87 protein-coding genes, 2 tRNA genes, 1 pseudogene and 1 CRISPR repeat array (1 of these 91 running past the window's edge) are annotated in these 115343 nt (G+C 65.3%); of the genes and pseudogenes, 65 read left to right on the forward strand and 25 right to left on the reverse strand.

Translation table 11 applies throughout. From position 1 onward, the window contains the following. Positions 1-18 precede the first annotated feature (18 nt). Entirely contained in the window at positions 19-1842 is a 1824-nt protein-coding gene (locus GFD21_RS04935; RefSeq protein WP_163196828.1) for an AMP-dependent synthetase/ligase, read from the reverse strand. 344 nt (positions 1843-2186) lie between these two features. Between GFD21_RS04935 and GFD21_RS04940 the strand changes: the two genes are divergently transcribed. The 6 genes from GFD21_RS04940 to GFD21_RS04965 all read left to right on the forward strand — a co-directional run bounded on the left by GFD21_RS04940 (position 2187) and on the right by GFD21_RS04965 (position 10899). Next, positions 2187-3752 carry an ABC transporter substrate-binding protein gene (locus GFD21_RS04940; protein WP_163196829.1) on the forward strand — a complete coding sequence of 522 codons (1566 nt, stop codon included), beginning with the start codon at positions 2187-2189 and terminating at the stop codon, positions 3750-3752. Positions 3753-3810: 58 nt separating this feature from the next. Then, complete coding sequence (locus GFD21_RS04945; RefSeq protein WP_225431675.1) at positions 3811-4797, forward strand: ABC transporter permease; 987 nt, start codon at positions 3811-3813, stop codon at positions 4795-4797. Continuing rightward, the gene (locus GFD21_RS04950; RefSeq protein ID WP_163196830.1) at positions 4794-5603 is read left to right on the forward strand and encodes an ABC transporter permease; all 810 of its coding nucleotides are present in this window, start codon (positions 4794-4796) and stop codon (positions 5601-5603) included. Before GFD21_RS04945 ends, GFD21_RS04950 begins: the two co-directional genes overlap by 4 nt. Continuing rightward, positions 5600-6409 (forward strand): ABC transporter ATP-binding protein, encoded by an 810-nt coding sequence (locus tag GFD21_RS04955; protein ID WP_163196831.1) that lies wholly within the window; start codon positions 5600-5602, stop codon positions 6407-6409. The genes GFD21_RS04950 and GFD21_RS04955 overlap by 4 nt, the downstream gene beginning before the upstream one ends. Next, on the forward strand, positions 6406-7173 hold the full coding sequence (locus GFD21_RS04960) for an ABC transporter ATP-binding protein (RefSeq protein WP_163196832.1): 768 nt from the start codon (positions 6406-6408) through the stop codon (positions 7171-7173). Before GFD21_RS04955 ends, GFD21_RS04960 begins: the two co-directional genes overlap by 4 nt. 90 nt (positions 7174-7263) lie before the next feature. Then, positions 7264-10899, forward strand: a complete 3636-nt coding sequence (locus GFD21_RS04965) for an ABC transporter ATP-binding protein/permease (RefSeq protein WP_163196833.1) — start codon at positions 7264-7266, stop codon at positions 10897-10899. Between the two features lie 69 nt (positions 10900-10968). Here GFD21_RS04965 and GFD21_RS04970 read toward each other — a convergent pair whose 3' ends face one another. Beyond that, complete coding sequence (locus GFD21_RS04970) at positions 10969-13164, reverse strand: sugar porter family MFS transporter (protein ID WP_163196834.1); 2196 nt, start codon at positions 13162-13164, stop codon at positions 10969-10971. A 127-nt stretch (positions 13165-13291) separates the two neighbouring features. Here GFD21_RS04970 and GFD21_RS04975 point away from each other — a divergent pair, with 127 nt between their 5' ends. From GFD21_RS04975 to GFD21_RS04985, 3 genes are all read left to right on the forward strand, one after another. Beyond that, a complete protein-coding gene (locus tag GFD21_RS04975) occupies positions 13292-14155 on the forward strand; it encodes an aldo/keto reductase (RefSeq protein ID WP_163196835.1) in 864 nt (287 codons plus the stop codon). Further along, positions 14152-14925, forward strand: coding sequence for an HNH endonuclease family protein (locus GFD21_RS04980; protein ID WP_163196836.1), 774 nt, complete (start codon positions 14152-14154; stop codon positions 14923-14925). Before GFD21_RS04975 ends, GFD21_RS04980 begins: the two co-directional genes overlap by 4 nt. Positions 14926-15306: 381 nt before the next feature. Then, positions 15307-16578: an Nramp family divalent metal transporter gene (locus GFD21_RS04985; RefSeq protein WP_163196924.1), complete on the forward strand. Its 1272-nt coding sequence runs from the start codon at positions 15307-15309 to the stop codon at positions 16576-16578. Between the two features lie 584 nt (positions 16579-17162). Here the strand turns inward: GFD21_RS04985 and GFD21_RS04990 are convergent. Continuing rightward, positions 17163-18065: a hypothetical protein gene (locus GFD21_RS04990; RefSeq protein ID WP_225431677.1), complete on the reverse strand. Its 903-nt coding sequence runs from the start codon at positions 18063-18065 to the stop codon at positions 17163-17165. A 631-nt stretch (positions 18066-18696) separates the two neighbouring features. Between GFD21_RS04990 and GFD21_RS04995 the strand changes: the two genes are divergently transcribed. Together GFD21_RS04995 and GFD21_RS11500 are read left to right on the forward strand one after the other, a co-directional pair. Further along, complete coding sequence (locus GFD21_RS04995; RefSeq protein ID WP_163196837.1) at positions 18697-20265, forward strand: sugar transferase; 1569 nt, start codon at positions 18697-18699, stop codon at positions 20263-20265. A gap of 300 nt (positions 20266-20565) precedes the next feature. Further along, complete coding sequence (locus tag GFD21_RS11500) at positions 20566-22326, forward strand: DUF4012 domain-containing protein (RefSeq protein ID WP_449727611.1); 1761 nt, start codon at positions 20566-20568, stop codon at positions 22324-22326. Positions 22327-22380: 54 nt separating this feature from the next. Further along, positions 22381-23440: direct repeats of the CRISPR family, unit length 36 nt; unit sequence GTTGGGAATTAGCATTCACCCCTCTTGATAAGCTTT. 50 nt (positions 23441-23490) lie between these two features. Here GFD21_RS11500 and cas2 read toward each other — a convergent pair. The 3 genes from cas2 to cas9 are packed head-to-tail and all read right to left on the reverse strand — an operon-like array spanning position 23491 to position 28158. Next, complete coding sequence (gene cas2, locus GFD21_RS05005) at positions 23491-23823, reverse strand: CRISPR-associated endonuclease Cas2 (RefSeq protein WP_163196838.1); 333 nt, start codon at positions 23821-23823, stop codon at positions 23491-23493. Continuing rightward, positions 23820-24725: a type II CRISPR-associated endonuclease Cas1 gene (gene cas1, locus GFD21_RS05010; RefSeq protein ID WP_163196839.1), complete on the reverse strand. Its 906-nt coding sequence runs from the start codon at positions 24723-24725 to the stop codon at positions 23820-23822. The genes cas2 and cas1 overlap by 4 nt, the downstream gene beginning before the upstream one ends. 10 nt (positions 24726-24735) lie before the next feature. Then, entirely contained in the window at positions 24736-28158 is a 3423-nt protein-coding gene (cas9, locus tag GFD21_RS05015) for a type II CRISPR RNA-guided endonuclease Cas9 (RefSeq protein WP_225431678.1), read from the reverse strand. A gap of 607 nt (positions 28159-28765) precedes the next feature. On the opposite strand from cas9, the gene GFD21_RS05020 reads away from it, so the two are divergent. The 16 genes and pseudogenes from GFD21_RS05020 to rfbA all read left to right on the forward strand — a co-directional run bounded on the left by GFD21_RS05020 (position 28766) and on the right by rfbA (position 45234). Next, positions 28766-29827, forward strand: a complete 1062-nt coding sequence (locus GFD21_RS05020) for an NAD-dependent epimerase/dehydratase family protein (RefSeq protein ID WP_163196840.1) — start codon at positions 28766-28768, stop codon at positions 29825-29827. A gap of 116 nt (positions 29828-29943) precedes the next feature. Further along, positions 29944-31176: a nucleotide sugar dehydrogenase gene (locus GFD21_RS05025; protein WP_163196927.1), complete on the forward strand. Its 1233-nt coding sequence runs from the start codon at positions 29944-29946 to the stop codon at positions 31174-31176. Between the two features lie 51 nt (positions 31177-31227). Next, entirely contained in the window at positions 31228-32064 is an 837-nt protein-coding gene (locus tag GFD21_RS05030) for an NAD-dependent epimerase/dehydratase family protein (RefSeq protein WP_163196841.1), read from the forward strand. After that, positions 32057-33211, forward strand: a complete 1155-nt coding sequence (locus GFD21_RS05035; RefSeq protein WP_163196842.1) for an NAD-dependent epimerase/dehydratase family protein — start codon at positions 32057-32059, stop codon at positions 33209-33211. Before GFD21_RS05030 ends, GFD21_RS05035 begins: the two co-directional genes overlap by 8 nt. A gap of 30 nt (positions 33212-33241) precedes the next feature. Beyond that, entirely contained in the window at positions 33242-34261 is a 1020-nt protein-coding gene (locus tag GFD21_RS05040; RefSeq protein WP_163196843.1) for a CgeB family protein, read from the forward strand. Further along, positions 34258-35328 carry a glycosyltransferase family 4 protein gene (locus tag GFD21_RS05045; protein WP_163196844.1) on the forward strand — a complete coding sequence of 357 codons (1071 nt, stop codon included), beginning with the start codon at positions 34258-34260 and terminating at the stop codon, positions 35326-35328. The genes GFD21_RS05040 and GFD21_RS05045 overlap by 4 nt, the downstream gene beginning before the upstream one ends. Positions 35329-35381: 53 nt before the next feature. After that, on the forward strand, positions 35382-36512 hold the full coding sequence (locus tag GFD21_RS05050) for a glycosyltransferase (RefSeq protein WP_163196845.1): 1131 nt from the start codon (positions 35382-35384) through the stop codon (positions 36510-36512). Next, positions 36484-37755: an O-antigen ligase family protein gene (locus GFD21_RS05055; protein WP_163196846.1), complete on the forward strand. Its 1272-nt coding sequence runs from the start codon at positions 36484-36486 to the stop codon at positions 37753-37755. The genes GFD21_RS05050 and GFD21_RS05055 overlap by 29 nt, the downstream gene beginning before the upstream one ends. Before the next feature lie 19 nt (positions 37756-37774). Next, positions 37775-38347, forward strand: coding sequence for an acyltransferase (locus tag GFD21_RS05060; RefSeq protein WP_163196847.1), 573 nt, complete (start codon positions 37775-37777; stop codon positions 38345-38347). 82 nt (positions 38348-38429) lie between these two features. Then, complete coding sequence (locus GFD21_RS05065) at positions 38430-39593, forward strand: MATE family efflux transporter (RefSeq protein ID WP_163196848.1); 1164 nt, start codon at positions 38430-38432, stop codon at positions 39591-39593. An 8-nt stretch (positions 39594-39601) separates the two neighbouring features. Continuing rightward, positions 39602-40120, forward strand: a complete 519-nt coding sequence (locus GFD21_RS05070) for an acyltransferase (protein ID WP_163196849.1) — start codon at positions 39602-39604, stop codon at positions 40118-40120. A gap of 39 nt (positions 40121-40159) precedes the next feature. Further along, complete coding sequence (locus tag GFD21_RS05075; RefSeq protein WP_163196850.1) at positions 40160-40738, forward strand: dTDP-4-dehydrorhamnose 3,5-epimerase family protein; 579 nt, start codon at positions 40160-40162, stop codon at positions 40736-40738. A 470-nt stretch (positions 40739-41208) separates the two neighbouring features. After that, positions 41209-42231, forward strand: a complete 1023-nt coding sequence (gene rfbB / locus GFD21_RS05080) for a dTDP-glucose 4,6-dehydratase (protein ID WP_163196851.1) — start codon at positions 41209-41211, stop codon at positions 42229-42231. A 76-nt stretch (positions 42232-42307) separates the two neighbouring features. Further along, positions 42308-43177: a hypothetical protein gene (locus GFD21_RS05085; protein WP_163196852.1), complete on the forward strand. Its 870-nt coding sequence runs from the start codon at positions 42308-42310 to the stop codon at positions 43175-43177. An 11-nt stretch (positions 43178-43188) separates the two neighbouring features. Continuing rightward, a pseudogene (locus GFD21_RS05090) lies at positions 43189-44181 on the forward strand (dTDP-4-dehydrorhamnose 3,5-epimerase family protein); the annotation flags it as partial. Positions 44182-44331: 150 nt separating this feature from the next. Beyond that, entirely contained in the window at positions 44332-45234 is a 903-nt protein-coding gene (gene rfbA, locus GFD21_RS05095) for a glucose-1-phosphate thymidylyltransferase RfbA (RefSeq protein WP_163196854.1), read from the forward strand. Positions 45235-45386: 152 nt separating this feature from the next. Here rfbA and GFD21_RS05100 read toward each other — a convergent pair whose 3' ends face one another. Together GFD21_RS05100 and GFD21_RS05105 are read right to left on the reverse strand one after the other, a co-directional pair. After that, complete coding sequence (locus GFD21_RS05100; protein ID WP_163196855.1) at positions 45387-45821, reverse strand: hypothetical protein; 435 nt, start codon at positions 45819-45821, stop codon at positions 45387-45389. 104 nt (positions 45822-45925) lie between these two features. Beyond that, positions 45926-47377, reverse strand: a complete 1452-nt coding sequence (locus GFD21_RS05105) for a hypothetical protein (RefSeq protein ID WP_163196856.1) — start codon at positions 47375-47377, stop codon at positions 45926-45928. A gap of 171 nt (positions 47378-47548) precedes the next feature. Between GFD21_RS05105 and GFD21_RS05110 the strand changes: the two genes are divergently transcribed. Further along, complete coding sequence (locus tag GFD21_RS05110; RefSeq protein ID WP_225431680.1) at positions 47549-49105, forward strand: polysaccharide biosynthesis tyrosine autokinase; 1557 nt, start codon at positions 47549-47551, stop codon at positions 49103-49105. Positions 49106-49291: 186 nt separating this feature from the next. Here the strand turns inward: GFD21_RS05110 and GFD21_RS05115 are convergent, their stop codons facing one another. The 7 genes from GFD21_RS05115 to trxA form a co-directional block, all read right to left on the reverse strand. After that, positions 49292-49831: an arsenate reductase/protein-tyrosine-phosphatase family protein gene (locus GFD21_RS05115; protein WP_163196857.1), complete on the reverse strand. Its 540-nt coding sequence runs from the start codon at positions 49829-49831 to the stop codon at positions 49292-49294. Positions 49832-49976: 145 nt separating this feature from the next. Beyond that, positions 49977-50450 carry a hypothetical protein gene (locus GFD21_RS05120; RefSeq protein ID WP_163196858.1) on the reverse strand — a complete coding sequence of 158 codons (474 nt, stop codon included), beginning with the start codon at positions 50448-50450 and terminating at the stop codon, positions 49977-49979. A 340-nt stretch (positions 50451-50790) separates the two neighbouring features. Beyond that, positions 50791-51054 (reverse strand): helix-turn-helix transcriptional regulator, encoded by a 264-nt coding sequence (locus tag GFD21_RS05125; RefSeq protein ID WP_163196859.1) that lies wholly within the window; start codon positions 51052-51054, stop codon positions 50791-50793. Next, positions 51044-51469 carry a hypothetical protein gene (locus tag GFD21_RS05130; RefSeq protein ID WP_163196860.1) on the reverse strand — a complete coding sequence of 142 codons (426 nt, stop codon included), beginning with the start codon at positions 51467-51469 and terminating at the stop codon, positions 51044-51046. Before GFD21_RS05130 ends, GFD21_RS05125 begins: the two co-directional genes overlap by 11 nt. A 148-nt stretch (positions 51470-51617) precedes the next feature. Beyond that, positions 51618-52610, reverse strand: a complete 993-nt coding sequence (locus GFD21_RS05135; protein WP_163196861.1) for an aggregation-promoting factor C-terminal-like domain-containing protein — start codon at positions 52608-52610, stop codon at positions 51618-51620. 188 nt (positions 52611-52798) lie between these two features. After that, entirely contained in the window at positions 52799-54430 is a 1632-nt protein-coding gene (locus tag GFD21_RS05140; RefSeq protein WP_163196862.1) for an FIVAR domain-containing protein, read from the reverse strand. Positions 54431-54604: 174 nt separating this feature from the next. Next, positions 54605-54967, reverse strand: coding sequence for a thioredoxin (gene trxA / locus GFD21_RS05145; protein WP_163196863.1), 363 nt, complete (start codon positions 54965-54967; stop codon positions 54605-54607). Between the two features lie 235 nt (positions 54968-55202). On the opposite strand from trxA, the gene GFD21_RS05150 reads away from it, so the two are divergent. The 16 genes from GFD21_RS05150 to galK all read left to right on the forward strand — a co-directional run bounded on the left by GFD21_RS05150 (position 55203) and on the right by galK (position 77420). Next, positions 55203-55829 carry an NUDIX hydrolase family protein gene (locus GFD21_RS05150; protein ID WP_163196864.1) on the forward strand — a complete coding sequence of 209 codons (627 nt, stop codon included), beginning with the start codon at positions 55203-55205 and terminating at the stop codon, positions 55827-55829. 69 nt (positions 55830-55898) lie between these two features. Further along, a complete protein-coding gene (locus tag GFD21_RS05155; protein ID WP_163196865.1) occupies positions 55899-56747 on the forward strand; it encodes an alpha/beta fold hydrolase in 849 nt (282 codons plus the stop codon). A 96-nt stretch (positions 56748-56843) separates the two neighbouring features. Then, positions 56844-57950, forward strand: a complete 1107-nt coding sequence (gene nudC, locus GFD21_RS05160) for an NAD(+) diphosphatase (RefSeq protein ID WP_163196866.1) — start codon at positions 56844-56846, stop codon at positions 57948-57950. 359 nt (positions 57951-58309) lie between these two features. Further along, positions 58310-59977: a L,D-transpeptidase gene (locus GFD21_RS05165; protein WP_225431682.1), complete on the forward strand. Its 1668-nt coding sequence runs from the start codon at positions 58310-58312 to the stop codon at positions 59975-59977. Between the two features lie 650 nt (positions 59978-60627). Further along, entirely contained in the window at positions 60628-61032 is a 405-nt protein-coding gene (gene gcvH, locus GFD21_RS05170) for a glycine cleavage system protein GcvH (protein ID WP_163196867.1), read from the forward strand. A 110-nt stretch (positions 61033-61142) separates the two neighbouring features. Beyond that, positions 61143-62318: an App1 family protein gene (locus GFD21_RS05175; RefSeq protein WP_163196930.1), complete on the forward strand. Its 1176-nt coding sequence runs from the start codon at positions 61143-61145 to the stop codon at positions 62316-62318. Positions 62319-62504: 186 nt separating this feature from the next. Next, entirely contained in the window at positions 62505-64925 is a 2421-nt protein-coding gene (locus tag GFD21_RS05180) for a S9 family peptidase (protein ID WP_225431684.1), read from the forward strand. A gap of 160 nt (positions 64926-65085) precedes the next feature. Continuing rightward, positions 65086-66132 carry a 3-isopropylmalate dehydrogenase gene (locus tag GFD21_RS05185; RefSeq protein ID WP_163196869.1) on the forward strand — a complete coding sequence of 349 codons (1047 nt, stop codon included), beginning with the start codon at positions 65086-65088 and terminating at the stop codon, positions 66130-66132. Between the two features lie 214 nt (positions 66133-66346). After that, positions 66347-67510: a lipoate--protein ligase family protein gene (locus GFD21_RS05190; RefSeq protein ID WP_404801557.1), complete on the forward strand. Its 1164-nt coding sequence runs from the start codon at positions 66347-66349 to the stop codon at positions 67508-67510. Positions 67511-67668: 158 nt separating this feature from the next. Then, the gene (locus tag GFD21_RS05195; RefSeq protein ID WP_163196871.1) at positions 67669-68364 is read left to right on the forward strand and encodes a Crp/Fnr family transcriptional regulator; all 696 of its coding nucleotides are present in this window, start codon (positions 67669-67671) and stop codon (positions 68362-68364) included. Positions 68365-68612: 248 nt separating this feature from the next. Beyond that, the gene (locus GFD21_RS05200; RefSeq protein WP_225431686.1) at positions 68613-70892 is read left to right on the forward strand and encodes a transglycosylase domain-containing protein; all 2280 of its coding nucleotides are present in this window, start codon (positions 68613-68615) and stop codon (positions 70890-70892) included. Between the two features lie 437 nt (positions 70893-71329). Continuing rightward, on the forward strand, positions 71330-72406 hold the full coding sequence (locus tag GFD21_RS05205) for an NADH:flavin oxidoreductase/NADH oxidase (protein WP_404801558.1): 1077 nt from the start codon (positions 71330-71332) through the stop codon (positions 72404-72406). A 280-nt stretch (positions 72407-72686) separates the two neighbouring features. Then, positions 72687-73838, forward strand: a complete 1152-nt coding sequence (locus GFD21_RS05210; protein ID WP_163196874.1) for a quinone-dependent dihydroorotate dehydrogenase — start codon at positions 72687-72689, stop codon at positions 73836-73838. 208 nt (positions 73839-74046) lie between these two features. After that, positions 74047-74856: a DeoR/GlpR family DNA-binding transcription regulator gene (locus GFD21_RS05215; protein WP_034526657.1), complete on the forward strand. Its 810-nt coding sequence runs from the start codon at positions 74047-74049 to the stop codon at positions 74854-74856. A gap of 2 nt (positions 74857-74858) precedes the next feature. After that, positions 74859-76109, forward strand: coding sequence for a galactose-1-phosphate uridylyltransferase (gene galT / locus GFD21_RS05220; RefSeq protein WP_163196875.1), 1251 nt, complete (start codon positions 74859-74861; stop codon positions 76107-76109). Positions 76110-76169: 60 nt separating this feature from the next. Continuing rightward, positions 76170-77420, forward strand: a complete 1251-nt coding sequence (galK, locus tag GFD21_RS05225; protein ID WP_163196876.1) for a galactokinase — start codon at positions 76170-76172, stop codon at positions 77418-77420. Between the two features lie 169 nt (positions 77421-77589). Here galK and GFD21_RS05230 read toward each other — a convergent pair whose 3' ends face one another. Together GFD21_RS05230 and ettA are read right to left on the reverse strand one after the other, a co-directional pair. Beyond that, entirely contained in the window at positions 77590-78492 is a 903-nt protein-coding gene (locus GFD21_RS05230) for an acyl-CoA thioesterase (RefSeq protein ID WP_163196877.1), read from the reverse strand. Positions 78493-78804: 312 nt separating this feature from the next. Beyond that, entirely contained in the window at positions 78805-80484 is a 1680-nt protein-coding gene (gene ettA / locus GFD21_RS05235; RefSeq protein ID WP_163196878.1) for an energy-dependent translational throttle protein EttA, read from the reverse strand. A 246-nt stretch (positions 80485-80730) separates the two neighbouring features. Between ettA and GFD21_RS05240 the strand changes: the two genes are divergently transcribed. Further along, positions 80731-82068, forward strand: coding sequence for an MFS transporter (locus tag GFD21_RS05240; protein ID WP_163196879.1), 1338 nt, complete (start codon positions 80731-80733; stop codon positions 82066-82068). A gap of 34 nt (positions 82069-82102) precedes the next feature. Here the strand turns inward: GFD21_RS05240 and GFD21_RS05245 are convergent, their stop codons facing one another. Beyond that, complete coding sequence (locus tag GFD21_RS05245) at positions 82103-82753, reverse strand: alpha/beta hydrolase (RefSeq protein WP_163196880.1); 651 nt, start codon at positions 82751-82753, stop codon at positions 82103-82105. Between the two features lie 177 nt (positions 82754-82930). Between GFD21_RS05245 and GFD21_RS05250 the strand changes: the two genes are divergently transcribed. Then, positions 82931-84160, forward strand: coding sequence for a trans-sulfuration enzyme family protein (locus tag GFD21_RS05250; protein WP_163196881.1), 1230 nt, complete (start codon positions 82931-82933; stop codon positions 84158-84160). Between the two features lie 50 nt (positions 84161-84210). Here GFD21_RS05250 and GFD21_RS05255 read toward each other — a convergent pair whose 3' ends face one another. Both GFD21_RS05255 and GFD21_RS05260 read right to left on the reverse strand, forming a co-directional pair. Further along, complete coding sequence (locus GFD21_RS05255) at positions 84211-85188, reverse strand: aldo/keto reductase (protein WP_225431687.1); 978 nt, start codon at positions 85186-85188, stop codon at positions 84211-84213. A gap of 269 nt (positions 85189-85457) precedes the next feature. Further along, on the reverse strand, positions 85458-86489 hold the full coding sequence (locus GFD21_RS05260) for a uroporphyrinogen decarboxylase family protein (RefSeq protein ID WP_163196882.1): 1032 nt from the start codon (positions 86487-86489) through the stop codon (positions 85458-85460). 687 nt (positions 86490-87176) lie between these two features. On the opposite strand from GFD21_RS05260, the gene GFD21_RS05265 reads away from it, so the two are divergent. The 8 genes from GFD21_RS05265 to GFD21_RS05300 all read left to right on the forward strand — a co-directional run bounded on the left by GFD21_RS05265 (position 87177) and on the right by GFD21_RS05300 (position 96858). Then, the gene (locus GFD21_RS05265) at positions 87177-88802 is read left to right on the forward strand and encodes an ABC transporter substrate-binding protein (protein ID WP_163196883.1); all 1626 of its coding nucleotides are present in this window, start codon (positions 87177-87179) and stop codon (positions 88800-88802) included. A 77-nt stretch (positions 88803-88879) separates the two neighbouring features. Next, positions 88880-89848, forward strand: coding sequence for an ABC transporter permease (locus GFD21_RS05270; RefSeq protein ID WP_163196884.1), 969 nt, complete (start codon positions 88880-88882; stop codon positions 89846-89848). Between the two features lies 1 nt (position 89849). Beyond that, a complete protein-coding gene (locus GFD21_RS05275; RefSeq protein ID WP_163196885.1) occupies positions 89850-90806 on the forward strand; it encodes an ABC transporter permease in 957 nt (318 codons plus the stop codon). Next, the gene (locus GFD21_RS05280; protein WP_163196886.1) at positions 90803-91684 is read left to right on the forward strand and encodes an ABC transporter ATP-binding protein; all 882 of its coding nucleotides are present in this window, start codon (positions 90803-90805) and stop codon (positions 91682-91684) included. Before GFD21_RS05275 ends, GFD21_RS05280 begins: the two co-directional genes overlap by 4 nt. Beyond that, the gene (locus GFD21_RS05285) at positions 91677-92450 is read left to right on the forward strand and encodes an ABC transporter ATP-binding protein (RefSeq protein ID WP_163196887.1); all 774 of its coding nucleotides are present in this window, start codon (positions 91677-91679) and stop codon (positions 92448-92450) included. The genes GFD21_RS05280 and GFD21_RS05285 overlap by 8 nt, the downstream gene beginning before the upstream one ends. A gap of 161 nt (positions 92451-92611) precedes the next feature. Continuing rightward, positions 92612-93910: an acyl-CoA thioester hydrolase/BAAT C-terminal domain-containing protein gene (locus GFD21_RS05290; protein WP_163196888.1), complete on the forward strand. Its 1299-nt coding sequence runs from the start codon at positions 92612-92614 to the stop codon at positions 93908-93910. A gap of 366 nt (positions 93911-94276) precedes the next feature. Further along, positions 94277-95329, forward strand: coding sequence for a uroporphyrinogen decarboxylase family protein (locus tag GFD21_RS05295; RefSeq protein WP_163196889.1), 1053 nt, complete (start codon positions 94277-94279; stop codon positions 95327-95329). 236 nt (positions 95330-95565) lie between these two features. Then, positions 95566-96858 carry an O-acetylhomoserine aminocarboxypropyltransferase/cysteine synthase family protein gene (locus GFD21_RS05300; RefSeq protein ID WP_163196890.1) on the forward strand — a complete coding sequence of 431 codons (1293 nt, stop codon included), beginning with the start codon at positions 95566-95568 and terminating at the stop codon, positions 96856-96858. A gap of 874 nt (positions 96859-97732) precedes the next feature. On the opposite strand, the gene GFD21_RS11085 is transcribed toward GFD21_RS05300, so the two are convergent. Together GFD21_RS11085 and GFD21_RS11090 are read right to left on the reverse strand one after the other, a co-directional pair. Beyond that, the gene (locus tag GFD21_RS11085; RefSeq protein WP_225431688.1) at positions 97733-98074 is read right to left on the reverse strand and encodes a hypothetical protein; all 342 of its coding nucleotides are present in this window, start codon (positions 98072-98074) and stop codon (positions 97733-97735) included. A gap of 24 nt (positions 98075-98098) precedes the next feature. Further along, positions 98099-98689 (reverse strand): type IV toxin-antitoxin system AbiEi family antitoxin domain-containing protein, encoded by a 591-nt coding sequence (locus GFD21_RS11090; protein ID WP_225431689.1) that lies wholly within the window; start codon positions 98687-98689, stop codon positions 98099-98101. A 1329-nt stretch (positions 98690-100018) separates the two neighbouring features. Here GFD21_RS11090 and ileS point away from each other — a divergent pair. The 3 genes from ileS (at position 100019) to GFD21_RS05320 (ending at position 105450) form a co-directional block, all read left to right on the forward strand. Beyond that, on the forward strand, positions 100019-103315 hold the full coding sequence (gene ileS, locus GFD21_RS05310) for a mupirocin-resistant isoleucine--tRNA ligase (RefSeq protein ID WP_163196891.1): 3297 nt from the start codon (positions 100019-100021) through the stop codon (positions 103313-103315). Between the two features lie 441 nt (positions 103316-103756). Then, the gene (locus GFD21_RS05315; RefSeq protein WP_225431690.1) at positions 103757-105244 is read left to right on the forward strand and encodes an MFS transporter; all 1488 of its coding nucleotides are present in this window, start codon (positions 103757-103759) and stop codon (positions 105242-105244) included. Between the two features lie 129 nt (positions 105245-105373). Next, positions 105374-105450, forward strand: a tRNA-Asp gene (locus tag GFD21_RS05320). A 370-nt stretch (positions 105451-105820) separates the two neighbouring features. Here GFD21_RS05320 and GFD21_RS05325 read toward each other — a convergent pair. After that, positions 105821-106771 carry an ROK family glucokinase gene (locus GFD21_RS05325; RefSeq protein WP_163196892.1) on the reverse strand — a complete coding sequence of 317 codons (951 nt, stop codon included), beginning with the start codon at positions 106769-106771 and terminating at the stop codon, positions 105821-105823. A gap of 371 nt (positions 106772-107142) precedes the next feature. Here GFD21_RS05325 and GFD21_RS05330 point away from each other — a divergent pair, with 371 nt between their 5' ends. After that, positions 107143-107844: a hypothetical protein gene (locus GFD21_RS05330; RefSeq protein WP_163196893.1), complete on the forward strand. Its 702-nt coding sequence runs from the start codon at positions 107143-107145 to the stop codon at positions 107842-107844. 209 nt (positions 107845-108053) lie between these two features. Here GFD21_RS05330 and GFD21_RS05335 read toward each other — a convergent pair whose 3' ends face one another. After that, positions 108054-108476: a glycerophosphodiester phosphodiesterase gene (locus GFD21_RS05335; RefSeq protein ID WP_163196894.1), complete on the reverse strand. Its 423-nt coding sequence runs from the start codon at positions 108474-108476 to the stop codon at positions 108054-108056. 583 nt (positions 108477-109059) lie between these two features. On the opposite strand from GFD21_RS05335, the gene GFD21_RS05340 reads away from it, so the two are divergent. The 4 genes from GFD21_RS05340 (at position 109060) to prmC (ending at position 111874) form a co-directional block, all read left to right on the forward strand. Continuing rightward, positions 109060-109133: transfer RNA gene (locus tag GFD21_RS05340), tRNA-Ile, on the forward strand. Positions 109134-109302: 169 nt separating this feature from the next. After that, a complete protein-coding gene (rpmE, locus tag GFD21_RS05345) occupies positions 109303-109515 on the forward strand; it encodes a 50S ribosomal protein L31 (RefSeq protein ID WP_163196895.1) in 213 nt (70 codons plus the stop codon). A 227-nt stretch (positions 109516-109742) separates the two neighbouring features. Further along, a complete protein-coding gene (gene prfA / locus GFD21_RS05350) occupies positions 109743-110831 on the forward strand; it encodes a peptide chain release factor 1 (protein WP_163196896.1) in 1089 nt (362 codons plus the stop codon). A 164-nt stretch (positions 110832-110995) separates the two neighbouring features. After that, on the forward strand, positions 110996-111874 hold the full coding sequence (prmC, locus tag GFD21_RS05355) for a peptide chain release factor N(5)-glutamine methyltransferase (RefSeq protein ID WP_163196897.1): 879 nt from the start codon (positions 110996-110998) through the stop codon (positions 111872-111874). 32 nt (positions 111875-111906) lie between these two features. Here the strand turns inward: prmC and GFD21_RS05360 are convergent, their stop codons facing one another. Continuing rightward, positions 111907-112602 (reverse strand): sugar O-acetyltransferase, encoded by a 696-nt coding sequence (locus tag GFD21_RS05360; protein WP_225431691.1) that lies wholly within the window; start codon positions 112600-112602, stop codon positions 111907-111909. Between the two features lie 245 nt (positions 112603-112847). Between GFD21_RS05360 and GFD21_RS05365 the strand changes: the two genes are divergently transcribed. From GFD21_RS05365 to guaB, 3 genes are all read left to right on the forward strand, one after another. Then, positions 112848-113495, forward strand: a complete 648-nt coding sequence (locus GFD21_RS05365) for an L-threonylcarbamoyladenylate synthase (protein ID WP_163196898.1) — start codon at positions 112848-112850, stop codon at positions 113493-113495. Next, the gene (locus GFD21_RS05370) at positions 113492-114631 is read left to right on the forward strand and encodes an MraY family glycosyltransferase (protein WP_163196899.1); all 1140 of its coding nucleotides are present in this window, start codon (positions 113492-113494) and stop codon (positions 114629-114631) included. The genes GFD21_RS05365 and GFD21_RS05370 overlap by 4 nt, the downstream gene beginning before the upstream one ends. Before the next feature lie 64 nt (positions 114632-114695). Then, on the forward strand, positions 114696-115343 hold the 5' portion of the coding sequence (gene guaB / locus GFD21_RS05375; protein ID WP_163196900.1) for an IMP dehydrogenase. Its footprint extends 903 nt past the window's final position; the window shows 648 of its 1551 coding nt (coding positions 1-648); the start codon lies at positions 114696-114698; its stop codon lies beyond the right edge, outside the window.

Below are 115343 nucleotides of genomic sequence, written 5' to 3' on the forward strand. Positions count from 1 at the left end.
AGACCCGGGACGTATCCGTCACCGCTTGCCGTTGTAGATCTCGCGGTCGATGACGTCGGCGAACACGCGGTTCACGGCCGGGCGCACCACCTTGAGCGACGGGGTCAGGCACTTGTTCTCCTGCGTGAACCGTTCGTCCAGCACCACGAACTTGCGCACCGACTCGGCGCGCGAGACGGTGGCGTTCGCACGGTCCACGTACTGCTGGATCTCGTCGCGTACGGCCGCGTTCGTCGCGAGCCTGTCGATGGGCGTGTCCAGCGACAGGCCGTGCGCGGGCAGCCACACCGCCAGCGACTCCGGGTCGAGCGTGACCAGCGCGCCGATGAACGGACGGCGGTCGCCCACCACGAGCGCATGCTCGACGATCGGGCACTTGGCGATCTCCTCCTCCAGCGGGATGGGGGAGACGTTCTTGCCGCCGGCCGTGATGATGATGTCCTTCTTGCGGCCCGTGATCGTGATGCGGCCCTCGTCGTCGATGGACGCCAGGTCGCCGGTCTTCAGCCAGCCGTCCGACGTGAACGCCTCGGCGGTCTTCTCGGGCAGGTTGTGGTAGCCGCGGAACACGTTCGGGCCCTTCACCTGCAGCTCCCCGTCCTCGGCGATGCGCACCGAGGAGCCGGGGGCGGGCTGGCCCACCGTGCCGATCACGTTGTCGTGCACGCGCGTCGCGGCGAACGGGGCCGCGGTCTCCGTCATGCCGTAGCCCTGGATCATCGGCAGTCCGATGCCGTTGTAGAAGTGCGCCAGATCGAGCGACAGCGGAGCTCCGCCGCACGCCACGTACTTGATCCTCGGGCCCAGCGCGCCGCGCACCGTGCGGTAGACGAGCGCGTCGTAGCGGGCGTGCTCCGCGATCTCGGCCAGCGTGTGGCGCTCGCCGGCCTGCTCCTTGCGGCTCCACACGCGCGCCGCCTCGGCGGCCTTGAGGAACAGGCGCCCCTTCCAGCCGGCGCCCGCCTTGTGCGAGGCCGCGTTGTACACCTTCTCGAACACGCGCGGCACGCCCAGCAGGTAGGTGGGCTGGAACGAGCGCAGGTCGGGCAGCAGGGACTTCGTGTCCGGCAGGTAGCCGACCACGCCGTCGTCGGAGGCGATGGACGCGTACTGGATGAAGCGCGCGAAGCAGTGGGCGAGCGGCAGGAACAGCAGCAGCCGCGGATGGTCGTCGGTGATCATCTCGTGCAGCGCCTCGGAGGCCGCGATGGTGACGGACACGAAGTTGCGGTGCGTGAGCTCCACGCCCTTCGGTGCGCCCGTCGAACCGGACGTGTACACGATGGTGGCCAGGTCGTCGACGTGCACGGACGCGATGCGCTCGTCCAGCTCCTCGTCCGAGACGGTCACGCCCAGGCCCTCCAGGGCGCCCAGCGCGTTGCCCTCGATCATGAGGATCTGCTTCAGCGCCGGGCAGTGGTCCTTCACCGAGTCGAGGCGGTCGAAGCGCGTGCGGTCGTCCGCGAAGGCGAGCCTCACGTCGGCGTCGTTCATGATGCGCTGGGCCTGCGCGGCGGAATCCGTGTCGTAGATCGGCACGCTCACGGCGCCGACCGCGGCCAGAGCGAAGTCGAGCACGCCCCATTCGAGGCGGGTGGAGGAGAAGATGGTCACGGCGTCGCCCCTGCCGATGCCCAGGGCGATGAGTCCGCGCGCGGCGGAGACGACCATGCGGTGGAACTCGCCGGTCGTCACCTCCCGCCAGCGGCCCGGCCCGAGCTTCTTCTCGGCGATGACCGTGTCCTCGCCGGTGCGGGCGATGCGGTCGGCGAGCAGCGAATAGATGGTCTGGTCGTCGCGCAGTTCGATGGACGATCCCGGCGTGGTGTAGTGGTCAAGCATGATGGCGTGTTCCTTACGTTCCTCCGTGGCCGTGCGTCCGGCCACGTTTCATCCCAAGTTACGGCACCGTAGCCTGCCGCGGTTTGTGCGCAATGCCGCAATCCGCCCGCCCGCTTTTGTGCATTGCCTACAATCGCGCGGCCCGTCGCGGGGTTTCGCGGGGTTCCGCGCCCCGATAACCGGTCATAACCAACGTCCATCGTTCCCGGATTGCGGCCGGGGACGGGCGTGCCTAGGATGGACTGCGCTCGCACCGGCCCCGCGGCGCGAGCCGTCGGGCACGCGCCCGCACGGCGCGCCGCGGGGACGCCGGCAAGGGAAGAGTCAGAGAGAAAGCAGCAATCATGAGGAAGCAATTCAAGGCCATCCGCGCCGCCGTGGCGGCCGTCGCCGCGGCCGCGGCCGCGCTGTCGCTCGCGGCCTGCTCGCAGTCCGGCGGCCGGACCACCGACGGCACCGTCTCCGGCGCCAGGACCACGTTCACGTACGCGCGCGCCGCGTCGGTCACGTCGATGAACCTGTGGACCGAGATCACGTCCAACAACGCGTTCGCCATCGACAAGGTGTTCGAGCCGCTCGTCAGCTTCGACACCCATGGCAGGATCATCGACTGGCTCGCCAAGTCGCATACGATCTCGAAGGACGGCCTGACCTACACGTTCACGCTGCGCGACGGCCTGAAGTTCTCCGACGGCACCGACGTGACCGCCGCCGACGCGGTCTTCTCGATCGAACGGCACCAGGCCGAGAAGGACGCCGCCCTGCCGCTCACCGCGGACATCGCCTCCGTCACCGCGCCGGACGAGCACACCGTCGAGATCAGGCTCAACAGCGCCTACACGCCGCTGCTCGCCGAACTCGCCAACTTCTCCAACGGCATCGTGCCCAAGGACTTCGGCGGCAAGTCCGAATCCGCCTTCTTCGAGCACCCGGTGGGCACCGGCCCGTTCGTCGTCTCCAAGTGGGACAAGTCCGGCGACCTGACCTTCACGAAGAACGAGCACTACTGGCAGAAGGGCAAGCCCGGCATCTCCAAGCTCGTGTACAAGACCGTCGAGGACGGCACGCAGGCCGTCAACCAGCTCAAGACCGGCGAGGTGGACGGCATCGAAAGCCCCGCGCTCGAGAACCTCGACGAGCTCGAGAACGGCGCCGACACCAAGGTGGAGACCACCGGCAGCTGGGTGACGCACACGTTCTTCCTCAACACCGCCGACGAGCACCTGTCCGACGTGCACGTGCGCCGCGCGCTCGCCTACGCGCTCGACCGCGGCGACGTGACCAAGGCCGTCTCGTTCGGCCACGCCGTGACCGCGAAGACCGTGCTGCCCAAGGGCATCGAATACAGCACGCAGGACTCCATCAAGCCGGTGGACGACGACCTCGCCAAGGCGAAGAAGGAGCTCGCCCAGTCCAAGTACCCGGACGGCTTCGAGGCGAAGATCCTGCTCGCCTCCGGCAACAACGCCTACGCGCAGGCCGCCCAGCTGCTCCAGTCCGCGGCGAAGAAGATCGGCGTCACGCTCGACATCGACTCCGTCGACATCGCCACGTTCCGCTCCCGCTTCAAGGCGTACGACTACCAGATCATGATCAACTCCGCCCAGGCCGACTACCCGGACGCCGATTCGATCATCTCCTTCCAGGCCGATCCGGACGGGTTCAGCAAGTCCTACTGGACCTCCTACTCCAACCCGGAGGTCACCAAGGAGCTGCGCGAGGCGCAGGTCACGCCGGACGGCGACGCGCGCGCCGACCTGTACGCGAAGATCCAGCAGACCCTCGCCGACGACGTGCCGTACATCCCGCTGTACTCCCCGCAGATCGTCAAGGCCGTCCGCAAGGACGTCACCGGTCTGGAGGTCCTGCCGAACGACTCCGTCCGCTTCCAGGACGTCAAGCTCGGCTGAACCTCCGGCTGGACTCCGCCGTGCCATGGCCGGCCATGACGTGCCATAATAGGCAACCATGACCACACCCCGTCGCGCCGCCCTCGCCACCTGGCTGGGCGGCGTCATCGTACATGCGCTGCTCGTGGTCGCGCTCGTCGCCGTGGGCGTGTTCCTCATCGTCCGCCTCGTGCCCGGCGACCCCGCGCAGATGGTGCTCGGCCTCAAGGCCCGCCCCGAACAGATCGCCGACATGCACCATCGCCTCGGCCTCGACCAGCCGTTGTGGCGCCAGTTCGCCTCGTTCCTCGGCACGCTCGTCACCACCGGCGACACCGGCGAATCCATCGCCTACCATGTCTCCTCGCGCGCGCTGGTCATGCAGCGCATGCCCGTGTCCCTGTGGCTCATCGGCTGTTCGGCCGCGCTCGTGGTCGCGATCAGCCTGCCGCTGGCGATGACCGCCGCCCTGCACAAGGGCGGCTGGATCGACCAGCTGGTGCGCGTCGTGCCCACCGTCACGCTCGGCATGCCCGAATTCTGGGTGGGTCTCGTGCTCATCCTCGTCTTCGCCGTGACGCTCAAGGTGTTCCCCGTCGGCGGCACGCAGCCGGGCATCGACGGCATGCTCTATTCGATGGCCCTGCCCTCGCTCGTCATCGCGCTCGCGCAGACCCCGTTCATCGTCCGGTCGCTGCGCACGCGCATCCTCGACGTGCTCGGCGCCGACTTCGTCACGACCCTGCGGGCCGCCGGGCTGCCCGAACGCGCCATCCGCCGCCACGTGCTGCGCAACTCCCTGCTGCCCGCCCTGCAGCTGTACGGCATGAAGGTCTCGTTCCTCATGGGCGGCACGCTCGTCGTCGAGCAGGTGTTCGGCCTCAAGGGCGTGGGCACGCTCCTGTTCTCCGCGATCACCGCGCGCGACTTCCCGCTCATCCAGGCCGTCGCCATGTACTGCGCGCTCGGCGTGGTCGCCGTGTCCGTCGCGGTGGAGATCGCCGGCGGGCTCATCGACCACCGCGTGCGCGGACGCGCCGCGGCGTCACGGGGAGGCGCACGGTGAACGCCGCCGCCCGCGTCCCGCGCACGCTCGTCGCGGGCCTTGCCCTGCTCGCCGCGATCGCGCTCGCCGTCATCGTCATCCCCATGGTCTCCCCGTACGATCCGGTCGCCGAGGACGTGTCGTCCATGCTGCGCCCGCCGTCGGCGGCGCACCCGTTCGGCACCGACCAGCTGGGCCGCGACCTGCTCACGCGCGTTGCCGCCGCCGGCCGCGTCGACCTGGCGCTCATGGTCGGCGTGGAGGCGGCGCCGTTCGTCATCGGCACGCTCGCCGGCCTCGTCGCCGGATACCGGGGCGGTTGGGCGGACCGGGCGATCACGCTCCTGTCCGACGCGCTCATCGCGTTCCCGTTCTACCTGCTCGTCGCCGTGGTCGCGTTCGTCACCGGCACCGGCGTCAAGGGCATCTTCCTCACGTTCCTCATCATGGGATGGATCATCTTCGCGCGCACCGTCAAGGGCGCGACCGCCTCGCTCGCCGGCGAGGAGTGGGTGGAGTCCGCCCGCGTCATGGGATTCTCCGACGCGTCGATCCTCCTGCGCCAGATGCTGCCCAACGTGTTGTCGCAGGCGGTGACCGTGCTCGCCAGCGACATGGTGGCGCTGCTCGTCGCCATCGTCACACTCGGCTACCTCGGCCTGGGCATCGCCCCGCCCACGCCCGACTGGGGCACGATGATCGCCGACGGCCAGTCGTTCCTCGCCACCCGATGGTGGGTGTCCACGCTGCCCGGCTGCGCGGTGGTGCTCGTCGGCGTCGCCCTCGCGCTCATCGGCGACGGGCTCAACGACGGGAGGCGCGCATGACCGCCCTCATCCGCGTACGCGACCTGACCGTCACCGCCCGCGCGACCGGCGCCACGCTCGTCGACGGCGTCTCGTTCGACGTGGAGCCCGGCGAGACCGTCGGCATCGTCGGCGAATCCGGGTCCGGCAAAAGCCTCACCCTGCGCGCGATTCTCGGCATGCCGCCCGCCGGCGTCGCCGTCGCGGGAGGGAAGGGCGGCGCCGCCCCCGTCACGTTCGACGGCGGTGCCGGCGACGCCGACGGAACCGGCGACGCCCCGCAAGCCCGCGCCCCGCGCATGGCGATGATCTTCCAGGACCCGGTCGCCTCGCTCGACCCGCTGTGCGGCGTCGTGCGCCAGGTCGCCGAGGTGATCCGGTACCGGCAGGGCGCCTCCCGTCGCGAATCGCGCGCACGGGCCGCCGACCTGCTCGTCTCCCTCGGCCTGCCCGAATCGCTGCGCGGCCGCGACCGCTACCCGGACCAGCTGTCCGGCGGCCAATGCCAGCGCGTCGGACTCGCCATGGCGCTCGCCGTGCGGCCCGACATCCTCCTGTGCGACGAGCCGACCACCGCGCTCGACGTGACCGTGCAACGCCGCATCCTCGACCTGCTCGCCGACCGGCGCGACCGGCTCGGCCTGACCATGCTGTTCGTCACGCACAACCTCGGCGTGGCCGCGCACCTGTGCTCGCGGCTCATCGTCATGGAACACGGGCACATCGTCGAGACCGGGCCCACCGCGCGGGTCGTCGGCGACCCGCACCACCCGTACACGCGCCGGCTCATCGACGCGATCGCGCACATCCCGGAGGCCACGCGATGACCACGCCACTGCTCGAACTGCGCCACGTCACCGTGCGCCACGGCGCCTTCGCCGCCGTCGACGACGTGTCCCTCGCCGTGCCGCGCGGCGGCGCGCTCGGCATCGTCGGCGAATCCGGAGCCGGCAAATCCACGCTCGCCCGCGTCGCCGCCGGCCTCGTCGCGCCGGCCGGCGGCGCCACGCTGCTCGACGGCGGGGAGCTCGCGCCCATCCGCCGCACGCGCGCGCAGCGCCGCCGCATCCAGATGGTGTTCCAGAACCCCGACTCCTCGCTCAACCCGCGCCACACCGTGCGCCGCATCCTCGCCGAAGGCATGCTGCTGCACGGCACGCTCGGCCCGCGTCCCGCACGTGCGGACGTGGACGCGCGATGCCGCGAACTGCTGCGCATGGTCGGACTGGACGGCGACATGCTCGACCGCCTCCCGCGCGCCTTCTCCGGCGGGCAGCGCCAGCGCATCGCCCTCGCCCGCGCGCTCGCCGTACGCCCGGACGTGCTCGTCGCCGACGAGCCGACCAGCGCGCTCGACGTGTCCGTGCAACGCGAGGTGCTCGACCTGCTCGCCGCCCGCCGGCGCGACCAGGGGCTCGCGCTCCTGCTCATCACGCACGATCTGGGCGTGGCCGCGGCCCTGTGCGACGACGTGGCGGTCATGCGCGCCGGCCGCATCGTCGCGCGGGGGCCGGCCCGCACCCTGCTCGCCGATCCGCCGGCCGGGTATGCGCGCGAACTCGTCGACGCGGCCCGCGCCGTCGCGCTGTAGGCGCGCGTTTCGTGGGCTTCCCCACATCACCGGGGTCTTCCCTTCGCATCGGCTTTCCGCTACGGTGGTTAGGCCAACGAAAGGGGAGAGATGTTCGACAAACGGTTGTTCCGACTGGCGCCCGGCATCCGCGGGCTCGTCGCCGGCAAGGTCGCCTGCATGTGGGTGGGGTTGCTCGCCAACATCGCGTTCGTGACCGCGGTCGTCGCGCTGCTCGCGAACCTGCTCGGTGCCGGCACCGCCGACCCGACGCCGATGCCCGGCGACGCGATGTTCTGCGGCCTCGTCATCGCCCTGGCCGCCGTCGTGCGCCATCTGACCACGGCCGCCGCCGCGCGCCTGGGCACCGAGGCCTCCGAACGCGTCAAGCTCGCGCTGCGCGAAAGGCTGTACCGCAAGATGCTCGCGCTCGGCCCCTCCTACCCGTCGCGCGTGAAGACCGCCGACGTGGTCCAGTCCGCCGGCGAGGGCATCGAACAGGTGCAGACGTTCTTCGAACTGTTCCTGCCGCAGCTGTTCTACGCGGTGCTCGCGCCGCTCACCCTGTTCGCCGTCGTCGCGCCGATGGACCTGCCCGCCGCCGCCACATTCCTCGCCTGCGCGCCGCTCATCATCATCGTGGTCGGCATGGTCGCGATGAGCGCCGCCCGCACGTTCAAAAAATACTGGGGACGCTACACCGACATGGGCGCCGCCTTCCTCGACGACCTGCAGGGCCTCGAGACGTTGAAGGCGTTCGACGCCGACGGCCGCGCCGCACGCGACCTCGACGGGAAGGCCGAGAACTTCCGCGTCATGACCATGCGCGTCCTGCAGATCCAGCTGCGCTCGCTCACCGCGATGGACGCGGTCGCCTACGGCGGCACCGCGGCCGGCATCGGCGTCGCCCTGTGGCGGTATTCCGCCGGCGCGCCGCTGACACTCGCCTCGCTGCTGCTCATCGTGCTGCTGTCCGCCGACTTCTTCATCCCGCTGCGCCAGCTCGGCTCCTACTTCCACGTGGCGATGAACGGCATGACCTCCACCAAGCGCATCTTCGCCCTGCTCGACGCCCCCGAGCCCGCGCACGGCTCCGCCGACCTGCCCGACGCGGACAGGCCCGGCGCCGGATCGACGGTCGCGTTCGACCACGTCGCGTACACATACGGCGACGCCTCCGGCGACGCGGACGGGCATGCCGCCTCGCCAGCCCTCGCCGACGCCACCTTCACTGCGAGGCCCGGCGAACTCACCGCCGTCGTCGGCGTCTCCGGCTCCGGCAAATCCACGGCCGCCGCGCTGCTCTCCGGCACCATCACCGGCTACACGGGCTCGCTCACCGTCGGCGGCGTCGAGGCGGCCGACCTCGACGGCGCCGCGCTCGCCCGCGCCGTCACCGTGATCGGCGCACGCAGCCACCTGTTCGCCGGCACGCTGCGCGAGAACCTCATGATGGCGCTGCCGAAACGGCACGACGACGATGCGCCGGCCGACCTCGACGCGCGCCTGTGGGACGCGCTCGAACGCGCCCGCATCGCCGACTTCGTCCGCGCGCAGCCCGAAGGACTCGACATGCCCATCGCGCAGGACGCCGCGAACCTGTCCGGCGGGCAGCGCCAGCGTGTGGCCATCGCCCGCGCGCTCCTGCACGAGGCACGCGTCACCGTGTTCGACGAGGCGACCAGCAGCGTCGACGCGGAAAGCGAGGCGCTCATCCTCGCCGTCATCGGCGAACTCGCCCACACCGCGGGCAACACGGTCATCATGATCACCCACCGCATGGCCAACGCCGCACACGCCGACCGCATCGTCGTCTTCGACCACGGCGCCACGCCCGAAACCGGCACGCACGCCGACCTCATGGCCATCCCCGAAGGCCGCTACGCCCGCCTCTTCCGCACCCAGGCGCAGGTGGAGGACCTCGACGCCGGGAAGAAGCCCACGACGATGCGGGTGCCGTCCCGCGCCACGGAACCGGGGGAGAACCCCGCCGGCGCGAACGCACCGGATCAGGACCGGACGAACACCGGGAGGACGGACGCCTCCGGGGACGTCTCCGGGTCCGCACCCCGGCCCATGTCCACCGCACGGACCGTCGCGCGCCTGCTGGGCGAGGCCCGTCCGCTCGCCCGGCTCATGGCCACCGCCTCCCTCGCCGGCACCGTCGGCCACCTCGCCGCCACGTTCCTGCCCGTGTTCGCCATGATCGCCGCGTTCGCGCTCGCCGGCCACCCCGTGTGGCGCATGGGCGCCGCTCCGGCCGTCGCCGCGATGGCCGCGTGCGCGCTGCTGCGCGGCCTCATGCGCTACATCGAGCAGTACCTCAACCACAACGTCGCCTTCCACCTGCTCGCCCTGTTCCGCTCCAAGGCGTTCGCCGCCCTGCGTCGTCTCGCCCCCGCCAAGCTCGCCGGCCGCGGCAAGGGCGACCTCATCGCCCTGGTCACCACCGACGTGGAACTGCTCGAGATCTTCTTCGCGCACACCATCAGCCCCGTCGTCATCGCCGTGGCCACGACCGTCGCGTACGCGATCGCGCTGCTCACGCTCGACCCGTGGATGGCGCTCGCGCTCATCGCCGCGCATCTCGTCATCGGCGTCGTCGTGCCGCGCTTCTTCGCCACCGGCGTGAGGAACCTCGGCCCCGCGATCCGCGGCCAGGCCTCCGCGCTCGACGACGTCATGCTCGACGACATGCGCGGCCTGGGCGAGATCATCCGCTTCGGCCGCGGCGAGGACCGCGTCGCCGCCATCGTCGAACGCACGAAGCGCCTGTGGCTCGAACACGCGCGGCTGAGCCGCATGAACGGCAGGTTCGCGGGGATCGGCGGCGTGCTCGTGCTCGCGTTCACCACGGGCGCCGCCGTGCTCGCGCCGGCGCTCGCCGCCGCCACGCCCGAAGCCTCGCCCGCACTGGTCGTCGCGTTCACGCTCATCGCCAGCTCGTTCGGCCCGACGATGGCGCTGAGCGCGCTGCCCGCGAACCTCACGCAGACGTTCGCCTCCGCCCGCCGCCTGTTCGCCCTGATGGACGAGACCCCGGCCGTCGCCGAAACCGGCACGGCCACGCCCGGCTACGCGGGCATGCGCCTCGACCACGTCACCTTCGCCTACCCCGGGCGGGAAGGGGACGGTCGCCCCGTCCTCGACGGTTTCGACCTCGACGTGCCCGCCGAAGGCGTGCTCGGCGTGCAGGGGCCGTCCGGCCGCGGCAAATCCACCACCATCAAACTGCTCATGCGCTACTGGGACCCACAGTCCGGCACGGCGGGCATGTCCGGCACGCCGCTGCCCGACGTGGACGCGCATCACCGCCGCCGCGTCCAGGCGCTCATGGGCCAGGAGACGCACCTGTTCGACGGCACCATCCGCGACAACCTGCTGCTCGCCCTGCCGGCGGGGGAGGAGGGACCCGCGCCCGCCGCGGACGACGCCGTGCTGCGCGACGCGCTCGCCAAGGCGTCCGCGCTCGACCTCGTCGACGCGCTGCCCAAGGGCCTCGACACGCCCGTGGGCGAGCTCGGCGACCGGTTGTCCGAAGGCGAACGCCAGCGCATCGGCCTGGCGCGCGTGTTCCTGCGCGACGCCGACCTCCTGCTCTTCGACGAGCCGACGAGCCGCCTCGACGCGCTCAACGAGGCCGTGATCCTGCGTTCGATCCGCGACGCGTCCGCCGGGCGCGCGGCGGTGCTCGTCTCCCACCGCGAATCCGCGATGCGCATAGCGGACGCGATCCTCGAATTCTGAAAGCGTGGGTGACGATATGGTGATGCCCGGCTCGCAAGCCGGGCATCACCATATCCGGAATCGTCGGGATCAGTTCTTGATGAACGAGTCCAACGTGTCCAACGCGTCGTCGATGGCCTTCGCCTCGCGCGCGTCCTCCGCACGCCACCGGGCCAGCTCCTCGGCGCGTTTGCGGGCCTCGGCCGCACGGTCCGGCGCGCTCGCCGTGGGATCGAGGCGCCTGGCGCCGGTGCGGACCGTGGCGTCCGGATCCACGGCGCCCGCACGCGCCGCGTCATGCGCGGCGACGTTCGCCATATGGGGCAGCAGGTCGCGCAACAGGGCGTCCGTGACGTCGTCGGGGACATCGTCCGCCGTCCGCGCGCGCGGGACCGTCGTGCCGGACCCGTCGGGAGCGGCGGCGGCCGGGGCCTTGGCCGAGGCGGCGTCGCCACGGGTCCCGTGACCGTCGGACACGGCCGCCACGCCCTTCGGCGACAGGGGGGTCGGCTCGGAGATCATCGTGTCGGCATCGTCGGTGACATCGTCGGCGGTGGGGCGCGCGGCGGCGCCGTCGACCGCGGCGAGGCGCGCCGTGCCGTCCGAGACCGGCGGCAGCGGTACGTTCATCATCGTGTGCGCGGCCCTGCGCGCCTCCTCCGCCACGCGCTCCGCGGACCGGCGCTCCGCTTCCGCACGCTCCTGGGCCTCGATGGCGAAGATGCGCTTCTGCGCGGCGACGCGCGCACGCTCCGCCGCCTCCATGATGCCCATCGCCTGGATGCGCTCGTTCTCCACGCGCGCCATCGTCGCCTCCGCGTGGCGGATGTTCGCGTCCGCCGAGCTCAACGCGTACCTGGCGGCGGCCAGCGGCGTCCGCGGCTGCCACAGATGCTCGATCTCCTCGAGCGTGCGGCCCATCGTCTCCGGCACGAGCGCGATGATGCCGAACAGGCATCCCAGATCGATGAGCCCGAAGATGAGGAACGTGAGGCCGCCGCCGAGATTGTCCATCAGCATCGGCGTGAACTGGGCGATGAGCCAGTTGACGGCGAGCAGGCACATCACGCACAGGCCGGTGGCGCGCCCGCGCAGGAACGTGGGGAAGAGCTCGGGGATCACGACCCACGGGATCGGGCCCATCGAGAACGCGAACGAGGCGGCGAACAGCATGATGCACGCGAGGATGAGCAGCGGCATCCTGAGCACGTAGGCGGCGGCGATGCACATCGCGAAGACCGTCATGAGCGCCACGCCCGTGGCCATGAGCTTCTTGCGGCCGACCGTGTCGATGAGGTACAGGCCGATCACGGTGAACACGAGCTCGATGCCGCCCACGCACGCCGAGGTGAGGAACTCGGTGTCGCCGCCGAAGCCCAGACGCGAGAACATGACCGGACCGTAATAGGAGATCGCGTTGATGCCCACCGCCTGGTTGAACACGGCGAGGAACAGGCCGATCCACAGCGCCTTCGTGAGCCCCGGGCGGAACAGGTCCGTGAACTCCGAGGACATCTCGCGCTCCAGACGCACCGAAGCCTGGATGTCGTCGGTGCGCACGCGCGCCTCCTCCGTGCCGAGGATGTGCTCGAGCACGCGGAAGCCCTCTTCGGCGCGCCCGTTCTGGATGAGGAAGCGCGGGCTCTCCGGCGCATGCCACATGGCCAGCAGGAACGCGAGGGCCGGCACCGCGCCCAAGCCGAGCATCCACCGCCAGCCGATCTCCAGATCCCAGGCCGGAGTGCCGTACGAGGCGATGATGTAGTTGATGATGTTCGTCAGGAAGATGCCGCACACGGCGAGCATCTGATAGGAGAAGGTGAGCGTGCCGCGGATGGCCGCCGGCGCCGACTCCGTGATGTACGTGACCGCCAGCGCGGAGGTCAGGCCGATGCCGAACCCGCCCACCATGCGGGCCACGATGAGATCGTGCGGTCCGAACGTGCACGCGCTCCACACGGCCGCCACGCAGAAGAACCACCCGCCGGCGATGAGCACGCGGCGCCGGCCGAACCGGTCGGACAGGAAGCCGGCGCACGCCGCGCCCAGCACGGCGCCGAGCATGATCGAGGAGATGACGAACCCCTCCATCACCGTGTCCAACCGGTACCGGTTGCGCAGGAACTCGATGGCGCCGGAGATCGACACCGTGTCGTACCCGTACAGCAGACCCGCCAGGCCGGCGCTCAACGCCAGACCGAAGGTGTACCGGCCCGAACCGCTCGTCCGTATGGCCGTGCCCAAGGGGTTCCGCTGTTTCGAGACAGCATGAAACAGACCCGCCATGCTCTTCCTCTCAAATGCATCGATGGGGGATGGGACCCAGTGTAGCCGCAGGTGACGTTTTCGTGAACGTCCGTCTTCCCCTGCGGGCGTGTACAGTGACGTACTGGAACAACGGAAGGAGCCCATCATGGCGAACAAGCCCATCCTCCACACGCCCGTCATCACCCTCAACGACGGCCATCTCATCCCGCAGATCGGCCTGGGCGTGCTGCGCATCGACGACGAGGGCGTCGTGCCCGTGGTCGAAAGCGCGCTCGAAACCGGCTACCGCCACATCGACGGCGCCGCCGGCTACAACAACGAGGCCGGCGTGGGCCGCGCGCTCGCCGCCACCGGCTTCAACACGGGCGAGGCCCGCAAATCCCTGTGGCTCACCACCAAGCTGCGCGACTCCCAGCAGGGCTACGATTCCGCGCTCAAGGCGTTCGACGACTCCCTGGACAAGCTGCAGGTCGATTATGTGGACATGTACATGATCCATTGGCCCACCCCGTTCGACTGGCGCAGCGGCGAGACGTGGAAGGCGTTCGCGAAGCTGCGCGAGGAGGGCCGTGTGCGGACCCTGGGCGTGTGCAACTTCCTGCCCGAGCACCTGGAACGCCTGCACGAGGAGACCGGCGAATGGCCGGCCGTCGACCAGATCGAACTGCACCCCACGTGGCAGCAGCGCGAGGTGGTCGCGTTCTGCAAGGCGCACGGCATCGCCGTCGAAGCGTACTCGCCGATGGCCCGCGGCGCCGACCTCAACGCCGGCGACGGCACCATCGAGCGCATCGCCGAGGCGCACGGCGTCACCCCCGCGCAGGTGATCCTGCGCTGGCACATCGAGAACGGCACGATCATCATCCCCAAGTCCGTGCACGCGGAACGCCAGCGGGAGAACCTCGACCTGTTCGGCTTCGTGCTCGAACCGGCCGAACACGCGGCCATCGACGCGCTCGACGGCCCGACCCGCGCCGGCCACGACCCGCTGACCTTCACCTACGCGTGAGCGGGAGGTACCACCGCCGTCGGCGCGACGCCCGCTTCCGTCGCCGCCGCTTCTCCGGCACCAGCCCGCTCGAACGCGTGCTGATCCTCGTCGTCATCGCCATCGTCGCCGGCGTCTCCATCGGCGTGGGGCTCCCCGAGGTCAGCCCCACCGTCGCCAAGGTGACCGGCGAGACCGCCGCCACCGGGCAGGCGGCCGACGTGCTGAACACGCTCGCCGTCGACGACGCGCAATCCGCGTCCGGCTACGACCGCGACGCGTTCGGCTACCGCGAGACCGACGATGACGGCGACGGCTGCGACATCCGCGAGGACATCCTTGCCCGCGACCTCAAGGACGTCACGTTCAAGGGCGCGAGCGGACGGTACGCGTGCACGGTCGCCTCCGGCACGCTCGACGACCCGTACACCGGCAGGACGATCCGGTTCACGCGCGGCGTGCGCACCTCCACGGCCGTGCAGATCGACCACGTGGTGGCGTTGGAGAACGCGTGGCAGTCCGGCGCACGCGACTGGGATACGGCGAAACGGTACCGTTACGGCAACGACCCGTACAACCTGCTCGCCGTGGACGGCCCCGCCAACCAGGAGAAGGGATCCGCATCCGCCGCCTACTGGCTGCCCACGAACGGCGCCTACCGCTGCGACTACGTGGCCCGCCAGATCGGCGTGAAATCCAAGTACGGGCTGACCGTCACGTCGGGCGAGAAGGACGCGATGCTCGCCGTGCTGCACACCTGTCCAGGGCAGGCCGTCCCCGAGGACAAGTGACGGGTGACGGGAGGCGGCGGGGACTTGCGCCGCGAAACATCCCCGCGCTATACCGGTGTGCGGTAATCGCGAGGGGGAGTGCGGCAAGTGCAGGATACCGGTATGCAGGATGCGAATGATGCGCGGGACGAGGGGACGCGCGGCGGATCGCCCGACGGGGCGTCCGCCGGTGCGCGCAAGGCGCTGAATGACGACCGCGTCGTGGACGGCGCGACGGCGACGAACGACCCGACCGTCGCGAACGCGCGGCGCCAGGGACGCGGCTACGGGCGCGGGCACGCGGTGCGCACCGCCGCCGGGGCGGCGGCCGGCAAGGGCTACGGCCGCCGGCACAGCGTCGAAAAGCATCGCGACTATGTGCGCTCAGCCGGGCCGGAACGCATCGAATCGGAGATCGAGAAGGAGCGCCAGACGGCCCGCCACGAGGCCGGCGTGGTCCGCCACGGGCATTCGCTGGCCAGCATCCTCGGCCCCGCGTTCGTGGCCGCCGTCGCCTACGTGGACCCGGGCAACGTGGCCGCCAACGTCACCTCCGGCGCCCGCTACGGGTACATGCTCATGTGGGTGCTCGTCGTCGCGAACGCGATGAGCGTGCTCATCCAATACCAGTCCGCGAAACTCGGCATCGTCACCGGGCGCTCGCTGCCCGAACTGCTCGGCTCGCGCATGAGCGACGCCGGGCGCTTCATGTTCTTCATGCAGGCGGAGGTCATCGCCATCGCCACCGACCTGGCCGAGCTCATCGGCGGGGCCATCGCGTTGAACCTGCTGTTCGGTCTGCCGCTGTTCGCAGGCGGCGTGGTCATCGGCGCCGTGTCCACCGTGCTGCTCATGTTCGAGGGCGGGCGCACGCACCGCCTGTTCGAAAAAATGGTGATCGCGCTGCTGCTCGTCATCACGTTCGGGTTCATCGCGGGACTGTTCATCGCGCCGCCGAACCCTGGCGACGTGCTCGGCGGGCTCGTCCCGCGCTTCTCCACGCGCGACTCCGTGCTCATGGCCGCGTCCATGCTGGGCGCCACCGTCATGCCGCACGCGATCTACCTGCATTCCACGCTGGTCAACGACCATTACGCGGGCGGGCAGGCCCGCCCCACCACGCGCGAACTGCTGCACGGCTCCAAGATCGACGTGTTCTGGGCGCTCGTGCTCGCCGGCACCGTGAACCTCGCGCTGCTCATCCTCGCCGCGAACTCGCTGTACGGCATGAAGGGCACCGATTCGATCAGCGGCGCGCAGCACGCGATCGTGAGCGTGCTCGGCCCCGTGATCGGCACGATCTTCTCGATCGGCCTGCTCGCCTCGTCATTGAGCTCCACGTCCGTGGGCACGTACGCCGGCTCGGAGATCATGCACGGGCTGCTGCGCATCAAGGCGCCGATGTGGGCGTGCCGCATCGTCACGCTCGTGCCGGGACTGATCGTGCTGTGGTTCGCGCCGAACCCCACCGAGGCGCTGGTCATCGGCCAGGTGATCCTCTCCATCGGCATCCCGTTCGCCATCATCCCGCTGCTGCGCTACACGCACGACAGGAAGCTGATGGGCCGCTACGTGGACGGGCCGGTCAAGCATGCTGTGTTCATCATGGTGGCGGCGCTGATCGTGGCGTTGAACGTGCTGCTCATCGTGCTCACGCTGCTGGGTGTCAGCTGACCTTTTCCGGGCTGGTCCCGCCCGCCCCGCCGAAGTGATGCTGTTTTCTTCTTTTTGCCGACGCAGGCCGCGCATCAGGGTGTCCTCATGCGCCCGGTCGAATGGACGGCAGTCGAACACCCATCGGGCGTGCCTTGTGCCGCAGTGTCTCGCCAACCAAAGCAGCTACATAGTTTGGTTTATGACCCAAAATGAGGGATTTGCGAGCTGTGGGGCAGTCTTGTGCTGTGATACGTCGACGAGTGGGTGTTGTCCTTTGGGGGCGCGGTGGAAGGGTTGTCCCTCGATGAGTATTTGAGGGGGATGGAATGTCGAGGGGCGAAGTGGCTTGTCCTTCGGCGTGAAAATGGGAGATTTGCAAGCCGCGGGGCAACCCATCAATTGAGCCGCATCGGCGAATGGCTGTTTTCCAATGGTGTTACGGCGAGAAGTTTGTCCCTCGATGAATATTCAAGGGAATTGAGCGGTGAGGGGCGAAGCGGCCTGTCCTTCGATGAGGAAAAGCATCGGAATGCCATCGAGGGACAGGGATTCTTGCCCCTCGACGTGAAGAACGCCCTTCTCTGTACCGAGGGGCAGGAGTCTCATTGCAATGACCGTTCCACCGGCTGGAATGTGAACCTCGCCCCACGCAACATCAGCTGCCGCGCGACGCCGAACGCATGATCCGCCCGTGTGTCCGCGTTCGCCAGCGTCGCAGCGGTCGCGATGCGCAGTACCCACCCATGGTTTTGCAGCCGGTCGCGTTTCTCCTGGTCGCGCCGCCACTGCGCCTTGTCGGTGCGATGCTGGTCGCCGTCGTATTCGACGGCCACACGGTATTGCGGCCATGCCATGTCGAGCATCATCGACGTGCCGCTCGCGAACATCGCACCCGGCACCGTGTAACCGGGTTGCGGGCAGGGAAGACCGTGCTTGAGCAGGGACAGGCGGCTGCGGGATTCCATCGGCGAATCGACGCCCGCCATGATGTAGCGGCATGCGGCGATGCATGAGCGCTTGCCCCGGAACGGTGCAAGCCCCGTGACGAACGCGGCGAGATCGGCGCGTATGTGTTCCGCGTCCCGGCCGTTCGCCCGGGCGCTCGCCGTGATGATCGCGTCTCCGAGCACGACCAGTTCCTCGAACGGCAGATGCATGGCGAGCTGCGCCCAGGTGTGCATCAGATCCAAGGCGTAGACGTGCCGGTTGATGCGCACGGGCTCCGAGTCGACGAGCGGACGCCAGACATGGGGCTGCGTGGGAATGCCGCGCTTGCGTACCCGGCGCTGCTTGTTGCTGGACACGGTGTGGAGCACGGCCGTGTCGAGGTCGCATTCGGAGGGGATCGGCACGGATTGGAGCATCAGCGAGGTGGTCATGCCGAACATCAGCTTGTGTCCGGTGGTCTTCGCCGCTTCGGTACAGCGGCGCACGACGTCTCGTTTGCGCTGCGCGAGGCCTTCGCGCATGGTGGGAGAGGGCGTGGTGTCGAACATGTCGTTCATGACTGCCGTGGGGAGTGATCCCGCATCGTTGCCGTATCCGTTCATGGTTCCGACGGTAGGGAAGCGGGGTGCCGCGGCGCAAACGCACGGGGCAATGTGTACAGAGGTCCGGTGAAACGCACAAGCCAAGATTGCGATATTGTGCGATTCGAGGGTTCGCCTATGTGAACCGGAACGGATTGGGGCGTCGGTGGGGGAGGCCTCGGACTTGATTGGGGAGTAGCGCGTCGGCTGAATCGTGCGGGATGCGCGGATGCATCCGCGAGTACCGGGGAGCAACGCCGACAGGATGGTATTCCCCGGGTGGAGATGGGAGGATGCGTTCCGCGGTCCCGGGGATCGGCGTGTGCGACCGTTCGATGAACGTCATTTCCTGCCCCCCGTCAAATATGTGAGCCTTCACATCTCCGCGGTTCGTGCGATCGCGTCGTCGCCGTGCGTTCACATGGTGTTCTCGTCCCGTCTTTTCGGCCAAACGACATATGAACACCACCCCCTACAGGGGGTACCCCCTACCATATAGTTGGCGGTGTCTTGGTGTGATGCCCCGGTGCCGGGCGCGGCATGCATGTACGAGTGCATACGTGTGCAGGACATCGTGGGCGAGAAGAGATGTGGAAGAGAACAGTAGATGGAGAGTACAACGAATCCCGGCGTTTCCGGTCGTTCCGATGCGCCGCGTCCGGAGGGGCGCCGTGATATCCGCCAAAGCCAACTGTCCCGCGTGCTGTATTGGCGGTTTTACATCAATCTCGCGCTGATGCTGATCGACGCGGCCGTGTTCATCATCGCAGGCACCACCGTGCTGATGGCGCGTGATCAGGATTACAGGTATTTCGTGTCGTATCGTTTCGATCTGAACATCGACCTGAGTGTGTACCTGATCATCGCGGCGCTCATGTACGTGTATTCGTTACACGCGGCGGGCGTGTACCACCGGCATGTGATGGGCGACGGATATCAGCTCAATCTCCGCCTGTTCGTCGGCATGGTCGAGGCATGGGTGATCCTATGCGCTTTCAATTTCGTGTTGAACCTCAATCTGTGGCTGAGCACGCTGACGCTGATGGTCGCGGCGGCATGGCTGCTCAACATGATCGCCCGCTTTTTCGTGCGCCTGTTCATCACCCGGAACCGCAAGAAGGGCAAGTACGCATACGGTACCGCCATCGTCGGTTCCCCGGAGGCGATCGGGCATATGCTGCGATTCCTGGCGCAGAAGCAGCAGCTCAACTACCGTCCGCTCGCCGTATGCCCCATCCGTCTTAACGATGACGGTCTGGTGGAACCCGATCCGAACCTGGACGAGCTCAGGGAACAGATGCGCAGGAACTGGGGCGAGCTGCTGCCGGTGGTTCCGTACTCCGAAAACGATCTGGCGGAACATCTTGCCGATTCGGGCATCCAGACAGTGATGGTCACCGATGTGCTGCGTCGTTTCTCCGACAACTTCAACACGTTCTCCATGCACATGGAGGCCATCGGTCTGGAGATCGCCCTGGTGACCTCCGCAGCCGACGTCAGCGGCCATGAGACGCAGGTGCGTTCCATTCAGGGCACCACGGTGATCACCATCCGTCTTGCCCAGTTCTCACCGGCGCGCAAGATGATGAAGCGACTGTTCGACATCATCGTGTCCACGATCGCGATCGTATTGTCCTCCCCGTTCATGCTGGGCGTCGCCATTGCCATCAAACTCGACGATCATGGTCCGGTCCTCTACAAGCAGGAGCGTATCGGCCTGTACGGCAAACCGTTCAAGATCTATAAGTTCCGTTCCATGAGGGTGGACGCGGACAAGATGGACGCCGAAGTGGCCGCGGCCGCCGGCCAGGAGCTGGGCGCCCGTTTCAAGCTCAAGAACGATCCGCGCGTGACGAAGGTCGGGCATTTCATTCGCAAGACCTCGCTGGACGAGCTTCCCCAGTTCTTCAATTCCTTCCTTGGATCGATGAGCGTGGTCGGCCCCCGTCCGCAGCGCCAGTACGAAGTGGACGAATACGATCAGGTGTACGCCACCCGACTGCTCGTCAAGCCCGGCATCACCGGTCCGTGGCAGGTGTCTGGCCGCAATGACCTGAGCGAGGAGGAAAGCCAGCAGCTGGATGTCGCCTACGTGCAGAATTGGTCCGTTCTGGGAGACATCAGCTACATCTTCCGCACCGTCGGAGTGATGATCAACCCGAAGGGCGCCTACTGATTCGACCCACCTTCGTTTTCGGGGGTATCAATGCCCCCGACTACACTGGTCACCCAGTTTGTGGTATGCCGCCGCTATACGGCGCACGTTCACGCGATGGGGGATTGAGTCATGGCCGAAATGTCCGGGGAATCCGAGGATAACGGCGCTGCCGGAAGCAAGCCGAAGGATTTCGACATCGCGTACATGACCGATTCCGATGGGCTGAATCCTCCGATGCCGCCGACGTCCGATGCGTCTGCCGGGGACGGGGATGTGGAGTCCGCGGAGCAGCCCCGGCATCATCGCCGGCGCCGCAGGATGAGCGCGCAGCATATCCGTAGGATTCGTCGTCGCCGGAGAATCCGCCGTGCGCTCATCGCCTTTGGCGTGCTGGTGGCGTTGCTTGCCGCCGCGGGCGCATGGTTCGCATGGTCCGCGGTGAAGACGAAGAACGAGGTGCAGCAGGCTGTAGTGGTGGCCTCCGGCATGCAGGATGCGCTCGAGAGCGGCGATACGGCCACGTTGAACGCGAAGATGGACGAGTTCTCCGTCCATGCGTCCGCCGCCTACGCCCAGACGAGTTCCGTCTTGTGGAAGGCCGCCTCGCATGTGCCTTACTATGGCGATGATGTGCGTGCGGTGCGCACCGCCGTCACCGCGATGGAGAACATCTCCTCGCAGGCGATGCCTGCCATGAAACAAGCGTCCGGTGCGCTCAACCTCAAGGACATTTCGGTGAAGGACGGTGTCATCGACGTGTCCGCGCTGAGCAAATCCGCCGAACCGTTGCAGAGGGCCGACGACGTGATCGAGGACGCGGACCGCGACCTGACCGGTGCCCCTACGCCGCATGTCACGCAGGTGGCGGATGCGATGGAGCAGGCGAAGAACTACCTGCACACGCTGTCCGGCATGGTGCATGACATGAACGTTGCCGCCCAGGTGGTGCCGAAGATGCTCGCCAACGACGGACAGACCAGGACCTATCTGATCCTGGCGCAGACGAACTCGGAGATCCGCCCGGGCGGTGGTCTGCCCGGTTCATGGGGCGTGATGACGGTGACGAACGGCAAGGTCGAGATGCAGCCGTTCGTTTCGGGTGGAAAGATCCCGTGGTTCGACGAACCGGTGGTGGATCTCACGGCGGAGGAGCGCACGCTGTTCACCGACAAACTGGGGCGTGTGGCCGTGGATGTGAACTTTACCCCCGATTTCCCGCGTACGGGCGTGATCGCCAAGGCATTGTGGAAGGCGCACGCCGGCCAGGACGTGGACGGCGTGATCGCGATCGACCCGGTGTTCCTGCAGAACATGCTCAAGGTGAGCGGCGGCGTGACCCTGCAGGACGGGGTGACGCTCGACGGCACGAACGCGGCGCAGTACCTGCTGAGTCAGGTGTATGCAGACAAGCCCGAAGACCAGCAAGATGAGTATTTCTCGGCGGCCGCGGCCGCGTCGTTCACGCAGATCATGTCTCATTCCTCCGACGCGAAGGCGTTCCTCAAAGCATTGGCCACATCCGTGAGCCAGGGGCACATGAAGGTGTGGAGCGCCCATGAGGACGAGCAGGAGCTGCTGCTCAACACCCCGATTTCCGGCGCATTGAAGACCGATGCGTCCACACCGGAACTGGGCGTGTACTTCTCGGACATCACCCAGTCGAAGATGGACTGGTATCTCAAACGCAAGGTGACCATGACGTTCGACGGAACCGCCGCCAACGGAGCCAACCAGTACACGGTACATGTCAAGCTCACAAATATGATGACCGCCGACCAGGTCGCCTCCACCCCGCAATACGTACTCGGAGACCAACTGGAGGGCATTCCAGATGGAGGCATAAAAACGGCAATGTACGCGTATGCGCCGGCCGGCGTCCGCTTGGTGGATTGGAAGGCATCTGATGGTTCAAGCTACGACGGACTCGCCGTGCATGACACCCTGACCGTCGGCGTCAAGACGGTGCTGTTGGCACCCGGCGAATCATACGAGTGCACGATGCACGTGCAGACCGCCCCTGGCGTGCAGACCCCGCTCTCCCTCACCCAGACCCCGCAGATCGAGGGTCGCACGGACTGAGGATTAGCTTCACTCCTCTTGATAAGCTTGGTAAGGGGCCACCCTAATGCATACGTTGGGAATTAGCATTCACCCCTCTTGATAAGCTTGTTGCGGCTGGATAATAGGCGTGGGTGCGGTTGGGAATTAGCATTCACCCCTCTTGATAAGCTTGCTGTCGCATCCTTGCCATAAAGCCAAGAGTTGGGAATTAGCATTCACCCCTCTTGATAAACTTGTTCGCCGGCGCAGGCACACTCCTCCTCAGTTGGGAATTAGCATTCACCCCTCTTGATAAACTTGACTGTTCGCAGTAACCAGCGTTACCCGTGTTGGGAATTAGCATTCACCCCTCTTGATAAACTTGTCTCGCCGATGCCACTCTCGAGCAAATCGTTGGGAATTAGCATTCACCCCTCTTGATAAGCTTTCTCGCTAATCGATGCCTGAGCGAGCACAGTTGGGAATTAGCATTCACCCCTCTTGATAAGCTTTGCTGGTGGGTCAACGGCCTGTGCTGCAAGTTGGGAATTAGCATTCACCCCTCTTGATAAGCTTTCTTGTCACTGGAGATAATGTCGAAGTAGGTTGGGAATTAGCATTCACCCCTCTTGATAAGCTTTCGTACGTGTTGCGGGTCACGAGCGACTCGTTGGGAATTAGCATTCACCCCTCTTGATAAGCTTTCAAGGCCCGGCGACATCCTCCTCAACGAGTTGGGAATTAGCATTCACCCCTCTTGATAAGCTTTTGTTGTCGTCGTCCCATTCGAAGATGAGGTTGGGAATTAGCATTCACCCCTCTTGATAAGCTTTCGTCGAACTTCATCTCCTTGGTGGTGACGTTGGGAATTAGCATTCACCCCTCTTGATAAGCTTTCCTCCAACGGCCGGCCCTTGGCTTTGTAGTTGGGAATTAGCATTCACCCCTCTTGATAAGCTTTGCGACCCGATACCTCAGCGCGACGCAACGTTGGGAATTAGCATTCACCCCTCTTGATAAGCTTTTGGGGAAGCCGGGGCGTTCGATCGCGCCGTTGGGAATTAGCATTCACCCCTCTTGATAAGCTTTGACACCAACGTCACCGCCTATCAGCTAGGTTGGGAATTAGCATTCACCCCTCTTGATAAGCTTTATAGCTTCTCAGGAGGGGCTATTTTCTGCGGTTTTCAGATAATCTTACGTTCAGAAAAGCGTGAACAACTCCGGCGTCTCCACTGCATCCTCCTGCTCCAGATTGGAAAAACGCAACGCCGAAGACCACTGGTGGTCACTGACATGCAGGATGCGCACATAGCCGTGCGCGGGCAACGCCTCCTTGATCGCCTTCACCGTCGCACGGTTGCCCGCCTGCGTCGGCGTGTACCTGGCATAGACCGAATACTGCACCATGCCGTAGCCCATGTCCACCAGCATGTTCCTGAACTCCGTGGCCGCGCTGCGCTGCTGTTTGGTCTTGACCGGCAGGTCGAACATCACCAGACACCACATGCCACCACTGTCCTCGTCCTTTTTCATTCGGCACCCGCGTATTCCGGCACGGGCAGCCGGTCGATCTTCCCCTCGCAATACAGGCCGTACTGTTGCGCGAAATCGTTCAACGAACTGGGAATGGTGAGACCGGTGCCGTTCAACTGCCGGTTGACCGCCTCCACAAGGCGCCGTTTCACATTCCGGTCCGATAGCGAATCATCGGAGCCCAGTTCCGCCACCCTACGGTCGATCGCCGGCCGATACGGTTCCAAGATGTCATCCGCCAGACAGAAATAATTACCGCGATTGCGGTGATGCATCCCCAACGAGGGAATCAGCCCGGCCGATATCACGGCTTTGATGGCGAATCCGCGCAACACCATGTAGGCGTAATCCAAATGTGCGTTGCGTCCAATTCCCTCGCCCGGCACGCGATGGAATTCCTCCCCAGCCGGGAATAACCGTCTCCAATACTCCCGTGCCGCATGCCCTTCGCAATTGGAAGGGTCTCCCGAACGCACCGAGGCGGCGATACCACGCAGCAATCCGCCGCCATCACGGCTAAGGGAATCTAGACAGGCGGCCTGCCCGCGCACCTTCGCCTGCACGATTCGCCCCCATGCGTTCTTCCGGCGCGGCAACGTCATATCGACCTGCGCCAGTTGCCGTTGTGTGACCGTGGTCGGCGTATCGGTCCAGGCGTGGAGCGCCGCATCCGGCACCCCACGCCAGTCGCACAGCATGACCGATACGCCGTACCGGGCCATCTCGTGCAGCACCGCGGCGGAACACGACACCTTCAGTCCAAGCAGTACCACGGCCACCTGCGCCAGTGGCACATCCACGGGAGTGTCTGCATCATCTCGCTTCACGCGCATGTTGCCGCGCGTATACGAGACACGTCCCGCCATCTCCGTGCAATCGATGACCCGCCATTGGCTCTGCATGACGACCGCCCTAGTCGGACCATCGCCACGAACACGGCAGCCCCGATTGTGAATGCCAGCGCGGCTCACCCATGGAGTTGCGGCGGATAACTACAGGAGAATATGAGCTGACAACATCGACAGACGGTATCCACCCTTTTGCATCCACAATCTTCCGCACCGAGTCCGGTACCTCCTGCTGGCCTTGGAACTTCTTCAGCCCCTCAGCAGCCAGTAATCGTGGTCGAATCGTCAGCTTGCTATTCGAGTAGAACCCGGCCAGCACCCACACGCATCGCGCGGTATCGGCACTATCCGAGTCCCCGCACCACTCGGCGAATTCGCCGATCTGCCCTTTGAGCTTGCCTTGGGCGAAGTCCACGTGAATCTCATCGCCGACGACCAGCCAGCCCAGATATTCGGCGTTGCCATCCTGCACCGCCTGCACGGTGCGCGGCTCGCCCCAGCGCATCGATACCGACCGTGGAGGCAACGGAGCGGTGAACAGGTCACCGCCACGCGACCTCAGCAAATCCGCTTGGAACACACGGATCATGCCATACCAGTACTTGCGAACGCCCTTGGCGTTCTGCTTCCAGCACCGGTATACGCGTGCATGGTGAATCGCCGATCCGATGTCGGAGGAACCGCCACGCACGGCGATTTGCGCCGACTGTCCATCGAAGAATCCCACTTCGTCATCGGCCATGAACTCGGTGCCGTGTACGACGATTCGTCGCGTATCGTCCGCAGGCAGACCGGTCTTCGCATCATAGTCGGGAAGACGGGTGAGCGCACACCATAGCGCAGGCGTGGAGGCCCTCCGAATCAGATCGGCATCCATGGCGTCTCCGAGACGAACACGGCTCAACGCCTTGACCGTCGCATCATGCGCTATCGAATTGCCCAGCTGCAACCGCATCGGCTGCCGCACCACCACGCGATCATGGTCGAGCGCGTCGTTGAGCAGTTCGAGCAGCAGCTCCATGCCGACGCGCCACCGCTGGTACGAGTCGTAGCCCGTGCAGCTTTCGTATGGGTACTCCTTCCAACTGCGTTCGCCTTCGGCCAGTCCGCCTGCGATCATCTGGGATTCGCGTAGCGAATCGCGTTCCACCAGCGTCTTTGCGACCGACGGACGCATCAACGCGATCACCGAGGCATCCACCGCATGGTGACGACGGTCGAGACGCGTCTTGTAACGAGCTTGGAAGAAATGGATGCGCCCTTCCATGCCGCTTGCCCTACGTGCGAGCGCCGTGACACGCCCTTGGAAGACATCCACGGCCACCTCCCTTGACGGACGGTCCTCGTCGCGCTCGGCGAGGTAGCGTTGCGAGTTGAAATACCAGTCGATACGGCGGTGCAGTTCGTCCGCCATCCATGCGACCGATTCGATGGATCGGTTGTCGATCGGCTCGTCGCCTTCGGTCTGCTTCAGGCGCGTCTTCATCTCCTGCTTGAACCGCCGCCATGTCTGAGGAGTGTCGGCCTTCCTGTCATACAGCATGTTGTCGACCCGCTGCAACGCGTCCGAGAGACTGACCCCGCGCTGTCTGGCCGGCTCGGAGGCCGCCCATACGGGGAATGGCGTCTTCGACTTGAGTCGATTGCAGTCGGCGCACACCGCGGCCAGATTCGTGCGGGTGTTGGTGGAACCGACGCCCTTTCTTGGCACGATATGGTCCATTTCGCAGGTGCCGAACGCAATCGGCCGTCCGCAGTACAGGCATTGGCCGTTCTGGCGTTGTATCGCTTCGATCCTGCGAATATCCGATGCGCGTACACGTTCCAGATGCTCGGACTCCCGTAGCTTGGACGCGAGTGCGGAACGGTAGACGCTCCGTGAGCCGGTGCGTCGTTCGTACTGCCGGGCGGTGGCCACCGAGTCGAATGCCGAACGCACATGTTCGATCTGTACTGATACCGGGTTGCCCCAACGATTACGGCAACCTGTCATCCACTGGCTGACGATGCGAACCACCCTGTCCGCCGAGGGGTTGCCCAATGGCGCTCCGATGGGATCGGCCGGCGGTCGCCAGTAATCGGACACATGGAACAGCGTCTTGCGTGCGGTGTGAAGATCATCATCGGTCGTCAACATGCGTTCGGTGAGTCGCCGCAACGTCTCCTCGCCGTATGCGGCACGCCCGGCGGGCAGATCGATCGAATCCAGTTTGGTCAGTCCGTCATCATCCAATGCGTCGATGAACCTGATGGCTTCCGCGTAGGCAAGATCTTCGCGGACGGCATCGAAGTCCACGGTGTTGGACAGCAGCCGGATCATCGCCTCACGCGCCGCCTCCGACGCGTCATCCCACCACTTCATCAACGGCTTGGCGATCTTTCGGTCGGCCTCGCGAATCCGCTGCACGGACGTCATGCACGGCGGCATGGCGGAGATACGCTCCTCGCCGTCCGCCGTCATTGTGCCGACGCCGCGAAGCCGGTGTCTCGCTAACCCAAGATGAGTCGCGACATCGGCCCATGTGATGTCCTCGCGTGAAGCGGAGGAGAGCAACGCATATGCCCGTTGCTTCTCCTCAACCGTCAACGGCCGTTCTGATACGGCACCCGCCTCCCGGATGCGCAGGTTCGTCAGCACATTGGCGATGCGATACCGCTGGAACACCAGAGACGCCTTCAACGCACGCGGCTGCGAGGGGTCGAACGGGTCGCGTCCCACCCTCCCTTGTGCCGACCCCTTGGGAGAAGTCGCCCGGAACACGTTACGGAACAACGGTTCCCATTCCGTCCGGGGAACATGCTGCACGTCGAAGATGCGCTTCAACTCGTTCGCATTGTCCTCCTGCATGAGACGCTGCGGCAACAGTCCCTCGCCGCGCTTGGTGCTGGTGCGCAGACGTGGCGATTCCGCATATCCGTTCGACAATACGGCGACGACCAGCTGCGCCGGCGTGGGATCGTCTTCGATGCCACGTCCCAGTCGCTCCTCCGCACGCGTCTTCAGTTCGCCGTACTGCGCCGAATGCGGGTTGTCCGCCAGCAACGATTCCACGCGATGGTACGGATTGCGCCATCCCCGATGCCGCGCGATGTGGCGCAGCGCAATGGACAGGTCCTCGCGCCGCGTGGCCTCGTCCTCGATGAAGGACTCGGCCAGCCGGGCGCGCACATGCCATTCCTCGAACGGCGTGGTCAGTGATTCCGGTTCGATGATCGGATACCCGGCCCGCTCAAGAGCGGCATCGAGACGATCGAGTCGCTTGCGACGCCTGCGCATCATGCGTCGTGCGCGGCGACTTACTCCTGAGACGTTCTTACGGGTGATCGCCTCTTTGTTCTTGGTCGGATCCACGCCGCCATCGTGAATGACCGATTGCGCGTTGAGCATGCGCATCGGCATGTCATCGTCATCGACCTCGATCGCCGCAAGTCCCACCGAATTGAGACCCACATCGATGCCGATCCTGTACCGTTTCGTATTCATCATCAATTCCTCTGCTCTGAGAATCTATTGCTAAGGGAATGGTACCGGAATAAAAACGGGGCGAGCCATGCGACTCGCCCCTGACAGCAACGCTGCCGAGCAATCAAAGCGGCCAACATGTCCGCTCTTATTGAGAATTAGCAAAACTCACTATACCCGTATCTGCGTCGGACACGCAACAAGGCCTGCATCCGATTCGTACGATAGTTCCCGGACAGCCGAAAAGCCGCGGCGGTGCAGCGCCTGACCGGCGAGGAGTGGAATCCGGCGTTCGCGTTCGCGCCGTCGTCCGTATCGCCGGACTCGTGTGTTTGCGCGGCAGATCGTGGTTCGATGTGAACAGGGGGTAACGGGGATGCGAAGGTGCCCCCTTTGAAAATCCCATCGTCTTGTTTGGGCGCGTGCAAATCCTTTATTTCGTAAGGATTGGCGCATCGTCTCACTTCCATGCCCGGCAGGGGGTTAGGGGTGCCCCCTTGAGATATACTGCTTTCAGTTTTTGTCTCGGCACTTGTGCCTTGGCAGGAAGGAAAGCAGTGAAGAAGAAGTATTCAGCCGATAACGGCCGTCATGTCGAAATCGAGAAGGCATAGAAGGGCGGTCGCAAGCAATGGAAACCATCGATTTGCGCAACAGCTGCGTGCTGGTCACCGGGGCCGCCGGGTTCATTGGCTCCAACCTCGCCAAAAGGCTTCTTGAAGACGTCCAGGGCATCCGCGTCATCGGATTCGACAATGTCAACGATTACTACGATGTGCGGCTCAAGGAGCATCGTCTCGACATGCTGTCGCACTATGGGAACTTCACCTTCATCAAGGGTGATCTGGCCGATAAGGATGCGGTGTTCGCGCTCTTCGAACAATACAAGCCGAAGGTCGTGGTGAACCTCGCCGCCCAGGCCGGCGTACGCTATTCCATCACGCATCCGGACGCCTACATCCAGTCCAATCTCATCGGCTTCTACAACATCCTGGAGGCCTGCCGCAACTACCCGGTGGCCCATCTGGTCTACGCGTCCAGTTCCTCCGTATACGGTTCCAACAAGAAGGTCCCGTACTCCACGGACGACAAGGTCGACAATCCGGTGAGCCTGTATGCGGCCACGAAGAAGTCCAACGAGCTGCTGGCCCACGCGTACTCGAAGCTGTACGACATCCCCTCTACCGGTCTGCGCTTCTTCACGGTGTACGGTCCGGCGGGCCGCCCGGACATGGCCTATTTCGGATTCACCAACAAGCTGCGTGCCGGCGACACCATCAAGATTTTCAACTATGGCAACTGCCGCCGCGATTTCACCTATGTCGACGACATCGTCGAAGGCGTCGTGCGCGTAATGCAGGGGGCGCCGGAGAAGAAGACCGGAGAGGACGGCCTGCCCGTTCCCCCCTACGCCGTGTACAACATCGGCAACGGCCATCCGGAGAATCTGCTGGAATTCGTGACGATCCTGCAGGAGGAACTCGTACGCGCCGGCGTGCTGCCCGCGGACTACGATTTCGAAGCCCATAAGGAGCTTGTCGCCATGCAGCCGGGCGACGTGCCGGTCACCTATGCGGATACCGCGGCGCTGGAGCGCGATTACGGCTACAAGCCGTCCACCCCGCTGCGTGAGGGACTGCGCCGGTTCGCCGAATGGTACAGGACCTTCTATATCGACGGCCACGCCGAATAACCCCCCTCGATGAACGTCATATGCGGAACCTCGCACGTTCCGCACATGACGCGTCATACGTTCAGACCCCATTCAAACCCAAGGAAAAGAAGCAACATATGAAGGATTTCGATTCGTTGAAGATCGCCGTCGCCGGTACCGGTTACGTGGGACTGAGCCTGGCCACGCTGCTGTCGCAGCATCATCAGGTCACCGCGGTGGACATCATCCCCGCCAAGGTCGATATGATCAACGCGCGCAAGTCCCCGATCCAGGACGACTACATCGAGAAGTACTTCGCGGAGAAGACCCTGAACCTCACCGCCACGCTCGACGGCGAGAAGGCATACTCCGACGCCGACTTCGTCATCATCGCCGCGCCGACCAACTACGACAGCACGAAGAACTTCTTCGACACCTCCGCCGTGGAATCCGTCATCGATCTGGTGATGAAGGTCAACCCGGACGCGATCATGGTCATCAAGTCCACCATTCCGGTGGGCTACACCAAGTCCATCCGCGAGAAGACCGGTTCCAAGAACATCATCTTCAGCCCCGAGTTCCTGCGTGAATCCAAGGCCCTGTACGACAACCTGTACCCGAGCCGCATCGTGGTGGGCACCGATCCGGAGGACGAGCACCTCGTGGAGGCCGCCCACACCTTCGCCAAGCTGCTGCAGCAGGGCGCCATCGAGGAGAACATCCATACGCTGTTCATGGGCTTCACCGAGGCCGAGGCCGTCAAGCTGTTCGCCAACACGTACCTGGCGCTGCGCGTCTCCTACTTCAACGAGCTCGACACCTATGCCGAGTCCAAGGGCCTGAACACCCGCGAGATCATCGACGGCGTCTGCCTCGACCCACGCATCGGCACCCACTACAACAACCCGAGCTTCGGCTACGGCGGCTACTGCCTGCCGAAGGACACCAAGCAGCTGCTCGCCAACTACCAGGACGTGCCGGAGAACCTCATCGAGGCCATCGTGGACTCCAACGCCACCCGCAAGGACTTCATCGCCGACCGTGTGCTCGAACTCGCCGGCGCCTACGGTCCGAACAGCGAATGGGACGCCAGCAAGGAGCACGAGACCGTGGTGGGCGTGTACCGACTCACCATGAAGTCCCACTCGGACAACTTCCGCCAGAGCTCCATCCAGGGCGTCATGAAGCGCATCAAGGCCAAGGGTGCGACCGTCATCATCTACGAGCCCACGCTCGAGAACGGTTCCACGTTCTTCGGCTCCGAGGTCGTCAACGACCTTGATGAATTCAAGAAGCGCTCCCACTCCATCATCGCGAACCGTTATGACCCCTGCCTCGATGACGTGAAGGACAAGGTCTACACCCGAGACCTGTTCCGCAGGGACTGACCCGGATTCACGTCCAATACGGCACACGACTACAGAGAGGACCGATTCACTATGCGTATTCTGGTCACCGGAGCCAATGGCTATCTCGGTCAGGGCATCGTCCGCAGTCTGCTCGAACTCGGGCATACCGTGGTTGCGGCGGATTTCGGCACCACCCATGTCGATGAACGGGCGGAGAAGGTCGATTGCGATCTGTTCGCGGTCGAGGATCCGTTCGCGTTCTTCGGCAAGCCCGATGTATTGCTGCATCTGGCGTGGCGCGATGGTTTCGTGCACAACTCCGACGCCCATATCGAGGATCTGCCGAAGCATTACCACTTCATCAAGAAGATGGCCGAATCCGGCATCGCGCAGATCGCCGTGATGGGCAGCATGCACGAGATCGGCTTCTATGAAGGCAGCATCGACGAGCACACGCCGTGCAACCCGATGAGCCTGTATGGCATCGGCAAGAACGCCCTGCGTGAGACGACGGCACTGCTGTGCAAGCAGCACGGCGTCGTGTTCCAGTGGCTGCGCGGCTATTACATCGTGGGCAATTCCGAATACGGCAACTCCATCTTCTCGAAGATCACCGCCGCGGCTCACGCCGGCAAGAAGGAGTTCCCATTCACCACCGGCCAGAACCAGTACGATTTCGTCGATTATCCGGTATTCTGCGATCAGGTCGCCGCCGCCGTTTCCCAGAAGTCCATCGACGGCATCATCAACATCGGGTCGGGCAAACCGGAGAAGCTCGCCGATCGTGTCGAACGATTCATCAAGGAGAACGGGTACGACATCGCCCTCAAATACGGCGCGTTCCCTGATCGTCCCTATGATTCCAAGGCCGTCTGGGGCAATGGCGACAAGATTCAACGCATCATGCGGGAGACCTCCCATGCGTAAGGTGCTCATCACCGGCGGAGCCGGATTCATCGGCTCCGCCCTCGTGAACCGTCTGCATGAGGAAGGCGGTTGGGATGTGACGGTCCTTGACTGTCTGTCCGAGCAGATTCATGGCACGAGCCCGGACGATTCGTACCTGTATCGTTCCATTCAGGGCAAATGCCGGTTCATCCGTGGCGATGTTCGTGATTTCGACGCCATGTCGAAGGCCATCGCCGGCTGTGATACGGTCGTTCATCTGGCCGCCGAAACCGGTACCGGCCAATCCATGTACGAGATCAACAGATACAACGAGGTGAACGTCATGGGCACCTCCAATCTGTTGCAGGCCATCTCCAGCAGGGGAGAGGACAATACGGTGCGCAAGATCGTGCTGTCCTCCTCGCGATCCGTGTACGGCGAGGGCAAATACGAATGCCCGAACTGCGGATACGTGAACCCCTCCTCCAGGACCGCGGAGCGGATGCTTGCAGGCGATTTCAACCTGTACTGCGACGTCTGCGGCACCAAGCTGACCTTGGTCCCCACCACCGAGGACACGCCCGCCAAGCCGCGTTCGCTCTACGCGTTCACCAAGCTCGCGCAGGAACAGATGCTGGCCACCATGTGCCCGGCGATGGGGGTGGACTACACCGTGTTCCGCTTCCAGAACGTGTACGGCGTCGGCCAGTCCCTGGACAACCCGTATACCGGCATTCTGTCCGTATTCTCCACGAGGATGCTGCGCAACGAGCCCATCAACATCTTCGAGGACGGACTGGAAAGCCGCGATTTCATCAACGTGAAGGACATCGCCGCCGGCGTGGCCGCATCGCTTACCCGCCCGGAGAGCAATGGAGAGACCATCAACCTCGGCAGCGGCGTGAACACCTCCGTCATCGAGATCGCAAACATCCTCAAAGCCTCCTACGGCAGCTCCAGCGACATCAACATCACCGGCGACTTCCGCATCGGCGACATCGCCCACAACAAGGCCGACATCAGCAAGGCCCGGCAGCTGCTTGGCTTCGAGCCGTCCATCGGCCTGCAGGATGGCCTGAACGCGTTCTGCAAGTGGGTGGAGACCGAAACCATCGGCGACAACGGGTATGAGCGTTCCCTGGACGAGATGGAACGTGCCGGCATGTTCGTTCGCAAGCGGCACTGAACACCTATCGCGAAAGGCACGGAAGAACAGTTGTCCAGGATCCTCCTTATCTCGCCATCGTTCTTCGGATACCGCCAACGGGTCTCCGAAGAGCTGATCCGTCAGGGGCATGCCGTCGAATGCATGGATGACCGTCCTCGTGAGGATGTGACGTTCAAGTCGCTGGCCAAGATCAGCTACAAGCTGGTCGAGGGGTCCATCGACCGGTATGCGACCTCGCTTGCGCGGTATGTGGCGGATAAGCGTTTCGACCAGGTCATCTACATGGGCGGTATGTCGTTCTGTTGGACCAGATCGCAGTTCGAACGCATCCGGCATGCCAGTGATGCCACATTCACGGCGTACCTGTGGGATTCCATCGCCAACTGCCAGCGATTCAAGGACAGCATGGACCTGTTCGACCGTGTTCTTTCCTTTGAACCGGAGGATTGCGAACAGTACGGCATGGAACTCCGCCCGTTGTTTTATTCGGACGCCTACAGGGGATTGCCGTTGACCCCCGATGACGGTTTCCAGTGGGACGCCTGCTTCATCGGCAGCGTGCACCAGCCCAGCAAGTTCCATACCGTGCTGGAAATCGCAAGGGCCTTGGAACGGCATGGTCTGCGTGTGTTCACGTGGTTCTATATGCCGTCGCGGTCCGTCGAGAAGCTCCGCAAGCTCACCGATGCGACCTATAGGGGAGTGGAATTCAAGTTCGAAGGCCTGCCCGCGGATAAAGTGGCGGGCGTGTATGCCCATTCACGGTGCATCATCGATTCACCGCAGCAGGGGCAGCTGGGACTGACCATGCGCACATTGGAGACGGTGGGAGCCCGCCGTAAGCTCATCACCGCCAACCACGACGTGGCGCACTACGATTTTCACGCCAATGGGGATGTCCTGGTCTGGGACGGGACTCAGTCCGTGGATGATGAATTCTTCGCCAGACCGTTCCATCCGTTGCCGGACGATGTTTACCGTTCCTACTCCATTGCGGAGTTCGCACGCACATTGCTGGATGACGGTCACACGTACCACGGCTATGACAGGAAGGAACACCAGAAATGAAAGTGGCTCTTCTCGTACCGTTGCCGCCTCCCATGGGAGGTATCGGCACCTGGGCGTTGCGCCTCAAAGAGGTGATGCCCAAGGAGTGTGAAGTGGTGTTCGTCGATGAGGGATTGATCGGCGGCAGGGAGTTCTTCGGTGAGAACTCGAAGAAGAACCTATTCGACGAGGTCAAACGTTGCCTGCGTATCTGGCGCGATCTGAAACGAACGCTGAAGGATCCCGATGTCACCGTGGTGCATTCCAATATCCCCGCCGTCCCCGGCGGCATGCTGCGTGAACTGGTATGCGCGCATATCGCGCATAGCCGCAAACGCAAGTTCGTCATTCACTACCACAGCACGGTGAGCAGTTCCGTATCGTCCAGGCTGTCGGAATTCCTGTTGCGCAGGCTGTCCGATGCGGCGGACGAGATCATCGTGCTGAACGAGAAGTCTCGTGAGTTCGTGGCGGCCCGTTCGAAGACCCCGATTCGTCTCATCCCCAATTTCGTCTCCGGTAGCGAATTGGATGAGCACATCACGGTGCGGTCCGCCATAACGAACGCGTTGTATGTAGGTGGCGTATGCGAGGAAAAGGGCATCTACGATTATCTGAACATCGCCAGACGCTTCCCGGACATCACATTCACCGCCATCGGCAAGATCGAAGAGGGTGTCACCGCGGCGGCGCCGTCGAACGTGGTGCTGACCGGTCCTCAGAGCCATGATGCGGTTCATGCCGCGTTGATGAACACCGACGTGTTCTTCTTTCTGTCTCATTACGTGCATGAGGGATTCTCGGTGGCATTGACCGAGGCGATGGCCGCGGGATTGCCGTGCGTTGTCACCGATTGGGCAGCGAACAAGGACATGATCGGTTCCGAAGGAGGCGTCGTCGTCAACGTCGGTGATACGGATGCGGCCGCTGCGGGATTGGAACGGATGCGACCCATGCAGGTCAGGGAGGCGATGTCGCGCAGGAATATCGAGGCCGTCCGCTCCGCGTACTCCCAGGACAAGGTCATACCGCAGTACCTTGCCGTATATCGCGATGTACTGGAGGGCGGCATCGGTCCACGCCGGTGATAACGGGATAATGATGAATTCCGAGGGACGTAAGCATTGAGAAGGAGAGATAGATGAAACGTGCACTGGTCGTGGTCTCCAAAATGGATACCGGCGGGGCCGAGACGATGATGATGAAGTACTATCGTGCGCTCGACAAGTCGCGCTATCAGCTTGATTTCGCCGTCTCCACCGATGAGGAAGGTTTCTATGACGCCGAGATCAAGCGTCTCGGAGGCCGTATCATCCGGGTGACCAAGAAGAGCCGCAATCCGATCAAGGCGTTTACGGATATCAGGCATGTGGTGAAGGAGAACGGTTATGCCGCGGTGATCAGAAACGCGGAGAACGCCATGGCCTCCTTGGATCTGCTGGCCGCAAAAACCGCTGGGAAGGTGCGCACCGTATTCCGCTCAACCAACTCCAACACATCAGGGAGGTCTCTGAAGGAGCGCGTCGCGCATTCGGTCGGAAGGGTGATTCTGCATGCCTGTTGTGATCGCATGGTCGCCCCCTCCGATGTCGCCGCGGATTTCATGTTCGGGGAAAGAAGCAGACGCGACGGGAAGGTCACCATACTGCCCAATGCCATCGATTTCAACGCATACAAGTTCGATTCGTCGGCTCGCGTTTCGGTGAGAGAACGGTACGGCATCGCGGATGATGTCATGTTGCTGGGCAATATAGGCAGGTTTGCGCCGCAAAAGAACCAACGTTATTGCATTGATGTTCTGGCGGAATTGCTGCGGCGTAATGTGAACAGTCGTTTGATGCTCGTCGGCAAGGGTGATTTGCTGGGTGAGTTGAAGGATTACGCCGTTGCGTGCGGGGTCTTGGATCATGTTGTTTTTCTTCCTCCCACCAGTGATGTATCGAGACTGTACGCGGCGTTTGACGTACTGGTATTCCCCTCGTTCTTTGAAGGAATGCCGAACGTATTGATTGAGGCGCAGGCATCCGGCTTGAAATGCCTGGCATCCGACTCCGTCACCGAACAGGCTCGTATCAGTTCGGAAACGGTGTTCTTGCCTATTGGGGAGGGCTCGGTCTCCGCATGGGCTGATGCCTGCAGGCCGGTAGCCTTGGAGGATCGCGTCAGTACGGGAGAACAGATTCTTCACACCTCATTCAATATGAAAACCGCTGTGAAGCTTTTCGAGAAGGTTGTGTTCGGCGATGCAGAATCCAATCCGCATGCGGTCTGACGGCTCAGGCCGTAGATCCCGATTTGATGCGTTGCGATGGATCGAGAACGGGTTGTCGTTCCCGATTTCGCTGTTCGACATCCTGATGCTGCTCTCATTCCTGGGATTGTTCGCACCTGTGGGAATGGGAATCATCGGCATGCAGAGCGTAGCGTATCGTATGCAGCTCATCGGCATAGCGGCCACGGGAGCATTGGCTTGCGTAGCATTCCGGCGTATCAAACTCGATGCCGTCTTTTTCCTGACGCTGGCGATGTGCGTGACGTTTTTCGTTCCCACTATGATGTATGGCGATTTGTCGCAATATTATATAAAAACGTTATTGTATTTTCTTCAGCTTTGGTGCGTGATGAATATCGGCGTACATTCCGATTCGCGCAAAATGTTGAGAATAGCGTTGCTTGTATTATCGCTGATCGTGATTGCCAATGCGCTGTTCATGGTGGTGAATCTGCCGTCACATCCTGATGGTTTCTCCGATGCGGTCAACTTGGAGATGTGGCCGCTTGGACATAAGAACCAATTCCGTGACTGGTTCTTCCCTCTGGTCGTCACCGCTGTGCTGTTGGATTTGTATAAAAGCAAAAGACCTTCATTCGGTACTGTCCTTCTGATGATTGTCGTGGTGTGGTGTGCGGTGAGCGCGAATTCCGCCACCAGCACTACGATCCTTACGCTGTGCTGTCTGATTGCGGTGTTATACGCAATTGGTGTCATCAAGGGCAGGTTCTTCAATTCCTTCGTCGGACTTGGTATTTATGCCACGGTTTTTGTGTTCTGCGTGCTATTGCGCCGTGTCCCATTGCTGAGCGATTTCATCACGCATGTATTGAAAAGGGATATGACCTTTACCGGAAGGGCCGAAATCTGGGATACCGCAATGCGGAGAATAGCGGAACGGCCGTTGCTGGGACGTGGCTATCATGACATTTCCACCACGGAACTGGTTACCCCGTACGGGCAGATAGTGACGCATGCGCATGATGCGCTGCTGGACACCCTGTACAAGTATGGTGTCGTGGGTTTTGCGGTTGTGGCGGTACTGGTTTTGGTCTGTATATGGAAATTGTATGATTGTAGGAATAGTCCTATCGCCATTGTCATCACTATTTTTCTTACCGGTTTTCTTGTGTGTGGCGTATTTGGTGAATTGTATGATATAGGTTTCCATTTTATTCTTTATCTTGGCTTTTATTCCCGAGAATTATTGAATCCTTCGAATATGCGAGGTAATAATGCATAAAGTTCTGAGGAAAATTAGAATGTGGATGAAGTGCGCATCATATCCGCGACGAAAAATGATTCGTTTTGGCGTCAAATTTATTAAACTTAGGGAACTTGGTCTCAATGTAAGATTTGGTGGAAAAAGTGAACTATGTAATTCATATAATATGATTATTGGGTCCAATGTGTTCATTGGTGATGGTTGTTACTTTAATGCGAATTCTTTAATCTCCATAGGTGACGGGACGATGATTGGTCCTCATGTGTTCTGCTATGCCGGCACGCATAACTATGGTTCTTCCGATTTGAACGCCGTCCCTTTTGACGATCGTTACATCGACGCCCCGGTGATTATCGAGGAAAACGTTTGGATTGCAGGGAATGTGTCGATTGCTCCGGGAACGCATATCGGCAAGGGGGCGGTCATCGGCATGGGGTGCACCGTGGCGGGGGAGATTCCCCCATATGCCGTCGTCGTAGGTGACAAGGCCCATGTCATCAAATACCGCGATGCACAACGATATGAGGAACTGGCCGGGAAGGGACGCGTCTATGGTGATGTGTTCGCCGGCAAAGGCTTCACTTTCGTCAAGAAAACGGATTTGCGGTAGGCGGGTATTCGTGTTCAGAAAATTATTGTCCTCCCCCATCTCCATACGTTTGGGATCGGTGTTTTGGGGTTTTGTGAGCTCCGTGCTTATCAACCGTATCCTCGGTCTTGCCGTGCGCGGCGAATACACGACGATCACGACATACACCAATCTGCTGCAGACCGCGGTCAACCTTGGTCTGTGCTTTGCTTACGCTCCCATGATGAAGAAATACGGCAAGGAGGTCGCGAAGCACAATATCTCGTTGCTGATCTGGCTGCAGGCCCTGCTTTATGCTGCGGTGTTCGCCTGCATCGGGGTGGTTTGCCGGCAATACGACGTATCTGCCATGCTGGTGCTTGGATGGCTGCAAATCATCAACAACCAAGTGGTGTTCCTGGCGTTGATCGACGATATTCGATTCAGGAACAAGGTCCTGCTGCTGTCCGCTTTCATATATGCCATCGTCAATATCGGTCAGATGATATTGGGATTCCGGGAACTGCATCTGGTCATCGTGATTCTATGCGGTAAAACACTGCTTGAGGCGGTCATCTGCTCGCTGCATAGTCGTCTGCTGATTCTCGACCGCAAGCTGTTCGACAGGAACGCCATGATGGATACATTGAAGTATGGCGTGCCCACGGCTTTGCTGGCAACGCTGATATTGCTCAATTACAACGTGGACGTATACGTGTTGAATTATTTCCATGCATCTTCGGTTCAGGTGGGTATCTACGGAGTCGCGTATTCGTTGGCGAACATGCTGTGGTTCATACCGGATGCCTTCAAGGAGCTGGTGTACAACAAATCCGCCCGGGGAAACGCCGCGCGTGAGACGGTGGTCCTTGTCATGGTGAACATGTGCATATGTGCTGTCATCTGCGTTGGATTCGCGGTATTCGGCGAGGCGTTCCTCGGCATCATGTACGGAGACGAATATAGGGTCGCCTTCCCCACGGTGATGACCGTGTTCATCGGCATATTGCCGATGGTCGCCTTCAAACTCATTCATCCCATTTACGTCAATGAGGGGAAATCGCTCATTGTCGTCGGGCTGTTGTCCGTATCCGTGGTCGCCAACATTGTGATGGCCTGCTTCCTGGTGCCGCTATATGCGGCATTCGGGGCGGCATTGGCCACCGTTGGATCATACACGGTGTGCGGATTATTGTTCTCGATGAAATTCCTCAAGGATTATCATCTGAAAATTCGTACCGGGTTTTCGGATTGCTTGGAATTGATTCATCGATATGCAAAGAGGTGAAAAGGAAAATGATTGACTTACTAATGTCGATGCTCAGGTCATCGAAACAGAATGAGCGGTATTACAAAAAACTCGGACTGAAAATCGGGCGCTACTGCGAAATCCTCAATGGCTGGAACTTTGGCAGCGAACCATATCTGATTGCATTGGGAGATTATGTCCGCGTCGCCGCAGGGGTGCGTTTCATCACCCATGATGGAGGGGTGTGGGTTCTCCGTCATCGATATCCTTCGTTGAAGGATGTCGATTTGCTCAAACCCATTCGCGTGGGCAACAATGTCCATATCGGGATGAACGCGATCATCATGCCCGGGGTCACCATCGGCGATAATTGCATCATCGGATGCTCGGCCGTCGTCACCCACGACGTTCCCGATGATTCCGTTGCCGTCGGAATCCCCGCGCGGGTCATTGAAAACATTGATGAATACCGTGAGAAGAATGAGCGGCTTTTCCTGCACACGAAGGGCATGAGTGGGGAAGAAAAAAGAAAGACCGTTGAGCGGGCGATGGCAACGGGCCATTGATTGGCAAGGTGTACGTGGGAATCATGATTGGTGGTGCATGTGGAGGTAGTCGAACGTTCCTTGGGATGCCTGTTGCTGTCGAACCGTCGTTTGGACGACAATCGCGGTTGGTTTCAGATAGATTTTTCCATCGCCGATCTGCATGCTCATGGAATTGCCTTCGACCATGTCGAACAGCTCAATCATTCATACACCGAGCATGCCGGCGTCATCCGTGGTCTGAACTATCAGTCCGCCCCGTTTGTGCAGGCAAAGGTCGTCAGTTGCGTGGCGGGAGCGGTGTACAGCGTCGGAGTTGATATCACGCCAGACAGCTCCACATTCGGTCAATGGTGCGGCTGGGTGTTGACGCCGAACAATCATCGCAGCATGGTCGTGCCAAGAGGATATGCGCACGGATTCGTCACCATGCAGGATAATACGGAGTTGCAATACCTCACGGACAACGTCTACTCGTATGACCACGCCAAGAGCATCCGCTACGATGATCCCGATCTTGACATTGACTGGACCATGCAGGATGCCATCACTCTGCGACCGGAAATTCTCTCTTCAAAGAATCGCAATGCTCCCTTTCTTCGCGATGCGATCGCGGCGGAATCAGGTGTCGAGAGATGAATTCCATTATTCTCAAGTTGCGCTGTGATATCGGAAGACGGTATCACCATTCAGCATGCCGGATATTGGATATTCGGATGTGGCGTACCGCCTGTTTGTTCGCACAGTTCTACTGATTCCGTACGACCGCCGAGATGGTGCTTGGCGTAGGCGGTTGACAAGTGGGAACCATCTTCGTTGGTATATGTAACCGGCGTTCTTCAATATCGGATTCTTGTGCGTGCCACTGGTTCGCTGGCAGAAAGCCGACAATGGAATCGCCGGTTTGCATATCACTACACTTCATGAAGCGGTTTCTGGAATGGCCTGCGAAGGCGAGGAGACGCATCCGCCGAGTCACATTGCGTACCGGAGTTTGACCTAAGCGCAAGGGAAACGTGGGCATACGGAAGTGAATAGGCGTTTATGTGTGCATGGCGTCTTTCCGGAGGGGTGTTTCCACGGGGTGCCCCCTTGTAGGATATGGGGGTATGGCTGAAGATCTTTTCTCTCCGAAGAATATTATTGTGACCGGTGGCTGTGGGTTTATCGGTTCGAATTTCGTGCATTACGTGTACAACAACCATCCTGACGTGCATGTCACGGTCCTGGACGCGCTCACCTATGCGGGCAACCTGGAGAACATCAAGGGCATTCTTGGTGATCGTGTGGAGTTCGTGCACGGCAACATCTGCGATGCGGAACTGCTCGACAAGTTGGTTCCGGGTCATGACGCGATCGTGCATTACGCGGCCGAGTCGCATAACGACAACAGCATCGCGAACCCGGAACCGTTCCTGAAGACGAACGTGGAGGGCACGTTCCGTCTGCTGGAGGCGGCGCGCAAGTACGACGTGCGCTACCATCACGTCTCCACGGACGAGGTGTACGGCGATCTCGCGCTGGACGACCCGGCGAAGTTCACCGAGCAGACCCCGTACCATCCGTCCAGCCCGTACAGCTCCACCAAGGCTTCGTCGGACCTGCTGGTGCGCGCGTGGCACCGCACGTTCGGAGTGAAGGCGACGATCTCGAACTGCTCGAACAACTACGGTCCGTTCCAGCACGTGGAGAAGTTCATCCCGCGTCAGATCACGAACATCCTGGACGGGTTGAGGCCGAAGCTGTATGGCGACGGCCGCAACGTGCGCGACTGGATCCACACGGACGACCATTCGACCGGCGTGTGGACGATCCTGACCAAGGGACGCATCGGCGAGACGTACCTGATCGGCGCGAACGGCGAACGCAACAACATCACCGTGTTGCGCGACATCCTCGAGGTCATGGGCAAGGACCCGGACGACTTCGACTGGGTCAAGGACCGTCCGGGCCATGACCGCCGCTACGCGATCGACTCGACGAAGCTTCGTGCCGAGCTCGGCTGGGAGCCGACGCACACGGACTTCCAGAAGGGCCTGGAGAAGACCATCAAGTGGTACACGGACAACCGCGCCTGGTGGGAGCCCGCCAAGGCAGCCACCGAAGCCAGGTACAAGCGCCAGGGCCAGTGAACCCAGGGCTGCGGCTGATATGAAAACGGCCGCACCTCGAAGGTGCGGCCCCTATAGCAGTTGTCAGGATAGCAATATGTGTTCCGAAGCGCAAGTCACTGACGAGGCGATGGCTGGCCGGTATCTGGCGGATGCGAGGTTTCGGGTGTATCTCGATTATGCCCGGGAACGCGTTCCGGATGCGGATGCGTCGCGATTGACCGAATTAGCCGTTCGTCTATACCGGTGGAATGTGAAGGCGTCAGCGGTGGCAATTGGGTACATCTCGTTCATTGAGGTGTTCGTGAGAAACGCGATTGATCTTCAACTGCGTGAATGGATTTCCGGTCAGGAGATTACCGGTCTGTCCGATTGGCTCGAGACCGGAAAGTCGGATCCTGTCGGCAGGATTCGGTCGTTGATCAATAGTGCGGACAGGGATTATCTCACTGATGCGCGTAATACCGCCCTGCGCAAGCAGAAGCAATGGCGACGTGATCAACGGCATCCACGCCATGGCGATGGAGTGACCCGTGATGATGTGTTCTCGCAGCTGACCTTCGGGACGTGGGACGGCATGTTGTCCCGGTCTTCGCGCGATGCCGAACTGGCGCATGTGCTGATGGGAGCGTTCCCGAATATCGAGTCCGCTTGGCAGTCGGAGATCCGCCGAATGCCCAAGGTCGTTCTTCCTGGCAACGACGGCGATTCCCTCGAGGATCGGCTGCGGATGGAACTTGTCGTGCGTCTTAAATCGATACGCACCATTCGGAACCGAATCAGTCACGACGAGAATCTGCTCCGCGTCGAGTTTCCCAAGTTGCGTCATGACATGTTTTTCATTCTTAATGCGTTGGGGTCGGAATGTCCGAACTGGGCGTTTCCCGATAAAGGTGAGCCTCTGAAAACATTATCGCCGGACCGGTGCGTCACGGATTGGCTGGGCGATACGGAGAAGACAAAGTAAGGAGTCACGACATGTCGTTTGAGTTCGAGAAGGAATTGAGGGTCACGGAGACGAATATTCCGGGCTTGTTGGTGTTCGATTTGCCGGTGCATGGGGATAATCGCGGTTGGTTCAAGGAGAACTGGCAGCGTGCGAAGATGACCGCGTTGGGGTTGCCTGATTTCGGTCCGGTGCAGAACAACATCAGCTTCAATGCGACGAAGGGCGTGACGCGTGGTATTCATGCGGAGCCGTGGGACAAGTACATTTCGATCGCGGCCGGTTCGATTTTCGGCGCGTGGGTGGATTTGAGGCCGGGCGAGAGCTTCGGTCAGGTGTTTACGACGCGTTTGGACCCGTCGAGGGCGATCTATGTGCCGCGTGGCGTGGGCAACAGCTTCCAGGCGTTGGAGGACGGGACCGTGTACACGTATCTGGTCAACGCGCATTGGAGCCTGGAGCAGAAGAGGACGTACACGTTCGTGAACCTCGCGGACCCGGAACTGGACATCCGGTGGCCGATCCCGTTGGAGGAGTCGGAGCGTAGCGAGGCGGACTTGCATCATCCGATGCTCAGGGACGCGAAGCCGATGGCGCCGAAGCGCACGTTGGTGACGGGTTGCAATGGCCAGTTGGGCCGCGCGATCCGCCAGTACGCGGAAGCGCATGGTCTTGAGGGGTTCGAGTACACGGACATCGACGAGTTCGACTTCTCCGACCCGAACGCGTACGACAAGTACGACTGGAGCCTGTACGGCACGATCATCAACGCCGCGGAATACTCCACCGAACTGTGTGATGACACTGATAATGCCGACAAGGCATGGCGCGTAAATGCGCAGGGACCCGCATTGTTGGCCCGCGTCGCCGCCGAACATCATATCGTGCTGGTGCACGTGAGTTCCGATGCAGCATACGGCATGAATAAGGAATCTAAGACGATCGCTCCAGTGAGCCTCTACGGGCAAACCAAGGCGGCTGGTGATATTGCGGTCGCCAATGCACCCGAGCACTACGTCCTGCGATTCGATGCCGAAACGCTACAGGATTCGGAACAATGCGCCAAAGAGGTGTTCCGCTTGCTTGACGAGCACACCGCCTACGGAATCCGCGATTTCAGCTGACTTCACACCAGCGAGCCATCAGAGAGAATTCACAACCGCTAAGGAACCATCATGAAGGGCATTATTCTCGCCGGCGGGTCCGGCACGCGTCTCTACCCGTTGACCACCGTCACATCGAAGCAATTGCTGCCGGTGTATGACAAGCCGATGATCTACTACCCGCTCAGCGTGCTCATGCTCGCGGGTATCCGTGACATCCTGATCATCTCCACGCCGAAGGATCTGCCGAACTTCGAGAAGCTCCTCGGCGACGGTTCGCATTACGGCGTGCACTTCTCCTATAAGGTGCAGCCCAGCCCGGATGGTCTGGCTCAGGCATTCCTCTTGGGTGAGGAGTTCATCGATGGTGAGCCATGCGCGCTCGTGCTCGGCGATAACATCTTCTACGGCAATGGCCTGGGGACCACGTTGCGCAAGGCTGTCGCCAAGGCCGAAGGCGGCGAAGGCGCGAGCGTGTTCGGCTACTACGTCGACGATCCCGAACGATACGGCGTGGTCGAGTTCGACGAGAACAAGAAGGCCGTCTCCATCGAGGAGAAACCCAAGAAGCCGAAGTCGCATTATGCGGTGACGGGCCTGTACTTCTATGACGAGCGTGTGGTCGAGTTCGCCAAGCAGGTGAAGCCGTCGGCGCGAGGCGAGCTGGAGATCACCGATCTGAACAAGATGTACCTCGACGCGGGTGCGTTGAACGTGCGCACGTTGGGTCGCGGCTACGCGTGGCTGGATACGGGCACGATGGACTCCCTGTATGAGGCGGGCGAGTTCGTGCGCACCGTGCAGCGTGCCCAGGGCCTGCCCATCGCCATCGTCGAGGAAATCGCCTACGAGAACGGGTGGATCAGCAAGGAGGAGCTCCTCGAATCCGCCACACGTTACGGCAAGAGCCCCTACGGCCAGCACCTCAAGGACGTCGCCGAGGGCAAGGTGGTGCTCATCCCGAACCAGTACTGAACGAGCCGACCGCGGATACGTATCGATAGTGATAGATAGAAAAGATAAATAGATATACGTGAATGGGGTTGCGAATTCGACATGAATTCACAACCCCATTCACGTATATAGACAGTCATTCAGGAACCGAATGACCTGAACAATACAGGTCCTCAGGCGGCCTTTTTGCGGCCACGGCGCTTCATGGTGCCAGCTACGGCATCATCGGCGTTGAAGATCACGGTCTTCTCCTCCGGGTAGGCGGCGCCGTTCACGGACTGGTAGGCGATCTCGCCCTCCGGGGCCTCGGCCAGCGTGAAGAACTTGGACACGGCGGCCAGCGGGGCCTCATCCTTGATGCTCACCGAGGACGTCTGCTTGCCCTCCGGCTTGCTGAACTTCACCGCGTTGTCCGCCTTCTCGGTGGTCGGGGTCACCGCCACCTGGCGGGTCTTCTCGTTGACGAGCACCTTCACATACGCCGGGTAGCCCAACACCTCGGCGGTGGCCTTGTTGAAACGCACGGCGGAATCCGTGACCGTCATCACCGTCTTGCCGACCGGCTTGACCAGACGGACCTCCTCAAAACCCTGCAGCAAAGAAGCCATGATGATCTCCTTGATATATGTGACGTATTATGCGTTTGTTTTTCACCGCTAATTGTATCCAATTTCATGGATATCGTCACACAAAAAGAGCGGAATAAATATCGTTATTGCGCATCATCAATCCGGATGAATTCGCTGCAGCGGGTGAGGGCCCATATCAGGAACGGAAGCGCCGCGAACGCATAACCCTCGAATTGAACATACAGGTACGCGACCAACACCAGCCAGCACACGCTGAGCTTCGTCCAATCGTGATGCCTGCCGATGAACCGCAGCACCATGAACACGAACAATCCGAACCCGATCAGCCCGAATTCCGTCAGCGCGTTCGTATACGCGCACATCGTCCACACCGTATCCGGTGCGATCACCGCGTACCAGGAGATCGCCGGTTTGGCATCGGCGTGCATGGCGGACAGCACCCATGCCGCCAATCCGGCACCCTGATGCGTCGCGTCGGCGATATTGCCGGCGCCATAACCGGTCAGCAGCGTCCATGGCCGTTCCACAATCCCGCACAGCGGTCCCAACGACTGCCATATGCGCGCGAAGAACGAGCCGTCGCCTTCCATGCCGTTGCCGAGAATCGAGCCCAACCGCGAATCCGCGGCGAAACTCACCATTGCCAGCAATCCCGCGCCGATAAGCTGGACGATTCCCCGCGGGCGCCTCTTGGCATCACGCCAAGGCGTTTCCACCACGATCACGACAATCAACGCCACCAGCGAATCGAGGATGATGCGCGTGCCCGACCCCATGAGCACGCTGCCCGCCGCGAACACGACGATAAGCCGCTTCAACCGTTCCGCGAACACGCGGTCGCGTCGCCGCATCAGCCAGAACAACGGCAGCAGGACGCCGAACAGGTGCATGCCGATATAACTCGGCTCGGCGAACAGGAACTGTGGGCGCCCCCGGTCGCCGCCCCACGCCACACCCGTGGTGATGTACGAACGGTACATGAGATGCCCGAAATACCCCTGCACCGCGCCCAGCTGCAGATGAATCGCCAGCCATTGCACCACACCCACACCGAACGCGAACCAATACGCGGCGATGACGGCGCGCACCGCCTCCTGCCAGCTCAACTTCTTGTACATGAACGCGATGTCGAGGGCGGCCAGCGTGGCCGGTATGGCGACCACGCCCGTCAACGACATGACTACAGCATTGTTATGCAATCCGAACGCGGCCCATCCGGGCATGGACAGCAGCACCAGCACCACGGGCAGCGCGAAGAACGGCGCGTACCGGTGCATCGTCCGCCGCAGCAGACGTGGGTTCGCCACGCAGTACGCCACCAGAAACCATGGGCTGAGCGGTGTCCAGAACGGTTGGAAGAACCCCAGCACCGTGCCGTCGGCCGGTAGGGTGAGCAGCGCCAGCAGGAACAGGTAATCGGACCGGTCACGAGGGGTGAACGGGCGAGGGGAAAGCGCGGGAGCCGCGTACGCGCGACCCATGGGGGAGGGCATGCGCAACCCGGCGCCGGCGCCCGCCGTACGTTCGCAGCGGCGTTCGCCGCCATTGTCCGATTCGATGCTTGACGGATCCATGCGCCCCCTTCCTCACTGTGCTGTTGCGTACTCTACCAACGCGATGTGCGGGAATGGTGGCGATGTCCCGACGCCGTCTCATACCCCCCGAATACAAGGGAAGGGGGTACACGGGGATTGTTAGAATCCGGAAGTGTCTGCAACCTGAATGAAGTGTAGAGGGAGAAGCGGTTGGTTTCCGCAGAGAACAACGAACAGCAAAATCAGATTCCGTCGGACGCCTCCGCGGCGTCGTCCGAAGGCGGGGTCACCATCATGGACCTGCTGCGGATCATCCGCAAGTACGTCATCTCCGTCATCGTGACCTTCGTGCTCGTCTTCGCCGCCGTGTGCGCGTACACGCTGCTCACGCCCCCGAAGTACACGGCCACCTCCCAGGTGTTCGCCACGTTCAGCGCCTCGTCGAGCTCCTCGGGCACGCAGGACAACTACAACGACATCAACAACGCCGGCACGTACATCTCCAACCAGATCAAGTCGTATCCGACGCTCGCCACCACCGAGGCGGTGCTCCAGCCCGTCATCGACGAGCTCGGGCTCAGCACCAGCGTCGCGCAGCTCGGACAGCAGCTCACCGTCACCAACCCGACCGACACCGCGTTCGTGAACATCTCCGTCGAGGACACCAACGCCAAGGAGGCGGCGTCCATCGCCAATGCGGTCGCCAAATCCATGAAGACCGTGGTGGAGGACTCCCTGTACTCCTCCGACAAGAAGTCGCCGGTCACCCTGTCCGTCGTGCAGCAGGCGCAGGAGCCGGAATCGCCGAGTAGCCCGAAGATCCCGCTCAACATGGCCATCGGCATCGTCGGCGGCCTCATCGTGGGCGTGATCGTCGCCCTGCTCAAGGACCTGTTCTCCACGCGCATCGAAGAGGCGTTCGAACTGCAGGAGTACATCGACGCGCCGATCATGGGCCGCATCCCCGAGGACGACCTGCTCAAGGGAGAGGTGCCGGTCATCATCGCCAAGCCGAGCAGCCCCATCGCCGAGGAATACCGCCGCATCCGCACCAACCTGTCGTTCACCGCGCCGGTCGAGGGCACCGGCTCCCGCCTCATCGTCATGACCTCCACGTCGCCGAGCGAAGGCAAGACCACCAGCTCGGTGAACATCGCCGTGAGCCTCGCCGAGAACGGCGCCAAGGTGCTGCTCATCGACGCCGACCTGCGCCACCCGTCCGTGGCGAACAGGCTCGGTCTCGAAGGCAACGCCGGTCTGACGCACGTGCTGTCCGGCCAGGCGAGCGTCAAGGACGTGGTCCAGCGCTACTGGAAGCCGAACCTGCACATCATGCCCGCCGGCCCGAAGCCGCCGAACGCGTCCGCCCTGCTCAACTCCCAGACCATGAAGGAGCTGCTCAAGCAGGCGCTCACCCAGTACGACTACGTGCTCGTCGACACGTCGCCGCTCGTCGTCGCCAACGACGCCTCCGTGTTCGGCGCCATGGGCAACGGCATCGTGATCGTCGCCGGCCGCGACGTGACCGATAAGCGCGACCTGCGCGACATCACGGCCCAGCTCGGCAACATCGACATCTCCGTCATCGGCTTCATCTTCAACTACGCGAAGGACTCCAAGAAGGACTACGCGCACAAGTACGACAGCTACTATTACTACGATGACGACGCCGACTCCGCCAAGAAGAAGGGCGCCAAGAACAAGAAGAAGCGTTCGAACGCCCAGCGCAGCACCGCCCGCCGCGCGGCCAACAGGGCCGCCAAGTAGGTAGAGCGGTTGTTCCGGCCGGTGACTGCAACCGGCTGAATACGACGAAGGGCGCGATCCGGAATTCCGGATCGCGCCCTTCGTCGTCTCTGTTCCCGCCTCACATCAACATCTCATGCTCGGACAGACCGTCGCCTATCACGGGAATCGGGATTTGCATGGACCGCTCCCGCCCGTCAGCGCACCTCACGCCGTGGTCTTGGCGATGATGGCCAGCGCACGGCAGATCTGGTCGTAGGAGCGCTGGAAGGCCGCGAATTCGCGATGATGCGGATCCTCGATGGTCATCGGCGCCGGAAGCATCGGGCGGATGAGCGACGCGTTGTCGATCACCGATTCGAGACGCTCCGCACGCGTGGCCCCCTCGAGATACCCCTCCTTCGCGCAATAGGCGCACATGTTCGCGAAATCGGCCAACAGGAACGTCCTGCGGCCTGCGCGGGGTGCGATGGTGGCGATGTCCTGCCGTTGGCGCGGCTCGAAGCACAGGATCAGGTCGGAGGCGTCCGCCAGCTGCGGCGTGACGCGCTTGGACCTGAAACCGGACGGATCGATGCCGGCCTGGGTCATGAGGCGGGCGCTCGACGGGTCGATGGGATGATCGTCGAGTCCGCGGATGCCGGCGCTGTCCGCCGTGATGTCCGGTTCAGGAAGATAGTGGGGGAGCAGCAGCTCGCCCATCGGGGAGCGGCAGATGTTGCCGGTGCAGACGAAAAGAACCTTCATGGTGTGTGATGCCTCGTTCGATTGTGGGACGGATCGGGATTCCTGCTCTTACGCGTTGCGGTGCCCGTGCCTGTGGGCCAGCATATGAAAAGACCCTGAGGGGAAACCTCAGGGTCTTCGCTGTCAGCTAACGGCCGAACCGGGTTCAGCGGGCGCTGGTCTTGCGGACCGCGAACAGGGCGATGCCGGCGGCGGCCAGCAGCACGACGGCCACGGCGTACGGGGCGACGGAAGCGCCGGTGTTGGCGGTGGTCGCGGCGGAGCCGTCGGCGTTGCAGGCGGCGGTGGTCGCGGTGGCGGTGGCCACGTGGCCGCTGGTCTGGCCCACGCCCTTCACGGTGACGGTGGTGTTGCACGGAACGCCGTTGACCTTGACGTTGACGACGCCACCGGTCTTGGCCTTGACGGTCAGCTGGGCGACCTGCTCGATGCTGGTGCCCTTGTCGCTGGTCACGACGACGTCCTCGCCCTCGGTGAAGCCGTTCAGGGTGACGGCGACGGAGCTGGACGTGACGGTGCCGGTCTGGCCGTAATCATCGGCCATGGCGGTGCTGGTGGCGAAGCCGAAACCGAGAACCGCGGCGACGGTGGCCAGAACGGCCATGATCTTCTTCATCATAATGAACCTCCTCATGAGGGAGCCGTGTTTGTGTTCCCCCGAAGCATGTCCGGCAAGGCGACCGTATGGTGCGGTGCGTTTCCCTTGCACGCCCCTCACACTACACCCCCCGTTGACGCCCTCATGGGGGCATATCGTCCACGCGAAGGGGGTATGTGACAACGCGGTCACATCATGTGAGCACGCCGTCACATGGGTGATCGGGGACGACGGTGGATATTGCGGTGGAAAACCTTGGAATCTCGCGGTTTTGTGGATAATCCGGACGAGTTCACCTGAAATTAATACGTGGCGACACGCCGGAGCCTGCGGGAACGGGCGGCGCATTGACGTTGGACCGTCAGCGCTTCGCCTGTGTCCTGCCCGTCGCGGCCGGTGCCGTGGCCTTGCCGCCCGGGGAGCCCGCCTCCTCGTCGTCGAAGCTGAACAGCTCCTCGACGGTGGTGTCGAACACGCGCGCCAGGTCCATGGCCAGCCGCAGGGACGGGCAGTACAGGCCCTGTTCGAGTCGTCCGATGGTCTCACGGCGCACGTCGACCAGATCCGCCAGGTCGGACTGTTTCATGCCGCGCGCGAGACGGTGGAGTTTGATGCTAGTCCTCATCGTCGTCCCCGTCCGCGCCGCTGCGCTCAAGCCACAGGTAGCGCACGTCGGACAGCGCCAGCGCGGCCATCGCCAAGGCCGGCAGGAGCATCGGCGGGATCACGTGCAGCCAGTACGGGCTGAGGAGGTTCAGGATCGTGTACACGAACCCGACCGCCACGAGCACGGCGATGAGCGCTATGAGCGCGAACTGCATGGCCAGGCTCTGGTGCAGGTCGGACAGTTCGTCGCGGCGCGGGTTGTTGCGGCGCAGCACCATGACCACCCACAGTTCGCCGCCGGCCCACGCCAACGCCACCACCACCGTGGCGACAAGCCCCACGACGTCGTTGCGCATGATGATCTGCAGCGCGCAGGACAGCGCGCCCACCGTCTCGATGACGGCGCGCAGCAGGATGTACCGGTTGAATGTCATCGTCCTCGCCTCCATCTCGTCGTTTCCGCATATGATGGGGTGACCCCTTCACGCTGATTAATCTATCACCGGTCGGGCACCGGCCGTAATACGACGAAACCCCGCCGAAGCGGGGTTTCATGACGTCGAAGCGATACGTGACGACGAATCAGTAGCTGTGGTGGGTCAGCCAGTAGTTGTAGGCGCCGGTGATGGAGCCGTAGCGGTCGTTGCAGTAGCCGACGAACCACTTGAACTGGGTCTGGTAGTTGTCCGCCCAGTCGGAACCGGCGGAGGCCATCTTGGAGCCGGGCAGGGCCTGCGGCAGGCCGTACGCGCCGGAGGAGGCGTTCGTGGCGTGCGGGTTCCAGCCGGACTCGTGGTTGATGATGTACACGGCGGCGGTGAAGTCCGCCTCGCTGTAGCCGTTGGAGATCAGCCAGTCGTGCGCCCAGGTCTGCATCTCGGAGGCCGGCACGGTGGTGCCCAGCGATCCGGACGAGGAGGAGGACGAGGACGAGCTGGAACCGGTGCCGACGAGCACGATCTTGTCGGTCGGGGCCTCCTTGACGTAGGAGGCGAACACGTTGGAGGAGACGACCTTGCCGCCGGCGCGGGTGACCAGGCTCGTGGTCTCCATCGTGCCGACCTTGCCTTCCTGCTGGACCTTCTCCTCGCCCTTCGGCAGGGCGCCGGTCTCCTTCTTCACCGTGTTGAACGCGATGTCGCTGTCGCTGGTCTCCAGCGTGGCGCCCGCGCGCTCGATGGTGATGACGGTGGATTCGGTGACCTTCGTGGTCAGCGACGGGGAGACCGAGTCATCCGGGTCGAGCACGATGTCGCCCGCTTCGAGCACGGACTTGACGTCGGTGAAGTTGTCACCCAGCACGGTGCGGGACTTGCCGTTGATCTTGACGGTCACGTAGGAGGTGTTGCCGTTGAGGTCGCCGCGCGCGCCTCCACGGGAGACCCCCAGCGCGGCGTTGTCGGTGGCGGAGAATTCGGTGACCGGGGAACTATGTTCGGACTGCTGGTAGAAGTTCCGGGACACGATGCCCGCCCCCGCAAGCATGCCCACTGCCGCCACGATGGCGGCGATCCTCATCCACTGGCGCTTGCTCAGGGACTTCAGAGTAGGCGTGTTCTTGCGATGATTCGCCATTAATGCTCCTTACGAGGTAGATGCCGTTCTGGCACTCACTGTCCACCAGTGTAGATGGGCCGATGAACATTGGGGACTGGCCGGCGGCCATCGGAGACGGGAAGGGGGTGCATCCGCCCGATCCGGCTGGATGCACCCCCTTCCCGTCGATTCGGCCGGAGCGGCATGGGCCGTCGGCTCACGCCCGGCTATTCGGCCTGGTCCTGCGTGCCGTTGCCGCCGGACTCCCCGTTGCCGTTATTGCCGTTGTTCCCGTTCCCGTTGGAATTGCCGTTTCCGTTGCCGCCGGACTCCCCGTTGCCGCCGTTGCCGTTATTGCTATTGTCGCCATTGCTGTTGGAGTTACCGTTGCCATTCCCGGAGTTGCCATTGCCGGTGTTCGGGTAGTAGCCGTTGCCGTAACCGTAATTCGGGTAGTAGCCGTTGTATCCGTTGTTGTACCCGTTATTGGTCTGGTTCTGGTTCTGCGTGGCGTTCTGGCTCGCGGTGTAGGAGCTCATCGACTCGTTGACGGCCGTGGTGGCGCTCTGGATGTCCGCCAGGGCCTTCTTGAGGGCCGCGAGCTTCGGCTTGCTGTCCTTGAGCAGCGTGTTCGCCGCGTCGACGGCCGCCTGCAGCGTCTGGCGGGTGGAATCGTCGGCCACCGCGCCCTGGCTGGTCGTCAGCAGCGTCTGCGCGTCGTTCACCGCGGTCTGCAGGCTCTGCTTGGCGGTGGCGATGTCCGCGGTGTTCTTCTTCTCCTGGCTGGCGGTCACCGCGTCCGTGGCGGAGACGACGGCCTTGGCCCGGTCGCTGAGCGTGCCGGCGAGCTCGGAGTTCGCCTTCGCGTGGTCGTTGAGCTCGGCCGCGGTGAGCGTGGCGGTGCAGGCGTGCGTCGTCACCGTGCCCTGCGCGTCGGCGACGGCGGACTTGAGTTTCGACAGCGTCGTGGCGTCGGCCACCTGGTCGGCGGTGATCTTCTGGGCCGCCGTGGCCTTCTTCAGGGCGGCGGCCAGCGCGTCGTCCGCCTTCGACTCGTCGTCGGCGGCCTGCTGGCATGCGGCGAGGGCCGTGTCGATCGCGGACTGCCGCTGATGGTGGCGGAACGCGAACACGCCCGCGACCACGGCGATGACCGCCACCGCCGCCACGGCGGCGATGACCATCGGCCTGCGGTTGCGGCTCTTCGTCGCGGATCCCGCGTCTTCGCCACCCTTGCCGTTGCCGTGCGCGCCGCCCGCGGGCTCGTCCTCGGTGCCGGCGATGTCCAGTCCGCCGCCGTCGCCGGCCGCCTCGCCCACCGAGGCGAGCTTGGCCAACGGGTCGGTGACGGGAGTGCGCGCCAGCGCGGCGGACTGGCTGATCAGCGGCGGGATGACCTCCGTCTCGCCCGAATCGGGCGATTGCGCCGCCTTCGGCGGGAGCACGGACACCGTCGGCGCCTCGGACTCGGGCACGACGGACGGCTGGTCCGGCGGCAGTTCGGTCGACACCGGCGTGCGCACGGGGATCACGGCCGTTTCGGTGCCGGCATTGGCCTCCGGCTCCGGCACCGCGGGGAAATCATGCGACGGAGCCTGCGGGCCGTTTCCCGAAGAATCGCCGGAATCATCCTTGGGCTTGGCGAGGCCGGAGAACGACAGCGCCTCCGCGGGCACCTCGGACGAACCGTCCGCATCGGAGGCGTCCACGCTCGGGAACATCAGCGACGGGATGTCCCAGTCGTCGTCCTTGCCGGCGTTGAGCAGCGAACCGCCGCCGAGCGCCGCGTCGTCGTCGCCGAAGTTCGGCTCGTCCGCGCCGCCGTCATGCGGCGTATGCTTCGAATTCGAATCCACCATGTATACCCCCTACGAACACGCTGGGCAATATCATAGCGTGACGTCGCACCGTCGGCGAGCGTCGGTGTGAACGCTCACGGCATGGTCCTCGGTGGTGTGCGCCGCGGACGGACGTACGATGCGGGTACGTGGATGCGTGGATGCGTGGATGCGCGCGGACCGGGGCGCACGGCGTCAGGCCTGCGCCGCCTCCGCCTTCGCCGCGGCCACATCAAGCTTCTTCGCCTGGTCGATGAGGTCGTCGAGATCCTCGGCGCGCAGCGCGCCGGCCTGCTGGAACACCACCGTGCCCTGCTTGACGATCATCAGCGTCGGCACCGCCTGGATGCCGGCCGCCGCGGCGAGATCCTGGTTCCGGTCGATGTCGACCTTCGCGAACGTGATGCCGGCGTTCTCCGGCTTGTCGCTCGCCGCCTCGTAGATCGGGCCGAACGCACGGCACGGGCCGCACCACGTGGCCCAGAAATCCACGAACACGATGTCGTTGTCGGTGATGGTCTTTTCGAACTCGGCCGAGCTGATCTGCGTGGTGGCCATGGCACTCTCCTTATATACGTTTCATATACGTTTCATATACGACGCACGCAACGTACCTTTATATATGTATGCGATGCATACGCGGCGCATGCGTGCGGCGCCGTCGCGCACGCCCGCGCGCGGCCGCGGCGACGATCCGCCGACATCCAGCAAACCAGCATGGCGGAACAAACACAAGGGCGTTGCGCTGAGAAAGAACCCGCGCCGGTCAGCGAGGCGCGCGATAATGGGGTGCATGCCAGTGATGAATGATGAGGTGCCGGACGAGGGCGACTTCGACGCCGACCGTCCGCGCGGGGAATTCGACCATGTCACGCCCGAGGACTTCATCCGCGGCTCCGGCCACGGAAACCCTCCCGGATGGCTCGACCCGGCGGACATCAACCGCGCCCGCAGCCAGATGCCCATCGCATACGTGGAGATCGTGCCCGTGCGCACCGACGAATTCGGCCGCATCGCGCAGGTCGGCTCCCTGCTGCGCGTCACCGAGGACGGCTCGGTGGAACGCGCCGTGATCTCCGGGCGCGTGCTCTTCCACGAGACGCTGCGCGAGGCCATCGCCCGCAACGTCGCCAAGGACCTCGGCGACATCGCCCTGCCAGTGCTGCCCCTCAACCTGCAGCCGTTCACCGTGGCCGAATTCTTCCCCACGCCCGGCCTGAGCGAATACTTCGACCCCCGCCAGCACGCCATCGCCCTGTGCTACGTGGTGCCCATCGCCGGCGACTGCCGCCCGCAGGACGAGACGCTCGACGTCGAATGGGTGGACCCGCACTCCGACATGCTCGACACGTTCCTCGACCAGATGGTCAACGGCCACGACCGCATCGTGCGCAAGGCGCTCGAATACTGCGGCGCGTGAGCCGCGGCGTGCGGCATGCGCGGGACCCGCGCACGGGCCGCACGCGAACCCATGCAAGGAGAAAACATCATGACGTTTGCCATTCACAACCGCGTGCTGCGCGACGGGGACGGCACCCCGCTCGTGCTCGCCAACGCATATCCGGTGGACGGGCGCATGTGGACCGCATGCGCGGCCCGCATCGCCGCGCTCGCCGACGAACGGGGACTGCGCCCCTTCCCGATCTGGGCCCCCGACATGCCCGGATCCGGCCTGTCCCCGGCGCCGGACGACGGGGAGTCCGGCCGTCGCGCCGCCAACGGCTCCTACCCGGACGCCCTCGACCGCATGGCCGAATCCTACGTGGACCTGCTCTACCGCGCCGGCCACGAGCAGGCCGTGTGGGCGGGCCTGTCGATGGGCGGCTACCTCGTCACCGACCTGTACCGCCTCCACCCGGAGGTCGTGGCCGGCGTCGCCCTGTGCGACACGATGGCCTCCTCCGACGGCGTCGGCGGCGAGGCGCGGCTCAGGACCTCCGACGCGTGCGAGGCGACGGACTCCGTCGAACCGGTCATGCACTTCGCCAGGCCCGCCGACGGCGACTCCACCGTGAAGCGCTCGCCCGCGTTCATCGAAACGATGACCGCATGGATCAACGAGCAGAACCCCGCCGGGCTCGCCTGGCGCCAGCGCATGACCTACGGCCGGCCGGAACTCGCCGGCGTGCCCGAGACGATGGACGTGCCCGTCGCCGTCGTCTCCGGCGAACTCGACCCCACCTCGAACCCGGACGTGATGCGCCCGCTCGCCGAACGCATCGGCGTGAACGCCACGTTCACCGCGATCCCGGACTGCGGCCACTTCAGCGCCGTCGAACACCCGGACGTGGTCGCCGCCGCGCTCGTCGACCTCGTCGCGCGCGTGCAGGCGCGGTAGGGCGACCGGGAGACCGGGGAACGTACCGGATTTCCCGGGGAACATGGCATCCGGAAAATCCGAAATCCAAGGGAAACATAAGGAGCATCAAGCAGTATGACCGTGTCCTTCAACCCGTTGGCGCTCACGCAGGCGCTGCCGTTCCTGCCGCTCGCGCAGGGCGACATCGACTACCAGACCGAACGCCGCGTCGAACCCGACCTCATCGCGAAGGTCCTGCTCGAACCCGCCACCAAGGTGATCCTCACGCGCGACGGCAAGATCGCCGTGCCGCGCGGGCAGGGCGAGCTCGCCGACTACGAGAACGTGAAGATGCGCCTCGCCACCCTGCCGGGCGCGTACGTGGCGGGCGAACTCGCCACGCACCCGCAGGCCGTGGCCATGTTCCTCGGCAGCTACGGCGGCCGTCGCGACGAGCACGTCATCGCCGTCGACATCACACGCGTGGCGCGCATCGCCGACGGCAGCGAACAGGGCGCCGACGCCGCCTTCGACGAACCCGAGGACGGCACCGGCGGCACCGTGCTCAAGGGCGGCGCCCGGGCCGGCGCGGGCGCGAGCCTGCTCGAGCAGGCGTTCGACCGCTTCGACTGGGTGGACTTGCGCGGATTCGCGCCCCACGCCTCCGCACGCGAGGCGGGGCAGGCGACCAGCGCCATCACCCTGAGCATCTGGCATAACCGCCAGCGTTTCTGCCCGACCTGCGGATCGCCCGTCGAGACCGCGAACGGCGGATGGGCGCAACGCTGCACGAACACGGCGGACGGCCGCCGCCTCCTCTTCCCGCGCGTCGAACCCGCCGTGATCACCATCATCGTGGACTCGGCCGGCCGTGCGCTCATGCAGCACAACGCCGCATGGAAGAACCCCACGCTGTACTCGGTGTCCGCCGGGTTCGTGGAGGCCGGCGAGAATCTCGAGCACGCGGCCCGACGCGAGGCGCTCGAGGAGGTGGGCATCCGCCTGGGCGAGGTGAAGTACCTCGGCTCGCAGCCGTGGCCGTTCCCCGCCTCGCTGATGATGGCGTTCAAGGCGCACGCGCTCACCACCGACGTGCGCGTGGACGGCGACGAGACCGTCGAGGCGAAGTGGGTCACTCCGGACGAATACATGGCCGCGCTGATCTCCGGGCGCATGAGCGCGCCGGGCAAGGCGACCATCGCCCGCTACATGATTGAGGAGTGGCTCGGCCACGAGCTGTGAGCCGTGGGCGGGATGCGGCCGTGGGTCACGGGCTGTGTGGCTGTGCGGCCAACCGTGTGGCTGTGTGGTTGTGTGTTCGTGTGTTCGTGTGCCCGTGTGCCCGTGTGGTCGTGTGGTCGTGTGGTCGTGTGGTCGTGTGGTCGTGTGGCCGGATGCTTCCTCGACTTTCCGGCGCGCATGTGCGACGAATAGACATATCTCGAATAGTGATATACGCCACAAATCGTTGCGATGCGCGGCGAGTCGCGGCGAAAGCGCCGTCGCACCCCTGTCCTCTGGGATGGTGTTGATGTACAGTCGGACACAGTCCGCTGGTTGGAACGGCGGTCAAGAGCAAGAAGCGAAACTAAGGATCGGTAATGACTGACGAACGCAATCAGCAGCCGGAAGGTCGTCCGGAGTACGGCGCTATGCGTGAGGATTTCGAGACCACGCAGGCCATGCCGCCGATCACCCCCGACGAGGCCGCCCCGCTGGCCGGCACCTCGGGCACGGGAATCGTTCCCCCCGCAGGCGTCGCGGCCGCTGCCGCCGTACCGCCGGAGGATCTCAACATCGGCACCACGGCCGCGAGGAAGTCGCGCAAGGGCCTGATCATCACGCTGTCCCTCGTGGCGGTGCTGCTCGTCGCGCTCGTCGGCGCGTTCTTTGGCGCCCGCGCCTACTACGCCGACAAGGTCGCCCCGGGCGTGCGTTTCGGTTCCGCGAGCGTCGTGGGCCAGACCCGCGACGAGGTGAAGGCCACCGTCGACCAGGCCATCAAGGACTCCGCCGTCACTGTCAAGGACTCCAACGGCAAGTCCGTCACCGCCTCGCTCAAGGACCTCGGGGTGAACATCGACGTTGACCAGACCGTCGACGCGATCATGGACGCCAAGTCCTCCTCCAACATCGGCGAGGACATCCTGCGCGTCAACCCGTTCGGCCACGTCGACGTGCCGCTGACCGCCAGCACCGACAACGCCGCCCTGAGCGACTTCCTGTCCGCCAAGCTCGTCTCCGACGACGAACGCGCCGTGCCGTCCTCCATCGCGTACGACGCCAACGCGCAGGCGTTCGCCGCCACCGAGGGCCGCGCCGGCAAGACCCCGAAGGTCGCCAAGGTCGTCAGCGCCGTCAAGCAGGCCATCGCCGAGCCCGGCACCGCCGCCTCCGTGAGCATCACGGACGAGACCATCGACACCCCGATTTCCCTCGAGGCGGCGCAGAAGGCCGCCGACGCCGCCAACCAGCGCCTCAACAACAAGATCGTCATGACCAACGGCAACGCCAAGCAGTTCGAGCTGCCGAACGACGCCGTCGCCTCGTGGATCAAGGCCGAGTCCCGTCCGTCCCAGGGCGCTATCACCCTCTCCTACGACAGCGTGGCCATCAAGAAGTACATGGCCGAGCAGCTGCCCGGCCAGCTCAACCAGGACATGGTCTCCCAGGAGGACATCGTCGACGGCAACGGCTCCGTGATCGTCGCCGCGCAGGTCAAGGGCGTGGACGGCGTGGCCGTCAAGGACACCGACAAGGCCGCCGAGCAGGTGCTCGACACCCTCAAGGAGGGCAACGGCGGCACCGTGCAGGTCACCGCCGACGTGACCAAGTTCGACGTCAAGCAGAAGCAGAGCGAGTGGCGCGTCGTCATCGACAAGAGCTCGCAGACCGCCGTCGTGTACCATAACGGCCAGCAGGTCAAGTCCTTCCTCGTGTGCACCGGCGGCCCCGGCGGCAACGAGACCGACAGCGGCAACTGGTACATCTACCTCAAGTACCGCGTGCAGGACATGCGCGGCTACAACGATGACGGCAGCAAGTACCTGTCTCCGGGCGTGAAGTGGGTCAGCTACTTCAACGGCGGCGAAGGCTTCCACACCGCCTCCTGGAACTACGGCGGCATCGCCTCGGGCGACCCGGCAAACCACGGTTCCCACGGCTGCGTGAACATGTACGAGCAGGACGCCGAGTGGATTTACGAGAACTGCCCGGAGGGCACCCTCGTCCAGGTCGTCGGCACCCAGCCGTCCGGCCCGGTGCGCTGAGCTTCGGCGCATTCGCTTCCAACGGTCCAGGACCCCGTCTGATTCCATCAGGCGGGGTCCTTCCGTATGTTCCGCCGCTGAGGCCGCGTAAGCGGTGGAAATTACAGAGCGGAAGGGTCGTCTCCGTAGGAACCGCCGCTTACTTCGATTCAGTGACCGAAATCACGGAGCAGTGGGTTGATTTCCGTATTTTCCGCCGCTGAGTTTGGTTTATCGGCGGATATTACGGAGCGGTGGGGCGATTTCCGTGGAAACCGCCGCTGAGTTCAATTCAGCGTCCGAAATTACGGAGCAGAGGGATCATCTCCGTAATATCCGCCTCCGGCGGAGATGTTGTTATCGCTTGGGGATGATGTGGCGCAACCGGGGTGGTGTGACCAAGGGTGGTGTGACCTGGGTGATGTAGTTGAGGTGGTGTGACCGGGAGTGGTGTGACCGGGGTGATGACGTGACTGAGGTGATGATGTAACCGGGGTGACGTAGTTGGGGTGATGTAACTGGGAGTGGTGCGACCAGGGTGACGTAACTGGGGTGACGTAACTGAGATGATGCGACCGGGGTGATGACGCCTCGGGCGGGAAGCGATGAGACGCCGGCGGCGCTTCCCGGTGCGCGGGGCGTGTTCGTAACGGGTTGGTACTCTGGTGGCTATGAGTGATGAACTTGACGACCAGCCGCTGAACCTCGACGTGCCCGAGCACCTCGAATACTCCGACGACCACGTGTGGATCGACACCACGCTCGACCCGGCCGTGGTCGGCATCACCGAGTACGCCGCCGAGAAGCTCGGCGAACTCGTCTACGTGGACCTGCCCGAGCCGGGCACCCGCATCGAAGCGGGCGACGAGGTCCTCGAACTCGAATCCTCCAAGGCGGTCGAGCCGCTCATCGCACCCGTCGCCGGCACCATCCGCTACGTGAACCAGGCCGTCTCCGACGACCCGAGCGTCATCAACTCCGACCCGTACGGCGAAGGCTGGATCATGAAGATCGAGCTCGAGGACGACGAGCCGGAACTGCTCACCGCCGAACAGTATCTGAAGGTCATCCGATGAACCGCGCGGAACGGCGGGTGGCGGAGACCGGCACGGGCATCGGCGGTGCAGGACTGGGCGCCCGCGCGTCCGCGACCACGCCCGCACCGGGCACCGCCGTCGGCGACGACATGCCCACCGTTCCGATCCCCGCGCGCCACGCCGTCACCACGTTCGACGCCGCCTCCCGGCGCGAACGCTTCGAGGCACAGCCGTTCCTCGAACGCCTCGTGCGCCGCGTCGTCACACGCGTGTTCAACGTGTGGGTGACGGGCGCCACCCGCGCCGCGCACCGGCTCGACTGGTTCCCGCGCGTCGACCCGTACGTCGGCTACGGCACCAACGACTATTCGCGGCTCATCTGCCGCACCGTCTACGCGCCCGAACACAGCGAATACGGGCGCGCCACGCGCGGCATCCGCGGCATGCTCGCCATTCCCTCGCCGCACACGCAGGTGAAGATCCGCATCGACGACGTGCCGCTCGAAACCGTGCAGGTCGGCGAGAGCGAACGCTTCGACGCGGTGGACGCGCGGCCGGACCTCGACAGCGAATACGCCATCTCCGACACCTCCGGCTACCTCGACCTCGTCGCCGAGCACCGGCTCGAACCGGGCGTGCACCGGGTCTCGTACCGCGTCAACGGCCGCAAGCCGGTGCGCGCGAACCTGTTCACCATCCCCACAAGCGCGAAGGTCGGCATCATCTCCGACGTCGACGACACCATCATGATCACGCAGGCGCCCGTCCTGTGGAAGGCCGCGTGGAACCTGCTGTTCCTTAACCCGGACAAGAAGGCGTCCGTGCCCGGCATGAGCGTGCTGTTCACCAAACTCGCCGACCTGTTCCCGGACGCGCCGTTCTTCTACCTGTCCACCTCGCCGTGGAACGTCGAGGGCTCGATCCGCCACTTCATCGAGAACCACGGGTTCCCCGAAGGGCCGCTGCTGCTGCGCGACCTCGACCCACGCCCGAAGACCTTCATCCCCACGGGCCCGCAGCACAAGCTCGAATTCGTCGAACAGCTCATGGCCGACTTCCCCGACATGAGGTTCATTCTCGTCGGCGACGATGGGCAGAAGGACCCGACCACCTACGCCACCATCGTGCGGCGGTACCCGGGGCGTGTGCTCGCCATCGCGATCCGCCAGCTCAGCCCGCGCGAGTCGATGCCGTTCGGCATCAACCCGGCCGGCATGACGGCCACGCAGCCGATGCCCGCCACCGACGTGCCCGTGTTCACCGGCACCACCGGGGCGAACCTCATGAAGACGATGCTGCCCTACCTGAAATCGCATATGGCGTAAGGCGAGGGGTGCCCCGGCGGTGCGGGGCGCTTCGCCGGGGATCGCGGGGCGAATTCCGGGGCCGCGCATCCGGCCCGGAATCGCCCCGGTGCATGGGGCGGGCATATAATGCCCCTTATGACCGATGAGAAGAACCTGGCCGGCGGTGTTGGCGGCCATGAGCACGAAGAACGAGACGCAGGCGTCATGCCCCCGGTGCCGGTGGCGGACCGCGAACCGACGAGGCGCGAACACCACGGCGACGTGTTCGTCGACCCGTACGAGTGGATGCGCGACAAGGACGCGCCGCGCACGCGCGACTACGTGGCGGCGCAGAACCGCCTGTGCGAGGCGCGCAACGCGCATCTCGAGGGGCTGCGCCACACCCTGTTCGACGAGCTGAAATCCCACGTGCAGGAGACCGACATGTCGGTGCCCGTACGCATCAACGACTACTGGTATTTCGCGCGCACCCGGGAGGGGCGCCAGTACGCGGTGCAGTGCCGCATGCCCGTGCGCGGTGCGGACGACTGGGACCCGCCGCAGGTCGACCCGTTCGGCGAACCCGGCACGCTGGCGGGGGAGAGCGCCGTCTTCGACGCGAACAAGGAGTCCGAAGGCCACGACTTCTTCCGCCTCGGCGGCATGGACCTGAGCCGCGACGGCCGGTGGATGCTCTACGGCGTCGACACCGCCGGCGACGAACGCTACGACTACCGCATCCGCGACCTCGAAACCGGCGAGGACCGGCCCGAGGTGTTCGCCGGCGTGGGCGGCGCCTGCTTCACGCCCGACGGCGGCTACGTGTTCTGGGTGGAGCTCGACGACGCCTGGCGCCCCTGCGCCGTGTGGCGGCACAAGGTCGGCACGCCGGTCGGGGACGACGTGTGCGTGTACCGCGAGGAGGACGAACGCTTCTGGGTGGGCGTGGGCCTGAGCTTCGACGAGCGCAACATCGTGCTCGGCACCGGATCCAAGACCACCACCGAGGTGCTCATGCTGCCGGTGGACGATCCGGAAGGCGAATTCCGCGCGTTCATCCCGCGCAAGACGGACGTCGAATACGATGTGAGCTTCGCCTGCTTCGAAGGGGCGGGGGAGCACGGCGCCGACCTGCCGCTCGCCGTCGTCTACCACAACGCGAAGAACCCGAACTTCGAGGTCGACGTCATCGACATGAGCCGCCACGAGCCGCCGTACACGCTCGGCGAGGGCGTGTGCGTGGCCGAGGGCTCGCCGTACGGCTGCGAACGCGGCGGCGGCGACAACCCCGGCAGGGCGATTACCGAGGCGTACTTCAACCCCGCGAACCCGGCCATCCTGCAGGGACTGCACGGGCTGGGCGTCGAAGGCATCTCCATCCACAGGCATTTCGTCACGCTCGCCTACCGCGCCGACGGCCTGCAGCACGTGGCCGTCATGCCCAAGGCGCTCGCCGCCGAGGACTTCCTCGCCGGCCGCCCGTGGCGGTTCACCGAACTGCTGCCCCCGGCGCTCGAGAACGACTGGGACATGGTCGCCGACGACCGCGACCTGACCGGCGACCACGGCGAGACCCTGTGGGCCTCCGACTGGGACGCCGGCCACATGGGCGTCACCGACCACACGTCGTCGTCCGACGGCGCCAGCGACGACCACCTGCCCGGCGAGACGCGCCGCCTCTATTCGATCGGCACCGGCGGCAACCCGTCGTACGACGCGCCGCGCATGCGCTACTCGTTCACCAGCTACACGCGCCCCGGCGAACTGCACGAGATCGACCCGTCGACCGGCGAGGACCGTCTGCTCAAACGCGCCACCGTGCTCGGCGGCTTCGACCCGCGCGACTACATGGAGCGCCGCGTGTGGATCAAGGCGCGCGACGGCGAACGCATCCCCGTCTCGCTCGTGTGGCACCGCGACTTCCCCGCGCAGGACTCGCCGATGTTCATCACCGGCTACGGCGCGTACGAGATCTCCTCCGACCCGAACTTCTCCGTCGCGCGCCTGAGCATGCTCGACCGCGGCGTGCTGTACGCCGTGCCGCACATCCGCGGCGGCGGCGAGCTCGGCCGCGCCTGGTACGAGCAGGGGCGCAGGCTCAATAAGAAGCATTCGTTCGAGGACTTCGTCGACGCGACCATCGCCCTGCAGCGCGCGCATCTGGCCGACCCGCGCCGCACCGTCGCCAACGGCGGCTCCGCCGGCGGTCTGCTCATGGGCGCCGTGGCGAACCTCGCGCCGGATCGTTACGCGGGCATCGAGGCGGACGTGCCGTTCGTGGACGCGCTCACCTCCATCCTCGACCCGTCGCTGCCGCTGACCGTCACCGAATGGGACGAGTGGGGAGACCCGCTGCACGACGAGGACGTGTACCGGTACATGAAGTCGTACACGCCGTACGAGAACCTGCCGGACGCGGGCACCAGATTCCCGCGCATCTTCATCACCACGTCGATGAACGACACCCGCGTGCTGTACGTGGAGCCGCTCAAATGGCTGGCCGCCATGCAGTCGCGCGGCTTCGACGCGATCGCCAAGATCGAGGTGGAGGCCGGCCACGGCGGCATCTCCGGGCGTTACAAGCAGTGGGAGGAGGTCTCCTACGAAAACGCCTGGTGCCTCGATGTGATGGGCCTGACCCGATGAAAATACGGATGACCCGATGAAGGACGGCCCGGTGGGCCGTCCGCGGGTCAGGGGCCGGTGTGAGCCGGCCGGGGTGGGGCTTGCCGGGGCCGCCCGTCCGTTGTCCATTTGCTGAACGGCGAACGTGGACGCCGTGCGGCCGCGAGTAACGTCTCGTGCCATGAGCGAAAACACCGCAACGAAGAAGTACACGATCGCCGTCATCCCCGGCGACGGCATCGGCAAGGAAGTCACCCCGTGGGCGCAGAAGGCGCTCGAGAAGGCCGCCGAGGGCGTGGCCGAATTCGAGTACGAGCCCTTCGACCTGGGCGCCGAGCGCTACCTGCGCGACGGCTCCATCCTGCCCGAGGACGAGGAGGAGCGCATCAAGAAGACCGACGCGATCCTGCTCGGCGCCGTCGGCGACCCGCGCATCAAGGCCGGCATTCTGGAGCGCGGCCTGCTGCTGAAGCTCCGCTTCGATCTCGACCAGTACGTGAACCTGCGTCCGTCCAAGCTGTACAAGGGCGTCACCTCGCCGCTCGCCAACCCAGGCGACATCGACTTCGTCGTCGTGCGCGAGGGCACCGAGGGCCTGTACTGCGGCGCCGGCGGCGCGGTGCGCCGCAATACTCCGAACGAGGTGGCCACCGAGGTGTCCATCAACACCGCGTACGGCGTGGAGCGCGTCGTGCGCTACGCGTTCAAGCTCGCCATGAAGCGCCGCAAGCACATCACGCTCGTGCACAAGAAGAACGTGCTCGTCAACGCCGGCGACATGTGGCAGCGCATCGTCGACAAGGTCGGCGAGGAGTACCCGGAGGTCACGCACGACTACTCGCACATCGACGCGGCCACCATCTTCCTCGTGTCCGACCCGTCGAAGTTCGACGTGATCCTCACTGACAACCTCTTCGGCGACATCCTCACCGACGAAGCCGGCGCCGTGGTGGGCGGCGTGGGCTACTCCGCCTCCGGCTGCATCAACGCCTCCGACGAATACCCGTCCATGTTCGAGCCGATCCACGGCTCCGCGCCGGACATCGCCGGCCAGAACAAGGCCAACCCGACCGCCGCGATCCTCTCCGCCGCCATGTTGCTCGAGCATCTCGGCTTCGACGAGGCCGCGCAGAGGATCCACAAGGCCGTCGAGGCGGACATCGAGGAGCTCGGCTCCACCGTCCGCACCACCGACCAGGTCGGCAAGGACATCCTCAACCGCATGTGATCCGTGCGTTCCGCCCCTCTGATGGTCCGTCCCGTCAGAGGGGTCTTTTGTTATGGTTTCGGATATGAACGCGACACGTGGGGAATATAAGGTTCCGGGCGGCAAGCTGGTGGCGGTGACCGTCGGGACGGATGCCGCTGGAGCGGTCGCGCCGGGGACGGACGCGGTTGATGGGCGGATTGGTTTCGCGTCGTCGGATGGTGATGCCGGTGCGATGGCGGGTGATGCGGCGCGGCATGTGCGGATCGACGGCGATTTCTTCATCGAGGCGGATTGCGACGTCTCCGCCGATGCGCTGTTGCGCGACATCGAACATGTGCTTCTGCGCGACGTCGGGCGCGCGTCCGGTGCGGACCATGATGCCGCGCCCGGGGCCGATGCGGATCCGATGGCGTCCGGTGGCCTGATGGGGGCCGTCGATGCCGTGACGGCCATGGTCGAAGAGGCGCTCGACCGTCATCCACGCGCCCGCCTTGTCGGTACGGATGCCACGGCCATCGCGACGGCCTATATCCGGGCCCGGGGCGCCGATCCGGTTTCGTATGGGCACGGCGCCAACGACTCCATCGTGAAGGACTCCGCGATCACGGCCGATGACGACGCCCTCCTCGCGGATCGCTGGAACCGTTTGTGGCCCGGACTCGAGATCGTGCACGACGTGCCGCGCATGCCGGCCGAACAGATGGCGGTCGACGAGCGTTGGGCGCGCAAGGTCGCGGCGGGGGAGCGCCGCCCCACGCTGCGCATCTGGGAGTGGGCCGGGCCCTGCGTGGTCGTGGGCCGTTTCCAATCCGTCCCCGACGAGGTGCACGAGGACGTCGCGCGTGCCGAGGGCATCGAGGTGGTGCGCCGGTGCACGGGCGGCGGCGCCATGTTCATCGAACCGGGCAACACCATCACCTATTCCCTGTACGCGCCGCTGTGGTTCGTCGACGGCATGGACGTCGCGGATTCGTACCGGCTGTGCGACCGCTGGCTCGTCGGGGCGCTGCGCGGGCTGGGGCTCGACGTGCGGTTCGCCGGGCTCAACGACCTCGCCTCGCAGCACGGCAAGATCGGCGGCGCCGCGCAACGGCGGTTCCCCGCGCCGAAGCGGCGGGGGGCGGGGGAGGCCCCCGGCGCCGTGCTCCACCATGTGACGATGGCGTACGACATCGACGCGGCGAAGATGGGCCGGGTGCTCAACACAAGCCGCGAGAAGATGAGCGACAAGGCCGTGCAATCGGCCGTCAAACGCGTCGACCCGATGCGCAGCCAGACCGGCATGACACGGACACGGATCGTCGGATACCTGCTGGATTTCCTGCACGCGCACGCCGGCGCCGGCGTTGCCGGGCGCGGAGAAGACGGTACCGATACCGGGGGAGGGCGACGCTAGGGCCGACGCGGGTACCGGTTCGACCGCACGCATGTGAACGGTCACGGTACCTTCACGACGGGTCAAGGGGCCGTGCGGTACAATGAGGCGAATGGTCAAGGAAGCCGGCGAGCCGATGAGGGAATGGTGATGTAGAGGTGGCGGACAAGCCGAATGCGATGCCAGAGGAGGAGAACCTGCTCCTGCACACCGCGCTGTTCAAGCAGGTGTCCCCCGAACAGGCGGAGGAGCTCATCCCGCATCTCAACCAGGCGGTCTACGACAAGGGCGACGCCATCTTCGAACAGGGCGGCACAGACCATCGCATGTACCTGCTGGAACGCGGCCGCGTCAAGCTCATCCGCGAATCCTCCGACCACCGCATCCAGCTGCTGTCCATCCACGCGCCGGGCGAGGTGTTCGGCGAGATCCCCGTCTTCGACCCGACCGGCGGCCCGCGCACCGCGTCCGCGCTCGCGATGAACCACGGCACGCGCGTGGTGTGGCTCGAGCATGACGCGCTCTTCCACTGGCTCGACCAGCATCCCCGCGTCGCCATCGACATGCTGCAGGTCATGGCCGGCCGCATGCGCTCCAACAACGAGCACATCTCCGACCTGGTGTTCATGGACGTGCCGGCACGTCTGGCCAAGACCCTCATCAACCTCGCCTCCCGGTTCGGCGAGCCGGTGGAGGAGGGGCTCAAGGTGCCGCACGACCTCACGCAGGCGGAGATGGCGCAGCTCGTCGGCTCCAGCCGCGAGACGGTGAACAAGGCGCTCATGGACTTCGCGAACCGCGGGTGGATCGCGCGCGAGGGCCGTTCCATCATCATCTACCAGCCGGGCATGCTCATCCGCCGCTCGCGCCGCTGAACGGTCCGCGTCGCTGGGCCTCCCCATCCGCGGGGCCGGCCGCACCTGCGCCGCCGCAAGGACCGTCCGGCTGGGGGCGACGGCCGCCCGGCCGTCCGACGACGGCGTCCGACGGGCATCCCGACCGTCCGACGACGGCGTCCGGCCCGCTCCCGGGAGACGTTCAGGGAGTGCGGTTCCTGTGAATGATTGCCCATCCGCGGGCACGGACGGACCCTCGGTATACCCACCCACTTAGAATGGGGCGCATGCCGAAAAAGAAGTCCCTTACCGTTCGACGTGTGCTCACCCTATTGCTGGCCTATATCATGCTGTGCGTGGGCGGTGGCGTGGTCATGGCCGCGCTGTTCTCCCCAGCCGTGTTCGGCATGAACTCGGTGGCCCGTGCGGTGGTCCCGTCGCTGAAGGTCGAGGGCGTCGACTTCGATGTGACCTCCCTGCCGCAGAAGTCCGTGATGTACGCTTCCGACGGCACGACCAAGATCGCCGAATTCTATGCCGACAACCGCACCGTCGTCCCGCTCAAGAGCATCTCCAAGCCGATGCAGCAGGCCGTGGTGGCCCGTGAGGACCGACGGTTCTTCAAGCATCACGGCGTGGACGTGCAGGGCGTCATGCGCGCCTTCTTCCAGACCTTCGTGAAGAAGGGCGACACCCAGGGCGGTTCGACCCTCACCCAGCAGTACGTGAAGAACGTGCTCGCCATGCAGGCCCGCGAGGACGACGACCCGATCGCCGAATACCACGCCTCCGAACAGACCGTCGCGCGCAAGGTGCGCGAGATGCTCATCGCCGTGCAGATGGAGAAGGAATACTCCAAGCTCGAGATCCTGCAGGGCTACCTCAACATCGCCCAGTTCGGCAACCACAACCTGTACGGCGTGGAAAGCGCCGCGAAGCGCTACTTCAACACCTCCGCCAAGGACCTGAACATCGTGCAGGCGGCCACCATCGCCGCCATCACCAAGAACCCGGCCAAGTACGACCCCACCAGCGACGAGAACCTCAAGGAGTCGCAGAAGCAGCGCAACATCGTGCTCGACCTCATGCTGCAGGAGGGGTACATCACCCAGAAGCAGCATGACGAGGCGGTCAAGACGCCGCTCAAGGACACGCTCAACGTGCAGTCCATCGACTCCGGCTGCCAGGTGGCCGGCGACGCCGCGTTCTTCTGCGACTACGTGACCCGCCAGATCCTCAAGAACAAGGAGTTCGGCGCCACCGAGGAGGACCGCAACAAGCTCCTCAAGGAGGGCGGCCTGTCCATCGTCACCACGATGGACGTGAACGCCAACAGCATCGCCATGGACACGGCGCGCAACACCATCCCGCCGAACGACCCCACCGGCTTCGAGATCGCCATAGCCTCGATCCGCCCGGGCACCGGCGAGGTGCTCGGCTTCGGCATCAACCGCACCTACGACGCCACCGATCTGGCGAAGATCGATTCGACGCGAACGGCCGTGAACTACGCGGTCGACGAACAGGACGGCGGCGGCTGGGGCTTCCAGGTCGGCTCCACGTGGAAGCCGATCAACCTGGTCGCGTGGATGCAGCAGGGCAAGTCCATCAACCAGTACCTGCGCACCTCCACCGCGTACAACACCGCCAGCTTCAGCTGCAACGGCTACAGCTTCGCCGGCACCTGGAGCGTGCAGAACTCCGGCGGCGGCACCTCCAACGAAAGCCCGCTGCAGGGCCTCGTGCTCTCGCACAACACCACCCAGGCCTCGATGACCCAGCAGATCGGCCTGTGCGCCATCGCGGACGCGGCCAAGGCGATGGGCTACCACAACTCCATCCAGGGCCAGGAGGACATCTACTCCTCCAACTCGTTCCAGCCCCCGATGGTGATCGGCACCGTGCAGGCCTCGCCGCTGACCATGGCGAACGTGTACGCGACCATCGCCGCCAAGGGCGTGGAGTGCACCCCGATCGCCATCACCAAGATGACCGACCGCGCCGGCAAGAACTACAAGGTGCCGTCCGCGAACTGCCATCAGGCCATTGACCCGGAGATCGCCGAGACCACCGCGTACGCCATCAACCAGGGCGTCGTCCGCTCCGGCGGCAACGCCGTGGACGCGCAGCTGAGCGGCGGCCGCAAGACCTTCGCGAAGACCGGCACCAACGAGGACACGTACATGCTCACGGGCGGCTTCATCCCGCAGGTCGCCACCTTCGTGGCCGTCGGCAACGCGGAGACGCCGCAGTCGTTCAACTACAAGACGATCAACGGCGTGTACCGCCCGACCTGGTACGGCATGTACATCGCGGAGCCCGCGTGGAAGGAGTTCATGCAGCGCTACGTCGACACGGCCGGCATCCCGATCGACAACAGCTACGGCAACCCGAGCGCCAAGTACACGGCCGGGTCCACGACCACCACGCAGCAGAACACGCAGACGCAGACCCAGCAGCAGACGCAGCAGGATACGCAGACGCAAACGCAGCAGCAGGGCACCACGGACGGCGAGGTCGATGACGGCGACATCAACGACGGCACGTCCACCATGCCCCAGCAGTAGCGCCGGTCGGTCGGCGCCGGTGACATCCGGCGCCGCGCCAGCTACGTAGCGCCCCGCGCGATCAGGGAACGCCCGCCATCACGGTGGGCGTTCCGCGTATTCCGGCCCCGGCGCCGGATTACAATGAGTCACACCACATACCATGATTTTCGCGAAGGGGACCATTCATGAGCGATGAACGCGCCGCAAGCGCGGCCGATGACGCGGCCGGCATCGAGGCACCGCACGATTTCGACTTCAGGGGGCTGGACGTGCCGAACCTCGTCGGCTCCGCCGCGGCCGCCGGGAAGGCCGCCAAACAGCCGAAGCCGGCCAAGCCGGCCAAGACCAAGACCGCCAAGGCGAAGGACGGCAAGGGCAAGGCGTCGAAGAAGGGGAAGGGCGGCGCGACCGCCGCCGGCGCGGGCACGACCTTCCCGTCCGGCGGCCACGGCCCCATGCTGTTCCGTCCGATGACCCTGCGCGGCCTGACCATCCGCAACCGCATCTGGATGCCGCCGATGGACACCTATTCCGCGTTCGCGCAGGACGGCCGCCCCACGCCGTTCCACTACCAGCATTACGTCTCCCGTGCGATGGGCGGCTTCGGCATGATCATCGCCGAGGCGACCGCCGTCGCGCCCGAAGGCCGCATCTCGCCCAACGACGTGGGCCTGTGGGCCGACTGGCAGATCGACTCCTGGCGCTGGATCGTCGAAGGCATCAAGGAGGCGGGCGCCGTGGCCGCCATCCAGCTCAACCACGCGGGCCGCAAGGGCTCGACCGGCTCGTTCGCCGTCGGCCATGAGCACGAGACCGTGCCGGGCGAGGAGGGCGGCTGGCAGACCGTCGCGCCGAGCGCGATCCCGTTCGGCGACTACGATACGCCCCGAGCCCTGTCCGTCGACGAGATCCACGGACTGGTCGGCGCCTTCGCCGCCGCCGCGGGCCGCGCCGTGGCCGCCGGATTCCAGGCCATCGAGATCCACGCCGCGCACGGCTACCTCATCTCCCAGTTCCTCGATCCGCTGAGCAACGAGCGCGAGGACGAGTACGGCAACGGCTTCGAGGGGCGCATCCGGTTCCTGCTCGAGGTCGCCGACGCGATCCGCGCCGTGATCCCCGAGGACATGCCGCTGCTCGTGCGCGTCTCCGCCACCGACTGGGCCGCCGGCGGCTGGGACCTCGACCAGACGGTCGCCCTGTCCAAGATCCTCAAGGCGCACGGCGTCGACCTGGTGGACGTGTCCACCGGCGGCATCATCGCCGGCGTCACCGTGCCGGTCAAGCCCGAATACCAGGTGCCGTTCTCCGCGCAGGTGCGCACCCGCGCCAGCGTGCCGGTCACGGCGGTCGGGCTCATCACCAAGCCGAAGCAGGCGGAGAAGGTGCTCGCCAAGGGCAAGGCCGATGCGGTGGAGATCGGACGCGCCGCGCTGCGCGACCCGTACTGGCCGTTGCGCGCCGCCTCCAAGCTCGGCGTGCCCTCCGACGAGGCCCCCTACCGGCCCCAGTACGTGCGCGGCGCCTACTGATTCGCCGGTTTCGGCGGCGGTTTCTGCGGAGACGGGGCCGGTACTCCGTAGGAACCGCCGCTGAACATAGGTAAGCGGCGGTTTTTACGGAGATCATCCCATTGTTCCGTAATTTCGGACGTTGATCGGTCATAAGCGGCGGTTTCCACGGAGATGACGCCCCATTTCCGTAGGAACCGCCGCTTACGTCGCCTTGGCGGCGGTTTTTACGGAGCAGTGGGTTCCTCTCCGTGTTTTCCGCCGCATGACAGTTCGCGCAAACAGTGCCACAATGGGAGCCATGAGTTACGTTTCGGACAGCTTCTGGCACGACGCGGTGAACAAGGCGACCTGCGACCTGTTCACCTTCGGCTACAAGCACATCATCAAACCCAATTTCGTGTTCAACGTGCCCCCGGACGAGGCGCACGACCGCATGATCACGTTCTGCAACGTGGTCAGGCATATCCCGCCGCTGCTGTGGGCGGAACGTACGATGCTCGACTACACCGACCCGATCCTCGAGACCACGGTGATGGGCGTCGACTTCGCGAACCCGTTCGGCCTGTCCGCCGGGCTCGACAAGAACTGCGACATGCCGGTCCTGCTCGACAACGCCGGCTTCGGGTTCGAGACGGTCGGCTCCACCACGTCCCGCCCGTGCCCCGGCAACCCGAAGCCGTGGTTCCACCGTCTGCCCGAATACGATTCGATGATGGTGCACGTGGGACTGGCGAACATCGGCTCCGACAAGGTCATCGACCGCGCGGAGAAGGCGTGGACGCACGCGCACGACATGCAGGTGTCCGTCTCGATCGCCCGCACCAACGACGACAGGTGCGGCGACCTCGACGAGGGCATCGAGGATTATTGCGTCTCGATGCGCCGCGCCGCCGGCCGCACCGCGATGGTCGAGGTGAACGTCTCCTGCCCGAACACGCATGTGGGCGAGCCGTTCACCGCCTCGCCCGAGGCGCTCGACAGGCTGTTCACCGCGCTCGACAAGGTCGACCGCCCGCAGCCCACGCTCGTCAAGATGCCGCTCAACAAGCCGTGGGGCGAGTTCCGCGAACTGCTCGACGTGCTCGCCGAACACAACGTGCAGGGCGTCTCGCTCGCCAACCTCAACAAGGACCGCACCGGCCTCGAGATCCCGCACGACTGGGAGGGTGGGCTCTCCGGCGGCCCGTGCACGGACGCCAGCGCGGCGCTGGTCGCCAAGGTGCGCCGCGAATACGGCGACCGGTTCGCGATCGCCGGCATCGGCGGCGTGTTCACGCCCGAACAGGCGTACGCGAAGATCCGCGCCGGCGCCGACCTGGTGATGTTCATCTCCGCGCTCATGTACCGCGGCCCCCAGCAGATCACGGTCCTGAAGCGCGGCCTCGCCGGGCTGCTGCGCCGCGACGGGTTCTCGTCGGTCGCCGACGCGGTCGGCGTGGACGTCGACTGACGATTCTCCCGGCCCCCGCCGGCCTTCCGCCGGCGGGGGCTTTGTCGACGGGGTCCTGCCGTCTGATGTTTCCCGCCCCGCCGGCGGGAGCGGAATGGCATCGACCTATGTTGTTTTTTGTGCGCTAACGTTTGCAAAACCGCAAAAACATGACGAGAAACGCACAACTCGGTTTGATGTATGGGCGATTGTGTGCGATAATGTTCACATGATATCGTCACAACGTCAACACCTGATACTGAGCAGGCTTCGCACCCGAGGCGCCGTGCGCATCACGGCCCTCAGCAAGGAACTCGGCGTTTCCGCGATGACCATCCGCCGCGATATCGCCGAACTCGCCGACAAGGGGCTCCTCAAGCGGGTCCACGGAGGCGCCGTCACCACTTCCACGCTGCTGAGCGAACCGCTGTTCTCTGTAAAGTCGCAGATGGACATCGGCCTGAAGGACGCCATCGCGCAGGAGGCCGTCAAATACGTGGCCCCCGGCGACGTGATCGCCATCGGCGGCGGCACCACCGCCTACGTCTTCGCGCAGCACCTGCTGGAAAGCCAGCAAGCCGCGGGCATCACCATCCTCACCAACTCGATCCCCGTCGCCGAACTCGTGCAGGCGCTCGAATCGAAGGACGTGGAGGTGATCGTCACCGGCGGCGTAATCACCCGGTCGAATTCGCTCGTCGGTCCCATCGCGGACAAGGTCGTCGCCTCGCTGCGCGTCAACACCGTCTTCCTCGGCACGCACTCCGTGTCGATCCCCCGCGGCTTCCTCATGCCCAACTCGCTGGAGGCCGCCACCGATATGGCGATGATGGACATCGCCGACCGCACCATCATCTTGACCGACCACACCAAGTGGAGCTGCACATCACTGTCGCTGTTCGCGCGGTTCGACCAGGTGGACACGGTCATCACCGACGACGGGCTCGACCCCGATACCGCCGCCAAAACGAAGGAACTGGTCAAGGAGCTCGTGCTGGCCGAACAGACCGAGCCCGTACAGGAAAGTGAGCAGGAATAACCATGACCGAATTCGTAGCCTACGAGCCGGGTACGTACGCGAAGGAACACATCCGCATCACGCCGACGACGCTCGCCGACGGACGTGACTTCTTCTACCTCGACGACGATCCGGAATACGTCTCCGGCGCGAAGACCCGCGAGCTCAAGGACCCGCGCCATCTCGCCTACCGGTTCGCCAACCAGCTCAACGCCGCCGGCGAGGAGGTGCCGTACGCGGCCCCCGAGATGCGCCGCGACCCGCTGACCGGCGACTGGATCCCGATGGCCACCGCGCGCATGAACCGCCCGATCACCGCCGGCCCCGGCGCCACTGCCAAGGGCAACCCGCTGGCCGCCCGCAAGCCCGGCGACCCGTACCAGGACGGCGAGGTGCCGGACACCGACTACAACGTCGTCGTGTTCGAGAACCGCTTCCCGTCGATGGTGCGCGTGCCCGGCCGCTCCGAGGACGTCACCTACGTGGACGGCAACCCGCTGTGGGAGAAGAAGATGGCCGCCGGCCGCTGCGAGGTCATCTGCTTCGACCCGAACGAGCACGGCCTGCCCGCCGACCTGCCGGTGAGCCGTCTGCGCACCGTCGTCGAGGCATGGGCGTTCCGCACCGCCGAGATCTCGAAGATGGACGGCATCGAGCAGATCTTCCCGTTCGAGAACCACGGCGCCGAGATCGGCGTCTCGCTCGCCCACCCGCACGGCCAGGTCTACTGCTACCCGTTCATCGCCCCGAAGATGGAGCAGGAACTCAAGCACACCGAGGCCTACCACGAGAAGACCGGCGGCAACCTGCTCAAGGACCTCATGAACGCCGAACTCGAGGCCAAGGAGCGCGTTATCATGCGCAACCACAGCTGGGTCGCCTACGTGCCGGCCGCCGCCCGCTGGCCCCTCGAGGTGCACGTGGCGCCGGTGCGCGACGTGCTCACTATCGACCAGCTCGACGACCAGGAGCGCTGGGACCTCGCCTCCATGTACTCGCACCTGCTCAAGCGCGGCAACGCGTTCTTCGACAAGGGCGACGGCAAGGGCATGGACCTGCCGTACATCGCCGCCTGGCACCAGGCCCCGATCCACGACCCGCGACGCGAGAACTACCGCCTCAACCTGCAGTTCTTCTCGTTCCGCCGCGCCGCCAACAAGATCAAGTACCTCGCAGGCTCCGAATCCGGCATGGCCGCCTGGATCTCCGACACCACGCCGGAGCTCATCGCGAAGCGCTTCCACGAGCTCGGCGACGTCGACATCGCCGACTGAGCCGGACGGGTCAAACCCCCAGACAGACTGTTCCGCAAACCAAGGAAGGATCAAACACCAATGGCTGCTGTTGAATTCATCGAACCGATCCCGCACGAGGAAGGCGTCTCCGAGGCGACGAAGCTGTTCGTCGACACCTACGGCTTCGCGCCGGAAGGCGTGTGGGCCGCACCGGGCCGTGTCAACCTGATCGGCGAACACACCGACTACAACGCGGGCCTGTGCCTGCCGATCGCGCTGCCGCAGCGCACGTTCATCGCGCTCAAGCCGCGCGAGGACACCAAGGTGCGCGTCGTCTCGTCCATCTCCCCGGACAAGGTCGCCGAGGCCGATCTCGACGGGCTCAAGGCCCGCGGCGTGGACGGCTGGGCCGCCTACCCGGTGGGCGTGGCGTGGGCGCTGCGCGAGGCCGGCTTCTCCAAGGTGAAGGGCTTCGACGCCGCGTTCGTCTCCTGCGTGCCGCTCGGAAGCGGCCTGAGCTCCTCCGCCGCCATGACCTGCTCGACCGCGCTCGCCCTCGACGACGTGTACGGCCTGGGCTACGGCGACTCCGACGCCGGCCGCGTGACCCTCATCAACGCCGCCATCAAGTCCGAGAACGAGATGGCCGGCGCCTCCACCGGCGGCCTCGACCAGAACGCGTCGATGCGCTGCACGCCCGGCCATGCGCTGCTGCTTGACTGCCGCCCGGAGCTCACCCCGCTGGAGAACGTCTCCCAGCAGGAGTTCGACCTCGACAAGTACGGCCTCGAACTGCTCGTCGTCGACACCCAGGCCCCGCACCAGCTCAACGACGGCCAGTACGCCCAGCGCCGCGCCACCTGCGAGGAGGCCGCAAAGATCCTCGGCGTCGCCAACCTGCGCGTCGCCGCCGACGGCATCTCCAAGGCCGACGACCAGCTCCAGGCCCTGAAGGAGACGCTCGACGCGCTGCCCGACGAGACGATGAAGAAGCGCGTGCGCCACGTCGTCACCGAGATCGAGCGCGTGCGCTCCTTCGTGCGCGCCTTCGCCCAGGGCGACATCGAATCCGCAGGCCGCCTGTTCAACGCGTCCCACGATTCGCTCGCCGCGGACTACCAGGTCACCGTGCCGGAGCTCGACGTGGCCGTCGACGTGGCCCGCCACAACGGCGCCTACGGCGCCCGCATGACCGGCGGCGGCTTCGGCGGCTCCATCATCGCGCTCGTCGACAAGGGCCGCTCCCAGGAGGTCGCCCAGAAGATCGCCGACGAGTTCGAGAAGCAGGGCTTCCACGCGCCGCGCGCGCTGGCCGCATACGCCGCCGCGTCGGCGTCACGCGAGGCGTGACGCCCTTCGCAGCAAGCTGCTCACTTCGCCTGTGGAGAGTCCACTGGACTCTCCACAGGCGGCTCAGCCCGTGAGGCGTGACGTCTGACGAACCGTGAATGGGGGTCGAACGGAAGTTCCGTTCGACCCCCATTCGTCGTTGCGCCAGATCGCGCGGCATCGCGTGCCGTCAGTCGCGGGGCACGCGGATCATCGCCTCCTGGGCGATGGCGGCGACCAGTTCGCCGTCGCGCGAATACACCTTCGCGGTGCCGAGCCCGCGGCCGTGCGCGGCGGTCGGCGTGTCCTGCACGTACAGGTGCCACTGGCAGATGTCCACGTCGCGGTACCACCACATCGAATGGTCGATCGACGCGTAGGCGATGCCCGGCGTGGAGATCGACAGGCCGGCGCGGCGCAGCACCGGCTCCATCATCACCTGGTCGCAGCCGAGCGCCAGCATCGCGCGGTGCATGAGCTGCGGGATCTCGACGTCGCCGTCCGCCCTCATCCACACCATCTGACGGCCGGAATCGGCGGCCGCCGACTCCTTGTCCGGTCCGAGCATGATCGTCGGCGTGACATGGCGGATGTCGAACGGCGACTTCTGCGCGTAATAGTTCGCGAACGGCGACTTGCCCGCATACGGCGCCATGAGCTCCTTCGCGCTGGTGAGCGACTCCGGGTCGGGCAGGTCCTCCGGCATCGGGTCGGCGAACTCCACGCCCTCCTGCCCGGTCACCTGGAACGAGGCGATCGCGGTGAGGATCGGCCCCTCCGCCTGCGTGACGTTCACGCGGCGGGCCGAGAACGACCGGCCGTCGCGCAGCTTCTCCACGTCGAACAGCAGGTCCTGGCGGATGTCGCCGGGGGCGATGAAATACCCGTGGATCGAATGCGGCAGACGGTTCGGCGCGACGGTCTTCGCGGCCGCCATCAGCGACTGCGCGATCACCTGCCCGCCGTACACGCGGCCGGTGGGGAAGTAGAGGCTCTCGCCGTTCACGTACGTGTGGTTGCGATAATCGGAGGGCTTGCCCAGTTTGAGCACCTTCACCAGATGTTCCAGCGGTGTGATGGTGTCGTCGGTCATGCTCGTCTCCTTGGATCGTGATGTTCGATGTTCGGTTATGCGCGGGTATCGCCACGCCACGGCCGATATTCTCTCACCGGAACCGCCCGGACGGGACCATCGGCCGGGCGGCGTGGCGCGCGATCATCCGATGCCTCGACTGTAACGGGCGGGCGTTAAGTCGCTTCAGGGCGATTGTAACGAGCATGTGAGGCGTGTGAACGGCGGGTTATGGCCCCGCAACGGGAAATGGCTCCCCATGGGGGAGCCATTGCGATGGGATGGGCCCGGGCCGCCGAGGTTGGACCCGGGACCGGACCCCGGCCGGTGTGATCAGACCCTGGTCAGCTTGCGGTGCAGGCGGTGCGGGCGGGCCGCGTCCTCGCCGAGGCGGGCGACGCGGTTCTCCTGGTAGGCCTGGAAGTTGCCCTCGAACCAGTACCACTTCGCCGGGTTCTCGTCATCGCCCTCCCACGCGAGGATGTGCGTGGCGACGCGGTCGAGGAACCAACGGTCGTGGGAGATCACCACGGCGCAGCCTGGGAAGCCGAGCAGCGCGTTCTCGAGCGATTCCAGCGTCTCGACGTCGAGGTCGTTCGTGGGCTCGTCGAGCAGCAGCAGGTTGCCGCCTTGCTTCAGGGTCAGCGCCAGGTTGAGTCGGTTGCGCTCGCCGCCGGAGAGCACGCCGGTGAGCTTCTGCTGGTCGGAGCCCTTGAAGCCGAAGCTCGCCACGTAGGCGCGGGTCGGCACCTCGACGCCCGCCACCTCGATGAAGTCGAGGCCGCCGGAGACCGCCTCCCACAGGTTCTTGTTCGGGTCGAGGCCGGCACGGTTCTGGTCAACGTAGCTGATCTTCACCGTGTCGCCGATCTTCAGCTCGCCGCTGGTGAGCGGCTCGAGGCCGACGATCGTCTTGAACAGCGTGGACTTGCCCACGCCGTTCGGGCCGATCACGCCGACGATGCCGTTGCGCGGCAGCGTGAAGGACAGGTCGTCGATGAGCACGCGGTCGCCGAATGCCTTGTGGATGTGCTTCGCCTCGAGCACCGTGGAGCCCAGACGCGGGCCGGCCGGGATCTGGATCTCGGAGAAGTCGAGCTTCTTGTTGTTGCGCGCCTCCTGCTCCATCTGGTCGTAACGCTCCAGACGGGCCTTGTTCTTGGCCTGACGGGCCTTCGGCGAGGAGCGCACCCAGTCAAGCTCGCTCTTGAGGCGCTTGGCGAGCTTCGCGTCCTTCGCGCCCTGGATCTCCATACGCTTCGCCTTGGTCTCCAGGTACGTGGAGTAGTTGCCCTTGTACGGGTACAGGTGGCCGCGGTCCACCTCGCAGATCCACTCGGCGACGTTGTCCATGAAGTAACGGTCGTGGGTGACGGCGATGACGGCGCCCTTGTACTGGTGCAGGAACTGCTCCAGCCACAGGATCGACTCGGCGTCGAGGTGGTTGGTGGGCTCGTCGAGCAGCAGCAGGTCCGGGGCCTCGAGCAGGAGCTTGCACAGGGCCACGCGGCGGCGCTCGCCGCCGGAGCACACGTTCACCGGGGTGTCCGGGTCCGGGCACTGCAGGGCGTCCATCGCCTGGTCGAGCTGCGAGTCGAGGTCCCAGCCGTTCGCGGCGTCGATCTCGGTCTGGAGCTTGCCCATCTCCTCCATGAGGGCGTCGAAGTCGGCGTCCGGGTTGGCCATCTCCTCGCCGATCTTGTTGAAGCGGTCGACCTTCTGCGCGATGTCGCCGAACGCCATCTTGATGTTCTCGCCCACGGTCTTCGTGTCGTCCAGCGGCGGCTCCTGCTGCAGGATGCCGACCGTGAAGCCCGGAGTGAGCGTGGCCTCGCCGTTGGACACGGTCTCGAGGCCGGCCATGATCTTCAGGAGCGTGGACTTGCCCATGCCGTTCGGGCCCACCACGCCGATCTTCGCGCCGGGCAGGAAGCTCAGCGTCACGTCGTCGAGGATGACGCGGTCGCCGAACGCCTTGCGCGCCTTGATCATCTGATACACGAATTCTGCCATTGGTTGCAGCTTCTCCTTAAGTAAGGTCGAATTCCAGCCGTTTCCAGTCTGTCTGGCCCGCCCGCACATTGTCCGCGCATGATGTCCGCATGCCGGTCGGACGCGGGGCAAACCACCGCCCACCATGCTATCGGAAGGGCTGGAATGCCGGCGTTCCGATAAGATGCATGCGTCGTGACGCCCATGGGCCCGCCGTGACGCCTGCGGGCCCGTCGCGCCGCGCGCCGGCCCTTACAATATTGGGCGATGAACGAGAACAGGAAACGGGACCGGCGGGCCGCATCCCCGCATGATGAGGTGGGCCGCGGCGCCACGGCATCCGGTAACGCCACGGCGTCCGGCACGGCGCGCGCGGGCAGGGCGACGCCGGCGTTGGCGGCCGCCCTCATCTTCCTGGTGGCGTTGAACCTGCGTCCGGCGATCGTGGCGGTCGGACCGGTGCTCACGCGCATCGGGGACGACCTCGGCTGGGGCGAGACGGTGCTCGGCATGCTCGGCGCGATGCCGCTGTGGATGTTCGCGGCGTTCAGCCCGCTGGTGCGGTTCGCCACGACGCGCATCGGCGCGGACCGCACGATCCTGGCGGCATTGCTCACGCTCGCCGCCGGCGACGCGATCCGGTCGTTCGGCGGTCCCGCCGGGATCTGGCTGGGCACCGTGGCCATCGGGGCGGGCATCGCCGCGGGCAACGTGCTGGTGCCGGCGATCGCCAAACGCGACTACGCCGGTCACGTCCCCGTGGTGACCGGCGTGTATTCGGCGTGCATCACCTCGGGATCCGCGATCGCAGGCCTCACCTCCGCGGCGCTCGCGGACACGCTGGGCGGATGGCGCCAATCCCTCGCGGTGTGGGCGGTGCCGGCGCTCGCCGTCGCCGCGTTATGGTCGCTGCGCGTGATGTTGGGCGCCGGGGGCCCCGGCGCCGCGCAGGCCCGCCCGGACGTCGCAGACGGCGATGCGGTGGACGGCGGCCGCGCGCCCGTCCGTACGCCCGTCCGCGAGCCCGCCTCGGAGGGACGCCCGCTGTGGCGCCGGCCGATGACCTGGTGGGTCACGCTGTTCATGGGATTGCAGTCGGCCGCGTTCTACACGATGTCGAACTGGCTGCCGTCCGTGGCCGTCTCCGCCGGCTTCACCGAAACGCAGGCCGGCGTGCAGCTGTTCGTCTTCCAATCCCTCGGCATCCTGTCCGGGCTGCTGATCCCCATGCTGATGCACGTGCGCGGCGATCAGGTGTGCGCCGCGCACGTCGCCAGCGTGCCGATGGTCGTCGCCGGATGCGGCTGGATGCTGCTGCCGGCATGGTCTCCTGCATGGAGCGTGATCGGCGGCATGGGGCAGGGGGCGTCGCTGGTCGTCGCGCTCACGCTGATCGCCCTGCGCGGGCGGACGTCGGGCGAGACAGTCGCGTTGTCCGGCATGGCGCAGTCGCTCGGCTACCTGATCGCGTCCGTCGGGCCGTTCGCGTTCGGCGCGTTGGCCGAGCTTTCCGGCGCATGGGTCGCGCCGCTCGGCCTGTTCACCGCGCTCGCCGCCGCCCAATGCGCGGTGGCGGCGTTGGCCGGTTCCGTGCGTCGGGGCTGAACGCCGGACGCACGGCGCCGGGGAAGTCCGCGGGTCACCAGATTTGCGGGCGGACGAGATCGTTGGCTTCGAGGAAGCGCTGCACGTCGCGCAATTCGTCCATGTTGATGGAATGGGCCATGCCCGGGTAGATGTGCTCGCTCAACGTGCCGTGCGCTCGCCAGAACGCGCCCATCGCCTTCACGTCGGAGGACGGGAAGATGTCGTCGATGGAGCCGTGCCCGTAGAAGACCGGCGGCTGGGATTCCTCCAGCGCCTTGTCGCCGTCCATCACGCCCGGCGCAAGCCAGCCGGAGAAGCTCACCGCCGCCGCGTACCGGGCGGGGTCGAAGCGCAGCATGTGCGCGGCCAGCAGGCCGCCCTGCGAGAAGCCCATGGTCACGACCGGCCGGTCGGCGGGGATGCTCCCCCTCACCCATGCGTCGATGGCCGCGGCCGCGTCGTACGCCTGACGGGTCAGCGACCCGCCCTCGGGCACGCCCTCGTGCGCCCAGTCGCCGAACCAGGTGAACCCCATGCCGTATGCGATCGGCGCCCTGAGGCTCGCATAGTCGGCCGAGCCCGCGCCGCAGTAGCGCAGCAGGTCCGGCAGGTCGTATTCGTTGGAACCCCAGCCGTGCAGCAGCACGAACACCGGGTCGGAGGAGGAACCGTTCAGACGCGTCAAAGCCTTGGTGATCTTCATGTCTCCCCAGTGTAGACCGGCGCCCGGTGGCCGGAACCGGATGAAAGCGAACGATAACACCCCATAAGCAACCCGTATAGCAACGCCGTTCCATCCGCGGGCGCCATCCGTTATCTTCGATATCAGCCGCGCGGGGAACGGCCCCGCACACGGACGCCACACGATAGGGGGTGCGCAATGACCAGGTTCAACACTCAGCTCGTGCACGGACTGCCGGTGGGCGACAACGCCACCGGAGCCGTGAACCCGCCGATCTACAACTCCACGACATATGCCTTCGAAGGGGTCAACGCCATGCCCCGCTACGATTACGCGCGCAGCGGCAACCCCACCCGCGAGTTCCTCGAGCGTCAGATCGCGCAGCTCGAGCACGGTTCGCGCGGTTTCGCGTTCGCCTCCGGCCTCGCCGCCATCCACGCGACGCTGAGCATCTTCAAGCCGGGCGACCGCATCGTCGTCGGCAAGAACATCTACGGCGGCACCTATTCGTTGTTCCATGAATACTTCGCCGACCGCGGACTCACGTTCGACGCGGTCGACACCCATGATCCCCGGGCGCTCGAAGCCGCGGTCGCCGGGGATTGCGGGCACGGCGTCCCGGCGGCGAAGGCCGTCTACTTCGAGGTCCTCACCAACCCGCTGCTCGACGTGAACGACGTGCGCGCCATCGCGAACATCGCCCACCGCCACGGGGCGATCGCCATCGTCGACAACACGTTCGTGACCCCGTACCTGCAGCGTCCGCTCGACCTGGGCGCAGACATCGTCATCCACTCGGCGACGAAGTACCTCGCCGGCCACTCCGACGTGAACGCGGGCCTCGTGGTCACGTTGAGCGATGCCATCGGCGAGAAGCTGTACTTCGCGCAGAACCGCTTCGGCGGGGTGCTCGCGCCGCTCGAATGCGATGCGGTGCGCCGCGGCATCCAGACGCTCGCCCTGCGCATGGACCGCCAGCAGGCCAATGCGAAGGCCGTCGCCCGGTACCTGCTCGCGCACCCGCTGGTGAAGACCGTCAACTACCCGGGCCTGCCCGGCCGTGAGCGCGAGCTGGCCGCCAAGGGGCTCAAGGGCGCCGGCGGCGTGCTCAGCTTCGAGGTCGTGCCCGGCGTGGATCCGGCGGACGTGCTCGACAACCTGCACGTGTTCCGTCTGGCCGTCTCGCTCGGCGCGGTCGAATCGCTCGCGGAGCTGCCGTGTCGCATGACGCATTTCGAACTGCCGCGCGAGGAGCGCCTCAAGGTCGGCATCACCGACGAGCTGGTGCGTCTCGCCATCGGCATCGAGGACGCCGCGGACCTCATCGAGGACCTCGGCCAGGCGTTCGACATCGCCTACGAGAAGTACCTCGAACGCCACTCCGGGGCGGATGTCTTCGCCCAGCTCACCTCCGGCGTCTTCGCGTGAGCGGGATTCGGCGGTGACGGGTCAGCCGTGTGCCGCCGTTTCGGCGTGCGTCACCGTGCTTCGTCGAGGTTCAGCCAGGCGCACTCTTCGTCGGTGAGGTCGATGTCCGCGGCGGCCGCGTTCGCCTCGATGATGGGCAGGCTCGTGCATGACAGCAGGGCGAACACGTTCATGCCCTGATGGAACAGCCATGCGACGGCGATCTGCGCCACGGTCGCCCCCTTGCGCCCGGCCAGCTGCTCGGCGCGATGCAGGCGCTCGAAATTGTCGTCGTACAGGAACCCCTTGCGCGCCTCCTGGTCGAGGACACGCTCCGCCGACGCGCGGTCGGACGAGGGGAACATGCCGGTCATGAAGCCGCGCGCCAGCGCGGAGTAGGCGAACACCGCCATCCCGTTGCCGCGGTACCAGTCGCGGTCCGCGGCGTGGTCCGCGCCGCCGATGGTCACGCCCTCGCCGACCCACGGGTTCTCATGCTCGACGGCGAGGCCGAAGTTCGGCGACGACACGGTGAACGGCGTCAGATCGTGTTCGGCCGCGTACCGGTTCGCCTCCGCGATGCGTGCGCAGGACCAGTTGGATCCGCCGAACGCGCGGATCTCGCCTTTGCGGTGATGCTCGTTGAGCCATTCGACGATCTCGCCGGCGGGCACGTCCGGATCGTCGCGGTGCAGCATGTAAATGTCGACGTACCCCGTGTGCAGACGGTCCAGCGACTGCGCCAGATCGCGGTCCAGGGCCTCCTTGGTCACGCGGCTGCGCACCCATCCCTCGCCGAAGTCCGGATGGCAGCCCTTCGTTTCGATGACGAGACGCTCGCGGTCGTTTCGTCCCTTGAGCCAGTCGCCGAGGGAGATTTCCGCCTTGCCGTAGTTCTCCGCGCAGTCGAACGCGTTGATGTCGCATGCGACCGCACGGTCGAGCAGTTCCGAGGCGTCGCCGCCCTCGAGCATCACCTTGAACGCCGTGCCGCACACCACGCGCGACACCGGCTTGTCCACGCCCTCGATCCGTCCGTACCGCATCATCGCCTCTTTCCGGGGATTGGTTCGGGGTTCGTTCCCCTCGCCGTCATCGTATTCGCGGCTTTCGACCGGCCTGTTGTGTTCGGGGGAAGGATGTCCTTCCTCCGAAGGATTCGTCGGCGTCCCGGATTCTCGAAGAGAACGGCCATCTCGAGAATCCGGGACACTGAGCAACAACAAACGTCCCGGATTCTCGAGGATCGGGTTTTCCTCGAGAATCCGGGACGCCGGGATGGTGGTGCGGTGCCGATCGTGGGGCGGCGCGCCGCCCCTTACGCCTCGCGCAGGAGACGTAGGTGCGCGTCGTCCGGCTTCGGCGGGACGGTGCAGCTCGGGGCGAGCAGGAACGGCTTGCCCTCGCGGGCCTTCACCGTCTCCTGGATCTCGTCGGCCAGCTTGGTTTCGTCGGTGCCCTCGCCGATGAGCGATGCGTCCGGGCCGCCGACGGGCACGGCGTTGAAATCGTCGCTGATCGGCGGGTTGCCGGGCACGTACTGGTCCCACTGTAGGAAGTCGATCGGGTAGTCGGCGAACCAGTCCGGGTTGGCGTGGTCGCGGCAGGTGTGCAGCAGCTTCACGTGGTCGCCCACGGCCGCCAGCACGCGCTCGTCATAGGGGCGGGCGAGCTCCTTGAACTGCTCGTGCGTGAAATAGCCGCGGCTGGCCATGCCGGTCTCCGCGTAGAAGACGCCGTCAAGGCCGGCACCGCCCTGTTCGACCGGCTCGAGCACGGTCTTCACGTAGGCGACGAGCGTCTCGGTGATCGCGTCGAGCGCCTTGAAGGTGGCCTCCTTGTCGGTGAACAGCAACGTGTCCTTGTCGAGCTTCGGGGCGGCGCCGTAGAGCGGCTTGCCGTTGATGCGCGGCAGACCAGCCACGAACAGCAGCACCGTGAGCGGGGAGAACACGGTCTCCAGGATCGCCCGGTCGCCCAGGTCCTTGCGGATGAGACGCGCGGAGGCGATCTGGTCGGCGAACGGCTTGCTTGCGGTCGGGTCCACGGCGACGATCCCCGCCAGGTCCCCGGGGGTGTTCACCGGGTAGTCGAGCAGACGCGGGGAGCGGCCGGTGCCGTAGTCGTCCGGGTCGAACCGCGCGCCGAAGCCTTCCGCGTAGTAGGCGGAACGGGGATTGATCTTGACGAAGTCCCAATCCCATTTGCGTACGAAATCGATGTGCGCCTGGGCCTGCAGCTCCACGTCGTATTCGTTGCCGACGAAGTGCTGCCATGCGCTGGTCAGGTACGGCACGGTGCCTTCGCCCCGGGCGAGGTCGTGGAATTCCTGTCTGCGGTCGCGCGTCATGATAAATGCCTTTCGAGTGCCACGCATACGGATGCGACAAATGTCGTGACATGCATGCGTACGTATGAAAACGAATGCGCGGGGACACGGCGGCGACGGATCGCCCACGCATCCCCATGCGTTTCCCCAACCTGTCCGCGGCGGTGAACCGCGAACAGGCCTCAATATACGGTGCCGCCACCATGGAAATGCGCCGTGCTCTATAACCGTTGCCTATACGCGACTATCAATCCCAGCCCGCACAAGGACCGGACGGGGGACATAGGAAAAATGGATAGGCTCCCATAGCGAGAGCGAGTAGCCACGCCCGCGAATCCGCGGTCCGGATGCCGTATGCTGACGGCAACGCCGCTTCGGCGACGTTCACGGATATGGGGGATATCGATGTTGGGGAAGCTCGCCAAGGTTCTGGGACTGGATTACCCGCCGGTCCTCGGGCCGCGCCGTGTGGGGGAGGACCTCGCGTCCGCCACGGCGTCGCGTTCACGAGTCGAAGATCCGGTGTTCGTGCCGTTGGGCCCGGCAAGCATGTCCCAGCCCATCGTCATCAGGTCGCACGCCGGTCGCTGAACCGGCGGACGTGCCGGCCCTTCGGGGGAGGGGCCGGCACGCAGGGCCATACGGCGCCGCAACGGCGGCGTCGCCATCACCCGCGAATTTCACACAGGCAATTAGAGGGGAAATCATATGCATATCGGGAAGAAGACCGGGGAAAGGACCATCGCCGCGATAGCGGGCCTGGTGCTCACGTCGCTGCTCGTGGCCGGCTGCGGCTCCGCGGGCGCCGGCGACGCGTCGAACGCCGCCGCGGGAGACTCCGCCTCCGTGCAGAAGGGCGGCACGCTCGTCTGGGGTTCGCGCAGCGAGCCGGGCAACGGCGGCCTCGACCCGTACGTCGCGTCCGTCTACCGTTCCACCGCCGTGCTGGCGCTCACCTACGAGACGCTCGTGGTGAAGAACGATTCGGGCAAGATCGAACCGGCGCTCGCCACCAAGTGGGAACAGCCCGACGCCACGACCTACCGGTTCACGATCCGCGACGGCGTGAAGTTCTCCGACGGTTCCGCCCTGACCCTCGACGACGTGGTGTGGTCGTTCAAGCACCACAAGGAGGTCAACGGGGCCGGCGACGAGGCGCTCGCCAACCTCAAGGACGTCAAGGCCGTGGGCGACCACGACGTCGAGTTCACGTTCAGCGAGCCGGTGCCCGGCTTCCTGAACCTCATCTCGCGCCGCACCGGCAGCTACTTCATCGTCAAGCAGGGCTGGTACGAGAAGGCCGATTCCAAGACCCGCCAGACCAAGACCGTGGGCACCGGCCCGTTCACCGTCTCCGAATGGAACCACGGCGTGGACCTGAAGCTCGTGAAGAACAAGCACTACTGGGAGAAGGGCGTGCCCTACCTGGACGGCATCGACTTCAAGATCACCGGAGGCGACGAGCAGACGCTCCTGTCGCTCGTGCAGCAGGGCAGCGTCGACGCCGCGTGGTTCTGGGATCCCGAACTCGCCGCGCAGGCCGAGAACGCCGGGTTCACCAAGGGCAAGGACCAGTACACCTCGGCCAGGTCCCTGTGGATCGACCCGAACTACGGCAACGGCGCGCTGAAGGACGTGCGCGTGCGCCGCGCCATCTCCGAGGCCATCGACCGCGAACAGCTCATCAAGCTCGGCGCCAACGGCGTGGGCGCCCTGTCGTTCGCCACGCCGCCCGCGTTCAACGAGCTGAAGAAGCCGGGCTCCTCCACCCCGTACTACAAGTACGATCCCTCGGACGCCAAGAAGCTGCTCAAGCAGGCCGGCGCCGAGAACCTGACCATCTCCGTGACCTACGGCAGCGACGCGTCCTCGCAGACCGACGTGTCCATCCTGCAGCTCATCGCCAAGCAGCTGTCCAAGGTGGGCGTGAACCTCAAGCTCAACGGCGTGCCCTACTCCGAGGTGCAGAACGTGTTCACCACCGGCGCCGACTTCCCGTCCGAGCTCGTGTGGGTCGTGGGCACCAAGGGCGCCGACGCCGCCTCCAGCTACCACTCCTGGCTGGACGATTCGGGCAAGGTCTCCCACTGGCAGGGCAACGCCGACGCCGAGAAGGCCAAGTCGATCCTCGCCCAGGCCCGCAAGGAGTCCGACTCCGCCAAGCGTGCCAAGCTCCTCGACCAGCTCAACGAGGAGGTCGCCGACAAGGTGCTCATCCTCAACCCGCTGGCCACGCCGCTCGACACGCAGCTGTGGTCCAGCAAGGTGCACGGGTTCTCCACCGATTCCGAGGACGCCCGCGCCAACCTCAAGTACACCTGGATCGAGCACTGATCCGGAAATGATCCGGTCCGGCCGGCACCCCGTCGCGGGCGCCGGCCGGACCGGACCGACATCCACGGGAGGGATTCGTGTCTTCCACACTGCGCACCTACGGGCGCTACATCATACGCAAGCTCGGTTCGACCGCGTTCGTGCTGGTCGTGCTCTCGCTCATCGTCTTCCTCATGGTCAGGCTCGTGCCCGGCGACCCGCTCGCCGGGTACTACGACACCCAGGGCATGCCCAGCGACACCAAGATCGCGGCGCTGCGCGCCCAGCTCGGACTGGACCGGCCCTGGCCCGTCCAGTACCTCACCTGGTTCGCGGCGCTGTTCCGGGGTGATTTCGGCGATTCGCTCACCCAGCCGTACAGCGTCGGCTCGCAGATCGCCAAGAGGCTGCCGTACAGCATCGAGCTGTCCCTCCTGTCCACGCTCATCGCCATCGCCATCGCCCTGCCGCTCGGCCTGCTCGCCGGCCGCAGGGAGGGCGCCTGGCCCGACGCGCTCATCCGCGCCGGCGCGTTCTTCGCCATCTCCATGCCGAGCTTCGTCATCGGCCTGGCCATCGTGCTGACCAACTCGCGCACCCTGCGGCTGCGCCTCGTCGGCGCCGTGCCGTTCGCCCAGGCCCCGCTCGACAACCTGCGCCTCATGCTCGCCCCCGCCCTCGTGCTGGCGTTCCCGTTCGCCGCCGAACTCGTACGGTACCTGCGGGCCAACGTCATCGAGGACCTCAAACGGCCGTACGCGGTCACGCTGCGTTCCAAGGGCCTGACCCGCGGCCAGATGGTCTCCCGCCACAGCCTGCGCAACTCGCTCGTGCCGCTGAGCACCGTCGTGGGACTGCACCTCGCCGCGCTCGTCGGCGGCACCGTGGTCATCGAGAACGTGTTCTCGATCCCCGGCATGGGCCAGTTCCTCATCCAATCCATCAGCGCCTCCGACTATCCCAGCGTGCAGGGGGCCGTGTTCGTCATCGGAGTGATCTTCATCGTCATGAACCTCGCCATCGAACTGCTCTACCCGCTCATCAACCCGCGGATCGGGGAGGTGTGACATGACCGAAGCGATCAGCGAGATCGGGGAGACGCGCACGGGGCGCGTCCTGTTCGACGCCCGTGCCGGGCATGACGGGGACGACGCGGCGCCCGGGCGCGCCCTGCGCACGGCCGGCGGGCCACGCGCGCCGCGCCCGCGCCGCCGCCGCAACTGGTCCCTGTGGATCGGGCTGACGATCCTCGTGACCGTGCTCGCCCTGTCCCTATGGGCGAACGTGGCACCGCCCTTCGACCCCTACGACACGGTCGGCGGGCGCCTCGAGGCCCCGAACGCCGTCCACTGGTTCGGCACCGACAACATCGGACGCGACGTGTTCACGCGCGTCATGCAATCCGGACTCCTCGGGCTCGGCACCTCCGCCTCGGCGGCCGTGGGCGCCGAACTCATCGGCGTGGTCGTCGCGGCCGTCGCCATCAGCGGCGGGCGCGTGGTGCAGGAGATCATCATGCGCTTCGCCGACGCCTTCCTCGCCATCCCGGGCATCCTCATCGTGCTGCTGCTGCGCGTCGTGCTCGGCGCCGGCACCGTGCAGCTCATCATCGCCATGGTCGTGCTGTACATCCCCTCGGTGATCCGCGTGGCGCGAGGCGCCATGATCGAGGTCAACAACAGCGACTTCGTCGTGCTCGCACGCCAGCAGGGCGTCAGCCGCGCACGCATCATGTTCCTCTACCTCATCCCCAACGCGTACCCCACGCTGCTGGTCCAGGTGGCCAACATCGCCTCGCGCATCATCGTGCTCGAAGCGGCCCTGAGCTATCTGGGGCAGGGCATCCAGCCGCCCGTGCCCTCCGCCGGGCGCATGCTCTACGAAAACCAGGTCTACATGCAGCCGGCGCCGTTCCTGCTCGTGGCGCCCGCGCTCGTCATCTTCGCGCTCGCCACCGGCTGGAACCTGCTCGCCGACGGCCTGCAGCGCAGGCTCGCGCAACGCAAGGAAGGAGCACGCGCATGAGCGCAGGCAATGTGGTCGCCGCCACGAACCTCGGCATCGCCTACGGCGGCGCCGGCGGATTCGCGCTCGACGGCATCGACTTCACCCTCCGGCCCGGCGAGATCCACGGCATCGTCGGCGAATCCGGCTCCGGCAAGAGCACGCTCGGCCTGAGCCTGCTCGGCCTGTTGCCGGACAACGCCCGGCTGTCCGCCGACACGTTCGATGTGGCCGGGCACGACATGGCGTCCGCCTCCGAACGCGACTGGCTCCCCGTGCGCCGCGGCGTGGGCAGCATGGTGTTCCAGGAGCCGTCCACCGCGCTCGACCCGACCGTGCCGGTCGGCAGGCAGATCGAGGAATCGCTCGAACTCGCCGGCTGGCCGCGAGAGAAGCGCCGCCCGCGCGCCCTGCAGATCCTCGAACGCGTGCACCTGCCCGAACCGGAACGCCGCGCCGGCATGTACCCGCACCAGCTGTCCGGCGGGCAGCGCCAGCGCGTCTGCATCGCCATGGCGCTCGCCCCCAGGCCGAAGTTCCTCATCGCCGACGAACCCACCAGCGCGCTCGACGTCACCGTGCAAAGCGAGATCCTCGACCTGTTCCGCGAGATCCGCGAGGTCACCGACATCGGCATCGCGTTCATCTCGCACGACCTGGCCGTCATCTCGCAGATCGCCGACCGGGTCACCGTTCTCTACCGTGGACGGCTCATCCAGCACGGCACGGTGCACGAGGTGCTCCGTGACCATCCGGAACCGTACACGCGGGCCCTGCTCGACGCCGTGCCCTCCGTGCACGACGCGCCGAAATCGAAATTCGACATCCACCGCACGGCATACGCGACGCCCCGGGGCGACGCCGCGCCGCGCACGAGGACGGGAGACGACGATGAGTGACGCACTGCTCGAACTGGACGGCGTCAGCAAGACCTACCGCAGCCGCGGAGGCTACCGGGTCAAGGCGCTGGACGACGTGTCCCTGAAGGTCGAGGCCGGTAGGACCACCGCCATCGTGGGGGAGTCCGGCTCCGGCAAGACCACGCTCAGCCGCGTCGCCCTGCGCATCGAACGCGAGGACGCCGGCTCCGTGCGCTTCCACGGCCGCGGCGTCGCCTACTCCCGCGGACGGGGAGGGCGCGGCACGGCGGGCAAGGTGCAGGCCGTCTTCCAGGACCCGTACGGCTCGTTCAACCCGCGGTTCACCATCCGCCGCTCGCTCGCCGAACCGCTGCACGTCATCGGCGTGGACGGCGAGGAGGCGGAACGGCGCTCCCGCGACGCGCTCGCGTTCGTCGGGCTGCCGGCCGACAGCCTCGACCGCTACCCGGACCAGTTCTCCGGCGGCCAACGCCAGCGCATCTGCATCGCCCGCGCCATCGCGCCCGATCCCGAGCTCATCGTGCTCGACGAGCCCACCAGCGCGCTCGACGTCATCGTGCAGGCCGAGATCATCGACCTGCTCCTGCGGTTGCAGGAGGAGCGCGGCATCGGATACCTGTACATCTCGCACGATCTGGCCACCGTCCGTCACATCGCCGACACGATCGCCGTCATGCACTCCGGGCGGATCGTCGAACAGGGGGACGCCACGGACGTGATCGAGCATCCGCGCGAGGAGTACACGCGGCACCTGATCGGGTCCATCCCGAACATCCGCCTGTAGGCTGGCCGGGCCCCGGCGCCGCTCCGTTCACGCGCCGGACGCCGTGCCGCGCGTCACCCATCGCGTCCCATCCCACACCGCATCACCGGACCGGACCACGCCACCGCATCATCGCAACACACCACCGCAACACACACCGCAACACCGAAGGGGAACCCACCATGACCATCGACATCACGCCCGCGGACGCGCTCATCTCGACGCCCCGCCACATCGTCATCTCCGGCTACGAGCCCAACAGCATCGTCGTCGTCGACGCGCGCACCGAACGCGCGCACGGCGCATGGTCGAGCCGTAACTACTACCTGACCGACCTCGACGGCGTCGTGGACCTCAACGAGACCGCGCCCGTGTGGGGCGACGGCGACGCCAAGGGCTACGACACGCCGCTGTGGTCGCAAAGCCCCGAGGAGGGCGTCGCGAACGGGTCGTTCTCGCCCTCGCCGGAGACGCCGCTCGTCACCGAACTGACCGTCTCCACCCTGCAGGGCGATTCCGAAACCGCCACGCTCACGCAGCGCTTCCTCGCCGACGGCGTCGTGCGCACCGACCTGGACGGCGACATCACCGCCCACCTGTACACGCCCGCCGGCCCCGGCCCGTACCCGACCGTGCTGCTGCTCAACGGCTCCGACGGCGGCTTCTCCGACCACAAGGCCGCGCTCTACGCCAGCGTGGGCATCCAGACCCTCACCCTCGCGTACTTCAACGCGCCCGGCCTGTCGCCATGGATCTCCGAAACGCACATCGAATACTTCGAGAAGGGCTTCGACTACCTGCATTCGCTCGGCACCGCGCTCAACGACCGCGTCATCGTCTCCGGCCAGTCGCGCGGCGGCGAACTCACCCTGTTGCTCGCCTCGCTGCTGCCGGACAAGGTGTTCGGCGCCGTGGCCTACACGCCCGGCGCGTTCGTCCACAGCGCGCAGACCTCCAAGGCCCCCGAGGCCGACTGGAAGGACCCGGCGTGGATCTGGCACGGCGAGCCGCTGCAGAACCTCTTCCACGACAACCCGTACGTGGAGGGCAACCCGTTCCTGCACAACGTGCCCCGCTACGAGGACCACAACGGGCGCAACACCGTGTTCATCGACGCGCAGCGCTCCGTCGAGCACGTCACGCGCGCCCGCATCCCCGTCGAGAACATCAACGGCCCCGTGCTGCTCGTCTCCGGCACCAACGACAAGGTGTGGCCCGCCTCGTTCGCCTCCCGCTACGTGAAGAACCAGCTCGAGGCCGCCGGGCACCCCTACGAGGTGAAGCACCTCGACTACGTGGGCGCCGGCCACTCCATCGGCCTGCCGACCGTGCCGCGCGTGCTCGTCTCCGCGCACCCGGTCTCCGGCACCGTCTCCTACTCGGGCGGAACCGCGTTGGGCAACGCCCTCGCCTCCGACGACGCCTTCGACAGGACCGTCGACTTCATCTACCGCGCCGCGCTCACGCCGGCCGTCGCCTGACGGGCGGGATCGCCGCGGGTTCCGCGGGTTTCGCGAGTTTCGCGGGTTTCGCGAGTTTCGCGGGTTTCGCGGGTTCCGCGAGTTTCGCGGGTTTCGCGGGTTCCGCGGCAATGTCCGCGATCCGCGGAACCGACGGAACGCGCGGCCCCGATAAACGGCTATAAGCAACGCCTGTATCCACAACCCCGTTTCCCGCTTGCCGGGAGGCGGGGTTTGCGCTTTGCTGGGAACATGGCCGGACGCGGGGGACAACCGCCCGGCCGGGGGACAACCATCATCAACCATCATCGAACCGCATCGGGGTGCGGTGCGGCCCGTCGACGGGACGCGCCACGCACGCCGGTCATACGGAAGGGGAACACGACCATGACGGACCTTCGCGCCACATTCCGCGACATCATCCACGGAACCTCCGACGTCCCGTACCTCGTCGGCGCCTGGCAGCACCAGGTCGGCCACGAATACGGGGCCGAGGACTTCGCCGACGCCTACATCGACTTCGTGAGGCGCTGGAACTGGGAGTGGGTGAAGATCAACCCGCGCGCCATCTACTACGCCGAGGCATGGGGTTCGCACTACGACAAGGACGACTACGCCGGCTACGTCATCCCGAAGAAGATCGACGACATCGTCACCTCCACCGACGACGTGGCGAAGATCAGGGAGCTCGACCCGAAGGAGAACCCGTACTTCGCCGAGGAGCTCGCCGCCGCCGCGCGCATCCGCGCCGCGTTCACCGACCGCGCCGTCATCCAGACCATCTTCTCGCCGCTGTCCGTGCTGCTCGAACTCGCCGACATCCCGCTCTACCCGGGCGACGCGTACGCCACGCCCTCCGCCACCGTCGAACAGGTCGTCTACGCGCGTCCCGACCTCGCGCACGCCGCACTGGGCAACATCGCCCGCACGCTCGCCGCCTACGCGACCGCGCTGGTCACGCCCGCCGAGCAGGGCGGCGCCGGCCTCGACGGCGTGTTCCTCGCGCTCACCGGCACCGTGAGCGAAAACTACTTCGACGCCGGGCAGTACGCCGAATTCTCCGAACCGTACGACCGCATCGTCATCGACGCGGTGCGCAAGGCCAATCCGGACGCGGCCGTGGTGCTGCACACCTGCCGCGCCGACTCCCACCCCGAATGGTTCGACCGCCTCGGCGTCGACGCCATCCACTGGGACCAGTACCTGCCCGGCAATCCCAAGGCGGACGCGCCGATCAAGGCCGTGCCCGTCGCCGGCGCCAACGTCGACCTGTTCGTGCCCGGCGCCGATCCCGCGCAGGTGACCCGCGAACTCAAGGAGACCATCGCGCTGCGCGAAGGCCGCCCGTTCCTGCTGGCGCCGAGCTGCACCGTCACCACGCCGGCCAACGAGGCGTCGCTCCAGGCGCTCAGCGACGCCCGCGTCGCCACCGCGGTCTGACTTGAATCGGACGCGGGCCGACGCGATAGGCCACGGCCGGGCGTCGCCCGACCGGAATCGCCCGCGGGCCGACGGGGCGTCATAGCCATCCCTTATAGGAACGCATCACGAATCGCGATGACGGCGCGACGATTCGCACGGCCCCGGTCTGATAGGTTCGTCACAGCGCCGTCATACATCATCATCGCCGTGCGGCGCGGCCGTCCGCCACGCCGCACGAGGAAGGGAAGTCGTCCATGTCGAGTTTCGCCACGCAGGCCGTCCACGCCGGATACGATCCATCGGAGAACGGACGCGCCGCCGTGCCGCCCATCTACGCCTCCGCCGCGTTCGACCTGGGCGACGCGCTGCGCGGCGACGCGCTCGCGGCCGGCGAACTCGACGGATTCGAATACTCCCGCGTGGCCAACCCCACCGTCGATGCGCTCGAGCGTCGCCTCGCCGCCCTCGAAGGCGGCGTCGGCGCGGTCGCCGTCGGCTCGGGCATGGCCGCCGTCACCTACGCGCTCATGTGCGCCGGCGAGGGCGGCGGGCGCATCATCGCGCCGTCGAACCTGTACGGAGCCTCCGTCGACGCGCTCGGCGACTTCCTGCCGCAGTTCGGCATCCACGCGGATTTCGTCAGGAACGTCAACGACCTCGAGGAGGTCGCCTCGAAGATCGGGCCGGACACGCGCGCCGTCTTCGCCGAGACCGTGGCCAACCCGTCCACCGAGGTGCTCGACATCGAACCGCTGGCGAAGCTCGCGCACGAGCACGGCGTGGCGCTCATCGTCGACAACACCGTGCCCACCCCCTACCTGCTGCGCCCCATCGAGCACGGCGCGGACGTGGTCGTGCACTCCACCACGAAGGGCATCACCGGGCACGGCAACGCGATCGGCGGCGCCGTGGTCTCCGGTGATTCGTTCGACTGGGGCAACGGGCGCTTCCCGCAGTTCACCGCGCGCCAGCAGGTCATCAGCGACGACCGTGCCGGCGAATGGCACAGCTTTGCCGAAAAATACGGCCGCGAGGCGTTCATCAAGCGCATCCGCATCAAGTACCTGCGCACGTTCGGCGCGGTCGCCAGCCCGTTCAACGCGTACCTGTCGCTCGTGGGATTGGAGACGCTCCCGCAGCGCGTCTCGCGCCAGGTCGACTCCGCCCGGCGCATCGCCGAACGGCTCACCCGCACGCCGCACGTGGTGAAGGTCAACTACTCCGGGCTCGGCAACACGCCACAGTTCGAACTGGTGCGCAAGTACTTCCCGGACGGCGTGGGCCAGATTCTCTCCTTCCTCGTCGACGGCAGCGCCGACAACGTGCGCCGCATTATCGACGGCACGAAGCTGTTCTCCTACGTGCCGAACATCGGCGACGCCCGCTCGCTCATCGTCGATCCGGCGCACATCACCCACCGCGAGGTGCCCGCCGAGGCGCGTGTCGCCGCCGGCGTGACCGACAACCTCATCCGCCTGTCCATCGGCCTCGAGGATCCGGACGACCTCATCGCCGACCTCGAGCAGGCCATCGCCGCCGCCTACTGAGCCGGGAGGACCCACTGGTATCTCGGCATCATCGATGAGGTGGCGGGTCGTTCGGCATCGATATGGCGGTGGATCGTTCGGTATCGATACGGTCGGGCTCGGGACGGCGGGCAAGAGCCACTGTTGAACCATCGGGTTGTCTTTCTTCCGTGCCGGAATTATTGTCGGACTGTTTTCCCGCGTACGGAATTCTCGAAGAGAAGGGGATTCTCGAGAAATCAGGACGCTGGGATGTCATAATCGTCCCTGATTCTCGAAGAGAGGGGGATTCTCGAGAAATTGGAGCACTGGGCAACGATGAGTGTCCCTGATTCTCGGGATCCCCGTTTTGTTCGAGAATTTGGGATGCTGGTTGATGTTCAATGTCCTTGATTCTCGGGATTCCCCTTTTCCTCGAGAATCGGGGACGCTGTGGGATGGGTGTGATTCGGGTATCGCCGTCCATCGGTAGCGCCCATTTTGGTCGTGGGCGATTTTGGCGATTGTGGGTCGCATCATTGATTGTTCGGGTTTTCGGCATCGACCGATGCATCGTCCATCGTGGTGGCGGAGGTGACCAGCGTGATCATACCTGTCTCCTTTGCTTCATCACCCATCGTGGGGCGGAGAACTCTTGCCATTGAGTCCGGGACATTGATTATCCGGATCATTGATCGTTGCTGAGCATTCGGGGACTGTCATCGACCGATGGCCACGTCCATCGTGGGAGGATCTCGCCATTGAGTCTGAGACATTGGTTGTATGAACCATTAATCGTTGCAAGCATTTGATTTTCCGCCATCGACCGATGCCGTTGCTCGTTGGGATGTCATCGGTGCCTTCGGCCGGGAACGACGGGACCGTGGACGGGATCCGCCGATGAGGACGTTCGGGGTCATTGCAGTCGCGGCACTCCGGCGGAGCCGAGCTTGTTCTCCAGGCGCCGGGGATTCACCACATCCTCGTAGAAGACGTGGATGAGCGACGTGACCCCTTGCTCGGTGAGATGACGGTCGCGCGTGCGCGAATGGTCGAGTTTCGCCTGCAGGCTGGCGCGGTTCGGGTTGCCGGTGTCCGCGTATTTGGCCATGCCGTCGTATTCGGCGACGATGACGCGTCCGTCGGCGAGTCTCCAGCAGAAATCCACGCGATACGGCATCGACGGGTTGCCGGGGTTGTCGAATTCGACCTGCAGCTGCGGTACGGCGAATTTCAGGTCGATGATGACACCGCGCATCAGCGACTCCCCGCCGTTTTCGCTTCAAGGGTCGGCGTATCGCAGCAATCTGGCCACGGCGGTCTCGTCGCAGTTCGCGCGGAGCATCAGCGCCCGGATCTCATTGGTGTCGACCACCCTCATGCGCAGGGCGGAATCGTATATGGCCAGGGCGTTGGGGAAGGGATGGGAGGCGCAGTCGATCAACGTCCGTGCCGGGGAGGTCATGGATATGGCCCGCTGATACGTCCATGTCGGTATGTCGTTCATGTAGATGCGCCGCAACGACGAATGGTCCTTTCCCGTTATCGCGCCGCGGCTGGCGATGAACACCGTGCCGTCATGGAGCGCGTAGGCGTGCTGGAACCCGTGCAGACAGGCCGCGCTCAGTCCGGCGAACACCCATCGGGGATGTTTCATGGCCAGTCCGCGTATGACATGCAGCGAACGTTCCTCGGTGTTGAGGTTCCGCCAATACCCGTTGTCGGCGTACAGTCCGGGATAGGGGGAGACGAGTTCGCCGGCCCGCAGACGTCTGTGGCATGCGCGGCGCAATGATTCCTCGCGGGGCGCGGCGCAGCGGTGCTCCCGTTCGGCGGCTCCCAGCAGTGAGAGGACTCCTCGATGCGTTTTCATGGTTCGACGGTAGACGGGATCCGATTCCGGTCGCAATGGCGATGGAGGAATGTGGATAACTGCCGTACATCGGCGTGTCGCGGTGCCGTCCGAGATTCTCGCGAAAGGCTGTTCCGTGAGTTTCGGGAGTGGGCGAGTGCCGTGTTCGGGATGGGCGGAGCGGATTGTCGCAAGGAGGATTCCTGATGAGCGGGCCATGGGGTTTCAGGGGAACGACGCAATGGCGTGCATCCCGGGTGTCAAAGAACGTTCGGTGTCCCTGATTCTCGGGATTCCCGTTACGTTCGAGAATTTGGGTTGTTGGGTTGCTGGACCGTCGGACCGTTCAGTTGTCGGACTGTTGGGTTACTGGGCTGCCGGGCTGTTGAGTTGCTGGGCTGTTGAGTTGTTGGGGCTACTGGGGTGTTGGGCTGCCGGGGTTGCTGGGGGTGTTGGACTAATTCTGCGTCCGGAATTCTCGAAGAGAAGGGGAATCCCGAGAAATCGGGACGCTGGGATGCCGTAATCGTCCCTGATTCTCGAAGAGAGGGGGATTCTCGAGAAATTGGGACACTGGGCAGCGATGAGCGTCCCTGATTCTCGGGATCCCCGTTTTGTTCGAGAATTTGGGACGCTGGGTTGTCGGGTTGTCGGACTGTTGGGTCGTTGGGCTGCTGGACTAATCCTTTCTTGCGTCCGGAATTCTCGAAGGGAAGTGGATTCTCGAGAAATCAGGACGCTGGTGTTGGGTGTTGGGTGTTGGGTGTTGGGCGTCGGGTCATTCCGCGGATGGTGGATGGGATTGGATGAGTTGTTGGAGGAACGCGCCGACCGTGGGCCACTCCGCGGATGGTGGATGGGATGCGGATCCGTCGCCTGCTGAACCGGGCGTTGCGTCGGGGGAGCGGGGTGCTAGGATATGCACCGAAGTCAGGCATCGATCCGTTATCAGCGGGGAGCCTTCGGAAGAACGGTCGTCGTGTCCATCGCACGTGATCGCCGGTCGACATGGCCGATGATCACGCGAATCCGGACTCGGCACCCAGTAGAACCGACGGGATCGGCCCGTCACAGCCGAACTCAAGCGGTCGCGTGGAATTCGAACCGTCATCAGGACGGATCGGAATCGACGCCGACAAGCGAGGTGGTACCGCGGTGGCGGCCGTACGGCCGGCATCGTCCTCGTAGGCGGGAACGACATCGGACGTCATTCCCGGGCGGAACATGGATTCCGGCCACGAGGCGCACCACCCGTGAGTGCGTGGCGGCCGCGGACCCGTGTCGCGCCCGGTGAGACGGCGGAGCCGGTCCCGTAGGACCAGAGCAAACCGAACACCGAGGAGAACAACGGTGAGCGACAACGTATATCCCAAGGCGAACGAGGGCGGCGAGACCGCGCACGTCGCGCCGAACCCCAGCTTCCCGCACATGGAGGAGACCGTCCTCGACTACTGGGACAAGGACGACACCTTCCAGAAGTCGGTGGAGCGCAACCCCTCCGGCGACCACAGCCAGAACGAGTTCGTGTTCTTCGACGGCCCGCCGTTCGCGAACGGCCTGCCGCATTACGGCCACCTGCTGACCGGCTACGCGAAGGACGTCATCCCGCGCTACCAGACCATGAAGGGCCGCAAGGTCAACCGCGTGTTCGGCTGGGACACGCACGGCCTGCCCGCCGAGCTCGAGGCGCAGAAGGAGCTCGGCATCGACTCGGTCGACCAGATCGAGAAGATGGGCATCGACAAGTTCAACGACGCCTGCCGCGCCTCCGTGCTCAAGTACACGCGCGAATGGCAGGACTACGTGCACCGCCAGGCCCGCTGGGTCGACTTCGAGCACGGCTACAAGACGCTGAACATCCCGTACATGGAGTCGGTGATGTGGGCGTTCAAGCAGCTGTACGACAAGGGACTGGCCTACCAGGGCTACCGCGTGCTGCCGTACTGCCCGAAGGACCGCACGCCGCTGTCCGCGCACGAGCTGCGCATGGACGCCGACGTCTACCAGGACCGTCAGGACACCACCGTCTCCGTCGCCGTCAAGCTGCGCGACGAGGACGCCTACGCCGTGTTCTGGACCACCACCCCGTGGACCGTCCCCACCAACTTCGCGATCGTCGTCGGCGCCGACATCGACTACGTCGAGGTCAAGCCCACCGAAGGCAAGTACGCGGGCAAGAAGTTCTACTTCGGCAAGGCCCTGCTGCCGCACTACGAGAAGGAGCTCGGCGAGAACTACGAGATCGTGCGCGAGCTCAAGGGCTCCGAGCTGGAGGGCCGCCGCTACTGGCCGGTCTTCCCGTACTTCGCCGGCGAGAAGGCCGAATCGGAGGGCAACGTGCCCGGTCCGAACGGCTACACGATCTTCACCGCCGACTACGTCGACACCGTCGAGGGCACCGGCCTCGTCCACCAGGCCCCCTACGGCGAGGACGATATGAACACGCTCAATGCCAAGGGCATCAAGAGCACCGACGTGCTCGACGAGGGCTGCCGCTTCACCGCGCAGTGCCCGGAGTACGAGGGACTCTTCGTGTTCGACGCCAACAAGCCGATCCTCAGGAACCTGCGCAACGGCGACGGCCCGCTCGCCCAGGTCGACGAGGACAAGCGCGCCATCCTCTTCCAGGAGAAGAGCTACGTGCACTCCTACCCGCACTGCTGGCGTTGCGCCACGCCGCTCATCTACAAGCCGGTGAGCTCCTGGTTCGTGTCCGTCACGAAGATCAAGCCGCGTCTGCTCGAGCTCAACCAGCAGATCAACTGGATCCCGGAGAACGTCAAGGACGGCCAGTTCGGCAAGTGGCTCGCCAACGCGCGCGACTGGTCGATCTCCCGCAACCGCTTCTGGGGCTCCCCAATCCCGGTGTGGGTGTCCGACGACCCGAAGCACCCGCGCGTCGACGTGTACGGCTCGCTCGAGGAGTTGAAGCGCGACTTCGGCGACTACCCGCGCGACAAGGACGGCAACGTCAACATGCACCGTCCGTGGATCGACAACCTGACCCGTCCGAACCCGGACGACCCGACCGGCAAGTCCACGATGCGCCGCATCACCGACGTGCTCGACTGCTGGTTCGAGTCCGGCTCCATGTCGTTCGCGCAGTTCCACTACCCGTTCGAGAACAAGGAGAAGTTCGAGCAGCACTTCCCGGCCGACTACATCGTCGAGTACATCGGCCAGACGCGCGGCTGGTTCTACCTTCTGCACGTGATGGCGACCGCCCTGTTCGACCGCCCGGCGTTCAAGAACGTGATCTGCCACGGCATCGTGCTCGGCTCCGACGGCCAGAAGATGTCGAAGCACCTGCGCAACTACCCGGACGTCAACGGCGTGTTCGACAAGTACGGCTCCGACGCGATGCGCTGGTTCCTCATGAGCTCGCCGATCCTGCGCGGCGGCAACCTCATCGTCACCGCCGAGGGCATCCGCGACACGGTCCGCCAGGTCATGCTGCCGGTGTGGAGCTCCTACTACTTCTTCACCCTGTACGCGAACGCCGCCGGCCACGACGCGCGCCAGCTCAGGCCCGAGGAGGTCGCCTCCCTGCCCGAGATGGACCGCTACCTGCTGGCCCGCACCCGCCGTCTGGTGCTCGCCGCCGAGAAGTCCCTCGACGAGTTCGCGATCTCCGACGCGTGCGACGCCGTCTCCGACTTCATCGACGTGCTCACCAACTGGTACATCCGCAACACGCGTGCGCGCTTCCAGTCCGGCGACGAGACCGCGTTCAACACGCTGTACACGGTGCTCGAGGCGTTCATGCGCGTGCTCGCGCCGCTCGCCCCGATGGAGGCCGAGTCCGTGTGGCGCGGCCTGACCGGTGGCGAATCCGTGCATCTGGCCGACTGGCCGTTCGTCGTGGACGCGAAGACCGGCGAGGACACCGAGCTGGGCCGCGTGCTCGTCGACGATCCGGCGCTCGTCGCCGCGATGGAGAAGGTGCGCGAGATCGTCTCCGGCACCCTGTCGCTGCGCAAGGCCGCGAAGATCCGCGTGCGCCAGCCGCTCTCCAAGCTCACCGTGGTCGCCGAGGACGTGGACGCCGTGCGCGCCTACGACGCGGTCCTGAAGTCCGAACTCAACGTGAAGGACATCGAGCTGTGCACCCTCGAGGACGCCTCCTCGCAGGGCCTGAGGATCGTGCACGAGCTGCGCGTCAACGCCCGCGTGGCCGGCAAGCGCCTGCGCAAGGACGTCCAGTTCGCGATCAAGGCGTCCAAGTCCGGCGCCTGGCACGTGGATGCGGCTTCCGGCGCTCCGGTCGTCGAGACGCCTTCCGGCGAGATCGCGCTCGAGGACGGCGAATACGAGCTCATCAACCGCGTCGAGGAGCGCAACGCGGCCGAGGAGGCCGTGTCCGTGTCCGCCGCGCTGCCGACCGGCGGCTTCGTGATCCTCGACACCGCCATCGACGCCGACCTGGAGGCCGAGGGCTACGCGCGCGACGCGATCCGCGTCGTGCAGGACGCCCGCAAGGCCGCCGGCCTCGACGTGGCCGACCACATCGCGCTGACGCTCACCGCGCCGGCCGCCGACGTGGCCAAGGTCGAGCGTTTCCGCGACCTCATCGCGGGCGACACGCTCGCCGACTCCCTGACCGTCGCCGAGGGCGACGAGCTCAAGGCCGAGGTCGCCAAGGCGTGATCCCGGGCCGGCGGGGCGTGTGCATGACGTGCGTCACGCCCCGCCGGCGCATCGGACCCGCAAGGGCGAACGCAGAAGTCCGGCGCGCATCGCCGTCGAACCGGAAAGCCGCACCGGTGATCATCGAATCCGAATCATTCGGCCCCGATGATCGCCGGTGCGGCTTTTTGTTGCGGGAGGGGTGTCCGGCGGCGGGGCGCGGCGCGTCCGGCATCGGTGGAGGACACGACGGGCCGGTTGGGTGCCGGACATGATCCCCGTGGGACGTGGCGTCGCGGCGGGGACGAGTTTCGCGTAACATTCGCCGGTACGATGACATTGTTCGATATACAACAATCATCGTCGCGGCGACCGTCGCGGGGCATGGCCGGTGCGGACGGACGCGGCCGGTGAGCACCCCGGCCGGCACGGGTCCGCCGACGGGAACGGAGACGCGATCACATGAACGGACACGGTACGCGGGATGCGCGGGCGATGTGGGCGGCACGGGCCGGGGAGCCGGCGGAATCCGGCAAACGCCCCGTGCCGAAGGGTGTGGTCGTCTGCGTGGTCGCGCTCGCGATCCTCACGTTCCTTGGCATCCTGTCCGAAACGTCGCTCAACATCGCCTATGCGACGCTGATGGCCGAATTCTCGATCGACGCATCCACCGTGCAATGGCTCACCACCGGCTACCTGCTGCTCCTGTCCGTCGCGATCCCGGGATCGCCGTTCATGGTGCGCCGTTTCGCGACGAAGAGCCTGTTCGTCGCCGCAGTCGCGATCTTCACGCTCGGCACGCTGATCGGCGCGCTCGCCGCGAGCTTCCCGATGCTGCTCGCCGCGCGTCTCGTCATGGCGCTCGGCACCGGCATCTCGCTGCCGTTGATCACCAACATCATCCTGGAGAAGGCACCGCTCGAGCAACGAGGCGCGATGCTCGGCATCGTGAGCCTGGTCACCTGCGCCGCGCCCGCCATCGGCCCGGTGTTCGGCGGCGTGGTGATGGAATGGCTCGACTGGCATTGGATCTTCTACGCGATGCTGCCGTTCCTCGTGGTCTCCTTCGCGCTCGGCGTCGCCACGGTGCCGGAGATCCGGCATGAGGGCGATGCCGGGCGGGCGACGATCAGCGTGCCGTCGCTGATGCTCGTCGCGATCGGTCTCGCCGGGCTCATCGTGGCGGTGGGCTTCTTCGCCGCATGGAACGGCGACTGGCGGTTCTGGGCCGTGCTCGCGGCCGCCGTGGCGGTGCTCGCCGTGTTCGTCTGCATGCAGCTCGGCATGGCGCGTCCGCTCGTCGAGGTGCGCGTGTTCGGCCACCCCGGGTTCGCGCTGGGCATGCTCGTCCTGCTCATGGCCTCCGGCGGCGTGCTCGGCCTCAACTTCATGCTGCCGATCCTGCTGCAGCGGGGCTTCGGCTTCGGCTCGCTCGCGGCCGCGCTGATCCTCCTGCCGGGCGCCGTGGTCGGCGCCGTCGCCGCCCCGATGATCGGCGGTGCGCTCAAGGGTCATTTCCCGCCGAAGTTCATCCTGTTCGGGTTCGTGGGCGTCACCGTGATGGATGTCGTCCTCATCGCCGCCTGCCGCAACGTGTGGGCGGTGGCGGTCGCCTACGCGCTGTTCATGGCGTGCTCCGGGTTCGTGCTCGTGCCGGACCAGACGCACGCGCTGAACCAGCTGCCCGCCCGTCTCAACGCGGACGGTTCCGCCGTGATGAACACCGTCCAGCAGTTGGCGGGCGCCGTCGGCACCGCCGTGGCCAGCACGCTGATCTCCGAGTTCTCGGCCGTCGCCGCGCATGGCGGCGCCTCGACGGCCGGATCCTATCTGACGGGCTTCTCGTGGAGCATGTGGCCGATCACCGGCATGGCCGTGTGCGGCGCCCTGCTCGCCGCGCTCATGTTCCGCTTCTCCACGCGCCGCCCGCCCGCACCGGCGGAGGTGTGATCCGGCGTCCTGCCGTGGCTGCCGTCTGCCTGTCGTGGCCGGCTGCGAAAAGCGCGACACGCCGATGTTGCGGTAATCGAGGATATCGGTAATATATCTACTCGTGCCTGAACGACACAGGTACGAAACGGCCGCGTAGCTCAGTTGGTTAGAGCGCCGCCCTGTCACGGCGGAGGTCGCCGGTTCAAGTCCGGTCGTGGTCGCCAGGTGAAAGAGGTTCCGATGATTCGGAACCTCTTTTTCGTTGTCCGGCGTGGTCATGCCCGCGGTGGTTGCGTCCGGTTCATTCGGCCGGAACCGGCCATAACGTATTTTGGGGAATTGTCCGCGTGCGGTTCCTCCGGTCCGGCAGGTCGGAACCGGGGGAACCGTACCCGGGGAAATCATTCGATTACGTTGTCTCCGGTTTCGGACGGAAGGACCGGGGATAACGTACGCGGAAAGATTGTCGGCGTACGTTGCTTCCGGCTTCGCATAGGGGCGCCGGGGAGCATATGGAAAGGCCGGGGTGCCCATGCCGTTTCGTACGGTGTGGGCACCCCGGCCTTGTTTCCCGGCCTCCCGGTATCGTGCGCGTCAGCGCAGGGCGAGGTTCGCGGCGCCGATGAGGCCCGCGTCCTGGCCGGCGGTGGCGGCGACGATCTTCGCATGGCTGCGGTAGGCGCTGCCTTCGAGGAATCGGGTGTAGTTGTAGCGGGCCGGCTCGAGCAGGATGTCGCCGACGGCCACCACGCCGCCGCCGATCACGAACAGGTCCGGGTCGAGCACGGCGGAGACGGCGGCCATCGTGCGGCCCAGCCACTCGCCGATCTTGCCGAACGCGTACAGGCCGAGCTCGTCGCCTTCCTGTGCCGCCTGGGAGACCATCGGGCCCTCCAGCTTGGTGACGTCGCCGCCGCACAGCTCCATCAGGCGCTTCGCGTCCTGCGGACGACGGCGCACGGCCGACTTGGCGAAGTTTTCCAGCGAGGTGCCGGAGGTGTAGCGTTCGGCGCATCCGCGCAGGCCGCAGCCGCAGTGGTCGCCGTCCGGGACCATCGGCAGGTGGCCGATCTCGGCGGCCATGCCGAACGAGCCGCGGTAGAGTTCGCCGTTGATGACGATGGCGCCGCCCAAGCCGGTACCGACGGTGAGCGCCACCATGTTGCGGCTGCCCTGGCCGGCGCCGTGCACGAATTCGCCCCAGCCGGCGCAGTTCGCGTCGTTCTCGACGATGACCGGCACCGCGTTGCCGATGAGCGCGCCGACGTGTTCGGACAGGTTGTAGTTGATCCATGCGGGGATGTTCGCCGCGAAGGTCAGGGTCTTGCGGTCGGCGCCCACGTTGCCGGCGGCGGAGATGCCGATGGCCTGGATGTCGGTGTGCCCGGAGGCGACGGCCTCATGGTAGATGTCGGCGATATGCTGGTTGATGGCGTCGGCATCCATCGGCGTGGGCACGCGCCAGCGCTGGATGATGCTATCGTTTGCGTCGCAGACGGCGGCTGCAATCTTGGTTCCTCCGATGTCAACGGCCAGCGTGGTCATACCTGTCTCCTTTGATTCGTTTCGTACGCTGTAGACACTGGAATCATAACGTTTGCAATCGACGTTACGGCGCGGTGGGACGCGGGCCGGTCCGGATGATGTGCGCGCTCCGTCCGCATGTCGGCGTGCGTCGTCGCGAAAAGACGGCTGGGAGCGCTCACATAAGCCGGATTCGCGCGCCGGAATTCCGCAAACGATTGCAGTGGTGGCCGGGGCGGCGGCGCGTATCGGGCCGCGGAAGGTTATCCACCGGGTTGCGCACCGGGGGAGCGGCGGGAGACCCGCATGTTGCTCCCCTTGCCGGCCGGCCCGTATCGTGTCATGCAAGGAGGGCGACGACGCCCTCCCGCGGACGCGAAGGAGCGGGGATCATGACGATGGGCGAGGCCGTGCTGGTCGGCGGACGGGACCGGAGGGAAGGCGGCGATGACGACGTGGCGGGCATGCTGCCGTTGGACCGGGTGTCGCGGATGTTCCGCCGCGCGGACCTGGTGACCTATGGCGACGCGCGTCGCGAGTTCTTCATCCAGGTGGACCTCAACCCGTTCCGCACGCGTACCCCGGCGTTCCACGCGCGTATGGAGGACGTCTTCGAGCAGTGGTTCGCGCTCGACTGCCAACTCGACGTCGGCGGGCTCACCCCGTTCGCCGTGGCCGCCGCGTACGCGCGCGACGAGCATGGCGTCGACGAGGACGGGTATCGGGACCTGTGCGAGCTGTCCTCCTCGAATTTCGCCTCCTGGTTCTGGGTGCGCGGCGCCAGTGCCGCCTGCGGGACGGTCACGGTGGAGGATCTGGCCGGCGGCGGCATGTATGAGGTGGCCGATCGTCCGCTGGCGTGCCGTCTTGACGGCGCACGTGGCGGAAGCCTCGTCGGTCGGCTTGCGCGGGTGCGTGGCGCGTGGCGCATGCCGTGGCGCCCGTTGTACGAGGCGCGCATTCCCGGCGACGAACGGTTCAGGCTGCATATGGCGTCCATGCTGCACGCCTGGGACCCCGGTTTCGTCGACTACGCGCGGATGCTGTACGGGCGCGACGCCTGCCTCAAGGTCGATTGGGACGCGATGGCGTGACCGGTCCGGCATGCGCTGTCCGTGGGCGCGCCGACAGGCGGCCGTGGCGGGATCCGAAGGGATCTGAAGGGCGGGCGGCGCATGCCGGCGGGAAACGCACAGGGCCGTACGTCCGCGGTTCGATGCCGCGGACGTACGGCCCTTCGGTGTTGTGTGGTGCGGACGCGTCGTTGCGTCGCGCGCCGGTCGGTGGGTTTCCGGGCGCCCGATCAGTACTTGTTGGCGCCCTCGCCGATGAAGTTCACCTTGAAGCCGCGCTGGTAGTGGAGAAACATGCTGGCGCCGTAGCGGTCGACCGGACGGTGGGTGAACAGCATGCGGATCGCGAACGCGGTCTGCACGTCCTCCGGCAGCGCGAGAAACGCCTTGTGGGCGTCCCAGTAGGGTTCGCGCACGATGGCGGCGTCCGGCACATAGGCGTAGCCGTAGCCGTCGTCGTTCACGTAGCCCATGAACGGCAGATCCCACGCGTTGTAGCGGGTGAGCTTGGCCTTGTACTCCTCGACCTCGGCGATGGCCGCGTCGCTGATGCCGAACGACTTGGCGACCTTGTTGGCCTCGGCGGTCTTCTCCTCCGGGGTCTTGTCGAACATGTCGAAGTTGACGGTGATGGTCTTGTCCTGTCCAGCCATTTCGGCTCCCTTCCATCTCGAATCAAACATTTCTTATGTTCGATTCGAGAGTGAGAATTTGTTGGTTTTCTCGTAAGTATGATTAATCTGCAATGGATGTTCCGGTGAACATCTGTGGTACAGATTAGCACGATGTGAGCGCTAAAGCGCTGGAAATATGCGATTTTTTGACTTGTTCACACGGGCGTTACCGAAATGGGAGGTATTGTTCGGCTTCTTGGTTTCATGTTCACAAAACCATGAAATCAAACATTGCTGATGGTGGATTCGGTGGTAAATCGAACATTATTGTGCGTTTGTTGGGGTGGATACGGCGTGTCGTTTTCCGCGTTCCGGCGCACGTCCCATGCCTGTGCCCGACGGGGGATGAATGGTGCCTGAGCCGCAGCGGCGAGAACATGCCGCCCGTGCCCGTGCCCGTGCCCGTGCCCGTGCCTGACGGGGAGATGAAGCGGGGAGTGGGAGTGCGCCGGGCGTGTGGAACGCCCATGCCCTGCACCGAGCCCGCGCCCGGCCTGCGACGGGAGGACGGGCGACATGCGTCCGGCGTCGGTCCGCGGGGCCGGTAGAATCATGTGGGTCCGCCCCCGTAGCTCAGTCGGTTAGAGCAGCACCCTTATAAGGTGTTTGTCCTGGGTTCAAGTCCCAGCGGGGGCACTTCGTGCCACCGGTTCCCGGCTCGTTGTCGTTCGCCTTCGCCCGACAACGCCTCCGGCGTTTTCCCCATGACGTTGTCGTCGGCGGGGTCTACCATTCCATAGGTTCCGGTTCACGCCCGCCAACGGGGCGAGGCGACCCGGGTCACCTGGATTCCTTAGGAGACACCATGAAGCAGGGTATTCATCCCGATTACCATGCCGTCGAGGTTCTGTGCTCGTGCGGCAACACCTTCGTCACCCGTTCCACCTACAAGGGCGACCACATGACGGTCGACGTGTGCTCGAAGTGCCACCCCTTCTACACCGGCAAGCAGAAGATTCTCGACACCGGCGGCCGCGTGGCCCGCTTCGAGAAGCGCTACGGCAAGAGGGCGAAGTAGCATACTTGACGCCAGTCCCGCGGTCGGGGCCGGTGCGTTCCGACGCACCCATCCGGCCGGTTGCGGGGCTGGCGTTTTTGTATGCCCGCGGACCCGCATCCCGTGACCCGATCCGCGCGCGTGCGCGCGACGCGATCCGCCACACATCCCATCCTTACGTTCCCCAATCGTTCACCCACATCCGCGTCGGGGACACCGCCCGGCGCACGTTCAAGGAAGACGCGCCCATGGCAGACGAACAGTTCCCCGCGGCGGCGACCGCGCTGGAGGAGTACCGGTCCATCGAACGGCAGATGGCCAGCCCCGAGGTCGTGACCGACCCCGACAAGATGCGCAAGCTGGGACGCCGCCACGCCGAGCTCGGCGCCATCGTCTCCGCGTACAAGGCCTGGCTCGGCGTGCGCGACGACCTCGAGGCCGCGCGCGAGATGGCCGGCGAGGACCCCGATTTCGCCGACGAGGCCAAGCGGCTCGAGGCCGAGCTGCCGGGCGTCGAGGAGAAGCTCAGGACCGCGCTCATCCCGCGCGACCCGGACGACGCCCGCGACGTGATCATGGAGATCAAGGCCGGCACCGGCGGCGAGGAGGCCGCGCTGTTCGCCGGCGACCTGCTGCGCATGTACACCCGCTACGCCGAGAAGCGCGGCTGGACCGTCTCCGTGCAGTCGGAGAACGGCACCGAGCTCGGCGGCGTCAAGGACGTGCAGATCGCCATCCGCGCCAAGGGCACCCCCGCGCCGGAGGACGGCGTGTGGGCCTCGCTCAAGTACGAGGGCGGCGTGCACCGTGTGCAGCGCATCCCCGTCACCGAATCGCAGGGCCGCATCCAGACCTCCGCCGCCGGCGTGATCGTCTTCCCCGAAGCCGACGAGGACGACGACGAGATCGAGATCGATCCGAAGGACCTCAAGATCGACATCTTCATGAGCTCCGGCCCCGGCGGCCAGTCCGTGAACACCACGTACTCCGCGGTGCGCATGACCCACCTGCCCACCGGCATCACCGTGAACATGCAGGACGAGAAGTCGCAGATCCAGAACCGCGCCGCCGCCCTGCGCGTGCTCAAGAGCCGACTGCTCGCCATGAAGCACGAGCAGGAGGCCGCCGAGGCCGCCGACATGCGCCACTCGCAGGTGCGTTCCCTCGACCGTTCCGAGCGCATCCGCACCTACAACTTCCCGGAGAACCGCATCGTCGACCACCGCACCAACTACAAGGCGTACAACCTCGACCAGGTGCTCGACGGCGACCTGCAGGCCGTCATCGACTCCGACATCCAGGCCGACGAAGCCGAACGCCTCGCCAACCAGCAGTGACGATGATGCCACGGCCGGTGGGGGTCGACCCATCCGATGCATGACACGCTCCAGGCCGCTCGGCCAAGCCCACGGTCCCGCATCGGATGGGCCGACCCCCACCTCGTTCGTGCAACGCCGTCACGTATCGCGTGCGAGTCGTTGCGATAGTGAATGGAGTGGGAATGAACGTGAACGATACGATCCGCGAGACCGCCGCGCGTCTGCGGGAGGCGGGCGTCGACACGCCCGGCCATGACGCGAAGCTGCTGCTCGCCGAGGTGGCCGGTGTGGAGCTGCGCGACGTGGACAAGGCGATGCTCATGGGGGAGGCGCTCGACTTCGACGAGGGGCGCCTCGAGGAGATGGCCGCCCGCCGCGCCCGCCGCGAGCCGCTGCAGCACATCACGGGCCATGCGCCGTTCCGCTACCTCGACCTCAAGGTCGGGCCGGGCGTGTTCATTCCAAGACCGGAGACCGAGACCGTCGTGCAGGCCGGACTCGACTGGATCACCCGCAACGGCCTGTACCATCCGCGGGTGGTGGACCTGTGCGCCGGCTCCGGCGCGATCGGGCTGTCGGTGGTCACGGAGGTCCCCGGCGCCGAGGTATGGGCCGTCGAGAAATCGCCGGAGGCGCATGCGTGGACGGAACGCAACCGCGACATGGTCGCACGCGCCAACCCCGTCGCCGGCTACAACTACCACCTCGAACTCGGCGACGCCACCAGCCCGATGACCCTGCCCCAGCTCGACGGCACCGTCGACATCGTCATCACCAACCCGCCCTACGTGCCGCTCGCCCAGGTGCCCGAACAGCCCGAGGCGCGCGACCACGACCCCGACATGGCGTTGTACGGCGGATCGGCGGACGGCGTGTTCATCCCGGAGCGCATCGCCGACCGCGCGGCGCGGCTGCTGCGCTCCGGCGGCGCGCTCGTCATGGAGCATGACGTCACGCAGGGCGAGCGGCTCGTCGCCTACGCGCGGGCCAACGGCTTCGCCGAGGCCCGCACCGAGAACGACTGGACCGGGCGGCCCAGGTTCCTGTTCGCCGTGAAATAGCCGCGGGACGCCGGGCGCGGCGTGCGCCACGGCTACTCGGCGTACTTCTGGTACACGCTGGCGTCCCTGTCGGTGATGGTCTTGATGACGCGCGCCGGGTTGCCCACGGCCACCGAATTCGCCGGGATGTCCTTCGTGACGACCGCGCCGGCGCCGATCACGCAGCCGTCGCCGATGGTCACGCCGCCCAGCACGGTCACGTTGCCGCCGAACCAGCAGTTCGAGCCGATCACGATCGGCTCGCCGTACTCGTAGTCGTAGCTGGTGCCGTCCTCACGCATGCGCACATTGCGGTCCTGCCACCTGAGCGGGTGCATCGGCGGCAGCAGCGAGACGTTCGGGCCGAACAGCACGTCGTCGCCGATCGTGACCGGCGCGCAGTCGAGTACGGTGAAGTTGAAGTTCGCGAACACGCGGTCGCCGATTGTCGTGTGGCGGCCGTAATCGAAGAAGACCGGTCCCATCACGTCGAGGTTCTCGCCGTGGCCCGGCAGCAGCTCGTCGAGGATCGCGGCGCGCTCGGCGTCGTCGTGGCGGGAGGTGGCGTTGAATCGCGTGCACAGGTCGCCGGCCCTGCGGCGCAGCTCGTCGAGCTCGGGATCGGAGGCGTCGTACAGCTTGCCGTCGAGCATCTCCTCGCGTTCGCTGCGGCGCGGCGTGCGCAGTTCGACGGGAGGGACGGCGAAAATGTCGTCGTGGTCGTCTGCGGGATTGGTTGCGGTGGTCATGCGATGCTCCTTTGCGGGTACGGGTGCGGGTGCGGGGTGGCGCGGCTTCCCGCGCAGGGCCGCGGACCGTGCGGCGCGGCGTGCGGAAGCGGTGCCGTGAACGCTATCAGCATAAGTGTACGACCGTACGCAAAACGGTGATGCGAACGTTTGCGGAGTGTCGTCGCGCGAATACGCGCGGCCCGGTCGTCGGGGTGCGATGGTGCAATGATGGATTGTGGAAAACAGGCTTCAGGAGGCGTGTGATGAGTGAGATTCGCGCAATCGACGACGAGGCGTTGGCCCGGGCGGCCACGGTGGTCCGGGACGGCGGACTGGTGGTCATCCCCACCGACACCGTCTACGGCATCGCCTGCGACCCGAGGAACCCGCGCGCCATCGACCGCATCTACGAGCTCAAGCACCGGCCGCGCTTCAAGGCGCTGCAGGTGCTCCTCGCCGACGTCGACCAGCTCGATGGTCTCGGGCTCGACCTGCCCGCACCGCTCAACCGCCTCGCCGCGCGGTTCCTGCCCGGCGCGTTCTCGCCGATCGCCGTGGCCCGCGAGGACTGCACGCTGAAGACCATCGCCCGCGACGGCACCCAGGGCGTGCGCGTGCCCAACTCGACGCTGTGCCTGCGCATCCTCGCCGCCACCGGCCCGCTCGCCGCGTCCAGCGCGAACCTGTCCGGCGGCGAAAGCGCGCAGAGCGTGCACGAGGCCGTCGAGGCGTTCGGCGACCGGGTGGAACTGTACCTTGACGGCGGCAGCACCCCGGGGCACGTCTCCAGCACCGTCGTGGCCGCCGATCCGCACGAGCGCGACGGCATTGTCATCCTGCGCGAGGGCGTGATCGGCCAGTCGGCGATCCGCCACGCGCTGCACGTCAACGGGGGAGGGCTCGGCGCATGAGGATCTACCTGTTCATCGCGGCCATCGCCGGCGGCGCCACCTACCTGCTCACCCCGCTCATCCGCCACGTGGCCATCGAGATCGGCGCCGTCGGCGAGGTGCGCGCGCGCGACGTGCACAAGATCCCGACCCCGCGCATGGGAGGCCTGGGCATGATGCTCGGCTTCGGCGTCGCCATGCTGTTCGCCAGCCGCATGCCGTTCAGCCAGGGGCTGTTCCACGACAGCCACCAGGCGTGGGTCGTGCTCGCGGGCGCGGTCATGATCTGCCTGCTCGGCATGGCCGACGACCTGTGGGACCTCGACTGGATGCTCAAGCTCGCCGGCCAGCTGCTCATCTCCGTGTTCGTGGCGTGGGGCGGCCTGCAGATCATCTCGCTGCCGCTCGGCTCGCTCGTCACCGCCAGCCCCAGCCTGTCGATGGCGATCACGGCGTTCCTCATCGTCGCCTCCATCAACGCGGTCAACTTCGTCGACGGCCTCGACGGCCTCGCCTCGGGCATCGTCGCGATCGGCGGCATCGCCTTCGCCATCTACTCCTATATACTGGCGCGCACCTCGCCCTCCTACGCCTCGATGGCCACGCTCATCGACGTGGCGCTCGTGGGCATCTGCGTCGGGTTCATCCTGCACAACTGGCATCCGGCGAAGCTGTTCATGGGCGATTCCGGTTCGATGCTGCTGGGCTACCTCATCACCTGCGCGTCCATCGTGATCACCGGCCGCATCGACCCGGCTTCCGTGCACACCAGCGTGTACCTGCCCGTGTTCATGCCGATCCTGCTGCCGATCCTCGTGCTCTTCCTGCCGGTGCTCGACATGTGCCTGGCGATCACCAGACGCCTGGCCAAGGGCCAGTCGCCGATGCACCCCGACCGCATGCACCTGCACCACCGCATGCTGCGCATCGGGCACACGGTGCAGGGCGCGGTGCTCATCCTGTGGTCGTGGGCGGCGCTCATCTCCTTCGGATCGCTCATGATCCTCTTCTTCAAGGCGTGGCACGTGGCCCTCGGCATGGCCCTGGTCGCCGTGGTGCTCGCCGTGATCACCATGTACCCGTACCTCAGGCACCGCCTGCCGGAGATCATGGAGGAGAACGAGGCCGACCGGGCCCCGCGCGCGAAGAAACCGTGAGCGTTCCCGCCGCCCATAGCCGAGACCGGCGCGTAACGTCACCCCACGTTCTTATAGTGGACGCATGGCTACAAACCCCGATATGAACGCGCAGTCCGCGTACGCTCCGCTCCCTCCCATCTTCGCCAAGCTCGGCCTCGCCTATGACGATGTGCTGCTGCTGCCGAACGAGACGGACGTCATTCCCTCCGAGGTGGACACCACCACCCATCTGACCCGCAAGATCACGATGAAGGCCCCGGTCCTCTCCGCCGCCATGGACACCGTGACCGAGTCCGAGATGGCCATCGCCATGGCCCGCAACGGCGGCATCGGCGTGCTGCACCGCAACCTCTCCATCGACGACCAGGCCGCCCAGGTCGACGTCGTCAAGCGCTCCGAGTCCGGCATGATCACCGACCCGCTGACCGTGAACCCGGACGTCACCCTCGCCGACCTCGACAAGCTGTGCGGCAAGTTCCACATCTCCGGCCTGCCGGTCGTCGACAAGGACAACAAGCTCGTCGGCATCATCACCAACCGCGACATGCGATTCATCGCGTCCGAGGACTACGACCACCTCAAGGTGCGCGACGTCATGACCCGCGAGAACCTCATCACCGGCCCGTCCGACATCTCCAAGGAGGACGCGCACGACCTGCTTGCCAAGCACAAGGTCGAGAAGCTGCCGCTCGTCGACGCCGAGGGCCACCTGACCGGCCTGATCACCGTC

This window comes from Bifidobacterium platyrrhinorum, from assembly GCF_010667645.1.
Classification (GTDB): Bacteria; Actinomycetota; Actinomycetes; order Actinomycetales; family Bifidobacteriaceae; genus Bifidobacterium; species Bifidobacterium platyrrhinorum.

Coding starts and splice junctions, on each gene's coding strand:
- cas1 (WP_163196839.1), bottom strand. CDS start 24,725: ATGCAGAGCCAATGGCGGGTCATCGATTGCACGGAGATGGCGGGACGT.
- GFD21_RS05290 (WP_163196888.1), top strand. CDS start 92,612: ATGACCATCGACATCACGCCCGCGGACGCGCTCATCTCGACGCCCCGC.
- GFD21_RS05285 (WP_163196887.1), top strand. CDS start 91,677: ATGAGTGACGCACTGCTCGAACTGGACGGCGTCAGCAAGACCTACCGC.
- GFD21_RS05055 (WP_163196846.1), top strand. CDS start 36,484: ATGCAGAATCCAATCCGCATGCGGTCTGACGGCTCAGGCCGTAGATCC.
- GFD21_RS05020 (WP_163196840.1), top strand. CDS start 28,766: ATGGAAACCATCGATTTGCGCAACAGCTGCGTGCTGGTCACCGGGGCC.
- GFD21_RS11090 (WP_225431689.1), bottom strand. CDS start 98,689: ATGAAAACGCATCGAGGAGTCCTCTCACTGCTGGGAGCCGCCGAACGG.
- GFD21_RS05335 (WP_163196894.1), bottom strand. CDS start 108,476: ATGGCTGGACAGGACAAGACCATCACCGTCAACTTCGACATGTTCGAC.
- GFD21_RS05200 (WP_225431686.1), top strand. CDS start 68,613: ATGCCGAAAAAGAAGTCCCTTACCGTTCGACGTGTGCTCACCCTATTG.
- GFD21_RS05370 (WP_163196899.1), top strand. CDS start 113,492: ATGAGGATCTACCTGTTCATCGCGGCCATCGCCGGCGGCGCCACCTAC.
- GFD21_RS05245 (WP_163196880.1), bottom strand. CDS start 82,753: ATGAAGATCACCAAGGCTTTGACGCGTCTGAACGGTTCCTCCTCCGAC.
- GFD21_RS05240 (WP_163196879.1), top strand. CDS start 80,731: ATGAACGAGAACAGGAAACGGGACCGGCGGGCCGCATCCCCGCATGAT.
- GFD21_RS05195 (WP_163196871.1), top strand. CDS start 67,669: ATGCCAGAGGAGGAGAACCTGCTCCTGCACACCGCGCTGTTCAAGCAG.
- GFD21_RS04960 (WP_163196832.1), top strand. CDS start 6,406: ATGACCACGCCACTGCTCGAACTGCGCCACGTCACCGTGCGCCACGGC.
- rfbB (WP_163196851.1), top strand. CDS start 41,209: ATGGCTGAAGATCTTTTCTCTCCGAAGAATATTATTGTGACCGGTGGC.
- GFD21_RS05255 (WP_225431687.1), bottom strand. CDS start 85,188: ATGATGCGGTACGGACGGATCGAGGGCGTGGACAAGCCGGTGTCGCGC.
- GFD21_RS05125 (WP_163196859.1), bottom strand. CDS start 51,054: ATGAGGACTAGCATCAAACTCCACCGTCTCGCGCGCGGCATGAAACAG.
- rpmE (WP_163196895.1), top strand. CDS start 109,303: ATGAAGCAGGGTATTCATCCCGATTACCATGCCGTCGAGGTTCTGTGC.
- GFD21_RS05205 (WP_404801558.1), top strand. CDS start 71,330: ATGCTGTTCCGTCCGATGACCCTGCGCGGCCTGACCATCCGCAACCGC.
- GFD21_RS05150 (WP_163196864.1), top strand. CDS start 55,203: ATGCCAGTGATGAATGATGAGGTGCCGGACGAGGGCGACTTCGACGCC.
- GFD21_RS05180 (WP_225431684.1), top strand. CDS start 62,505: ATGCCCCCGGTGCCGGTGGCGGACCGCGAACCGACGAGGCGCGAACAC.
- prmC (WP_163196897.1), top strand. CDS start 110,996: ATGAACGTGAACGATACGATCCGCGAGACCGCCGCGCGTCTGCGGGAG.
- GFD21_RS05330 (WP_163196893.1), top strand. CDS start 107,143: ATGACGATGGGCGAGGCCGTGCTGGTCGGCGGACGGGACCGGAGGGAA.
- GFD21_RS05275 (WP_163196885.1), top strand. CDS start 89,850: ATGACCGAAGCGATCAGCGAGATCGGGGAGACGCGCACGGGGCGCGTC.
- GFD21_RS04935 (WP_163196828.1), bottom strand. CDS start 1,842: ATGCTTGACCACTACACCACGCCGGGATCGTCCATCGAACTGCGCGAC.
- ettA (WP_163196878.1), bottom strand. CDS start 80,484: ATGGCAGAATTCGTGTATCAGATGATCAAGGCGCGCAAGGCGTTCGGC.
- GFD21_RS04970 (WP_163196834.1), bottom strand. CDS start 13,164: ATGGCGGGTCTGTTTCATGCTGTCTCGAAACAGCGGAACCCCTTGGGC.
- GFD21_RS05365 (WP_163196898.1), top strand. CDS start 112,848: ATGAGTGAGATTCGCGCAATCGACGACGAGGCGTTGGCCCGGGCGGCC.
- GFD21_RS05325 (WP_163196892.1), bottom strand. CDS start 106,771: ATGACCACGCTGGCCGTTGACATCGGAGGAACCAAGATTGCAGCCGCC.
- GFD21_RS04955 (WP_163196831.1), top strand. CDS start 5,600: ATGACCGCCCTCATCCGCGTACGCGACCTGACCGTCACCGCCCGCGCG.
- GFD21_RS05135 (WP_163196861.1), bottom strand. CDS start 52,610: ATGGCGAATCATCGCAAGAACACGCCTACTCTGAAGTCCCTGAGCAAG.
- GFD21_RS11085 (WP_225431688.1), bottom strand. CDS start 98,074: ATGCGCGGTGTCATCATCGACCTGAAATTCGCCGTACCGCAGCTGCAG.
- GFD21_RS05030 (WP_163196841.1), top strand. CDS start 31,228: ATGCGTATTCTGGTCACCGGAGCCAATGGCTATCTCGGTCAGGGCATC.
- GFD21_RS05260 (WP_163196882.1), bottom strand. CDS start 86,489: ATGACGCGCGACCGCAGACAGGAATTCCACGACCTCGCCCGGGGCGAA.
- GFD21_RS05085 (WP_163196852.1), top strand. CDS start 42,308: ATGTGTTCCGAAGCGCAAGTCACTGACGAGGCGATGGCTGGCCGGTAT.
- GFD21_RS04995 (WP_163196837.1), top strand. CDS start 18,697: ATGGAGAGTACAACGAATCCCGGCGTTTCCGGTCGTTCCGATGCGCCG.
- GFD21_RS05120 (WP_163196858.1), bottom strand. CDS start 50,450: ATGATGAAGAAGATCATGGCCGTTCTGGCCACCGTCGCCGCGGTTCTC.
- GFD21_RS05185 (WP_163196869.1), top strand. CDS start 65,086: ATGAGCGAAAACACCGCAACGAAGAAGTACACGATCGCCGTCATCCCC.
- GFD21_RS05115 (WP_163196857.1), bottom strand. CDS start 49,831: ATGAAGGTTCTTTTCGTCTGCACCGGCAACATCTGCCGCTCCCCGATG.
- GFD21_RS04990 (WP_225431677.1), bottom strand. CDS start 18,065: ATGAACGACATGTTCGACACCACGCCCTCTCCCACCATGCGCGAAGGC.
- GFD21_RS04940 (WP_163196829.1), top strand. CDS start 2,187: ATGAGGAAGCAATTCAAGGCCATCCGCGCCGCCGTGGCGGCCGTCGCC.
- GFD21_RS05210 (WP_163196874.1), top strand. CDS start 72,687: ATGAGTTACGTTTCGGACAGCTTCTGGCACGACGCGGTGAACAAGGCG.
- trxA (WP_163196863.1), bottom strand. CDS start 54,967: ATGGCCACCACGCAGATCAGCTCGGCCGAGTTCGAAAAGACCATCACC.
- galT (WP_163196875.1), top strand. CDS start 74,859: ATGACCGAATTCGTAGCCTACGAGCCGGGTACGTACGCGAAGGAACAC.
- GFD21_RS05215 (WP_034526657.1), top strand. CDS start 74,047: ATGATATCGTCACAACGTCAACACCTGATACTGAGCAGGCTTCGCACC.
- rfbA (WP_163196854.1), top strand. CDS start 44,332: ATGAAGGGCATTATTCTCGCCGGCGGGTCCGGCACGCGTCTCTACCCG.
- GFD21_RS05070 (WP_163196849.1), top strand. CDS start 39,602: ATGATTGACTTACTAATGTCGATGCTCAGGTCATCGAAACAGAATGAG.
- galK (WP_163196876.1), top strand. CDS start 76,170: ATGGCTGCTGTTGAATTCATCGAACCGATCCCGCACGAGGAAGGCGTC.
- GFD21_RS05190 (WP_404801557.1), top strand. CDS start 66,347: ATGGCGGGTGATGCGGCGCGGCATGTGCGGATCGACGGCGATTTCTTC.
- GFD21_RS05060 (WP_163196847.1), top strand. CDS start 37,775: ATGTGGATGAAGTGCGCATCATATCCGCGACGAAAAATGATTCGTTTT.
- GFD21_RS05050 (WP_163196845.1), top strand. CDS start 35,382: ATGAAACGTGCACTGGTCGTGGTCTCCAAAATGGATACCGGCGGGGCC.
- GFD21_RS05155 (WP_163196865.1), top strand. CDS start 55,899: ATGACGTTTGCCATTCACAACCGCGTGCTGCGCGACGGGGACGGCACC.
- GFD21_RS05045 (WP_163196844.1), top strand. CDS start 34,258: ATGAAAGTGGCTCTTCTCGTACCGTTGCCGCCTCCCATGGGAGGTATC.
- GFD21_RS05250 (WP_163196881.1), top strand. CDS start 82,931: ATGACCAGGTTCAACACTCAGCTCGTGCACGGACTGCCGGTGGGCGAC.
- GFD21_RS05300 (WP_163196890.1), top strand. CDS start 95,566: ATGTCGAGTTTCGCCACGCAGGCCGTCCACGCCGGATACGATCCATCG.
- prfA (WP_163196896.1), top strand. CDS start 109,743: ATGGCAGACGAACAGTTCCCCGCGGCGGCGACCGCGCTGGAGGAGTAC.
- cas2 (WP_163196838.1), bottom strand. CDS start 23,823: ATGAAAAAGGACGAGGACAGTGGTGGCATGTGGTGTCTGGTGATGTTC.
- GFD21_RS05265 (WP_163196883.1), top strand. CDS start 87,177: ATGCATATCGGGAAGAAGACCGGGGAAAGGACCATCGCCGCGATAGCG.
- nudC (WP_163196866.1), top strand. CDS start 56,844: ATGACCGTGTCCTTCAACCCGTTGGCGCTCACGCAGGCGCTGCCGTTC.
- GFD21_RS05140 (WP_163196862.1), bottom strand. CDS start 54,430: ATGGTGGATTCGAATTCGAAGCATACGCCGCATGACGGCGGCGCGGAC.
- GFD21_RS05165 (WP_225431682.1), top strand. CDS start 58,310: ATGACTGACGAACGCAATCAGCAGCCGGAAGGTCGTCCGGAGTACGGC.
- GFD21_RS05175 (WP_163196930.1), top strand. CDS start 61,143: ATGCCCACCGTTCCGATCCCCGCGCGCCACGCCGTCACCACGTTCGAC.
- GFD21_RS05295 (WP_163196889.1), top strand. CDS start 94,277: ATGACGGACCTTCGCGCCACATTCCGCGACATCATCCACGGAACCTCC.
- gcvH (WP_163196867.1), top strand. CDS start 60,628: ATGAGTGATGAACTTGACGACCAGCCGCTGAACCTCGACGTGCCCGAG.
- GFD21_RS04945 (WP_225431675.1), top strand. CDS start 3,811: ATGACCACACCCCGTCGCGCCGCCCTCGCCACCTGGCTGGGCGGCGTC.
- GFD21_RS05315 (WP_225431690.1), top strand. CDS start 103,757: ATGAACGGACACGGTACGCGGGATGCGCGGGCGATGTGGGCGGCACGG.
- GFD21_RS05035 (WP_163196842.1), top strand. CDS start 32,057: ATGCGTAAGGTGCTCATCACCGGCGGAGCCGGATTCATCGGCTCCGCC.
- GFD21_RS11500 (WP_449727611.1), top strand. CDS start 20,566: ATGAGCGCGCAGCATATCCGTAGGATTCGTCGTCGCCGGAGAATCCGC.
- cas9 (WP_225431678.1), bottom strand. CDS start 28,158: ATGATGAATACGAAACGGTACAGGATCGGCATCGATGTGGGTCTCAAT.
- GFD21_RS05105 (WP_163196856.1), bottom strand. CDS start 47,377: ATGGATCCGTCAAGCATCGAATCGGACAATGGCGGCGAACGCCGCTGC.
- GFD21_RS05230 (WP_163196877.1), bottom strand. CDS start 78,492: ATGACCGACGACACCATCACACCGCTGGAACATCTGGTGAAGGTGCTC.
- GFD21_RS05280 (WP_163196886.1), top strand. CDS start 90,803: ATGAGCGCAGGCAATGTGGTCGCCGCCACGAACCTCGGCATCGCCTAC.
- GFD21_RS05100 (WP_163196855.1), bottom strand. CDS start 45,821: ATGGCTTCTTTGCTGCAGGGTTTTGAGGAGGTCCGTCTGGTCAAGCCG.
- GFD21_RS05360 (WP_225431691.1), bottom strand. CDS start 112,602: ATGACCACCGCAACCAATCCCGCAGACGACCACGACGACATTTTCGCC.
- GFD21_RS04975 (WP_163196835.1), top strand. CDS start 13,292: ATGGCGAACAAGCCCATCCTCCACACGCCCGTCATCACCCTCAACGAC.
- GFD21_RS05130 (WP_163196860.1), bottom strand. CDS start 51,469: ATGACATTCAACCGGTACATCCTGCTGCGCGCCGTCATCGAGACGGTG.
- GFD21_RS04965 (WP_163196833.1), top strand. CDS start 7,264: ATGTTCGACAAACGGTTGTTCCGACTGGCGCCCGGCATCCGCGGGCTC.